100 protein-coding genes, 2 tRNA genes and 4 pseudogenes are annotated in these 115,343 nt (G+C 50.0%); 74 read left to right on the top strand and 32 right to left on the bottom strand.

Going from position 1 to position 115,343, the window contains the following annotated elements; genetic code table 11:
- Positions 1 to 120 precede the first annotated feature (120 nt).
- Both QN379_RS12670 and QN379_RS12665 read left to right on the top strand, forming a co-directional pair.
- Positions 121 to 462: a hypothetical protein gene (locus QN379_RS12670; protein WP_322232396.1), complete on the top strand. Its 342-nt coding sequence runs from the start codon at positions 121 to 123 to the stop codon at positions 460 to 462.
- A gap of 102 nt (positions 463 to 564) precedes the next feature.
- Positions 565 to 2,940 carry a TonB-dependent receptor gene (locus QN379_RS12665; protein ID WP_323506772.1) on the top strand — a complete coding sequence of 792 codons (2,376 nt, stop codon included), beginning with the start codon at positions 565 to 567 and terminating at the stop codon, positions 2,938 to 2,940.
- 234 nt (positions 2,941 to 3,174) lie between these two features.
- Here QN379_RS12665 and QN379_RS12660 read toward each other — a convergent pair whose 3' ends face one another.
- The 3 genes from QN379_RS12660 to modA are packed head-to-tail and all read right to left on the bottom strand — an operon-like array spanning position 3,175 to position 5,384.
- Positions 3,175 to 3,867 (bottom strand): sulfate/molybdate ABC transporter ATP-binding protein, encoded by a 693-nt coding sequence (locus QN379_RS12660; RefSeq protein WP_322232394.1) that lies wholly within the window; start codon positions 3,865 to 3,867, stop codon positions 3,175 to 3,177.
- A gap of 7 nt (positions 3,868 to 3,874) precedes the next feature.
- On the bottom strand, positions 3,875 to 4,546 hold the full coding sequence (gene modB / locus QN379_RS12655; protein WP_322232393.1) for a molybdate ABC transporter permease subunit: 672 nt from the start codon (positions 4,544 to 4,546) through the stop codon (positions 3,875 to 3,877).
- Between the two features lie 58 nt (positions 4,547 to 4,604).
- Positions 4,605 to 5,384, bottom strand: a complete 780-nt coding sequence (modA, locus tag QN379_RS12650) for a molybdate ABC transporter substrate-binding protein (protein WP_322232392.1) — start codon at positions 5,382 to 5,384, stop codon at positions 4,605 to 4,607.
- Positions 5,385 to 5,566: 182 nt separating this feature from the next.
- On the opposite strand from modA, the gene QN379_RS12645 reads away from it, so the two are divergent.
- The 4 genes from QN379_RS12645 (at position 5,567) to QN379_RS12630 (ending at position 9,896) form a co-directional block, all read left to right on the top strand.
- The gene (locus QN379_RS12645; protein ID WP_322232391.1) at positions 5,567 to 5,938 is read left to right on the top strand and encodes a winged helix-turn-helix domain-containing protein; all 372 of its coding nucleotides are present in this window, start codon (positions 5,567 to 5,569) and stop codon (positions 5,936 to 5,938) included.
- Between the two features lie 205 nt (positions 5,939 to 6,143).
- Positions 6,144 to 7,889: a ClcB-like voltage-gated chloride channel protein gene (locus QN379_RS12640; RefSeq protein ID WP_322232390.1), complete on the top strand. Its 1,746-nt coding sequence runs from the start codon at positions 6,144 to 6,146 to the stop codon at positions 7,887 to 7,889.
- Between the two features lie 213 nt (positions 7,890 to 8,102).
- Positions 8,103 to 8,639: a hypothetical protein gene (locus QN379_RS12635; RefSeq protein ID WP_322232389.1), complete on the top strand. Its 537-nt coding sequence runs from the start codon at positions 8,103 to 8,105 to the stop codon at positions 8,637 to 8,639.
- 351 nt (positions 8,640 to 8,990) lie between these two features.
- On the top strand, positions 8,991 to 9,896 hold the full coding sequence (locus QN379_RS12630; RefSeq protein WP_322232388.1) for a 23S rRNA (adenine(2030)-N(6))-methyltransferase RlmJ: 906 nt from the start codon (positions 8,991 to 8,993) through the stop codon (positions 9,894 to 9,896).
- Between the two features lie 122 nt (positions 9,897 to 10,018).
- On the opposite strand, the gene QN379_RS12625 is transcribed toward QN379_RS12630, so the two are convergent.
- Complete coding sequence (locus QN379_RS12625; RefSeq protein WP_323506771.1) at positions 10,019 to 10,939, bottom strand: methylglyoxal synthase; 921 nt, start codon at positions 10,937 to 10,939, stop codon at positions 10,019 to 10,021.
- A gap of 282 nt (positions 10,940 to 11,221) precedes the next feature.
- Here QN379_RS12625 and greB point away from each other — a divergent pair, with 282 nt between their 5' ends.
- From greB to QN379_RS12590, 7 genes are all read left to right on the top strand, one after another.
- A complete protein-coding gene (greB, locus tag QN379_RS12620) occupies positions 11,222 to 11,779 on the top strand; it encodes a transcription elongation factor GreB (RefSeq protein WP_322232386.1) in 558 nt (185 codons plus the stop codon).
- Positions 11,780 to 11,971: 192 nt separating this feature from the next.
- Positions 11,972 to 14,206, top strand: coding sequence for a TonB-dependent receptor (locus QN379_RS12615; RefSeq protein ID WP_323506770.1), 2,235 nt, complete (start codon positions 11,972 to 11,974; stop codon positions 14,204 to 14,206).
- Positions 14,207 to 14,291: 85 nt separating this feature from the next.
- Positions 14,292 to 14,996: a MotA/TolQ/ExbB proton channel family protein gene (locus QN379_RS12610; protein WP_322232384.1), complete on the top strand. Its 705-nt coding sequence runs from the start codon at positions 14,292 to 14,294 to the stop codon at positions 14,994 to 14,996.
- A gap of 1 nt (position 14,997) precedes the next feature.
- The gene (locus QN379_RS12605; RefSeq protein ID WP_323506769.1) at positions 14,998 to 15,396 is read left to right on the top strand and encodes a biopolymer transporter ExbD; all 399 of its coding nucleotides are present in this window, start codon (positions 14,998 to 15,000) and stop codon (positions 15,394 to 15,396) included.
- A gap of 8 nt (positions 15,397 to 15,404) precedes the next feature.
- Positions 15,405 to 16,091 carry a TonB family protein gene (locus QN379_RS12600; RefSeq protein ID WP_322232382.1) on the top strand — a complete coding sequence of 229 codons (687 nt, stop codon included), beginning with the start codon at positions 15,405 to 15,407 and terminating at the stop codon, positions 16,089 to 16,091.
- A gap of 72 nt (positions 16,092 to 16,163) precedes the next feature.
- Positions 16,164 to 16,895, top strand: a complete 732-nt coding sequence (locus tag QN379_RS12595) for a phosphatase PAP2 family protein (RefSeq protein WP_322232381.1) — start codon at positions 16,164 to 16,166, stop codon at positions 16,893 to 16,895.
- A 181-nt stretch (positions 16,896 to 17,076) separates the two neighbouring features.
- Positions 17,077 to 18,162, top strand: coding sequence for a hypothetical protein (locus QN379_RS12590; protein ID WP_323506768.1), 1,086 nt, complete (start codon positions 17,077 to 17,079; stop codon positions 18,160 to 18,162).
- Between the two features lie 94 nt (positions 18,163 to 18,256).
- On the opposite strand, the gene QN379_RS12585 is transcribed toward QN379_RS12590, so the two are convergent.
- From QN379_RS12585 to QN379_RS12575, 3 genes are all read right to left on the bottom strand, one after another.
- The gene (locus tag QN379_RS12585; protein ID WP_323506767.1) at positions 18,257 to 18,949 is read right to left on the bottom strand and encodes a glutathione binding-like protein; all 693 of its coding nucleotides are present in this window, start codon (positions 18,947 to 18,949) and stop codon (positions 18,257 to 18,259) included.
- 63 nt (positions 18,950 to 19,012) lie between these two features.
- Positions 19,013 to 20,224, bottom strand: a complete 1,212-nt coding sequence (locus tag QN379_RS12580; RefSeq protein WP_323506766.1) for a pyridoxal phosphate-dependent aminotransferase — start codon at positions 20,222 to 20,224, stop codon at positions 19,013 to 19,015.
- 217 nt (positions 20,225 to 20,441) lie between these two features.
- Entirely contained in the window at positions 20,442 to 20,885 is a 444-nt protein-coding gene (locus QN379_RS12575; RefSeq protein WP_323506765.1) for a putative toxin-antitoxin system toxin component, PIN family, read from the bottom strand.
- A 58-nt stretch (positions 20,886 to 20,943) separates the two neighbouring features.
- Here QN379_RS12575 and yaaA point away from each other — a divergent pair, with 58 nt between their 5' ends.
- From yaaA to QN379_RS12475, 20 genes are all read left to right on the top strand, one after another.
- Positions 20,944 to 21,720, top strand: coding sequence for a peroxide stress protein YaaA (gene yaaA, locus QN379_RS12570; protein ID WP_322232376.1), 777 nt, complete (start codon positions 20,944 to 20,946; stop codon positions 21,718 to 21,720).
- A 171-nt stretch (positions 21,721 to 21,891) separates the two neighbouring features.
- Positions 21,892 to 22,638 carry a triose-phosphate isomerase gene (gene tpiA / locus QN379_RS12565; RefSeq protein ID WP_322232375.1) on the top strand — a complete coding sequence of 249 codons (747 nt, stop codon included), beginning with the start codon at positions 21,892 to 21,894 and terminating at the stop codon, positions 22,636 to 22,638.
- A 198-nt stretch (positions 22,639 to 22,836) separates the two neighbouring features.
- Entirely contained in the window at positions 22,837 to 23,274 is a 438-nt protein-coding gene (gene secG / locus QN379_RS12560; RefSeq protein ID WP_322232374.1) for a preprotein translocase subunit SecG, read from the top strand.
- An 84-nt stretch (positions 23,275 to 23,358) separates the two neighbouring features.
- A tRNA-Leu gene (locus QN379_RS12555) sits at positions 23,359 to 23,443 on the top strand.
- A 158-nt stretch (positions 23,444 to 23,601) separates the two neighbouring features.
- The gene (locus QN379_RS12550) at positions 23,602 to 23,961 is read left to right on the top strand and encodes an NADH-quinone oxidoreductase subunit A (RefSeq protein ID WP_108439673.1); all 360 of its coding nucleotides are present in this window, start codon (positions 23,602 to 23,604) and stop codon (positions 23,959 to 23,961) included.
- Positions 23,962 to 23,964: 3 nt separating this feature from the next.
- The gene (locus tag QN379_RS12545; RefSeq protein WP_014005578.1) at positions 23,965 to 24,441 is read left to right on the top strand and encodes a NuoB/complex I 20 kDa subunit family protein; all 477 of its coding nucleotides are present in this window, start codon (positions 23,965 to 23,967) and stop codon (positions 24,439 to 24,441) included.
- 9 nt (positions 24,442 to 24,450) lie between these two features.
- On the top strand, positions 24,451 to 25,047 hold the full coding sequence (locus QN379_RS12540) for an NADH-quinone oxidoreductase subunit C (RefSeq protein ID WP_323506764.1): 597 nt from the start codon (positions 24,451 to 24,453) through the stop codon (positions 25,045 to 25,047).
- Positions 25,047 to 26,300 carry an NADH-quinone oxidoreductase subunit D gene (locus QN379_RS12535; protein ID WP_322232372.1) on the top strand — a complete coding sequence of 418 codons (1,254 nt, stop codon included), beginning with the start codon at positions 25,047 to 25,049 and terminating at the stop codon, positions 26,298 to 26,300. Before QN379_RS12540 ends, QN379_RS12535 begins: the two co-directional genes overlap by 1 nt.
- A gap of 230 nt (positions 26,301 to 26,530) precedes the next feature.
- On the top strand, positions 26,531 to 27,034 hold the full coding sequence (gene nuoE, locus QN379_RS12530) for an NADH-quinone oxidoreductase subunit NuoE (RefSeq protein ID WP_322240141.1): 504 nt from the start codon (positions 26,531 to 26,533) through the stop codon (positions 27,032 to 27,034).
- On the top strand, positions 27,031 to 28,326 hold the full coding sequence (nuoF, locus tag QN379_RS12525; RefSeq protein ID WP_322232371.1) for an NADH-quinone oxidoreductase subunit NuoF: 1,296 nt from the start codon (positions 27,031 to 27,033) through the stop codon (positions 28,324 to 28,326). The genes nuoE and nuoF overlap by 4 nt, the downstream gene beginning before the upstream one ends.
- A gap of 123 nt (positions 28,327 to 28,449) precedes the next feature.
- A complete protein-coding gene (gene nuoG, locus QN379_RS12520; protein WP_323506763.1) occupies positions 28,450 to 30,798 on the top strand; it encodes an NADH-quinone oxidoreductase subunit NuoG in 2,349 nt (782 codons plus the stop codon).
- Positions 30,798 to 31,865, top strand: coding sequence for an NADH-quinone oxidoreductase subunit NuoH (gene nuoH, locus QN379_RS12515; RefSeq protein ID WP_322232369.1), 1,068 nt, complete (start codon positions 30,798 to 30,800; stop codon positions 31,863 to 31,865). The genes nuoG and nuoH overlap by 1 nt, the downstream gene beginning before the upstream one ends.
- A 17-nt stretch (positions 31,866 to 31,882) precedes the next feature.
- Positions 31,883 to 32,371: an NADH-quinone oxidoreductase subunit NuoI gene (gene nuoI / locus QN379_RS12510; protein ID WP_205321414.1), complete on the top strand. Its 489-nt coding sequence runs from the start codon at positions 31,883 to 31,885 to the stop codon at positions 32,369 to 32,371.
- A gap of 81 nt (positions 32,372 to 32,452) precedes the next feature.
- Entirely contained in the window at positions 32,453 to 33,082 is a 630-nt protein-coding gene (locus QN379_RS12505; protein ID WP_322232368.1) for an NADH-quinone oxidoreductase subunit J, read from the top strand.
- A 12-nt stretch (positions 33,083 to 33,094) separates the two neighbouring features.
- Positions 33,095 to 33,403, top strand: a complete 309-nt coding sequence (gene nuoK, locus QN379_RS12500; protein ID WP_168055397.1) for an NADH-quinone oxidoreductase subunit NuoK — start codon at positions 33,095 to 33,097, stop codon at positions 33,401 to 33,403.
- A gap of 227 nt (positions 33,404 to 33,630) precedes the next feature.
- Positions 33,631 to 35,694 carry an NADH-quinone oxidoreductase subunit L gene (nuoL, locus tag QN379_RS12495; RefSeq protein ID WP_323506762.1) on the top strand — a complete coding sequence of 688 codons (2,064 nt, stop codon included), beginning with the start codon at positions 33,631 to 33,633 and terminating at the stop codon, positions 35,692 to 35,694.
- Positions 35,695 to 35,721: 27 nt separating this feature from the next.
- Positions 35,722 to 37,212 carry an NADH-quinone oxidoreductase subunit M gene (locus QN379_RS12490; protein WP_323506761.1) on the top strand — a complete coding sequence of 497 codons (1,491 nt, stop codon included), beginning with the start codon at positions 35,722 to 35,724 and terminating at the stop codon, positions 37,210 to 37,212.
- Between the two features lie 79 nt (positions 37,213 to 37,291).
- On the top strand, positions 37,292 to 38,803 hold the full coding sequence (gene nuoN, locus QN379_RS12485) for an NADH-quinone oxidoreductase subunit NuoN (protein ID WP_323506760.1): 1,512 nt from the start codon (positions 37,292 to 37,294) through the stop codon (positions 38,801 to 38,803).
- A 4-nt stretch (positions 38,804 to 38,807) separates the two neighbouring features.
- A complete protein-coding gene (locus tag QN379_RS12480) occupies positions 38,808 to 39,116 on the top strand; it encodes a DUF2818 family protein (RefSeq protein WP_322232364.1) in 309 nt (102 codons plus the stop codon).
- 340 nt (positions 39,117 to 39,456) lie between these two features.
- The gene (locus QN379_RS12475) at positions 39,457 to 40,011 is read left to right on the top strand and encodes an NUDIX hydrolase (protein WP_323506759.1); all 555 of its coding nucleotides are present in this window, start codon (positions 39,457 to 39,459) and stop codon (positions 40,009 to 40,011) included.
- A gap of 180 nt (positions 40,012 to 40,191) precedes the next feature.
- On the opposite strand, the pseudogene QN379_RS23705 reads toward QN379_RS12475, so the two are convergent.
- The 3 genes and pseudogenes from QN379_RS23705 to QN379_RS12465 all read right to left on the bottom strand — a co-directional run.
- A pseudogene (locus QN379_RS23705) lies at positions 40,192 to 40,287 on the bottom strand (FxDxF family PEP-CTERM protein); the annotation flags it as partial.
- A gap of 153 nt (positions 40,288 to 40,440) precedes the next feature.
- Positions 40,441 to 41,028, bottom strand: a pseudogene (locus QN379_RS23700) (ice-binding family protein); the annotation flags it as partial.
- Between the two features lie 1,473 nt (positions 41,029 to 42,501).
- The gene (locus tag QN379_RS12465) at positions 42,502 to 44,184 is read right to left on the bottom strand and encodes an electron transfer flavoprotein-ubiquinone oxidoreductase (protein WP_322232361.1); all 1,683 of its coding nucleotides are present in this window, start codon (positions 44,182 to 44,184) and stop codon (positions 42,502 to 42,504) included.
- A gap of 199 nt (positions 44,185 to 44,383) precedes the next feature.
- Here QN379_RS12465 and QN379_RS12460 point away from each other — a divergent pair, with 199 nt between their 5' ends.
- Positions 44,384 to 44,785 carry a thioesterase family protein gene (locus QN379_RS12460; RefSeq protein ID WP_322232360.1) on the top strand — a complete coding sequence of 134 codons (402 nt, stop codon included), beginning with the start codon at positions 44,384 to 44,386 and terminating at the stop codon, positions 44,783 to 44,785.
- Between the two features lie 242 nt (positions 44,786 to 45,027).
- On the opposite strand, the gene QN379_RS12455 is transcribed toward QN379_RS12460, so the two are convergent.
- Positions 45,028 to 45,594: a PAS and helix-turn-helix domain-containing protein gene (locus tag QN379_RS12455; RefSeq protein WP_322232359.1), complete on the bottom strand. Its 567-nt coding sequence runs from the start codon at positions 45,592 to 45,594 to the stop codon at positions 45,028 to 45,030.
- A 246-nt stretch (positions 45,595 to 45,840) separates the two neighbouring features.
- Here QN379_RS12455 and QN379_RS12450 point away from each other — a divergent pair, with 246 nt between their 5' ends.
- From QN379_RS12450 to QN379_RS12425, 6 genes are all read left to right on the top strand, one after another.
- Complete coding sequence (locus tag QN379_RS12450) at positions 45,841 to 46,536, top strand: CoA transferase subunit A (RefSeq protein WP_322232358.1); 696 nt, start codon at positions 45,841 to 45,843, stop codon at positions 46,534 to 46,536.
- 84 nt (positions 46,537 to 46,620) lie between these two features.
- Positions 46,621 to 47,274, top strand: coding sequence for a 3-oxoacid CoA-transferase subunit B (locus tag QN379_RS12445; protein WP_322232357.1), 654 nt, complete (start codon positions 46,621 to 46,623; stop codon positions 47,272 to 47,274).
- Positions 47,275 to 47,500: 226 nt separating this feature from the next.
- Positions 47,501 to 48,376 carry an alpha/beta hydrolase gene (locus tag QN379_RS12440; protein WP_322232356.1) on the top strand — a complete coding sequence of 292 codons (876 nt, stop codon included), beginning with the start codon at positions 47,501 to 47,503 and terminating at the stop codon, positions 48,374 to 48,376.
- Between the two features lie 194 nt (positions 48,377 to 48,570).
- Complete coding sequence (locus tag QN379_RS12435) at positions 48,571 to 48,921, top strand: RidA family protein (RefSeq protein ID WP_322232355.1); 351 nt, start codon at positions 48,571 to 48,573, stop codon at positions 48,919 to 48,921.
- 7 nt (positions 48,922 to 48,928) lie between these two features.
- The gene (locus tag QN379_RS12430; RefSeq protein ID WP_322232354.1) at positions 48,929 to 51,193 is read left to right on the top strand and encodes a bifunctional (p)ppGpp synthetase/guanosine-3',5'-bis(diphosphate) 3'-pyrophosphohydrolase; all 2,265 of its coding nucleotides are present in this window, start codon (positions 48,929 to 48,931) and stop codon (positions 51,191 to 51,193) included.
- 122 nt (positions 51,194 to 51,315) lie between these two features.
- Positions 51,316 to 51,390: transfer RNA gene (locus tag QN379_RS12425), tRNA-Val, on the top strand.
- Between the two features lie 374 nt (positions 51,391 to 51,764).
- Here the strand turns inward: QN379_RS12425 and QN379_RS12420 are convergent.
- Positions 51,765 to 52,679 carry a LysR family transcriptional regulator gene (locus QN379_RS12420; protein ID WP_322232353.1) on the bottom strand — a complete coding sequence of 305 codons (915 nt, stop codon included), beginning with the start codon at positions 52,677 to 52,679 and terminating at the stop codon, positions 51,765 to 51,767.
- A 101-nt stretch (positions 52,680 to 52,780) separates the two neighbouring features.
- Here QN379_RS12420 and QN379_RS12415 point away from each other — a divergent pair, with 101 nt between their 5' ends.
- From QN379_RS12415 to QN379_RS12370, 10 genes are all read left to right on the top strand, one after another.
- A complete protein-coding gene (locus QN379_RS12415; protein WP_322232352.1) occupies positions 52,781 to 53,890 on the top strand; it encodes a muconate/chloromuconate family cycloisomerase in 1,110 nt (369 codons plus the stop codon).
- A 48-nt stretch (positions 53,891 to 53,938) separates the two neighbouring features.
- Positions 53,939 to 54,229, top strand: coding sequence for a muconolactone Delta-isomerase (gene catC, locus QN379_RS12410; protein ID WP_322232351.1), 291 nt, complete (start codon positions 53,939 to 53,941; stop codon positions 54,227 to 54,229).
- 81 nt (positions 54,230 to 54,310) lie between these two features.
- Complete coding sequence (gene catA, locus QN379_RS12405) at positions 54,311 to 55,231, top strand: catechol 1,2-dioxygenase (protein ID WP_323506758.1); 921 nt, start codon at positions 54,311 to 54,313, stop codon at positions 55,229 to 55,231.
- A 64-nt stretch (positions 55,232 to 55,295) separates the two neighbouring features.
- Positions 55,296 to 56,666, top strand: a complete 1,371-nt coding sequence (gene benA, locus QN379_RS12400; RefSeq protein ID WP_322232349.1) for a benzoate 1,2-dioxygenase large subunit — start codon at positions 55,296 to 55,298, stop codon at positions 56,664 to 56,666.
- Entirely contained in the window at positions 56,663 to 57,154 is a 492-nt protein-coding gene (benB, locus tag QN379_RS12395; protein WP_322232348.1) for a benzoate 1,2-dioxygenase small subunit, read from the top strand. The genes benA and benB overlap by 4 nt, the downstream gene beginning before the upstream one ends.
- 25 nt (positions 57,155 to 57,179) lie before the next feature.
- Positions 57,180 to 58,199 (top strand): benzoate 1,2-dioxygenase electron transfer component BenC, encoded by a 1,020-nt coding sequence (benC, locus tag QN379_RS12390; RefSeq protein ID WP_322232347.1) that lies wholly within the window; start codon positions 57,180 to 57,182, stop codon positions 58,197 to 58,199.
- A gap of 2 nt (positions 58,200 to 58,201) precedes the next feature.
- Positions 58,202 to 58,987, top strand: coding sequence for a 1,6-dihydroxycyclohexa-2,4-diene-1-carboxylate dehydrogenase (locus QN379_RS12385; protein WP_322232346.1), 786 nt, complete (start codon positions 58,202 to 58,204; stop codon positions 58,985 to 58,987).
- A gap of 160 nt (positions 58,988 to 59,147) precedes the next feature.
- Positions 59,148 to 59,927 (top strand): 3-oxoadipate enol-lactonase, encoded by a 780-nt coding sequence (pcaD, locus tag QN379_RS12380; RefSeq protein ID WP_322232345.1) that lies wholly within the window; start codon positions 59,148 to 59,150, stop codon positions 59,925 to 59,927.
- A gap of 262 nt (positions 59,928 to 60,189) precedes the next feature.
- On the top strand, positions 60,190 to 61,548 hold the full coding sequence (locus QN379_RS12375) for an MFS transporter (protein WP_323506757.1): 1,359 nt from the start codon (positions 60,190 to 60,192) through the stop codon (positions 61,546 to 61,548).
- 160 nt (positions 61,549 to 61,708) lie between these two features.
- Entirely contained in the window at positions 61,709 to 62,800 is a 1,092-nt protein-coding gene (locus QN379_RS12370) for a porin (protein WP_416348546.1), read from the top strand.
- 158 nt (positions 62,801 to 62,958) lie between these two features.
- Here QN379_RS12370 and QN379_RS12365 read toward each other — a convergent pair whose 3' ends face one another.
- The 3 genes from QN379_RS12365 to QN379_RS12355 form a co-directional block, all read right to left on the bottom strand.
- Positions 62,959 to 63,255 (bottom strand): hypothetical protein, encoded by a 297-nt coding sequence (locus QN379_RS12365; protein ID WP_323506756.1) that lies wholly within the window; start codon positions 63,253 to 63,255, stop codon positions 62,959 to 62,961.
- Between the two features lie 198 nt (positions 63,256 to 63,453).
- Positions 63,454 to 63,786 (bottom strand): sensor histidine kinase, encoded by a 333-nt coding sequence (locus QN379_RS12360; RefSeq protein WP_322240138.1) that lies wholly within the window; start codon positions 63,784 to 63,786, stop codon positions 63,454 to 63,456.
- A gap of 1,080 nt (positions 63,787 to 64,866) precedes the next feature.
- Positions 64,867 to 65,844 (bottom strand): LysR family transcriptional regulator, encoded by a 978-nt coding sequence (locus QN379_RS12355; protein WP_322240136.1) that lies wholly within the window; start codon positions 65,842 to 65,844, stop codon positions 64,867 to 64,869.
- A 105-nt stretch (positions 65,845 to 65,949) separates the two neighbouring features.
- Between QN379_RS12355 and QN379_RS12350 the strand changes: the two genes are divergently transcribed.
- From QN379_RS12350 to QN379_RS12340, 4 genes are all read left to right on the top strand, one after another.
- A complete protein-coding gene (locus QN379_RS12350; RefSeq protein ID WP_322232342.1) occupies positions 65,950 to 67,470 on the top strand; it encodes a CoA-acylating methylmalonate-semialdehyde dehydrogenase in 1,521 nt (506 codons plus the stop codon).
- A 541-nt stretch (positions 67,471 to 68,011) separates the two neighbouring features.
- A complete protein-coding gene (locus QN379_RS23695; RefSeq protein WP_369124717.1) occupies positions 68,012 to 68,233 on the top strand; it encodes an AraC family ligand binding domain-containing protein in 222 nt (73 codons plus the stop codon).
- 125 nt (positions 68,234 to 68,358) lie between these two features.
- A complete protein-coding gene (locus tag QN379_RS12345) occupies positions 68,359 to 68,847 on the top strand; it encodes a helix-turn-helix transcriptional regulator (RefSeq protein ID WP_323506755.1) in 489 nt (162 codons plus the stop codon).
- 763 nt (positions 68,848 to 69,610) lie between these two features.
- Positions 69,611 to 69,775: a hypothetical protein gene (locus tag QN379_RS12340; protein WP_322232341.1), complete on the top strand. Its 165-nt coding sequence runs from the start codon at positions 69,611 to 69,613 to the stop codon at positions 69,773 to 69,775.
- Positions 69,776 to 69,937: 162 nt separating this feature from the next.
- Here the strand turns inward: QN379_RS12340 and QN379_RS12335 are convergent, their stop codons facing one another.
- Entirely contained in the window at positions 69,938 to 70,594 is a 657-nt protein-coding gene (locus QN379_RS12335) for a DUF1109 domain-containing protein (protein ID WP_322232340.1), read from the bottom strand.
- Positions 70,591 to 71,244 carry a sigma-70 family RNA polymerase sigma factor gene (locus QN379_RS12330; protein WP_323506754.1) on the bottom strand — a complete coding sequence of 218 codons (654 nt, stop codon included), beginning with the start codon at positions 71,242 to 71,244 and terminating at the stop codon, positions 70,591 to 70,593. The genes QN379_RS12335 and QN379_RS12330 overlap by 4 nt, the downstream gene beginning before the upstream one ends.
- 133 nt (positions 71,245 to 71,377) lie before the next feature.
- Here QN379_RS12330 and QN379_RS12325 point away from each other — a divergent pair, with 133 nt between their 5' ends.
- Genes QN379_RS12325 through QN379_RS12310 form a run of 4 tightly spaced genes read left to right on the top strand, consistent with a single transcriptional unit; the run spans position 71,378 to position 73,834 of the window.
- Complete coding sequence (locus QN379_RS12325; protein ID WP_322232338.1) at positions 71,378 to 71,698, top strand: DUF2282 domain-containing protein; 321 nt, start codon at positions 71,378 to 71,380, stop codon at positions 71,696 to 71,698.
- A gap of 14 nt (positions 71,699 to 71,712) precedes the next feature.
- Positions 71,713 to 72,588: a DUF692 domain-containing protein gene (locus QN379_RS12320; RefSeq protein WP_323506753.1), complete on the top strand. Its 876-nt coding sequence runs from the start codon at positions 71,713 to 71,715 to the stop codon at positions 72,586 to 72,588.
- Positions 72,575 to 73,363 carry a DNA-binding domain-containing protein gene (locus QN379_RS12315; protein WP_322232336.1) on the top strand — a complete coding sequence of 263 codons (789 nt, stop codon included), beginning with the start codon at positions 72,575 to 72,577 and terminating at the stop codon, positions 73,361 to 73,363. Before QN379_RS12320 ends, QN379_RS12315 begins: the two co-directional genes overlap by 14 nt.
- A 15-nt stretch (positions 73,364 to 73,378) precedes the next feature.
- A complete protein-coding gene (locus QN379_RS12310) occupies positions 73,379 to 73,834 on the top strand; it encodes a DoxX family protein (protein WP_322232335.1) in 456 nt (151 codons plus the stop codon).
- Between the two features lie 347 nt (positions 73,835 to 74,181).
- Here the strand turns inward: QN379_RS12310 and QN379_RS12305 are convergent.
- Positions 74,182 to 74,328 (bottom strand): annotated as a pseudogene (locus QN379_RS12305) (carboxyvinyl-carboxyphosphonate phosphorylmutase); the annotation flags it as partial.
- Between QN379_RS12305 and QN379_RS23690 the strand changes: the two are divergent.
- Positions 74,278 to 75,132: pseudogene (locus QN379_RS23690) on the top strand (LysR family transcriptional regulator). The pseudogenes QN379_RS12305 and QN379_RS23690 overlap by 51 nt on opposite strands.
- 51 nt (positions 75,133 to 75,183) lie before the next feature.
- Here QN379_RS23690 and QN379_RS12300 read toward each other — a convergent pair.
- The 8 genes from QN379_RS12300 to QN379_RS12265 form a co-directional block, all read right to left on the bottom strand.
- The gene (locus QN379_RS12300) at positions 75,184 to 76,560 is read right to left on the bottom strand and encodes a TldD/PmbA family protein (protein ID WP_322232334.1); all 1,377 of its coding nucleotides are present in this window, start codon (positions 76,558 to 76,560) and stop codon (positions 75,184 to 75,186) included.
- On the bottom strand, positions 76,557 to 78,020 hold the full coding sequence (locus QN379_RS12295) for a TldD/PmbA family protein (protein WP_323506752.1): 1,464 nt from the start codon (positions 78,018 to 78,020) through the stop codon (positions 76,557 to 76,559). Before QN379_RS12295 ends, QN379_RS12300 begins: the two co-directional genes overlap by 4 nt.
- 102 nt (positions 78,021 to 78,122) lie before the next feature.
- Entirely contained in the window at positions 78,123 to 79,871 is a 1,749-nt protein-coding gene (locus QN379_RS12290; protein WP_322240132.1) for an ABC transporter ATP-binding protein, read from the bottom strand.
- 14 nt (positions 79,872 to 79,885) lie between these two features.
- The gene (locus QN379_RS12285; protein ID WP_323506751.1) at positions 79,886 to 81,130 is read right to left on the bottom strand and encodes an ABC transporter permease; all 1,245 of its coding nucleotides are present in this window, start codon (positions 81,128 to 81,130) and stop codon (positions 79,886 to 79,888) included.
- A 15-nt stretch (positions 81,131 to 81,145) separates the two neighbouring features.
- Positions 81,146 to 82,084 (bottom strand): ABC transporter permease, encoded by a 939-nt coding sequence (locus QN379_RS12280; RefSeq protein ID WP_322232331.1) that lies wholly within the window; start codon positions 82,082 to 82,084, stop codon positions 81,146 to 81,148.
- Positions 82,085 to 82,092: 8 nt separating this feature from the next.
- The gene (locus tag QN379_RS12275) at positions 82,093 to 84,153 is read right to left on the bottom strand and encodes a M3 family metallopeptidase (protein WP_322232330.1); all 2,061 of its coding nucleotides are present in this window, start codon (positions 84,151 to 84,153) and stop codon (positions 82,093 to 82,095) included.
- A 48-nt stretch (positions 84,154 to 84,201) separates the two neighbouring features.
- The gene (locus QN379_RS12270) at positions 84,202 to 86,085 is read right to left on the bottom strand and encodes an ABC transporter substrate-binding protein (protein WP_323506750.1); all 1,884 of its coding nucleotides are present in this window, start codon (positions 86,083 to 86,085) and stop codon (positions 84,202 to 84,204) included.
- Positions 86,086 to 86,341: 256 nt separating this feature from the next.
- On the bottom strand, positions 86,342 to 88,132 hold the full coding sequence (locus tag QN379_RS12265; protein WP_323506749.1) for an ABC transporter substrate-binding protein: 1,791 nt from the start codon (positions 88,130 to 88,132) through the stop codon (positions 86,342 to 86,344).
- Between the two features lie 443 nt (positions 88,133 to 88,575).
- Between QN379_RS12265 and QN379_RS12260 the strand changes: the two genes are divergently transcribed.
- The 5 genes from QN379_RS12260 (at position 88,576) to QN379_RS12240 (ending at position 94,060) form a co-directional block, all read left to right on the top strand.
- Positions 88,576 to 91,311 carry a TonB-dependent receptor gene (locus QN379_RS12260; protein ID WP_322232327.1) on the top strand — a complete coding sequence of 912 codons (2,736 nt, stop codon included), beginning with the start codon at positions 88,576 to 88,578 and terminating at the stop codon, positions 91,309 to 91,311.
- Positions 91,312 to 91,517: 206 nt separating this feature from the next.
- Positions 91,518 to 92,174, top strand: coding sequence for a TonB family protein (locus QN379_RS12255; protein WP_323506748.1), 657 nt, complete (start codon positions 91,518 to 91,520; stop codon positions 92,172 to 92,174).
- Between the two features lie 68 nt (positions 92,175 to 92,242).
- Positions 92,243 to 93,178 carry a MotA/TolQ/ExbB proton channel family protein gene (locus QN379_RS12250; RefSeq protein ID WP_323506747.1) on the top strand — a complete coding sequence of 312 codons (936 nt, stop codon included), beginning with the start codon at positions 92,243 to 92,245 and terminating at the stop codon, positions 93,176 to 93,178.
- Between the two features lie 2 nt (positions 93,179 to 93,180).
- The gene (locus QN379_RS12245; RefSeq protein ID WP_322232324.1) at positions 93,181 to 93,609 is read left to right on the top strand and encodes a biopolymer transporter ExbD; all 429 of its coding nucleotides are present in this window, start codon (positions 93,181 to 93,183) and stop codon (positions 93,607 to 93,609) included.
- A gap of 13 nt (positions 93,610 to 93,622) precedes the next feature.
- A complete protein-coding gene (locus QN379_RS12240; protein ID WP_323506746.1) occupies positions 93,623 to 94,060 on the top strand; it encodes an ExbD/TolR family protein in 438 nt (145 codons plus the stop codon).
- Positions 94,061 to 94,430: 370 nt separating this feature from the next.
- Here the strand turns inward: QN379_RS12240 and QN379_RS12235 are convergent, their stop codons facing one another.
- The gene (locus QN379_RS12235; protein WP_322232322.1) at positions 94,431 to 96,107 is read right to left on the bottom strand and encodes an MFS transporter; all 1,677 of its coding nucleotides are present in this window, start codon (positions 96,105 to 96,107) and stop codon (positions 94,431 to 94,433) included.
- Positions 96,108 to 97,151: 1,044 nt separating this feature from the next.
- Between QN379_RS12235 and QN379_RS12230 the strand changes: the two genes are divergently transcribed.
- Positions 97,152 to 97,556, top strand: a complete 405-nt coding sequence (locus tag QN379_RS12230) for a hypothetical protein (RefSeq protein ID WP_322232321.1) — start codon at positions 97,152 to 97,154, stop codon at positions 97,554 to 97,556.
- 308 nt (positions 97,557 to 97,864) lie between these two features.
- On the opposite strand, the gene QN379_RS12225 is transcribed toward QN379_RS12230, so the two are convergent.
- Positions 97,865 to 98,281: a helix-turn-helix transcriptional regulator gene (locus QN379_RS12225; protein ID WP_322232320.1), complete on the bottom strand. Its 417-nt coding sequence runs from the start codon at positions 98,279 to 98,281 to the stop codon at positions 97,865 to 97,867.
- A gap of 287 nt (positions 98,282 to 98,568) precedes the next feature.
- Positions 98,569 to 99,309, bottom strand: a complete 741-nt coding sequence (locus tag QN379_RS12220; protein WP_323506745.1) for a hypothetical protein — start codon at positions 99,307 to 99,309, stop codon at positions 98,569 to 98,571.
- 488 nt (positions 99,310 to 99,797) lie between these two features.
- Here QN379_RS12220 and prpB point away from each other — a divergent pair, with 488 nt between their 5' ends.
- The 9 genes from prpB to QN379_RS12175 all read left to right on the top strand — a co-directional run bounded on the left by prpB (position 99,798) and on the right by QN379_RS12175 (position 112,390).
- Positions 99,798 to 100,682, top strand: coding sequence for a methylisocitrate lyase (prpB, locus tag QN379_RS12215; protein ID WP_323506744.1), 885 nt, complete (start codon positions 99,798 to 99,800; stop codon positions 100,680 to 100,682).
- 172 nt (positions 100,683 to 100,854) lie between these two features.
- Complete coding sequence (gene prpC, locus QN379_RS12210; RefSeq protein WP_322232317.1) at positions 100,855 to 102,006, top strand: 2-methylcitrate synthase; 1,152 nt, start codon at positions 100,855 to 100,857, stop codon at positions 102,004 to 102,006.
- Between the two features lie 140 nt (positions 102,007 to 102,146).
- The gene (gene acnD / locus QN379_RS12205) at positions 102,147 to 104,741 is read left to right on the top strand and encodes a Fe/S-dependent 2-methylisocitrate dehydratase AcnD (protein ID WP_323506743.1); all 2,595 of its coding nucleotides are present in this window, start codon (positions 102,147 to 102,149) and stop codon (positions 104,739 to 104,741) included.
- Positions 104,742 to 104,890: 149 nt separating this feature from the next.
- Positions 104,891 to 106,081, top strand: coding sequence for a 2-methylaconitate cis-trans isomerase PrpF (gene prpF, locus QN379_RS12200; protein ID WP_323506778.1), 1,191 nt, complete (start codon positions 104,891 to 104,893; stop codon positions 106,079 to 106,081).
- Positions 106,082 to 106,269: 188 nt separating this feature from the next.
- Positions 106,270 to 107,565: an acetyl-CoA hydrolase/transferase family protein gene (locus tag QN379_RS12195; protein WP_323506742.1), complete on the top strand. Its 1,296-nt coding sequence runs from the start codon at positions 106,270 to 106,272 to the stop codon at positions 107,563 to 107,565.
- Between the two features lie 203 nt (positions 107,566 to 107,768).
- On the top strand, positions 107,769 to 108,719 hold the full coding sequence (locus QN379_RS12190; RefSeq protein WP_322232313.1) for a LysR family transcriptional regulator: 951 nt from the start codon (positions 107,769 to 107,771) through the stop codon (positions 108,717 to 108,719).
- Between the two features lie 240 nt (positions 108,720 to 108,959).
- Positions 108,960 to 110,246 (top strand): MFS transporter, encoded by a 1,287-nt coding sequence (locus QN379_RS12185; RefSeq protein WP_322232312.1) that lies wholly within the window; start codon positions 108,960 to 108,962, stop codon positions 110,244 to 110,246.
- A 60-nt stretch (positions 110,247 to 110,306) separates the two neighbouring features.
- Entirely contained in the window at positions 110,307 to 110,993 is a 687-nt protein-coding gene (locus tag QN379_RS12180) for a DUF2848 domain-containing protein (protein ID WP_323506741.1), read from the top strand.
- 38 nt (positions 110,994 to 111,031) lie between these two features.
- Positions 111,032 to 112,390: an amidase gene (locus QN379_RS12175; RefSeq protein ID WP_323506740.1), complete on the top strand. Its 1,359-nt coding sequence runs from the start codon at positions 111,032 to 111,034 to the stop codon at positions 112,388 to 112,390.
- A 114-nt stretch (positions 112,391 to 112,504) separates the two neighbouring features.
- On the opposite strand, the gene QN379_RS12170 is transcribed toward QN379_RS12175, so the two are convergent.
- The 3 genes from QN379_RS12170 to dctP all read right to left on the bottom strand — a co-directional run.
- On the bottom strand, positions 112,505 to 113,806 hold the full coding sequence (locus tag QN379_RS12170) for a TRAP transporter large permease subunit (protein ID WP_322232309.1): 1,302 nt from the start codon (positions 113,804 to 113,806) through the stop codon (positions 112,505 to 112,507).
- 17 nt (positions 113,807 to 113,823) lie between these two features.
- On the bottom strand, positions 113,824 to 114,420 hold the full coding sequence (locus tag QN379_RS12165; protein WP_323506739.1) for a TRAP transporter small permease: 597 nt from the start codon (positions 114,418 to 114,420) through the stop codon (positions 113,824 to 113,826).
- Between the two features lie 14 nt (positions 114,421 to 114,434).
- The coding region (gene dctP / locus QN379_RS12160) for a TRAP transporter substrate-binding protein DctP (RefSeq protein WP_323506738.1) at positions 114,435 to 115,343 on the bottom strand (909 nt) is incomplete at its 5' end.

The raw sequence follows: 115,343 nt of genomic DNA, 5'->3' as shown, positions 1-115,343 counted from the left end.
TTTTCTGCTGACACTACTGCCTTTGTCGATTAATCACGCTGCAAAGAGCGATCTGAAAAGCGATCTGGCTTTGTTAGGGCGGAACCTTGAGGGTAGAAATAGTCGGTCTTCGGGCGAACCATGCAATTGATCGTTTTAAATAGTTTCCCGCGTCGGCGAATGCTCAGGACGCGCTTCTATCAAATCGCTTTGTGGTGTGCGGTGGCTATTTTGGTGGCGCAGCTGATTGGCATGGCTTTTCATCGCCATAGTTTGCTTGAGGAGTCGAGAGAATGTGTTAGCTGCAATCTTGCCGTCCATGTACCGGCACCGCCTTCGTTGCTGCCGCTCATGGCGTTGGTACCGATGCTGGTTTTTGTGTATCACCTCGCCCCCGACAAGGCGCATTTCTTCGCGCTACCGCTAAGAGGTTATCTCACGCCGCACTCACATGCGCCGCCGCAGTTTTATTCTCGCAGTTAACTTCCACACTATTTTGATGCAGTTAGGCGACGACAGCCTGGTTATAACTTGTTTATAGCCTGGATGGAGCGCGGTTGCATTTTGCCATTTCGGAGTTTGAGAATGAAAACACGTTTGTTGCGGCTAAGCGCCTTGATTGCGCTTTCCACCGGTATTTCCACGCCTTTTACTTATGCACAAACAGCACAATCAGCGCAGATTTCGACCCAGAAAATCAGCGGTTTAATTCATGATGCACTCGGTCATCCCTTACCGGATGCAAAGGTTGATTTGAACGACGCGGCAGGTCACGTCGTTGCCACCACCATTAGCGATAATCGGGGAAGTTTTATATTTTCTGACATCGCACCCGGCAACTATGCCCTGAACGTAGATAAGCCAACTTTTTCTCCCGAGAAGAAATTGATCAGGGTGGCCAAAAATGTGTCCAGCCCGACCATTTCTTTGACGTTAATCAGCGCCGAGACTCTGGATCAGATCGTCGTGACGAGTGAGCGGCTTGATCGCGCCAGAAATGGCATTTCTGTAGAAACCGGCAGCAGTATTTATCGGATTGGGCGCAAGGATATTGCCGCACTGCCACAGGGCGAAGACACGCCGTTTAATCAAGTACTGTTGCGTGCGCCTGGTGTGGCACAGGATTCCTATGGTCAACTACACGTGCGTGGGGATCATGCCAATTTGCAGTACCGCCTCAATGGCATACTTTTGCCGGAGAGTATTTCGGGATTCGGGCAGACGCTTGATACGCGTTTTGTCGATAGCGTGAATTTATTGACAGGTGCATTGCCAGCCCAATATGGTTATCGTACTGCGGGTGTTGTCGACATACATACCAAGACTGGGCAAGTTGAAAACGGCGGTAATATCGGTGTTATGTTCGGAAGCAACAATACCCGACAAATTAGTGGGGACGTCAGTGGCTCCCATGATGCATTTAGGTATTACCTCAATGGATCTTTTGATGCAAACAATCTCGGTATTGAAAATCCGACCGGCGCATCGACCGCTCTTCATGATCGGACATTGCAAAATAAGGGATTCGGTTACTTTTCTTATTTGTTGAATCCCGATACGCGGGTTAGTTTGATCCTTGGTACTTCGGACGGCCGCTTTCAGATTCCCAATACCGCTGGAGAAACACCGAGCTTTCAGCTCAATGGCGTCAATAGTTATCCTTCGGCGAACGTGAATGAGCGACAGCGAGAGACTAATCGCTATGGCATTCTTGCCTTGCAAGGCGTGATCGGTAACGACATTGACTATCAAGTCGCTGCATTTAGTCGCTATTCCAAAGTGTTATTTGAGCCCGATCCGGTTGGCGATTTGCTTTATACGGGTGTCGCCTCGCGCGTTCTGCGTACCGGATTGGCAAATGGTTTGCAGGCAGACGGAAGTGTTCGCCTAAATGACAGTCACACATTGCGTGCCGGTATTTCTTATACTCGCGAGAGCCTCAAAAATAGCAATAATTCACTGACATTTGCCGCTGATGACAACGGCAATCAGATGGGAACGCAACCATTTTCGATCAATGACCAAGGTCAGAAGACAACCAATCAGACCGGCGTCTATTTGCAAGACGAATGGAAACTAAACGACAAGTTCACCATCAACACCGGTGCACGGATGGATTGGTTAAATGCTTATGTGTCGGCCAGTCAGTTTAGTCCGCGTATCGGTGTGGTCTATCAGATGACGCCGCGTACGACGTTTCACGCAGGCTATGCAAAATACTTTACGCCACCAACGAGTGAGTTGATCGCTGCAACGACAGTCGCCAGCTTCAATGGCATGACTAACGCTGCAGCGAATAATCAGAACGATGCGGTGCAGGCCGAAAGTGCCGATTATTTCGATATTGGCGTTGTGCATCAATTGACGCCGCATTTAACGATTGGATTGGATGGATACTACAAAAAAGTGAAAAATATGCTGGACGAAGGCCAGTTCGGCTCCGCTTTACTGTTCACCCCGTTTAATTATGCGCAAGGGAAAGTGATCGGTCTGGAGTTAACCCTCAACTACCGTAACGATAATCTTGGAGCGTATTTAAATGTGGCGCGCTCGTCCGCATTAGGAAAAAATATTACCTCAAGCCAGTACAACTTTGAGCAAAGTGAATTGGACTATGTATCCAATCATTGGGTCCATTTGGATCACGATCAAAGTATGACCGCATCGGCTGGCGTTTCGTATCTTTGGCAGGGCACGACATATAGCGCAGATGCGCTGTACGGGAGTGGCTTGCGTAGTGGCTTTGCCAATACTGAACATTTACCTTCATATACAGAAGTCAATCTTGGTGTAAGCCATATTTTTAAAGACTCTCCGGTAGGAAAACTGACGACGCGTCTAAGTGTTATTAACGTGTTTGATCGGGTCTATCAAATTCGCGATGGTTCAGGGATTGGAGTGGGCGCCCCGCAATTTGGTCAGCGTAGGGGCATGTATGTGGCGATGACTAAATCTTTTTAGCGGATAGACGAAAAATCGCCTCAGCGGCGTTATCCCTCCTGGCCTTAGTTTCGTAATGTCTTCTTCGGTCTGCCTTGCTGAGACGTTTTTGCGTCAATCCTTGATTAAGCTGTGTTTGACGGCAAAATCACCGCTTTTCTGGCTTATACTAAAAAACAACGCATTGATATTTTAAAAGCCGCGCTCCAGAAGATCGCGGCTTTTTATCATTTAGCAAGGCGCTTTCGGCAGAACTCAACTCGAACCCGGAGACGTTATCTTATCCGCGGCAATCCTTCCATCCCGTATTTCGAATACGGCATCCCCCAACAGGGCGACATCAGCGGGATCGTGAGTGATCACCAGCATTGGCACATCGAGTTGCTGTTGGAGTGCGCTTAGTTCACTTCGCATACGATCACGTAATGCTGGATCGAGGGCTGAAAATGGTTCGTCGAGCAGTAAAATATCTGGTTCGAGAACTAACGCGCGGGCCAACGCCACGCGCTGACGTTGACCGCCGGACAGTTGATGCGGATAGCTATTGGCGGTGGTATTAAGCTCGAATAATGTCAGCCATTTTTTGACCGCCGGAAAGTTGTTTGCTTTGCGTGGATTGAACCAACCAGATCGCAGACCGAAGGCAATATTTTGTGCCACGGTTAAATGTGGAAACAGCGCGTAATCCTGAAATAGATAAGCAACCTTGCGCTGTTGCGGTTGCAGATTAATGTTGCTGGCTTGATTAAATAGTTGTCGTTCATTGATGCGGATGAGACCTTGGTCCGGCGTCAGTAGCCCCGCAATGGAAAGTAACGTCAGGCTTTTACCTGCACCGGAAGGTCCAAATAGGACAATCCGCTTGCTATCGGAGATGAAGTCGATATCGAGTTGAAAACGGCGATCATCGGCTTGTAATTGTTTGCGGATTTGAACTTTAATGGTCATGGTTTGTTCAATACGCCCGGCGCGGATTTTTTGGTACCAAACGTCCCGCGATCAGCAGTAGTAAGACGCAGGTCACGGATGTAATCAATACCAATAAATTGGCCGTATTGTCGTCACCCGCTTGCACAGCTGCATAAATAGCGACTGATAGTGTTTGCGTGCGGCCTGGCAGATTACCTGCAATCATCAAAGTCGCACCAAACTCGCCAAGTGCGCGGGCGAATGCCAGTAAAACACCCGCGCTGATGCCTTTGGATGCAAGCGGTAGTGTGACGCGGAAAAACACAGCAACTTCTGAAATGCCGAGAACACGTGCCGCATTCTCCAATTGTGGATCAACGTTTTCGAACGCGGCGCGCGCAGATTTTAATACTAGTGGAAATGCGACGATGGTGGATGCGATAACCGCCCCTTGCCATGTGAAGACCAGCTCAATGCCCCATTTTTCAAGCCATTCACCGACCACGCCCCGGCGACCCAGAACGACTAATAAATAGTAGCCGAGCACGGTCGGCGGTAGCACCAATGGCAACGTCAGGATCGAGTCGACCAAATCACGGGCCGATGAGCGCCAGCGCGCCAATCCGTAGGCGATGGCGACGCCAAAAACCAAATTTAATAGCGTCGCCCAGCCTGCGACTTTGAGCGAAAGAGCAAGTGGAATCCAGACCGCATTCATCGGGTATCAATCATCGATATGCTTTATCATTTTTGGCTTTAGTCAGTAGCGTTAGTCGTTAAGGTTTCAAAAAACCATAGCGGGCCAGCGTTGCCTGACCTTTGGCCGATAATACGTAGCTAATAAATTGTGCGGCAACTGCCGGCTGTTTGGTGTTGGTCGTCATGGCAATCGGATACGTCACCGGCGTGGTGGACGGGACGCGAACGGCGACTTTCACTTTTTCCGGCATGATAGCGGCATCGGTCGAAAATACAAAACCGGCATCGACTTCATCACGTGCCACGTAATCCAGACTTTGCCGAACGTTTTGCGCAGGAATTCCCTTTGCTTCGACGGCGGTCCATAAATTATCACGCTCCAGAGCGGCTTTAGTATAGCGACCAACTGGAACTGATGCAGGATTGCCGTAAGCGACACGTTTGACGGCGGGCGACAGCAAATCTTTAAGCTGGGTGATTGCCAGCTTGCTATCTGCCGGAACGATCAAGACGATTTGGTTGCTCGCGAAGTTTTTGCGGCTTACGGATTGCACCGCTTTTCCTGTTTCAGCCTTGTTCATCGCATCCTGATCGGCGGAGGCAAACACGTCTGCCGGTGCGCCTTTGACGATTTGTTGCAATAAAACGTCGGAGGCAGCGAAATTCAGGATGACCTTGGTATCGGGATGTTGGGCTTCAAAGTCTTGCGCCACTTCTTTAAAAGCATTGGTCAGGCTGGATGCGGCTGAAACGATCAGATCTGCAGCGTGTGCGGATGCGCTCGACAGCATGAGTGGCAATGCGGCGACAACAACGACGGCAAAGCGTTTGAGTGTTGGTAGCATGCGTGGTGTCATCAGAGTTCTCCGAAGGTAAGATGATGGTAGGCAACTAATGAAAGTAACCCGGATAGAGCAAAAACGATAGCGAAATATATGGCAGGATATAACGAGCGTCAATACTTATAGTTTTGCAGTAATCGTTCCGAATAGTCATAAGTGTCTGGCGGCGACCATCTTCGACTTGCTACAATCAGTGCATGACACATACTAAATCGATACGGCTGCGAGTAATGCGGGGTGGAGTTATTGCATTTGGGCCCGGTAAGGCGGCGTTGTTGCTAGCTATCGCCCAATATGGATCGATTTCCGCCGCAGCGCGCGCGCTGGGGATGTCCTATCGGCGTGCGTGGTTACTGGTAGAGGAAATGAATACCAGTTTTCAGGAGCCATTGGTGGCAACTGCAACTGGTGGTGCAAACGGTGGTGGGGCGCGCATCACTGAATTGGCCCAAACAATGCTGAGGCGATATGAACACATGACCGCGAAAGCAGAAGTCGCGGTAGCGCAGGATATGGCGTATTTTGAGTCCCTGATGGCGTCAACAGTCGACGTTTCTCCTGGCGAATAGAGGTTTTCGCGTCAATGTGATGATGACGATGCTTAGTGACATCGGTGCAGTTTTCAGCCCTGACGTGCAAGAATTGACTATGCTGTACCGGTCGGGACCCGTATTCCGATCTGCATGCCGGCCTGTAATGCCGATCAATAACGTTATAAAAAATGTGTTTCTTGTAATTTAATCAATCGTATAACTCAGGATCACGCCATTATTTATGCGGACCACTCTTCTTGAATATCGAATCCGCATCCAGCGCCTATTTCATTTTTCTCCCAGCCATTCGATGCTGTTATGGGCGGTAATCGTTGGCGTGTTGGGCGCGCTGGCAACGGTTCTGTTTCGTGAATGTATCGTTGGCTTGCAATTGTTGTTGACAGGGGAAAGTGGCAGTTTTGTGAGCATCGCAAAGGGCTTGCCATGGCACTGGCGGGTAATATTGCCGACTGGCGGCGGCGTTGTGGCCGGTTTGATTCTTATACTGGCAAAACGGGTGCCATCCGCGGCTACCTCGGATTACATGGAGGCAGTCGCGATTGGTGATGGCAATATTCCAGTTCGCCATAGTCTTTTGCGCAGTTTGTCTTCGTTAGCCACCATTGCATCGGGAGGATCAATCGGGCGCGAAGGATCAATGGTGCAGTTATCCGCGCTGGCGGCTTCTCTGGTGGGGCGTTTTACGCATTTTGAACCTGGTCGTTTGCGACTTTTGGTGGCATGCGGTGCGGCGGCAGGTATTACATCCGCTTATAACGCGCCGATTGCCGGAGCTTTTTTTGTGACTGAAATCGTTCTTGGCGCGATTGTGATGGAGAGTTTTGGTCCGGTAGTAGTTGCCGCGGTTGTTGCTAATATGACTATGCGAGCGTTGCCGGGTTATAAACCGGCCTATGAAATGCCCGCCTTTCCAACGATTGCCGGGGCCGAAATAGTACTCTTCGTCATGCTCGGTATTTTGGCCGGTTTCGCAGCCCCGCAGTTCCTGCGTTTATTACAAACGTCTAAAAAACAATTTCAAAAGACTAAATTGCCGCTTCCTTTAAGGTTGGGTTTGGGCGGTTTGATTGTCGGCGTCATATCGGTGTGGGTTCCTGAAGTCTGGGGTAACGGCTATAGCGTAGTGAATTCGTTGTTGCATACCTCATGGCTATGGTGGAGTGTTGTGCTTATAGTGGTGGCCAAAGTTGTGGCAACTGCGGTTACGGCAGGTTCGGGTGCAGTTGGTGGTATTTTTACGCCGACCTTGTTTGTCGGTGCAGCGATTGGGTTTTTGTTCGGCCTGGCGGTACATGCACTATTACCCAATGTCAGTTCTCCTCCATTTGCGTACGCTATTGTTGGAATGGGGGCGTTTTTGGCTGCGGCGACTAGTGCCCCTTTGATGGCGATCTTGATGATTTTCGAAATGACGCTGAGCTACTCGGTGATGTTGCCGCTCATGTTGTCATGCGTGGTTGCTTATTTCATCGCCCGCAGTCTGGATGGCGCATCGATGTACGACATCACGCTGAAGCGCAATCGCGATACGCAGGAGCGATTGCGGCTGCGTGGAATACATATGAGTGATCTGATTCGTCCCGCAGATACGGTTCTTTCAATGGACGCATCGTTCGATGAAATGAGTAGCCTGTTCTTGAAATATCCGGTGAAGTATATCTATATCGTTGATGAAGCTCAGCACTATTGTGGTGTGGTGGCGCTACAGGATATTACGTCGGTTTTATTAGATAAAAGTGATACTTCAGGTCGTGTAGCGGCTGATTTTTTACGTCGGGAATTTTTGCATATCATCACTCCCGATATGTCATTAGGTAATGCGTTACAGTTATTTCTGGATCACCAAGGCGAGCGTTTGCCTATTGTGCGCAGTCAGGCTGAACCGGTGTTGTTGGGAGCTATTTTCAAGAGCGCATTGCTGGAGGCTTATTTCCGTCTGGACAACGTAAAAGGCTATGCGGGGTAGGCCAGTTTTTGTGGCTTACATTTTTGGCGCGATGCAACACGCTGCCCAAGCCAGCAACCAGCTATACGTTCGCGTTAGCCGTTAGCCGTTAGCCGTTTGTCGTTACGATTTTGAATTAATCTTAGTAGGTGCACTCTTACTAATCTCTGCGGCAGTGTCAGTTAAAAGACTTTCCAGCGTCCCTTTAAAAGAGGGAAAGAAAGGCAAGGTGCAATGTTGATTCCCAAATGGTTACACGCTCGTACTGAACCAAAAATTACATTTGAGACACCTATTCCGGCTTCTGACGTCGCCATGGATATTGTGCGACGTCGTTGTCAGGCATTGGTCGCCCGTCGTGCGATGTGGTCGGCCGGGGCCTCGGCGTTGCCGGTGTTTGGGGTGGATATCGCCATCGATATTCATTTGTTGTCAGGTCTAATCCAAGATATCAATGCAGAGTTTGGTCTGTCACCAGAGCAGATTGAAGTTCTGCATCCAACCCGTAAAGTCGCCATTTACAGCGTCATTGTGGGCGCTGGCAGTACCTTGGTTGGCCGTATCGTGACGCGTGAATTATTGCTCAAAATATTAATGCGCAGCGGTGTCAAGCTGGTCAGCAAAAATGCCGTCAGATTGGTTCCGATAGCTGGGCAGATGGTCTCTGCTGCGATTGGTTATTCCGCTTTTCGCTCGGTGGGCAATCGCCATATTGATGCTTGCGTTAAAGTTGCCAAAGAATTATCTAAAATGCAATCTTTGCCGGATTAACCACTAGCGGTGGAAGAACCGTTTCGCAAAATCTTGACCGAATTGTGAGGATGTTAGGGCGAAAATGCGTGCAGAATGCACACTTAGTCGCCTAAAACAGGGCTAAAAGTGTGATATCTGCCATCGAGTCGCTGAAATTGTTAAAATACGCCTCTTCTCCATTGCAAAGCAGTTATTTGGACTATTTATAGTTCAATCCAGAAAGCTTGCGCTAGCCACGAATTGCAACGTACCGCATACGACAATCATCGTGCGAGGCGGATCTTTTTTTGTTGCTAACCACATCGACAAAAACGCTGCCGCGCTGCCGATATGCAGTTGGAATCACCCTTTACCAAGATAGATATTTTTATGCTGAGTTATCGCCACGCTTTCCATGCAGGCAATCACGCTGACGTGCTGAAGCATCTCGTGACCATCCAACTGCTTGATTACCTCGGCCAGAAGGATACCGCTTATACCGTCATTGACACCCACGCAGGCGCGGGCGTGTATGCGCTGGATGGCGGTTATGCGTCAAAAAATGCTGAGTTTGAAACCGGTATTAGCCGTCTTTGGAGCCGTAAGGATTTGCCGCCAGCGCTCGCCGAGTATGTCAATGTAGTGCGCAAACTCAACCCGGACGGCAAACTGCGTTTCTATCCTGGCTCGCCGTATTGTGCGGATATCACCATGCGTGAACAAGACCGTTTGCGTTTGTTTGAACTGCATCCAAGCGACAGCAAGATATTGACTGACAATTTCCGCAAACTGGATGCGCAGCGTAGTCATAGTAACAGTCGTGGTAAACGCGTCATGATTACGCAGGGTGATGGCTTTTTGGGTTTGAAGGCATTATTGCCGCCGCCGTCGCGCCGTGGTTTGGTCTTGATTGATCCGCCTTATGAAGTTAAGGACGATTATCGTTTGGTAAAGAATACGCTTGAAGATGCGCTGTTGCGCTTTTCAACCGGAACTTATGCGGTGTGGTATCCAGTGCTAAATCGCATGGAATCGCGTCAAATGCCGGATAAATTAAAGCGTCTGAAAGCAAATGGCTGGCTCAACGTCACCTTGACTGTCAAGACACCGTCGCCGGATGGTTTCGGTTTGCACAGTAGCGGTATGTTTGTCCTCAACCCGCCATGGACGCTTGAGCCGCTGTTAAAAGAATTGATGCCGTATCTGGTGAAAACACTGGGCACGGATTCAGGCGCTGGCTTTACGCTGGAATCTGGTGCGACTGCAGCGGTGAATACGGGCACGCGTCGCGTGTAACTGGTAATCGCCGAATCCGCAGCAATAACATTGGCAGCGTTTCCGCTATGGGAACGCTGCCTTTTTCGTTGTATTGCAAGAACATTCCGAATGCGAATACAGTTAACGAATGGTCAGTTTTGTTAGTTACTTTTCAGTGAAACGCGCTTTTCCAATAACGTTAACCAGCGTTCGCCACATCCCGCATCATTGATACACAACGCATAGTCAGTCACCGTGCGCGCAGCACGCTCAAGCAACTGAATGTCTGCTTCATGTTGGCGAGCGACGTGCGGATCTTCAAGGAACAGCACGCGCCGACATTGCTGACGATCCAATATCAGTTCTGCAATTTGTGCGTCGCCACCCATTGGGCCACTCAAAAAGGGTTTCACCCAATGACGTCCGGCTTCTTCGCCTTTGATTTTTTGCGCCAATTTGTTGAGCAGACTACCGGTAGTACCGGTCGCGCAGCGAAACGCAAATTGATCGAGCAGAGAAAAATGGCGTTCGGCAATGGCCAGCATGCGTTCTTTCATGGCGTCGTGCGCAATCAGCGCGATGCCTTCATTCGCAAGATCAAAGGACAGGTCAAGCTCTGGATTCGGCACTGCGCCGAGCGCGACGGACTCCAGTTCCAGCCATTCCCGCGCACCTGCTAACGTCGATAAAAAAGGCTTACCGTGAATCACGCACTGACGTTTCAGCGCCACGGCTTCCGGGAAGGTTGACGACGGATCCACTGGATCCATCAAATAAATCACTGCATCGAGCGTACGCGTTGGATCACTATCGACTACGCGCGAGACCAGTTTCATCAAACCGCCTTGTCGTCCGTAGGGAAAGCGCTCCACGTGTGGATAGCCGTCAAGCAAGCCAAGCTGGTTGATTGCATCCAACGTGCGGCCGACGACGATTAAATTCGGCTGTAAATGCTGTTCAATTGCTGCACGACTACCATTTATTAACTGCGCAAGCGGTGAGTGCGGGGCGTCTTGATGCGTGCGGCTTGAGGCCAAGCCGATGCGGTAGGGGCGACGATCACTGGCGGAAATGACTGGCATATGGCGTTATGTCCCAAAGGGAAGAAATGAAAAATGGTACTGCAAACACTAACGGAGTGAATCGCTCATAGATTCTTATCTCCGTTGCTGTTATTTAGTACGCTCTTATTTAGCAGTAACTGGGCTGCAACTAAGCAGTAACTAAGCAGTAACTAAGCAGTAACGTCCCATTCTGCTCAATGATCGCAGGTTAGCCAGTTTGAATACTTGCATACCCGATGCCGTCACAATTGCTTTTGGCAAATTTGCGGGTGATGGCGAAATCGCACTACAATACTAAGTATGAATAAAGCCTTTGTCAAAGAATCCGATGGCGATGACGACGATCTGGAGTTTGGATTGCCGCCAATTCCTGCGGGCACCAAAAATTATATGACGCCTGCCGGGCATGCGCGCATGAAAGCTGAGTTGCTCGATTTGATCGATAACGCGAGGCCTGAAGTTGTCCGCATTGTCTCGTGGGCGGCCTCAAACGGAGATCGCTCTGAAAATGGCGATTATATTTACGGCAAGCGGCGATTACGTGAAATTGACCGACGGATTCGATTTTTGACCAAGCGCCTGGATCAGGCTGAGATAGTCGATCCGAGCGTGCATCATGGTCGCGATCAGATTTTTTTTGGGGCAACAGTGCGCTACCAAAATCATGCCGGCGAAGAGCACACGGTGACTATCGTTGGGATCGACGAGCTTGATCCGTTACATGGAAAAATTAGCTGGATTTCACCGGTTGCACGTGCGCTGACCAAAGCGCATGAAGGCGAGTTCGTCACCTTGATGACACCTGCCGGATTGGATGAGTTAGAAATACTGGATGTCGAATATCCCGCATCTTCCTGAGGTGAAAACGATTGCGCATGTGATCCGCGTTGGTGGTTATTTCGACGACGGCAGACTATCTTAAATGGATCACAAAATTGATACTTTGGCGAAAAATAGGTTACAAAGTTATAAATGGGTGTTGTTTTTCGACAACGTCATGAGGACGAAATATTGATTCACTAGCATGCCTCCTTTTCTACAGGAGACATCATGAAAGTTCGTAGCGTCAAGCCAACACCAACGTCCGGTGTCCAGCCAAGTCTTAAGCAGCACTCCACGCCACATCTTAAAACCTGTAATACCCACATTCTGCGAGCCATCGCCATGCTGTGCATCGTCACACCGGTCGTTGGATATGCCCAGCAAGCCACCGATCTGGGTGCGGTCAGTGCGGCTGACGGTTCGGGTTCTGCAACCCAGACATCGCGTATTCCTGCTGCCGCCAAAAGCGCACCGTCCCAAGGGTCATTGGAGGCACGGTCAGCCCAATCCGAAGTGAGCGAAGCTTTCATTCGTAACTATACTTCGCCGATTGCTGACTTTAGCCAAGTGATCCAAATGACACCGGGTGTGTATAGCTATAGCCCAAATGGCCCTGGTCTTGGTGATACCAAGACTTACTTTCGCGGTTTTCAGGATGGTGACTATTCGGTGACCTTTGATGGTATTCCATTTCAGGACACCAATAGCCCGACTCACCATACCTGGGCCTTTTTCCCTGCACAGTTTATCGGCGGTGCGGTGGTTGATCGCAGCCCTGGCTCTGCGGCGACAATTGGTCCCACCAATTTTGGTGGCTCAATTAACTTATTATCGCGTAATCTTGATCCGCAACAACGCACAAGCGTGACCGGATCATACGGGACCTGGAACACGTCTTTGATTGGTCTCGAACATGAAACTGGACAGTTTGGGTCCGACGGTTCCTCAAACCTTTTGTTCAATGTGCATGAGATGAAATCGGACGGGTACGAAACCTATAACAAGCAAAAGCGTGATGCCATTTCACTTAAGTACCAGTTTGCAATCACCGACAACACTGCACTGACTGTGTTCGCATCGTCAATCGATTTGCACACAAATACGCCGAACACCAAGGGCCCGACCCGCGCGCAAGTTGCGCAGTATGGCGACAATTACCTTATGAGCGGCGACCCAAAACAGGCCAACTATTACGGCTATAATTTTTATCATGTCACATCAGATTTTGAATATCTTGGTTTGACCTCGAATCTGGGCAACGGCTGGAAGCTGGACGACAAGTTGTACACCTACGCTTATCACAACCAGCAAAATTACAACGGCACCACGATCACGACGACTAGCGGCACTGACAAGCTCAATGCGTATCGGACTTACGGCAATTTGCTACGTCTTAGTCAAGAATCAGGCATGGGGACTTTACGCACCGGTCTGTGGTCTGAATATGCAGATACCAATCGCTACCAGATTCCGTCCGATCCCCGTACCTGGATTGATGCTGTACTACCAAATTTTCATGAGAAATTTAAAACGACGACACTGCAACCGTTTGTTGAGTACGAGTTTAATGTCACGAATGATCTTAAAATCACTCCAGGCGTGAAGTATGCGTCTTACCGTCAGGATTTTACGCAGTTTGCTGACAACGGCAAGACGGTCGGTAGTCTCGGTGGCGCGCCAAGTATTTCGCATGCAACGACCTATAACTCGACGCTTCCGTCGTTGGATGTGCATTACAAACTGCAACAGAACTGGTCTGCTTACGCCCAGTTTGCGACCGGTAGCGAGATCCCGCCGACCAACGTTTTTGACGTCAAAAATGCGAATGTCACTGTGTTACCTGCAATGGTTAAGACCAAGACTTTTCAGATTGGTACTGTGTGGAAGTCGGAGCGATTTACGTTAGACGTCGATGCTTACCATATCAAGTTTGATAACGCCTATTCATCGTCGACTGATACTAGTGGTAATACCACATTTTATGCCAACGGAACGTCAGTGACGCAAGGTGTCGAAGCGGAAAGCAATATCATTCTGGGCGGCGGTTTCAGTCTGTATATCAATGGCACTTATGGAAGCTCCAAATATTCCAACGGTCAATGGGTTGCCAGTGCGCCGAGCGATACTGAAACGCTGGGTCTGAGTTACGAGCAAGGTGCCTGGAATACAGGCTGGTTCACCAAGCGCGTAGGCAAGATGTATAACGACAACGGTGGTATCCATCAAGCTGTGTCAATTGATCCGTTCCTTCTATCGAATCTGTTCGTCAACTATACATGGAAGAATCCAGTGAGTTGGGCTAAGCAGGCGAAGGTTCAGTTCGGTGTCAATAATCTCTTTGATAATCACAGTATCGTTGGCGTGACACCGGCCTCGACAAAAACCTCAGTCCCGGCTCCGGGTGACCAACTGACTTTGCTTCCAGCGCGTAGCACTTCTTTGACGCTCACCCTTGATTTCTAATTCTGTCATCTGATTTAGCGGGGAAGCATTGCTTTCCCCATTTTCTGATGATTGATTTCTGACCTTTGATCGCCTATCTAAAATTATGAATATTTCACATTTATTTGAACTGGCCAATGACTCCGGTGGCACACTGTATTTGATGATGGTTTTGTTGCTTGTAGCATTGACCGTTATCATCGAGCGCACCCGTCATTTGTCTAACATGCAGCAAGGTGGCGAACAGTTAATTGCTTTGCTAAAAAAAGACAACGTCCAGCTCAGTACGTGGTCTGTACCAGAAAAACTGTCAAAATTGCCGCATGTCCGCTTATTTGACGTCTTGCAAAAAGAACCCGCCAGCGCCGACCGGGATACTTTTGGCGGTCATCTGGAGGAGGCCATCATGCATGAAGTACCAATTCTTGATCGCTCATTGTGGGTGCTTGACACGGTAATCACGTTGGCGCCTTTGCTTGGTTTATTCGGCACCATCATTGGCATGTTCAACGCATTTCATGTGCTGGGCGACGCCCAGAATGGCGCTGCGCAGATCACAGGTGGGATTGCTGAAGCCCTGATTGCGACTGCTTCAGGTCTTTTGATTGCAATGATCGGTCTGGTATTTTTTAATGCCTTGCATACTCGCGTGCGAATTGTTTTGCATCAGCTTGAGACGATCAAGATTATGCTGGTCAATCGTCACGATCTTCTGGCTTCACACTCGGCTTTGCGCGCTGCATCGCACGTGTCGACATTGGTTCCAGCGACGTCACACGTCAAGTCGATCACATTGCCAGCGAGAGCCTGAGATGCGTTATCTGGAAACACGGAAAGCCCGTATCGAAATTATTCCGATGATCGATATCATGTTGTTTTTACTGGTTTTTTTTGCGATGTTGACGTTACGCATGATTCCTACTTCGGGCCATGTCACCAAATTGCCAACCAGTTCAACTGCCGTCACAATGCCACCTCCTAAATTGTTGGTCGAAATTGCACCGGATGGCGCGTTGCTTGTCGAAAATTACACGCTGACGGCGACGCAACTGACCGCGTTGCTGCGCAAGCGCGACAGTGTAAAAACATCTGTCACCATCGCGGGAAATCAGACTGCATCATTGCAGCAGGTGATGGAAGTGATTGATGCTATTCGTAACGGTGGCGCGACCGAAATTGGTCTCGCTACGCGCAATGCCAACACCAAATAAGGGCGGCTATGTCTGCAACTATTCCCATTCATCGCTTTCCTGTGGGAGCGTTTGGCCTAGCGGTTCTGGTAGAGATTGCGTTGGTGACCGTCGTCGGTATTATTTTGGTTGCAACGCCTTCGAAGCCTGCCTTATCGGCGCCGGTACCGATTACTCTATTGAGTGAAGAGAAGCCGCCAGAGGCGCTTCCGACGCCCAAACCACCTGAGCCAGCGCGGCCAAAACCGCAGCCGACTCCAAAAACAAAGGTGATCCCGACCAAACCGCAAGCGCAGACCGTTCCGCAGAAACCAGTTACACCGCCAACCATTCCGCTGCCACTCGCACAGACACCAACCGCATTTGCCGAACCGACTTCGATGCCTGCACCGCCATCACCGCCTACGCCACCTCCGGCTACTAGCGGTAAGGCCGATGCAAGTCTTGCGTATGCGGCCAAAGTGCGCGCTGCGGTGCAGGCTGCGGTTGCCTATCCACCAGCGGCGGCCGCATTGCATTTTTCAGGTCGTGTGCGAGTGGAGTTCCATTTGCGAGATGCCATTCCATCGCAAGCCAGCGTGATCATATCGAGCGCCATCGGCATGATTGATCGGGCCGCGTTGCAGTCGGTGCAGAACGCGCACTATCCCGAGCCACCAACGGATATGCGTGGCGTCGATAAGTTGTATCAAGTTTGGGTTGAATTTACACGCTGAGTACTTTGAGCACTTCGAGCACTTTGAACAAGTTAAGCATTTAAAACTTAAATCATTTCTAAGGTTATTGTTATGCGCAATTTATATACATCTTTAGCGTTCTGTCTCTTTGCAGCATCCTCTTTTATCGGTTCACCTGCGATCGCAAAAGGCGCTGAGCCATTTATTTCAGCAAGAGATATTGATTTGGTGAAGTTATTACCGCCGCCGCCCCCTAACGACTCGGCTCAGACCAAGGCCGAGTTGGGAGAGATATTGACCGTGCAGGTCACGCGTACGCCGGAAATGGTAGCGCGGGCTAAAGCCGACGCTGTGGAAAATATCTGGCGATTTGCAGATGTGCTGGGGCCAAATTTTAAGCCTGAAAATTTGCCGAAATTTTCGGATTTTTTCTCGCGTGTCGTGAGTTCGGAGGGAGCAGTGGTGGACCCATCCAAGAATTTTTGGCAGCGTCCGCGCCCCTATCAATATAGTGATCTGGTCAAGCCAGTGGTTAAACTGACGGCATCTGGATCTTATCCTTCCGGCCACGCAACGGGCGGCACATTGATGGGGATAGTTTTGGCAAACATGGTGCCCGAAAAGCGTGCCGAAATTATGGCGCGCGCGCGCGAGTATGCGAATAATCGTATTGTCGGTGGTGTACATTATCCCTCAGACATTGAAGCCGGTCGTATTGTCGGGACATTGATCGCCGCAAATCTCATGATGCGTGATGATTTTAAGACTGGCTTTGCCTCGGCTAAAATTGAGTTGCGTAATCAACTGGGTTTAGCCGAGGATTTATCTAAAGACAATAAGTAATCAGAGCAAAAAAATTAGTTCTAATAAGCTAACCAAGATTGTAGGCCGACGCTTTTATAAGAATTTTATAAGAGATTTTTGTAAAAAAGGTTGCATAAGATTTTCTGCACGAAATGTTATGAATCTTTATTGCATCATCATTTAGCCAAATACATTTTTATCCTTTGAAAGGAATGCCAGCATGTTTCTTGTTTCGCTGCGCAACACGCAAGTTGCATTATCCCTCGCCATTACTTCTCTGGCGATAGTGGGCATGTTAAGTTCAGTTGATTCTCTTGCCAATGAGAAGGGAGTTGAGGTCAGCCATCAACCGCACTATCACGTCATGGATAAATTTCATTTGGAAGGCGATGTGAAATGGGACTACATGACGATGGATGCTGAGCACCGTCATTTATTCATAGCACACGGCGATCGGGTTGAGGTATTCGATGTCGATAAAAAGAAACTAGTCGGCGCAATTCCGAATACCCCTGGGGTGCATGGCGTTGCGATTGCCTCTGATTTGGATCGAGGATTCACCAGTAACGGGAAAGGCAATTCAGTAACCATCTTTGCGCTGTCCACTCTTAACATTATTAGCACTACCGCTACCGAAAAGAAGCCCGACGGGATTGTGTACGACCCGCTCAGCAAACGTGTATTCGCGGGCAATGGCGGGTCGGACAGTCTCACGCCGATTGATGCACTGGCGGGGAAGTCACTTGCTGCGATAGCATTGGGTGGTAAGCCGGAGTTTGTGGCGGTCGACGGAAAAGGGCGTTTATTCGTGAATTTAGAGGATAAAAATCAACTGGTTATCGTCGATACACAGAAGTTGCAAGTGATTCAGCGGGTCGATTTATCTGCAAGTTGTGACGAGCCAGCCGGGCTTTCGATTGATCTGGTGACGCAGCGGTTATTTGTTGGTTGCCATAATCAAAAGATGGCTATTGTCGACGCTAGTTCGGGCGAGATACTGGATTCTGTGACTATCGGTAAAGGCAGCGATGCAACTGCTTTTGATGCGACGACCAAATTGGCATTCAGTTCGAATGGCGATGGCACACTTGATATCATTGGCGCTCGTGACTCTACCCACTATCAACGCATGCAAACGGTCAACACCATACAGGGAGCAAGAACCATGGCGATTGATCCGGTTTCTCACAATATATATGTGGTAGCCGCAAAAATAGAATTTGCGGGTAAAACTCCACGGAAAAAAGCAACGTCACGACCACGGTTTATTCCTGATACGTTGACCTTAGTGACCGTTTCGCCTTGAAATAATCAATAAATTCTCAATCACTGGCGGTGTGGCATTACCCGTACTTGAAAGTAAGGGGAATGCCACAGTTCAGCAGATTTACTGTCGGCCGTTATCTTTTTTCGTACTGTTGATTGCCGAATAAAATGTTACGCTCTTTGTCCCCCGTCAACGGCTTACGTAAGTCAGCCAGCACTTCCACGCCGCGAATAACGGCAGGGCGTTGACTGATGGTGTCGAACCATTTTTCCACATGTGGAAAATCACTCAATTCGACGCCTTGATTTTTCCATGAACGCAGCCACGGGAAAGTCGCCATATCGGCGATGGTATATTCGCTCCCGGCCAGATAGGCGTTGGTAGCCAGTTGTTTATCGATGACACCGTACAGGCGTTTGGCTTCGTTGGTATACCGATCAACGGCGTACGCGATTTGGTCCGGTGCGTACATGCGGAAGTGATGCGCCTGTCCTAACATGGGACCCACGCCGCCGACCTGAAACATAAGCCATTCCAATGTCTTAAATCGTTCCCGATCAGTATTACCGAGGAATTGGCCTGTCTTGCTGGCAAGATAAAGCAAAATAGCGCCAGATTCAAATATCGAAATCGGTTCGCCATCGGGACCTTCCTCATCAACGAGGGCAGGAATTTTATTATTAGGAGAAATCGATAAAAAGTCTGGAGTGAACTGGTCGCCAGCGCCAATATCGATAGCGTGTACGCGATAAGGCAATCCACATTCTTCCAGCATAATATGTATTTTATGACCGTTAGGTGTTGGCCAGCTATAGACGTCTATCATCAATATTTCCTTTGCGGGGTGATCAATCGGTGTGAGCAATGCGTAAGTGTTAACTGTCAAACTTTAAATGGTTTTTAGTCGTTGCAGCGCCTTATGCAGGGTTTCATCTTGTTTCGCAAAACAAAAGCGCACGATGCCGGATTGACGTGGCGTCGAGTAAAAAGCGGACACAGGAATCGCAGCAACGCCAATTTCACTAGTTAACCAGCTCGCAAATTCCACCTCACTTGTGGAGGAAATTGCGGAGTAATCCACGCACTGAAAATACGTGCCATCAGAAGGTAATAATTTGAAGCGAGAATCTTGTAAGCCAGTCCGAAATAAATCACGCTTGCGCTGATAGAAGGCGGACAGTTCCAGATAGGGCGCTGGATTCTGCATATACTGTGCAATCCCATACTGGACAGGCGTATTGACCGTGAAAACGTTGAATTGATGCACTTTGCGAAATTCCGCAGAGAGGGCAACGGGTGCTGCAACGAAACCGATTTTCCAGCCCGTAACGTGATAGGTTTTGCCGAAGCTCGACACAATAAAAGCGCGCGCGGCCAGCTCAGGATGACGGCTGATCGATTCGTGCGTCAAGCCGTCATACACCATGTGTTCATAGACTTCATCCGATAAGATCAGAATGTCGGTGTCGCGTACGATGTCTGCCAATGCTGCTATATCAGTGGCGCTCAGCACGCTGCCGGTGGGATTGTGCGGAGAGTTGATCATAATGAGCCGGGTGCGGGGACTCACCGCTGCCGCGACTTTATCCCATGGCACAGCGTATCCGTTTGCGCCGAGTGTCATTTGTACAAAGACCGGTTTGCCGCCAGCCAATTCAATGGCTGGCACGTAGCTGTCATAAGCCGGCTCGATGACAATCACTTCATCGCCGGTGTGGACCGCACACATAATGGCCGTCAGCAAACCTTGGGTGGCGCCCGCAGTGACGGTGATTTCAGTGGCCGGATCATAACTATGCCCGTGCAGTTTTTTGATCTTCTCAGCGATGGCTGATCGCAGTGAAGGTATACCCACCATTGGAGGGTATTGGTTCAGGCCATTCTTCATGGCCTCGCTAACGGCGCCGACCAGCGCAGGATCACAATTAAAATCGGGGAAACCCTGGCCTAAGTTGACCGCATTTTTTTCAATCGCAAGCGCTGACATGGTTGTGAAAATGGTGGTGCCAACGTTAGGTAGTTTTGACCGCAACGTCGGAACGGTGGCGTTTAGGGAGGTAAGAGGTGCCGTAAATGCGGCAACATTGGGCAGCTTGGTCATGAGTTTTTATGATGAGGTATCGACGATAACAGATGCGGCTGTGGTTAATTTTCCGAGAGCCATCCAGCAGTGCGATGCCGGTCCGCACTTGTACTAGTTTCATCGGGAAATTTTGACAAACACATGAAATTTTTTTAAATATTTTGCTCGGCAACAGGTTTCTATAATTACATGCTTATTTTAGCGGTTTGTGGCCGAACTCATATAAGAAGCGTAATTACTGTTGCGGCAGTTGCCAACTCTGAGGGGGAATGATCGAAAAAAGTCCTAATTTAGCGGTCTTGCGAGCTAGCTTCAGGAGCGCTTTGTCCTTGGTAATGAGCGTTGTGGCGTGCGTATCTAGTGCCAATTCCAGAAATTTCTGGTCATCCGGGTCGGAGCAAATCGGTAATCGGATATCGGTGCGGGGAGATAGCGCCTCCGGCTCAACATATTTTATATATGTTTCGAACGCCAGGTTGAATCCCGGACGCGTCTCGTCGTTAATGGGCAGGTGCGAGTAATGCAAAACCAGTTGCCATTCCATGCGGCAGTCGGCACGCGTTACGGCTTCAACCTCGCCTGATTGAAGCGCTGCCGTCAATGCTGACCAGCGTGGGTCACGGAAAACAAATAAATCTAAACAGACATTCGTGTCGATTACGATGCGCTTCGGTATCATTGGGAACAATTCTTTTCGGTATGTTTATTTTTTGAATACATGAGTACGGATATTATCTATGTTAATTGTTCTATCGCCTGCCAAGTCGCTCGATTACACCACGCCACCGACTACTGATCTACATACATTGCCAGATTTTATTTCGCGCTCGGCTGAATTGGTTGACGTGTTAAAAAAAATGTCACCCGCAGAAGTGGGCGGACTGATGCATATTTCCGATGCTCTTGCGCATCTGAACGCCACGCGGTTTTCCTCCTGGTCAACAAATTTCAGCAGCATTAATGCCAAACAAGCAATTTTGGCATTCAATGGTGACGTCTACGCAGGATTTGATGCCAACTCGTTGAACGCGAAACAATTGTCTTATGCACAAAGTCGCGTCCGTATTTTATCCGGGTTGTATGGCATGCTGCGGCCACTCGATCTGATGCAGCCTTACCGACTGGAAATGGGGACAAAACTGGCGAATCCTGGCGGCAAGAATTTATATGCATTTTGGCATGACACCGTAACACTTGGGCTAAATCAGGAGTTAGCCAAACTTAAAGCCGATGTCTTGGTCAATCTGGCATCGGATGAGTATTTTAAAGTGGTTCGACCCAAAGTCTTGGAGGCGAGTATCGTCGCACCAGTTTTTGAAGACTGGAAAAACGGTAAATATAAGATTATCTCCTTCTATGCGAAGCGCGCGCGGGGGTTGATGGCACGCTACGCGACCGTGAATAAAGTGACAGATCCAGAGCAATTGAAAGACTTTGATGTAGAGGGTTATCAATTTGCCGCAAAAGATTCTGATGCGGCGCGTTGGGTATTTCGACGCCGCCTCGCTGCTTAACCCATGGTGTTTATAGGCGCTTCCCTTCTATAAAGGTTGTAAATAAGCACGTTTCTCCTGTTTTTATGGACATCGATCAGTGAAAATAATGGGTAATAATCCTGTGGTTTGACCGCCTCGGTCCTCCCGCGTTAGAATGTCGGGTTATTAAAATAGTGGGCTTTGCCGATAATGCGTCGCAATCTCGTAGCTGGAAATTGGAAAATGAATGGCAGCTTAGCTGCCAACACGTCATTGCTGGCGGAACTGAAGGCTGGCCTTGGGGCGACTAATTGCGATATAGCAGTATGTGTGCCATCTCCGTATCTGGCCCAGTGCCAGGCCGCGCTTGCCGGAACGGCATTGGCTTGGGGCGCGCAGGATGTATCTGTTCATGCTTCCGGTGCCTATACGGGTGAGGTGGCGGCCTCTATGTTGATTGATTTTGACTGTAAGTATGTGATTGTCGGCCATTCCGAGCGGCGCGCGTATCATGGTGAGTCCAGCCAAATGGTGGCGCAAAAAACGTTGAGTGCGCTGCAGGCGGGTTTAACCCCGATTGTTTGCGTGGGTGAAACCTTGGCGCAACGTGAAGCAGGACAAACCGATGCTGTAGTCGGTGAGCAGTTAGATGCCGTACTGGCACTGCTTGAGGTCTCTGCGATAAAGAAGATTGTGATTGCCTATGAGCCGGTATGGGCGATTGGGACGGGTAAAACAGCCACGCCGCAAATGGCGCAGGATGTCCATGCAGCTTTGCGGAGTAAAGTGTCGCTTAGGGACAGCGAATCTGCATCGGTTGTAAAGATTTTGTACGGCGGGAGCATGAAGCCCGATAACGCAGCCGAACTCATGGCAATGCCGGATATTGACGGTGGCCTGATCGGTGGTGCAGCATTGAAGGCAGCAGATTTTCTTTCTATTATTGCTGCGGCTTGAGCTTCGCACCGGTGAGACATCGATTCGCTCGTAATATCGATGTGACTTGCCGGTGTCAATAAGGCGGTAGGTCCACCAGCTATTGAACAGCTGATTAATAAGCTATTCATGCGGGTGCGGCGGAAATATAGTAGTGAAAAGCGCTAAAAGAATTAGATCGTAAAAAACAGAAGTATCTCTCCATTGGAAAATCATTAAATGAACTCAGTACTTACTATTATCGTTGTCGTTCAAGTTTTGTCGGCGTTAACGATTATCGGACTTGTCCTATTGCAGCATGGTAAAGGTGCCGATATGGGCGCAGCTTTTGGCTCGGGCGCTTCAGGTAGTTTGTTTGGAGCGACTGGCTCATCGAATTTTTTGTCAAAGTCGACGGGTTTGGCCGCGCTGATTTTTTTCTGTGCAACATTAGCTTTGGTTTATTTGGGTAGTCATCGCACTGCAGCAACTGGCGGTGTAATGGACAGTTTGCCAGCGGCATCCGCACCGGCGGCATCGATTCCATCGACTACGGTTCCTGTGCCAAATACAGCGGGTAGCGCGCCAGCGACACCGGCCGCAAGTGCGCCAGCGGCAGCGACAAATCCAGCTGCGGCAGGGCATAGTACCGACCCTTCGAATCAAATCCCTAAATAGTTTTAGTTTAGAACGTAATTACTGGGTTTTAATCAAATTGTGCATTGAACAAAAATGCGAAAACAGGTTAAAATATGCCCTTATGCCGACGTGGTGAAATTGGTAGACACGCTATCTTGAGGGGGTAGTGGCGAAAGCTGTGCGAGTTCGAGTCTCGCCGTCGGCACCAAGCTTTTAAAGTCAGCAAAGTTGTTCCTACGCTGGTTTGTTATCGAGGAACTAGTGATGGTAGATTCAAGCAGTTAAGTCTTATACGGATCGAATTAATCGGTATAAAACTTAACCTCACATCACTTTGCTAACCGTTCAAATTATTGGCGAAAAATCGTGAACCTCGAAAATTATTTCCCCGTCTTATTATTTATATTGATCGGTATTGCGGTTGGTGTTATGCCGCAATTGCTGGGTCGTATTCTTGGGCCACATCGGCCCGATGCTCAAAAAAACTCTCCATACGAATGCGGTTTTGAAGCATTCGAAGACGCGCGCATGAAGTTTGATGTGCGGTATTACCTTGTCGCCATTTTGTTCATTTTGTTCGATCTGGAAACTGCCTTTTTCTTCCCTTGGGGTGTCGCTATGCGAGATCTCGGCTGGGCTGGCTTCATCACGATGATGGTATTCATCGCTGAATTTGTTGTCGGCTTCTGGTACATATGGAAGAAGGGCGCGCTGGATTGGGAGTAAATCATGTCAATTGAAGGTGTATTGAACGAAGGATTTGTCACCACTACGGCTGATAAACTCATTAATTGGACGCGTACCGGTTCCTTGTGGCCGATGACGTTTGGTTTGGCTTGTTGTGCAGTCGAGATGATGCACGCCGGAGCCTCGCGCTACGACATGGATCGTTTCGGCGTTATTTTTCGCCCATCGCCGCGCCAGTCGGATGTCATGATCGTCGCAGGAACGCTCTGTAATAAGATGGCACCTGCGTTACGTAAGGTTTACGACCAAATGCCGGAGCCTCGTTGGGTTATTTCAATGGGTTCGTGTGCAAACGGTGGTGGTTACTATCATTACTCCTATTCAGTAGTGCGTGGTTGTGATCGTATTGTGCCTGTTGATATCTACGTTCCCGGCTGCCCTCCGACTGCTGAAGCCCTGCTGTACGGCATCATTCAGCTGCAAAACAAGATTCGCCGCACCAATACGATTGCGCGCTAAGAGAACCGAATGACGACGAAATTAGAAACCCTTGAAGCAGCTGTGCGTAATGCGCTAGGCGACGATCTTCAAAGTCTGACTGTTGCCTTCGGCGAGGTCACCATTATCGTCAAGGCGTCGAATTATTTGTCGGTCATGCGCGTACTACGTGATCATGCCGATACGCGCTTTGAAGAGTTGATCGATTTATGCGGCGTTGATTACTCAACGTACGGTGATGGGGCGTGGGACGGTGCACGTTTTGCTGCCGTTTCGCATTTGCTGTCCCTCGAACATAACTGGCGCTTGCGCGTGCGTGTATTTGCGCCCGATGATGAGTTGCCTATTCTGTCATCTTTGACAGGTATTTGGTCTGCTGCTGACTGGTACGAACGCGAAGCATTCGATTTCTTCGGAATCCTGTTCGAAGGTCATAACGATTTACGTCGTATTTTGACCGACTACGGATTTATCGGTCATCCGTTCCGCAAAGATTTCCCTGTTTCTGGCTACGTTGAGATGCGTTATGACCCAGAGCAAAAGCGCGTAATTTATCAGCCTGTTACGATAGATCCGCGTGAAATCACGCCGCGCGTGATTCGCGAAGAAAATTACGGGATCAAATAATGGCAGAAATCAAGAATTACACGCTGAACTTCGGTCCGCAACATCCTGCTGCGCATGGTGTTTTGCGCCTCGTGCTGGAGTTGGATGGCGAGGTTATCCAGCGTGCCGATCCGCATATTGGTTTGTTGCACCGCGGAACTGAAAAATTGGCAGAGCAAAAAACCTATTTGCAATCGGTTCCTTACATGGATCGTCTCGACTACGTGTCGATGATGTGTAATGAGCACGGATACGTGATGGCTATCGAGCGCTTACTAGGCCTCGAAGTGCCTTTGCGTGCGCAATACATCCGCGTCATGTTCGATGAAATAACCCGTTTGTTGAATCACTTGATGTGGATCGGCGCGCATGCATTGGACGTCGGCGCAATGGCAGTATTGTTGTATGCATTCCGCGAACGTGAAGATTTGATGGACTGTTATGAAGCAGTTTCCGGCGCACGGATGCATGCCGCTTACTATCGTCCCGGCGGTGTGTATCGCGATCTGCCTGACCAAATGCCGCAGCATAAAGCATCGATTGTTCGTAACGCAAAAGCCATCAAGGCCTTGAATGAAAACCGCCAGGGTTCAATGCTGGATTTCATTGAGGATTTCACAGCCCGTTTTCCTACATACGTTGACGAATACGAAACCTTGCTGACGGATAATCGTATTTGGAAACAGCGGCTGGTTGGCGTCGGTGTTGTCTCACCAGAGCGCGCCAAAGCCATGGGTTTCACGGGTCCAATGTTGCGCGGATCTGGTATCGAATGGGATTTGCGCAAGAAGCAACCCTACGAAGTTTATGATCTACTGGATTTTGATATTCCAGTCGGTAAGAACGGCGATTGTTACGATCGCTACCTTGTACGCGTCGCAGAAATGCGTCAGTCAAACCATATTATCAAGCAGTGCGTAGAATGGTTGCGAAACAATGATGGTCCGGTGATGACGACTAATCACAAAGTGGCACCATCTTCTCGCGTTGACATGAAATCGAACATGGAAGAGTTGATTCATCACTTCAAACTCTTCTCTGAGGGATTCCACGTGCCGCCGGGTGAAGCCTACGCTGCCGTTGAACATCCAAAAGGTGAGTTTGGTGTGTACATTGTTTCCGATGGGGCCAATAAGCCATATCGTCTGAAAATTCGTGCACCCGGCTTCCCGCATTTGCAAGGTTTGAATGAGATGGCTAAGGGCCACATGATTGCGGATGCCGTCACTATTATCGGAACGCAAGATATTGTGTTTGGAGAAATTGACCGCTAAGGATTGACTTTTGGATACCTAAAAAACAGTACGAATGAACTTGGTTTTGTTTGAAGATGTTGGCAGCCCGCAGAAGTACGGAAGTGCTGTGAGCATCACAAAAGCGAATTCGGTTTGTTTGGCAGATTTTTAGAAGTTTCCAATAGCGAGTACATGTTTTCGTGAGTGTGGTGCGCTTTACAGCACTCGCCGTGAATTTACCAATAACCAGCGCAGATCACCGCGTACGAATGGCCAACAACATGTTGTTAAGTCAAGATACATACAAAAAAATTGATCGCGAGGTAGCGAAGTTTCCTACCGACCAAAAACAGTCGGCAGTAATGGCTGCATTGGCGATCGCGCAGGATGAAAAAGGCTGGCTGTCGCCAGAACTGATGCATGACATCGCCGATTATCTCGAGATGCCGGCTATCGCGGTGCAGGAAGTCGCGACCTTTTATAACATGTACAACACCAAGCCGATCGGTAAACATAAGATCACGATTTGCACCAATTTGCCTTGTCAGTTGTCCGGCGGCGAAAAAGCAGCGGCACATCTTAAGCACAAATTAGGTATCGACTATCGCGAAACCACCGCAGACGGCCAGTTCACGCTGATGGAAGGTGAATGCATGGGCGCTTGTGGTGATGCGCCGGTGCTATTGGTTAACAACAAGCGCATGTGCAGCTGGATGTCGAACGATAAGATCGATGGCTTGCTAGCGGAATTGACCGAATCGAGCCCAAAATGACCAGTCTGCATAATCGACATATCAATCCATTGATCCTTGCAGATCTCGACGGTGACAACTGGCATTACGAAGATTATGTTAAACGCGGTGGTTACTCTGCGTTGAAGCGCATTCTGAATGACGGTATCACGCCGGAACAAATTATTGCAGAACTAAAAGCGGGATCGTTGCGTGGTCGTGGCGGCGCTGGTTTTCCGACAGGTTTGAAGTGGAGTTTTATGCCACGTCAGTTTCCCGGTCAAAAATACCTGGTCTGTAACTCGGACGAGGGCGAGCCTGGCACGTTTAAAGATCGCGACATTATTCGCTACAATCCGCACGCATTGATTGAAGGTATGGCGATTGGTGCGTTTGCGATGGGTATCACCGTCGGCTACAACTATATACACGGTGAAATTTGGGCTGGCTATGCGCGTTTCGAAGAGGCGCTGGATGAAGCACGCGCTGCGGGCGCACTGGGTGACAAAATATTCGGAAGCGCTTTCAGCTTCCAGTTGCATGCGTTCCATGGTTATGGCGCTTACATTTGCGGTGAAGAAACCGCATTGCTCGAGTCGTTGGAAGGTAAAAAAGGGCAACCGCGCTTTAAGCCACCGTTTCCAGCCAGCTTTGGTATGTACGGCAAACCGACGACCATTAATAACACTGAAACATTTGCGGCAGTCCCTTTTTTGCTCAATATGGGCGGCGCAGCATATGCCGGACTAGGTAGGCCAAATAACGGCGGTACCAAGATTTTCTCGATTTCGGGCGATGTTGAATTGCCGGGCAACTATGAAGTGCCTTTGGGCACGCCATTTGCCAAGTTGTTAGAACTCGCTGGTGGTATGCGTGGCGGTAAAAAAATCAAAGCGGTGATTCCCGGCGGTTCGTCTGCTCCTGTGATACCTGGCAGCGTCATGATGGATACCGATCTTGATTATGACGCCATTGCAAAAGCGGGGTCAATGCTCGGTTCTGGCGCAGTGATCGTGATGGACGATACACGTTGCATGGTCAAGGCTTTACAACGATTGTCATACTTCTATTTTGAGGAGTCGTGCGGGCAATGTACGCCATGCCGCGAAGGTACCGGTTGGCTATATCGACTGGTTCATCGGATTGAAAATGGCGAGGGTCGTCCAGAGGATATCGATCTGCTCGATACTGTCGCGGGCAATATCATGGGCCGCACGATTTGCGCGCTTGGTGATGCAGCAGCGATGCCGGTACGCGGTTTTCTGAAGCATTACCGTGAAGAATTCGAGTATCACATTGAGCATAAGCATTGCCTGGTGCCAGCGTATGTTTAAAGGGCGGCGCTAAAAATTTACTGCGCGACCATATGACACTATTGATTGAGTGAAATTATGTGTGTTTGTGATGGCGTAATTCAAAACAGTAAGCAAAATACTTAGGCAAGAAAAGCAAAAGCCATGGTCGAAATCGAAATAGACGGCAAAAAAGTGGAAGTCCAAGAAGGCAGCATGGTAATGGATGCTGCCAATAAAATTGGTACTTACATTCCCCATTTTTGTTATCACAAAAAACTCTCCATTGCGGCTAACTGCCGCATGTGTCTGGTCGAGGTAGAAAAAGCACCGAAGGCCTTGCCTGCTTGCGCTACACCAGTAAGCGCCGGCATGATCGTGCGCACTGCAAGCGACAAAGCAGTCACAGCGCAAAAGAGCGTGATGGAATTCCTGCTCATTAACCACCCGCTTGATTGCCCAATTTGCGATCAGGGTGGCGAATGCCAATTGCAGGATTTGGCGGTTGGATACGGCAAATCTTCCTCCCGCTACGAAGAAGAAAAACGGGTAGTGTCTCCCAAAGATGCTGGTCCACTGATCTCCATGCAGGAAATGACACGTTGCATCCAATGCACCCGCTGCGTACGTTTCGGCCAGGAAATTGCTGGCGTCATGGAGTTCGGCATGGTGGGTCGCGGGGAACATTCCGAAATCACGACCTTTGTTGGTAAGACTGTTAACTCTGAACTGTCCGGCAATATGATCGATCTTTGCCCGGTTGGCGCGTTGACTTCCAAGCCATTCCGTTACAGCGCTCGTACCTGGGAACTGTCGCGTCGGAAATCAATTAGCCCGCATGACGGCCTTGGTGCCAATCTGATCGTCCAGGTTAAGTCGGGCAAAGTGATGCGCGTGCTGCCTTTAGAAAACAATGATGTCAATGAGTGCTGGTTGTCCGACAAAGACCGCTTCGCTTATGAAGGGTTGAACAGCGCCGAGCGCTTGACCAAGCCGATGTTGAAGCAAGACGGCAAGTGGCAGGAAGTTGAATGGCAAACGGCCTTGGAATACGTGGCGCATGGTTTGCGTAATGTCCGCCATGAACACGGTGCTAATGCGATTGCCGCGTTGGGCACGCCGTATTCAACGTTGGAAGAACTCTCTCTGCTGCAGAAAGTTGTGCGTGGACTTGGTTCAGAAAATATCGATTTCCGTACCCGTCAGTCAGACTTCGCTCTGGATGGCAAGGTCTCACCTTGGTTGGGTATGTCGATCAACGAATTCGCTGACCTTGATCGGGCGTTCGTGATTGGCTCGTTCCTGCGGAAAGATCATCCGTTATTATCGGCACGGCTACGTTTGAGTGTGAAGCGCGGCGGCAAGTTGAGCATTCTGCACGCCACTGATGATGATTTGCTGATGCCCGTTGCTAATAAGATCATCGCCGCACCGTCCGCATGGCTGGCTATGCTTGGTGAGGTTGTGGTAGCGGTTGCACAAGCAAAAAGTATTGCCATACCTTCGGGTTTTGAGAATATTGCGCCATCGGCGAGTGCAAAACAAACTGCCACAAGTTTATTGTCAGGTACTTCGAAAGCAGTGTTACTCGGTAACGCGGCTGCGCAGCATCCACAAGCGTCACAATTGCATGCGGCCGCTCAGTGGATCGCGCAACAAACTGACGCCAGGTTTGGTTATATGACCGAGGCAGGGAACACAGTTGGTGGTTATCTGGCGCAGGCCATCCCTGCGGTTGGCAAAGGTGCCAATGCCCAAGAGATGTTTGCTTCACCACGCAAGGCCTATGTTTTATTAAATGTTGAGCCTGAGTTGGATAGTTTTAATCCGCAAGTCGCGCGTGCTGCACTCAATCAGGCTGAAATGGTTGTGGTTTTATCGGCGTATAAGCACGCTACAGATTATGCCGACGTCTTGTTGCCCATTGCCCCATTTACCGAAACTTCCGGCACCTTCATCAATTGCGAGGGACGCGCCCAAAGCTTCAATGGCACGGTGCGACCATTGGCGGATGCAAGACCAGCTTGGAAAGTTTTACGCGTGTTAGGAAACTTGCTCAGTTTGCCCGGTTTTGACTACGATACTTCCGAAGCGATTCGTGCAGAAGTACTTGGCACCGATAATCTTGCAGAAGCAAATCTGCAAAGTCGTCTAAATAACATCTCTGATGTTGCATTGCAGCCAGTGTCGGCAGTCATCGCAGTCAGCGATGCTATTGAGCGTGTTGCAGATGTACCTATCTATTTCTCTGATGCGGTTGTCCGTCGCGCCTCATCGTTGCAAACAACTACCGATGCACAGGTGCCGCAAGCCTGGTTATCTGCGACGCTAGCCCAGAAAATGGGTATCGCAACGGGTGACCTGATTAAGGTGAAGCAAGGGCAGGGCGCTGCATCGTTGATGGCGGCAATAGATGTGGGCTTGCCCGAGAACGTGGTGCGCATAGCCGCAGGACATTCATCTACAAACGCATTGGGTGCGATGTTTGGTTCTATCAGCGTGGAGAAAGCGTGATGGATCATTTTATCGCGGCCATCAATGCGGCAGGTACCGACAATTTAGGTATGGTCTGGCCACTCATCTGGAGCATCGTCAAGATCGTCGTCATCGTTGTGCCACTATTGTTATGCGTGGCTTATTTGACCTATTGGGAACGCAAACTGATCGGCTGGATGCATATTCGCCTCGGCCCAAATCGCGTCGGTCCTTTCGGTTTGTTACAACCGATTGCCGATGCGCTGAAGTTGCTGCTTAAAGAAGTAACCTTGCCATCGCGTGCAAACAAATACCTCTTTTTTATTGCGCCGATCATGACCATCATGCCAGCGTTGGCAGCGTGGGCTGTGATTCCATTTGGTCCCGAAACAGTGCTGGCTAACGTCAATGCCGGTTTGCTATTCGTGATGGCGATTACATCGATGGAAGTCTACGGTGTGATTATTGCGGGCTGGGCGTCAAACTCTAAATACGCTTTCCTCGGCGCGATGCGTGCTTCGGCACAGATGGTGTCGTATGAGATTGCAATGGGTTTTGCGCTGGTGATCGTGTTGATGGTGTCCGGCAGCTTAAATCTGACAGATATCGTTATGGGACAAAGCAAAGGTTATTTCTACGATAAAGGTATTGGCTTCCTGTCGTGGAACTGGTTGTCTTTGTTGCCTGTATTCGTGATTTACTTTATTTCTGGAATTGCCGAAACAAACCGTCATCCGTTCGACGTGGTTGAAGGTGAGTCAGAAATCGTTGCCGGTCACATGATTGAGTACTCGGGAATGTCGTTCGCGATGTTTTTCCTGGCGGAATACGCCAACATGATCTTGATATCGATTCTCACAACATTGTTATTCCTGGGTGGTTGGGCATCTCCGGTGCAGTTTCTGGATTTCATCCCTGGATGGATTTGGCTCGGTGCGAAAACGTTCCTGGTTGTGTCGATGTTTATTTGGGTCCGTGCGTCTTTCCCGCGCTATCGTTATGACCAGATCATGCGCCTCGGCTGGAAAGTATTTATCCCTTTGACGCTCGCTTATCTGGTGATAGTCGCAGCCTGGATTCAAAGTCCGTGGAATATCTGGAAGTAATGGAAGGTTTATAGCAAATGGAAGCGATCAAGGATTTTTTCGGTAGCTTGATGCTATTGGAGCTGCTCAAGGGATTACGGCTAACCGGCCGTTATCTGTTCGCGCGCAAAATTACAGTGTTATTCCCTGAAGAGAAGACACCGCAGTCACCCCGATTTCGTGGTCTGCATGCGTTACGTCGTTACCCCAATGGCGAAGAGCGTTGTATCGCGTGCAAATTGTGCGAAGCAGTGTGCCCTGCGATGGCGATTACGATTGAGTCAGAGCAACGTGATGATGGATCGCGCCGTACTACGCGTTACGATATCGATCTGACCAAATGTATTTTTTGTGGTTTCTGCGAAGAGTCTTGCCCAGTCGACTCTATCGTTGAAACACATATTCTCGAATATCACGGCGAAAAACGCGGTGATCTGTACTACACCAAAGAAATGTTACTCGCAGTTGGTGATCGTTATGAACCCGAGATCGCCGCTGCCCGTGCTGCGGATGCTGCATACCGTTAATTGGTATTGCTCCCGGTTTTGAGGACGATTTATCCTCAAGCCTGAATTTAAAGCTTATTTAGCTGACTTTTTTGGTCGATTATGGAATTTAAGACATTCTTGTTCTACGCGTTTTCAGTGGTGTTGGTGATGGCCGCTTTACGTGTTATCACAGCGCGCAATCCAGTGCATTCAGCTTTATTTCTGGTGTTGGCGTTCTTCTCCGCAGCTGGTATCTGGATGTTGCTCAAGGCTGAGTTTCTGGCGATTGTGCTGGTCCTGGTGTACGTCGGCGCGGTAATGGTGCTGTTCTTGTTTGTCGTAATGATGCTGGATATTAATCTTGATAAATTAAGAGAGGGATTTTGGGGTTACTTTCCACTAGCAGCAACGGTGGGTGTGATTATTGTCCTGGAAATGGCCGCGGTGTTACTGCGCGGGTTCTGGGCACCGGAAAGTGAAGTGCCCGCCATTTCCGCCAACATAGGCAATACTAAAGCGCTCGGCTTACTGATTTATACCCAATATGTTTATGCGTTTGAAATTGCAGCGGTAGTCTTATTGGTGGCAATTGTGGCTGCGGTTGCATTAACATTGCGCCGTCGTAAAGACACCAAAAGCATGGCTCCGCATGAGGCGGTCAAAGCGCGCAGTGGTGATCGGATTCGTCTGGTCAAGATGAAGTCCGAGCAGCGGCCATTCGATGCGCCACCGTCGCCAGAGAAAAAATAAGAGGAACGCAGCATGACTTTATCACTGTCACATTATTTGATCCTCGGCGCGATTCTTTTTGCTATCGCGATCGTGGGTATTTTTTTGAACCGAAAAAACATTATTGTCTTGCTGATGGCAATTGAATTAATGTTGTTGTCGGTGAATATTAACTTCATCGCCTTTTCGTATTATCTGGGCGATGCAGCTGGACAAATTTTCGTTTTCTTCATCATGACCGTGGCGGCAGCAGAAGCGGCGATTGGTTTGGCAATTCTGGTTGTGTTATTCCGTAATCTTGACACCATCAACGTAGAAGATCTCGATAGTTTGAAGGGTTGACGTATTGGCCGGAACGGCTTGAATAAGAATGTTAACCCGTGGCATGGAGCAATTGGTTTTGAACAGAAGATGTTCTGAAATAAGCGTTCGGAGGGTAAAGTTCTGGAGTCGTCGTTCAGGCAAAAGTGGCCGTTCATAAGTAAAACAAGTGACAGCGCACAGTACGGCGGATTGTGCGGCGTGCATATCGCGACCAAAGCGAACAACGAATAAAGATAAGGTTCATCATGGCGGGGCAACTTAACCCACAATTACTTCTGGCTGTACCGTTGGCACCTCTTGTAGGTGCAGCAATCGCAGGCTTGTTCGGAACGCGATTTTTTGGCAATGTAATCGGACGCAAGACTTCGCACACAGTGACGATTCTGGGCGTACTGATCGCGTTCATTATTTCAATCCAGACATTATTTGCAGTGATAGATGGTGCCTCATTCAATGGCACACTCTACACATGGATGACCGTTGGCGGCGTCAAGCTGGAAGTCGGATTTTTGATCGATAGTCTGACGGCAATGATGATGTGCGTTGTGACTTTTGTGTCGCTAATGGTGCATATTTATACCGTCGGATACATGAAGGATGATGCGGGCTACAACCGCTTCTTCTCTTATATTTCGCTATTCACTTTCTCGATGCTGATGCTAGTCATGAGCAACAACTTCCTTCAGTTGTTTTTTGGATGGGAAGCTGTGGGACTGGTGTCGTATCTGCTGATTGGTTTCTGGTACACCAAGCCGACCGCTATCGTGGCGAATATGAAGGCATTTTTGGTCAATCGCGTTGGTGACTTTGGTTTTATTCTTGGTATTGGCTTGTTGCTGGCGTATTCGGGTTCGATGAACTACACCGAAGTATTCGCGCAAAAAGGCGCCTTGGCACAACTGACACTGCCGGGCAGCAACTGGATGTTACTGACTGTCGCCTGTATCTGTTTATTTATTGGTGCAATGGGTAAGTCTGCGCAGTTCCCACTACACGTCTGGCTGCCAGATTCGATGGAAGGTCCGACGCCAATCTCTGCATTGATTCATGCGGCGACGATGGTGACAGCGGGTATTTTTATGGTGACACGTATGTCACCGTTGTTTGAGTTGTCAGACACGGCATTGTCGTTCATTCTGATCATCGGCTCGATCACTGCGTTGTTTATGGGTTTCCTTGGGATGATCCAAACCGATATCAAGCGCGTGGTAGCGTATTCAACGCTTTCGCAGCTGGGTTATATGACGGTCGCATTAGGCGCATCGGCTTACTCCGTTGCAGTCTTTCATTTGATGGCACACGCATTCTTCAAGGCCCTGTTGTTCCTTGGTGCCGGTTCCGTGATTATCGGTTTGCATCATGATCAGGACATGCGCAACATGGGTGGTTTGCGTAAATACATGCCAATTACCTGGATAACGTCGTTGATCGGCTCGCTGGCTTTAATCGGAACGCCGTTTTTCTCAGGTTTTTACTCGAAAGACAGCATAATTGAAGCTGTGGAAGCGACGCATTTGTATGGCGCCGGTTTCGCAAAATTCGCAGTGCTGGCGAGTGTTTTTGTGACTGCATTCTATTCTTTCCGTATGTATTTCATGGTGTTCCATGGTGAAGAGCGTTTCGGTAAGGCCCACCATCATGACGATCATCACGTTGATCATCACGATGAAAAAAACGCAGAAGTTGCGGACGATCATGCGCATCACGGCCTGGCACCGGGGCAAAAACCACATGAGTCTCCATGGGTAGTGACGGTCCCGCTGATTTTGCTGGCGATTCCTTCGGCGGTTATCGGTTTCTTCACGATCGAACCTATGTTGTACGGCAACTTCTTCAAAGGCGTAATCGTAGTCGATCAGGCGCATCACGCGATGGAAGAGCTACGTAACGATTTCCACGGCCCTGTTAGCATGGTCGTGCATAGCGTGACTTCAGCACCTCTATGGTTGGCGATTGCCGGCGTGTTGGTCGCCTACTATTTTTATATGATCAATCCGCGTGTGCCTGCGATGATCAAGCAGAAGCTGCATCCGATTTTCGTGTTATTGGACAATAAGTACTACCTGGATAAATTCAACGATGTTGTCTTTGCTGGCGGTGCACGTTTAATTGGCCGTGGTTTGTGGAACGTTGGCGACCGCAGCCTGATTGATGGCTTGGTTGTGAATGGTAGCGCCAAGGCCGTCAACTGGTTCTCGAAAATTACCCGCCTTTGGCAGTCCGGTTACATCTATCACTATGCGTTTGTGATGATTATTGGTGTGCTGGGCTTCCTGGTTTGGTTCATGCCTTCTCCGTTTGCCAAATAAGTTGGCGAAGTAAAGTAAATAATAACCATGATTCAGTCAACTTTCCCTCTTCTTAGCCTCGCGATCTGGTGCCCGATCGCGTTTGGTGTGCTCGTCCTGGCAATTGGTCGCGACGATAATCGGCAAATGGTTCGATGGCTATCGCTATTTGGCGCGCTGGTCAGTTTGGCCGTCACGGTGCCATTGATAACACATTTCGATAACAGCTTCCACGGCATGCAGTTTGTCGAGAAAGCTGCCTGGATTACACGGTTCAACATTAACTACTTTGTCGGAATTGATGGCCTGTCGCTGTGGTTTATACCTTTGACTGCCTTCATTAACGTAATGGTGATTATTTCTGCCTGGGAAGTGATTCAAAAGCGGGTCGCACAATATATGGGAGCGTTTCTCATATTGTCGGGTGTCATGATCGGCGTATTTTGTGCGCTTGACGGTATGTTGTTCTACGTATTCTTTGAAGCAACGTTAGTGCCGATGTTCATTATCATCGGTATATGGGGCGGTGCTAATCGCGTTTATGCGGCGATCAAGTTCTTCCTGTACACGTTCTTCGGATCGCTGTTGATGCTGATCGCTTTGCTTTATTTATACTTCGTCTCCGGTGGCAGTTTCGATATTTTGACGTGGCATCAAGTGCCGTTATCGATGTCCGCGCAGATCTATATTTTCCTGGCTTTCCTGATGGCGTTTGCAGTTAAAGTACCGATGTGGCCAGTGCACACGTGGTTGCCAGATGCACACGTCGAAGCGCCTACCGGTGGTTCTGTCGTGTTGGCCGCCATCATGCTGAAGCTGGGCGGTTACGGCTTCCTGCGTTTCTCGCTGCCAATCGCACCGGATGCAAGTCACTATCTTTCTGGCTTTATGATCACGCTGTCGCTAATTGCTGTGATCTACATCGGATTAGTGGCATTGGTTCAAAATGATATGAAGAAGTTAGTGGCATATTCGTCTATCGCCCACATGGGTTTCGTCACTCTTGGTTTCTTCTTGTTTAATGATATGGCAGTGCAGGGCGGTATCGTACAGATGATTTCCCATGGTTTCGTCTCTGGTGCAATGTTCCTTTGTATCGGTGTGATGTATGACCGTTTGCATACGCGTGAGATTTCTCAGTACGGCGGCTTGGTCAACGTGATGCCGCGTTTTGCCGCATTATTTGTCTTGTTCTCACTAGCCAATAGTGGCTTGCCAGGCACTTCCGGTTTTGTTGGTGAATTTATGGTGATCCTGGGTGCTGTAAAGGCCAATTTCTGGATTGGTCTTCTGGCGGCAACTGCATTAATTCTAGGTGCTGCGTATTCGTTGTGGTTGGTCAAGCGTGTGGTATTTGGTGTTATTACCAATCCACACGTCAATGAAATGAGCGACCTTAATAAACGTGAGTTCTTTATGCTCGGGTTATTGGCGATTGCTGTTATTGCGATGGGGTTATATCCAGCGCCGTTTGCTGATGCGATGCAAGTCTCGGTGGCTGACCTGTTAAAGCATGTTGCCATGACCAAACTGAACTGATGACATCATGTCCTTAAGCAGAAATAAAAACGCGATTCGTGCGCGATTAGTAACAGTGAAAAAAATAAGCGGCAAATAAATGAATAATATAAATCTGATCCCTGTTTATCCAGAAATATTTCTGCTGATTGCGACCTCCGCAATCTTGCTGATTGATATGTTTATCTCGGATGCCAAACGTCACATCACTTATTATTTGACCTTGCTGGTGTTAGTGGTCTGCTTTGGACTGACACTGGTTGATTTCAATGCGGGTGCGACGGCTTATACCTTTCACAATATGTTTGTGAGTGATCCTTTAGCGCATCTACTGAAGCTTTGTTCTTATATCGCCGTGTTCGTTACGCTAGTCTATTCGCGCCAATACATCGGCGACCGCGAGATGGTCAATAATCATCTTGGTGGCGAATTTTATCCATTAGCGTTATTCGCTTTATTGGGGCAGATGGTCATGATATCAGGGAATAATTTCCTGATTATTTACCTCGGTTTAGAACTGATGTCGTTGTCTTTGTATGCGTTGGTGGCATTACGCCGTGATAATGCCAGTGCGACTGAGGCAGCGATGAAATACTTTGTACTTGGCGCGATGGCCTCGGGATTTCTTTTGTACGGTATGTCGATGTTGTATGGCGCGACCGGTTCACTGGATCTGATTGAAGTTACTCGTGCCATCGCTGGTGGCGGTACTGAAACCCAACACAACACATTGGTGTTCGGCGTGGTGTTTCTGGTCGCTGGCCTTGCATTTAAGCTGGGTGCTGTGCCATTCCATATGTGGGTTCCGGATGTCTACCAAGGTGCACCGACTGCTGTGACGCTACTGTTAGGTGGCGCACCAAAATTGGCCGCATTTGCCATTTGTTTCCGTTTGCTGGTAGAAGGTTTGTTATTGTTGGCGGTTGACTGGCAACAAATGCTGATGGTCCTTGCGATATTGTCGATGGCGATTGGTAACATTACCGCAATTGCGCAAACCAATATTAAGCGGATGCTGGCGTACTCAACGATTTCGCACATGGGCTTTTTGTTACTCGGCTTATTGTCGGGTGTGGTTGACGGCAATATGTATTCTGCTACCAGTGCTTACAGCGCTGCATTGTTTTACGCAATCACCTACGTACTGACTACGCTCGGCACTTTTGGCGTCATCATGTTGATGGCACGCTCTGGATTTGAAGCTGAAAATATCGATGACTTCAAGGGTCTTAATCAACGGAGTCCGTGGTTTGCTGCGATCATGCTGTTGTTGATGTTGTCCCTCGCAGGCGTTCCACCTTTGTTAGGTTTCTTCGGTAAATTATCGATCTTGCGTGCGGTACTTGGTACTGGCCAAGTCTGGCTGTCAATCGTGGCTGTGTTGTTCTCATTGATCGGTGCTTATTATTATTTGCGTGTGATCAAAGTGATGTATTTCGATGATGCGCAGGATACGTCTAAAATCGAAGCTCACGGAGACGTGCGTGTGTTGTTGAGTCTGAATGGCCTTGCAGTATTAGTACTCGGAATTTGGCCCGGATTTTTGATGGATATCAGTCAAGCTGCAATCGTTCGCTCTCTGGCCAGTTTTGTTGGCCGCCTGACGTCGTAATAGCGTGAACGTATCTTCATCCAGCTGGATAGTCATTTTCTTGGCGTTGTTGGCAGCCAACCTTCCATTCGTCAACGAACGTTTGTTGGCGCTTATTCCGCTCAAGCCAGGTGTTATCAAACCTGCTTGGGCGCGATTGATTGAATTGTTTGTGTGGTACTTCATTGTTGGTGGAATTGCTTATTTGCTTGAGTCGCGCATTGGCAATCGGTTCACACAGGACTGGGAATTCTTTGCAGTCACGGGATGCTTGTTTTTGGTGTTCGCTTTTCCGGGTTATGTACACCGATATCTGCGTAAAAAACGCAGCTGACGAATTGATCACTTTAGGCGGTAACGTCAAGTCGCGGTCATAAGTCGACTTGATTTTGTTCCGCAAGGCATGTCTGGGTCCTGATCTGATTTCAATTTAAAATCAATCAGCAGGACGAAGTGCAATTGACCATGACGGGACGCGCCAGTAACGCATAATCGATCACACTGTAAATTAGATAAGCCTATCGAGGAGTTTCTTCTCAGGGTAAGTGTCAGTATGGCAATCATTCGCGTTGAGTAAATATGCTGTTATTGAATGGCAGCGAATGTCGGGCGCCAACCGTATCCTCCTTATTTCCTATCAGCGTTCTTTTCCCTTTTCCTACCGGAGCCTTTATATGGACCAACACCTGAAAGAAACCAGGATTGATAGCGCATTGGCTTACGATGGCAGTTTTCTTAAAGTACAACGCGATGTCGTTGCATTGCCGGATGGACAGAAAACCATACGTGAGTACATAAAGCATCCCGGTGCGGTTGTCGTGTTGCCTTTGTTTGAGGATGGAACTGTTTTGCTGGAGCGGCAATTTCGGTATCCGTTGGACCGCGTATTTATTGAATTTCCGGCCGGTAAAATTGATGCAAATGAAGACCATCTGGAATGTGCGAAGCGCGAGCTACAAGAGGAAACTGGTTATACAGCAACTGAGTGGCATTACGTTTGCACGATTCATAATGCGATTGCCTACGCTGATGAACATTTGGAAATTTTTCTTGCCCGCGGTCTGACCGCTGGTGAACGTCGTCTGGATGATGGCGAATTTCTGGATGTATTTAAAGCACCGCTAGATGAGGTGTTACTGTGGGTTCGCGAGGGGAAAATTACCGATGTTAAAACGGTTATTGGCGCATTTTGGCTAGAGAAAATCGTGGCGGGACAGTGGACTGTATAACGCCATGTGTCCTGTAGATTTCATCCTGTTCGATTTCTAATATTTGAAGCAGTTTGTCACGATGAAGATGCATCTCTGTACTGTCTGCACAACGAGAATCTGCTTCAACAGGATCAAAAAAATAAGAACATGCAAATTCGAGCGTGCGCTGACCCAATATCAGACGCACGTGTTAAATACTTAAGCTTGATTCTTACGACGCGCCATAAAGCCTAACAAACCAAGGCCAGCTAAGATCATGCCGTACGTTTCTGGTTCCGGCACCGGTGACGTGACATTAATGTGCACTGCTGTGCCATTTGTCCCAATCCCAAAGCCGTTTCCTGTACCCAGGCAACCGGTACCGCCGATTTTGGCGGTGTCACCAGCCTGGACGTAAGAAGTTGCCGAAAATACGCCACCACAAGAGGAAGCATTTACGCCAGCGACGATCGCGTTGGCACCGACGCTGATGTAAGTCTTCGCCAGAATGGTGCCGATTACATGCGCGGTGTCGCCGAGGGAAGCATACCCGTTTGTGACGTTCCAGATCACGCTATCGCCGACACCAGGATTTGCCAATACAATGTTTGTCGTACCGCCGAAAGCCAGAATGTCAGCGATATTAAAGACCCAAAATTGATTGGCTTTACCTTGGCCATCCAGAGTTAGGGTAGTACCGGCAGTCGTTGACAGGCTAGGCGCGCTATACACGCCAGGGAGAAGTGTTCTACTAGTCACCATGGTGGCCGCCAGAACTGTCCCCGAGCCCATTTTATCCAAAGCGGTTTGTGCTGCCGTTACTTGATTAGCGGTCGATGTGACCGTATTTTGTATCGACTGTGTAAAAGCTGTCGGATTGATGGGAGACGAAGTTAAATTCGGCGTTGTTACATAACCCGCAGCAGTAATTACGCCGGTGGCTCCTATAGTCCCACCGACTGAACCTGATGCACTAACAGTGGCGGTGCCCCCCGACAGCAAGTTTCCGCTAAGAACAGCATTGGCGCCAACTGTGGTGACGCCACCCGATGTCATATTGCCCGCGACTTTTGCGCTGTCGCCCATTGTCCCTGCGCCGCTAGACTTAAGACTGCCGCCAGTAATGGAACTCTGACCAGTGGTTAACACATCACCTGACCAGATATTGCCGGTGACCTTTGAGGCCGCGCCGCCAGCAGTGTTTGCACCAACAGAAACCTCATTGCCGTAGACGGTTGCGGCAGCACCAATGGTCGATACATCACCAGATAGGACGTTGCCGTAGATAATGGAATTCGCGCCGCTAGTTGCGTAGGTATTTGCAAAGACGGTTAATTTATCTGCGTTTAAATCAAACAATGGACTTACACCAGCATGAGCGGGAGCGTAAACAAGTGTGATTAACAGCGGCAGTGCCAATTTCATCATGTTCATTTGGTTCCTTGGGTTATATGTTTTAAAAGATTGCGTAACGTTAGCTAAATCCGTAAACAAAACTAATGTCAGGCACCGTTGAATCACAACCAAAAACCTATTTTATTTGCTTGGGTCGATGCCCTAGCGAGTCGGTAGTAACGCATCCGCCAATGGCAGCGGTATTGGCTTCAAGATGAACAGTTTCTGCGACAATCGATAAGCGGATATTTTTTACTAACGCCTTTAAATCGGGGGGGGGCATTTTATACACACCAAATTTACTTGAGCCTCAGAAGTCACTATCGCACTCGCAAGAGCAGATTGATCTTTAAAGCTACATAACAAAAATCAAAGAATGCGCAATCGACGAACAGTTTTCATATAAAAGCTCTTTGTGAATTTCTGGAAAGAGCTGTCAATGTGTACTAAAGGCTCCTCGATGATTTTTGTGGAATTGATTATCCCCACAAATTTTTGATACATTACTTCAATATTTATATTGTTTTATAAACACTATAATTTATTTATTGTCACAATAAAAACCCGTCAGTAAGTCGACGAATATCGATATTTGCTGACATTTTGTGGATAATGCGCATTTTTGCCGACTGCAGTGTCGGGCCTTCATGCAATGCATCGCAGTTTATGCGTGTTTTGGAGGATTAGGTGCGTTTAGCGGGTAATTTGAAGCTTGCTCGGGTGGGACCGGACGTTATTGCTCACCTAAGCTAGTGCCGCGATGGAAGCTGACATACAATTGTGGGCGTTGTCGATACCGCATTGTAAATCGCTGGGTATATTCCTCGCTTGTTGCGGTATGGCGAGGTGTTCTGCCGCGAGGCATATTGCGGATTGAAATGAAGTGTCTTGCGGAGGTGCAGAAATTGAATTCTTTAAGATGCGCGCGATAAGATCGTATAGGGGGAAAATCAGACATTTTTCCATTAATCAACTTCAAGCTCACTCTTAAAAAGTCGAGTGAATGTGACTGGGACATGCGGTTAAGCGCCGCATACCGTCAAGAAACTGTGAACCGATTTTAATGCCAAGTGCCACGACATCCGCTCCTTTCGATTTTTTCAGGGGGAGCGAATGTCGCCTATAGAATACCACCTACATATTGGCGTAATTCGGCCCACCACCGCCTTCTGGTGTCACCCAAACGATATTTTGCGTAGGATCTTTGATGTCACAGGTTTTACAATGGACACAATTCTGCGCGTTGATTTGTAGCCGTTCAGTCTTATCCGGGTTGGTGACAAACTCGTACACACCAGCCGGGCAATAGCGCGCTTCCGGCCCCGCATATAGTGCTAGATTGACATTTACCGGCACCGATGCGTCTTTCAACGTCAGATGTGCCGGCTGTTCTTCGGCATGGTTTGTATTCGAAATAAATACCGACGACAGACGGTCAAATGTCAGCTTTCCATCCGGTTTGGGATATTTGATCGGCGCATAGTTTGCCGCCGGTTTCAGACATTCATGGTCGGCATGAGTGTGATGTAAAGTCCATGGCGCTTTGCCGCCGAATACGATTTGGTCGATCCCCACCATTACGCTGCCAAAGTACAGACCTTTACTCATCCAAGGCTTGAAATTACGTGCCTTATGCAATTCAGCATGGAGCCACGATTTTTCGAATGCACTGGCGTAATCGACTAGTTCATCATGTTGGCGCTCAGTGACAATCGCTTCGAAGGCTGCATCAGCTGCCAGCATGCCGGTTTTGATCGCTGCGTGGCTGCCTTTAATGCGGCTAGCGTTAAGGAATCCCGCTTCACAGCCAATTAATGCACCGCCGTTAAACGTCAGCTTCGGCAGGGATTGCAAACCACCAGCAGTGATTGCGCGAGCTCCGTACGACAGACGTTTACCACCGACGAAAAATTTGCTAATTTCAGGGTGTGTTTTGTAGCGCTGGAACTCTTCGTACGGCGACATGTACGGGTTTTCATAGGACAGGCCGACGACATAACCGACTGCGACCTGATTGTTTTCCAAGTGATAGAGGAAAGAACCGCCGTAAGTCTTGGTATCGAGCGGCCACCCGGCAGTATGGATCACCAAGCCTGGCTTGTGCAGCTTTGGATCGATTTCCCACAGTTCTTTAATCCCCAAACCATAAGTTTGCGGATCCTTACCTTTGTTTAAATCGTACTTGGCGATGATTTGTTTGCCAAGACTGCCGCGTGCACCTTCGGCGAACAGCGTGTATTTGGCGTGTAGTTCCATGCCCAGCTGAAACGCCTCGGTCGGTTTACCATCGCGGCCAATGCCCATATTGCCCGTCGCTACGCCTTTAACTGAGCCATCATCGTTATAAAGGACTTCAGCGGCTGGGAAACCAGGAAATATGTCTACGCCGAGTGTTTCTGCCTGCTGACCCATCCAACGCACGACGTTGGCGAGTGAAATGACGTAATTTCCGTGATTCTGAAAACAGGACGGTAACATCCAGTTAGGGGTCTTGAAAGCTTTCGTGGCCGTCAAAAAGAGGAATCTGTCTTCGCTGACTTCCGTGTTCAGTGGCGCACCGAGTTCTTTCCAGTTGGGGATTAACTCAGTTAGTGCTTGCGGGTCCATCACTGCACCAGACAAGATATGGGCGCCGATTTCGCTTCCTTTTTCAAGTACGCAGACCGAAACTTCTTTGCCTTTTTCATTCGCTAACTGCTTTAGCCGAATGGCAGCGGCTAACCCAGCAGGACCGCCTCCCACGACGACGACGTCATATTCCATTGCCTCTCTTGGGCCGTATTGTTCAAGTAAGCTCTGCGGTTGGTTCTCGGTCATTGTCTCTTCACCTATATTTAATTTTCTAACGTTTGTGCTAATTGTCACGGATATTGCGGCAGAATACTAGACTTTGCCATGTGCATGCTGCGTGCAGTATGGCTTGCACGTGCTAATGTTGCATTCCCGCATCAGTCGTAATGCCACGGTTCGCATTCGGTAGTGCCATCGTATGGATCTGTTTTTTTGAAAGAACGTAATGGATAGTGATAAATTAGTTCACCGTAGTCGAATGGCAATTCGCTGGGGCGATATGGATGCATTCGGACATGTGAATAATACGGTGTACTTCAGATACTTAGAGCAGGCTCGGATAGAGTGGTTGGAAACCTTGGGAAGGCCTATTGATCACTTTCAGGGACCGGTTCTGGTGAATGCGCAGTGCAGTTTTTTGCGTCAGCTCAGATATCCTGGCGATATTGAGGTCTATTGCCGCATGGGAACAGTTGGTCGTTCAAGCGTTGAGATGACGTACGAAATCCGCCGGGTTGATTCGCCTGACGTTATCGTTGCAGAGGGATCTTCTAAGTTAGTATGGATTGATTTCAAGCTTGAGAAATCTGTGCCGTTGCCTGACGCCGTGCGTGAAATGTTGACCTGAGAAGCTTATCTCGCTGTGGAGATTGTGCCTGTCGAATATTCGGTATATGCGATTTTCATAGCGGCTTAAGTTGTATGTTGTGCACTCTTACGGAAGGCATTTTCTTGTCTAACTCAGGCGATTGCAGATAAAAACCAAGTCACCATTTGGCATTTACAAGACGATATTTCTTTTAGAAGTACTTTACGATAAAGCACTACCTGTGGCACTGATTAGCGCGCCAATGAAAGAAGCCGGCAGTGTCAGAGTTCCTGAGACATCCCCAGTAGTCTATGCACTAACTCACTTGAAGTCGCTGCGGCAAATTTTTTCATCAGATTTGCGCGATGCATTTCTACGGTACGCGGACTCAAACCGATTTGTTTGCCGATTAATTTACTAGTCTTTCCCTCCACCAACAATGCCGCAATTTCTCGCTCACGCGGTGAAAGCTCTGCTGACGCCTTGCGTTTACTGCTTAAATCTTCAAAAGTCCAGATTCCGGCTGCGTGTGTGTTAGTTGGCACCAAGGTGTGACCAATGACGTGGCACCAAAAAAGTTCGCCGTCTGCTCGACGCATGATGCGCTCATCAGAATATGCCCCTTTTGCATTCATTATTGGTACGATACGTGCTCCAGTGCGTTCAAATTCATCCGGTGAAGGATAAAGAATTTGGAAGGATTGGCCATTCAATTGACCACTTTCGTAGCCGAACATGCTGGTTAACGCGGCATTGCATACTTGCATGACACGATGCCTGGAAACGCACATGCCAATTGGAGCATGGTCAAAAATGACTTGATAATCAATTTCTGGGGAGTCATTCATTGGCAATTATATGAGTACAAGCGGCGCTATATTACACCTGTGTGATCGCGAACGAAGGGAGCGTTTTATGTGATAGTTTGTAGGCGTTGCTGTCATATTTATTCAATGATCCGAAAATTGCAAAGTGTCCGAAGGAAAGGCGCATTGCGTATTTTTACGGTATTGTCGGAACCGACAGATCATCATATGCTATCAGGCGAATTAAAAGCAAAAATAGTCTGAGTTAACTCATAAGGAGATAGCGGTATGAATAAAGTTTATCCTGACGCGATCAGCGCGTTGGCGGGTATTGTGAGTGACGGCCAAACGGTCGCGGTTGGTGGTTTTGGTTTGTGCGGTATTCCTGAGGCCCTCATTGCAGCATTGCGTGATTCTGGCGTTCAAAATCTGACTGCAATTTCGAATAACGCGGGTGTAGACGGTTTTGGCCTCGGTCAACTGTTGACAACCCGTCAAATTAAGAAAATGATTGCATCGTACGTGGGCGAGAATAAAGAGTTCGAGCGGCAGTATTTGGCTGGTGAACTTGAGTTGGAATTCACTCCACAAGGAACGTTAGCGGAGAAGTTGCGTGCCGGCGGCTCGGGTATCCCTGCATTCTTCACCAAAACCGGTGTGGGTACGCTGATCGCCGAAGGCAAGGAAGTACGCGAATTCGACGGTGAAAAATACATCATGGAACGTTCGTTAGTCGCTGACATCTCTCTCGTCAAGGCTTACAAGGCGGATCGTAGCGGTAATCTGGTTTATAACAAAACGGCGCGTAATTTTAATCCAAACGTCGCGATGGCTGGAAAAATCACTGTCGTAGAAGTTGAACATTTGGTCGAAGTTGGTGAAATTGATCCGGATGAAGTGCATACCCCAGGAATTTTTGTCCATCGGATCGTGGTCAATGCGTCCCCGGAAAAGCGGATAGAACAACGCACCGTAAGCAAATAAGTCTCGACGTCTCGTCTTAGGTGCCTGCAAAACGGCAGTCGTACTGAAGGCGAGTAAAAAACAATATAAGATCGGAGAATAAATATGGCATGGACTCGTGATGAAATGGCCGCGCGTGCGGGGCAGGAATTGCAGGATGGCTTTTACGTAAATCTGGGTATCGGCTTGCCGACTTTGGTCGCAAACCACGTACCGCAAAATATGGAAGTCTGGTTACAGTCAGAAAATGGTCTCTTGGGTATTGGCCCTTTTCCTACCGATGACAAGGTCGATGCGGATTTGATCAACGCGGGTAAGCAAACTGTAACTTCTTTACCGGGATCTTCTTTCTTTAGTTCAGCAGACTCGTTTGCCATGATTCGTGGCGGAAAAGTGAACCTTGCTGTTTTAGGGGCTATGCAAGTATCGAAAAGCGGCGATTTGGCGAACTGGATGATTCCAGGAAAAATGGTCAAAGGCATGGGCGGCGCTATGGACCTGGTCGCTGGTGTCAAGCGCGTCGTGGTCCTGATGGAGCACGTGGCTAAGGCTAAAGACGGTTCAACATCCCACAAAATCCTTGATGAATGTAATTTGCCGTTGACTGGTATCGCAGTGGTAAATCGTATCATTACCGATTTGGCCGTACTTGACGTGACGCCGCAGGGCTTAAAAGTGGTTGAATTAGCCACCGGTGTGACAAGAGAAGAGTTGATAGAAAAGACAGGCGCTCTGCTGGATTTCAGCAACTTGCATTAAATCGGTTTCAACGAAAAAAAGCGCCGACACATTGTGTCGGCGCTTTTTTTTGTTCTTTTGCCTGAAATATCATCGGTAGAGCGGCAAATAAACGGGTTTAGGTTGAAGTGCGCCGGGTGAGTTTATCGATAGCATCGGTCATGATTATCCATTAACGCAGCTTTTTTAGTGGAAGCGACGGTAGAATAGAGGGGCTTTCACTTGTCTGCTCAACCGGATGCCGTTTATGACTTCAGCTTTGCACAAGACTGTCCAATGTATTTCCCCTGCAGGTTTGCACGCAATGGCGTATCAGGAATGGGGCGATCCACATAACCCTAACGTATTGCTATGTTTGCATGGTGTGACACGGGTATCTGATGACTTTGATCAGTTGGCACGTAATATGTGCGACACCTATCGCGTCGTATGCCCGGACGTCGTAGGTCGCGGTCGCTCTGGTCGTTTGCGTAATCCCCAATATTATGTCGTGCCACAATATGTCAGCGATATGGTGACTTTATTAGCCAGACTAAATGCTGACACGGTCGATCTGGTCGGCACGTCAATGGGTGGCCTGATTGGTTTGGGTCTGGCATCTTTGCCAGATAATCCTATTCGCAAGCTAGTTCTTAACGATGTTGGTCCCCATCTGAATCCCGACGCGCTTACCCGGATCGCAGCGTATATCGGAGCCGATATGCGGTTTCCCACTTTTGACGCTGGAGCGGCTTATATTAAGTCGATTTCTCTCCCTTTTGGAGAACACACTGACGTCGAGTGGCACAAGTTGGCTGCCGATGTTTTACGTCAAAACGCTGCTGGAGAATGGGTCCGCCATTACGATTTGGGATTAGCCGTCCCGTTTGCGACCTCCACAGCTGATAACTACAAGGCCGCCGAAGTGATGTTGTGGGCTGCGTATGATGCCATTCAATGTCCAACATTATTAATACGTGGCGACCAGTCAGATTTGCTATCGCATGAAGTCGCATTGTCGATGACCCAGCGTGGCCCTAAGGCGAAACTAGTCGAATTTGCTGGTGTAGGACACGCGCCAACGTTGCTGCATGCAGATCAAATTGCGGTTATAAGCGACTTTCTGTTCGGACAAGAGGCATAGTACTCGCCAGCGGCGAGATATTAATGGGCTTGCCAAGATAGTGAGCAGCCAAAAAAATAACATCACGATCGGTTTTCGATTGTCGGTTATCACCGGTGCGTTGCTTCGCATTGCCGGGAAAATTGCTTTTGGATGGCTTTGATGGTCTTGATAAGTAGTTAAAATAGAATTATTTCTAGTATGAAGGAGACACTATGAGTATCACGCGTTTGCATGTAGGAAAAAGATTGTCAGAAGTTGCGATCCACAACGGCACCATTTATCTTGCTGGTCAGTTGGCCGAGGATGTAAGTCAGAATATCGAAGCACAAACACGGGAAACGTTAGGTCACATTGACCGTTTGCTCGCTGAGGCTGGCAGCGATAAAGAGCACATTCTTTCTTGCCAGATTTATCTCGCAGACATTAAAGATTTCGCTGGCATGAATTCGGCATGGGACGCATGGGTCGCAGCGGGAAATTCACCGCCCCGTGCTACCGTTGAAGCCAAACTGGCACGACCAGAAATCCTGGTCGAAATCGTTATTGTTGCCGCACAAAAGTAGATAGCCGATGGTCGCCTTAACTTCAACCCAAGATGCCGATCAAGTGCAACTTTGCACTGGTTTAAGTGCGGACGATAGCGTACGCGTACTAGACGCGTTAGCGTTCGTCGAGCCATGGTATAAGGGTAAGACAGTCGCGACCGGGCAAACTGCGCTCGAATTTTCGCTAGGCGTGGCCAATGTATTGGCATTGCTCAACACCGATGTTGAAACGCGTATCGCCGGGCTGCTATTCGAACTGCCCTTAATTGATCCTGCCAATTTGGCGATGATTGAGCCGCAATTCGGTAAAGAAATTAGCGAGTTGGTCGTCGGCGTTCGACAATTAATGCGGCTGCACGGTTTTACTTTTGCATTGCCGCAAGAAGTAATGCGAGGGAAAAACGCTGCGCAGCAAGCTGCTACGCAAGTAGAGACATTGCGCAAAATGTTATTGGCAATGGCGAGTGACATGCGCGTTGTGTTAGTGCGGTTGGCGTCTAGGCTGGTGGGATTACGTTTTTTTGCCGAGCAAAAATTAGAGAATGCGCTCACCAGTCAATATGCGCGTGAAACGCTTGATTTGTACGCCCCGCTGGCGAATCGGCTTGGTATCTGGCAATTAAAATGGGAACTGGAAGACCTCTCATTTCGCTTCATTGATCCGACAACCTATAAACGTATCGCCAAGATGTTGGAAGAGCGGCGGATCGAGCGGGAAGGCTTCGTTGAAGTCGCTATTGCGCGTTTGCGAAGTGAGCTGGCGGACGCTGGCATTAAAGCAGAAGTATCCGGGCGACCTAAACATATTTTTAGTATCTGGCACAAAATGCGCGGCAAGGAGCTCGACTTTTCCGAGCTTTACGACGTCCGTGCGTTTCGGGTGATTGTCGAAGACGTCAAGACCTGTTACACCGTCCTGGGTATCGTTCACAATATATGGGTACCAATTTCTAAAGAGTTCGACGATTATATTTCTCGTCCCAAGCAAAACGGTTATCAATCGCTGCACACCGTCGTGATGGCTGAGGACGAGCGCGCATTGGAAGTGCAGATTCGTACCAACGATATGCATCACTTTGCCGAATATGGCGTTGCGGCGCACTGGCGCTACAAAGAAGCAGGCGGCTCGAATTTTTCAGCACAGAAATACGATGAAAAAATTGCCTGGCTGCGACAATTGCTAGCTTGGAAAAGCGAAGTCGCTGATGCCGTTGTTGAGCACGAAGACAGCCGTCGCGAATGGCTGGAAAAATTAAAATCCGCTACGTTAGATGAGCATATTTATATACTCACACCGCAAGCACGCGTGATTGAATTGCCCAACGGCGCGACGCCGATCGACTTTGCTTATCACCTGCATACCGATGTTGGTCATCATTGTCGCGGTGCACGCGTCGATGGTGTGATGGTGCCCTTAAACACGGTGCTCAAAAATGGGCAAACCGTTGAAATCATTACCGCCAAAAGTGGGGCTGGCAACGCCGGCCCATCGCGTGATTGGCTCACCCCAGGTTATGCGACCAGCTCCCGGACCCGTTCCAAGGTGCGTGCGTGGTTCAATGCGATTGAACAACAAGAGACGCTATCTACCGGTCGGGCATTGCTTGATAAAACATTGCAAAGGGAAGGCAAAACAGCTGTCAATCTGGAAGAATTAGCACGTAAGTTAGGCTTTTCCAAACTGGAAGAATTGGTACTGGCGCTCGCTAAGGACGAGTTTAGTTTGCGTCACGTCGAGCAAGGATTGCGCGAAGAGGAAAGCATCAAGCCTGCGACTGCTGATATTCAGCAGGAAGAAGCCGCGATTACACGCAAAAGTCGCGCCTCAAGTGTCGATCATGGCGGCAAGACCGGTGTGTTGGTGGTGGGAACAGACGGCTTAATGACGCAGTTGGCCAAATGTTGCAAACCAGCCCCGCCAGATCCTATCGTCGGCTTTGTCACGCGTGGAAAAGGTGTTTCCATCCATCGGGAAAACTGCAAGAATTTTTCTGAAATGCGTGCAAAAGCACCAGAGCGCGTCATTCAAACTACGTGGGGCGCGCCAGCTGTTGAGACGGTGTATCCGGTCGATATTTTTGTGCTGGCCAGTGATCGCCAAGGTCTGTTGCGTGATATTTCGGAAATTTTCTTGCGCGAGAAAATCAATGTAATCGGCGTCAGTACCCAAAGTGCCAAAGCCCATGCGAGAATGGCATTCACTGCTGAAATTGCCTCAACGGCGCAATTGCAAAAAGCGTTAATGGTGATTCGCGAAGTAAAAGGCGTACTAGAAGCGAAGCGCCAATAACGCTTCGCTTTCCGGTTCGATACGGCACTTTCGTCAGCACATAATGTGTGCGATAATTTATATTATCGGTGGTCAATCAATGCAATGTTGATCCAATGACACCGATCGACAGATCGCCAAATGGAAGGTTAGCTCAGGGGTAGAGCATCGCACTCACACTGCGAGGGTCGCAAGTTCGAAACTTGCACTTTCCACCAAAATTTCCATAACATCGCTAAGAGCTATATATACCGTAATGGCGATTGAATTTGCGGAGCATTTTTACGTGTTGGATTCGATTTACCCCAGTGGTTTCAAACATTCGCCTTGGTCATTTGCTACGGTTAATTGATCTCATTGCTGTTGGGCCTTGCGAATATCTCGATACGACACTCAGACCGGCGTTTGTGTGTGAGCCTGAACGCCGATAAGGGCCATCAACTCTTCGAGTGCATGAAAAATACGCGTGTGTCGCTCAATATAAATAGGAGTGAATCGCATGCGAGAGATGTGTTGAAGCAGTTAGGACGACCAAGACCCCTAGCGTCGGCGTTAATGCAAGATGAACGCACAACATGCAAGCGCCTGAGATTTACAGCGTTTCCTTCACGTGTGGAATGTTTTCTGCCTCATAGATATCGTAGATGAGGCGCAACAATTGACCCAGTTCTTCTGACTGATCCGCCCTCCGTACACTGAAGATAATGGGAGACGTGGTGTTCTTTTCCTCCAGTTCCCTGTAACTGATATCTTCTCGCTTCATTCCTTGCAAGCTGGCTGGGACGATAGCGATGCCTTGCCCGGCTGCGACCAGACCGATTGCAATCTGCAGCTCCCTGACCTCGATGATCTTTTCGAGCTTGATCGCGCGGTCGCTGAAAGCTGATAGTACCTGGTCAGCAAAACTGGGACGGGGTGCTTTCGGAAATATAATCAAAGTTTCAGCGATTAACTCTTTGAGCCTTAGCGCTGTCCCCGGCGCGGCAAGGGAGTGGCCTGTAGGCAATGCTACGATTAATCGCTCCTCTCGTAACACGATGCGGCGCACATCCGGATCTTCCGAGCGGATACGCCCGAACCCGACGTCAATACTGCCATCCTTGAGGGCCTTGATTTGTTGCATGGTGGTCATTTCATGCAGGTTAATCTCGACCGCACTGTACTCCGAACGGAAGCGACGGATGATTTTTGGCAACAATCCGTACAGTGTGGAGGCAACAAATCCGATCGACAGCGTCCTTTCAATTTTCCCCACACGCTGGGTCATAGATTTCAAATCTGCTGCCTTGCCCAGCAATTGCTGCGCATGCGCGTAAAAAAATCGGCCAGCCTCAGTCAGTTGGAGCGGTCGCGACCCTCTTTCAAACAAACAAACCTCTAACTCTTCTTCCAGTTGCTGTATCTGGCGACTCAACGGCGGTTGGGCAATAAATAGCCGCTTGGCTGCTCGTGTGAAGTTTTTCTCCTCCGCAACGGCCACGAAGTAGCGTAAGTGACGCAATTCCATCTTTATACCCAAAAAGTATTGAAATGATAGCTAATCGGTGTTGGACGCCCCCGTTTTGCTCGTCTAACCTCCTGTTATTCGTTTAATTATACAAATAAAATATGATCAAAACTATAGAAACTATTCTGGTCGATGTTCCGACCATACGTCCTCATCAATTATCGGTAGCGACCATGCACGCGCAAACGCTGGTGCTGGTGCGGGTGGTATGTGCGGATGGATTCGAAGGTTGGGGTGAGGCCACCACTATCGGCGGCTTGAGTTACGGCGAAGAAAGTCCTGAGAGTATCAAGACGAATATCGATACCCATATCGCGCCGTTGCTGATCGGCATGGATGCCAGCCAGGTGGGCAAGGCGATGGCAAAAATACGTAAAATTATTCAAGGCAACCGGTTTGCCAAATGTGCCATCGAAACGGCGTTGCTCGATGCGCAGGCGCGCCGTCTGGGTATTCCGTTGAGTGAATTATTGGGCGGCCGGGTACGCGATGCGTTACCTGTGGCATGGACGCTGGCCAGCGGCGATACCACCAAAGACATTGCCGAAGCAGAAAAAATGCTGGCGCTGCGCCGACATCGAATTTTTAAACTGAAAATTGGTTCGCGCTCAGTGGCAGACGATGTGGCGCATGTGCTGACCATCAAAAAGGCCCTGGGTGCTGATGTCAGCGTGCGGGTCGATGTGAATCAGGCCTGGAGCGAACTGGAGGCCGTCAATGGTATCGCTGCGCTTGAGGCCGGTGGTATCGATTTAATCGAACAGCCGATCCGTGCAGAAAATAAAGCAGGTCTGGCGCGTCTGGCCAACCGCTTTTCCGTAGCAGTGATGGCCGATGAGGCATTGCATGGGCCGTTAGACGCTTTTGATCTGGCTACGAACGCCGGGGCCGATGTGTTCGCTGTCAAGATCACGCAATCCGGTGGATTGATCCCGGCGATTCAGGTCGCTACCGTCGCGCAACTGGCCGGAATCGGTTTGTACGGTGGCACCATGCTCGAAGGGGGTATCGGCACCGCAGCCTCAGCGCATGTGTTTTCGACGTTTAGCAATCTGTCTTACGGTACCGAGCTGTTCGGGCCACTGCTCTTGACCGAAGAAGTGTTGTGCGAACCACTGATCTACAAGGACTTCATGCTGCAGGTCCCTGACAAGCTAGGTCTGGGCGTTGAAATCGACCGTGAAAAATTACAGTTCATGCGTCGTAAATAATAGCGCTCATAGCGCTGCTGACTTCATTATAAAAACCAGGAGAACACCATGTTGTTTCACGTACGTATGGACGTTAACTTGCCTCAGGCTATGCCAGAGAACCAGGCAACCGCATTAAAAAAAACCGAAAAAGAAATGTCAGAGGTATTGCAGGAAAGTGGCAAGTGGCGGCATCTGTGGAGGATAGCGGGTCAATACGCCAACATCAGCGTATTCGATGTCAGCAGCGTTGATGAACTGCATACTCTGATTTCTACTTTGCCATTATTTCCTTACATGCAGATCCAGATCATGCCGATGTGCCGTCATCCTTCCTCTATCCGGGACAACGACGCATGAATAAGGCATGCCCGGTTCGCGCACCTGCACTACCCATTTTGTTTCACCCCTTCCCGTAAAAATACATTTTAGGAGACAAACATGACACATACCGAAATCGACACACTGGTAAAAAGCTGGATCATCGATTCTGCTATCCGTCCAGCCAATCCGCGTGTGCAGCAAATCGTATTGCGCGTAGTCGGTGATTTGTGCAAGACGATTGAAGATCTGGATATACAAGCGAGTGAATTCTGGAAAGGCCTTGAGTATCTGACTGTCGCAGGCGCCAATAATGAACTCGGTTTGATTGCACCGGGCCTGGGCCTGGAACGATTTTTTGATATCCGTGCTGATGCAGCCGAAGCCAAAGCCGGGCTCACTGGCGGCACACCACGCACGATCGAAGGTCCTTTGTACGTCGCAGGTGCGCCGGAATATAGCGGATTTGCCCGTCTTGATGAAGATGTGGCAAGCGACGAAGCAGAAGTCCTGTTTATGCAGGGCACGGTATTTGATGCGCATGGCAAACCGATGCCAGGTGCCAAGGTTGAGGTCTGGCATGCCAATCTGATGGGGAATTATTCGTTCTTTGATCCTAGCCAGTCGGCCTTCAATCTGCGTCGCACCATCATTGCCGACGCCAACGGGCGTTATCAGTTCCGCAGCATCATCCCGGTCGGTTATGGCTGTCCACCAAGTGGTTCGACCCAGCAATTACTTGATCTGCTCGGTCGTCACGGTCGTCGTCCTGCGCATATTCATTTCTTCATCACGGGCGCAGGGCATCGCAAGCTGACCACGCAAATCAATATCGATGGTGATGAATACCTGTGGGATGACTTTGCCTTCGCCAGTCGCGAAGGGCTGGTACCTGCCATCCACAAAATTACTGACGAAAAAGAACTGGCTGCCAAAGAATTAAGCCATCCGTTCTCGTCGATTGATTTCGATTTTCATCTGTACTCAGAAACGCCTGCTGCGCCGACTACTGAAGTCGATCGCATCCGGGCTGCTGCGTAATAAAAAAACGGGCAGTGTGGATATCCTTTTCCACTGCCCCTTTCTTAAACAGAAGGAACCCATCATGATCCCCATTTATCCTGACAACACGCCCAAGCTCAAAAACCTCGACCACTATCTGATTGAAGATCAGGAGAAGGGCGACTATCGCTTGCACCGTAGCGCCTTTACCGACGATGCTTTATTTGAACTTGAAATGAAGCATATTTTTGAAGGTAACTGGATTTACCTGGCCCACGAGAGCCAGGTTCAAAACAATAATGACTACTACACCACCCATATTGGTCGGCAACCGATCTTTATTGCGCGGAATCGTCAGGGCGAATTGAATGCGTTCATTAATGCTTGCAGCCACCGGGGGGCGCAATTGTGCCGCCACAAGCGCGGTAACAAAGCGACCTATACCTGCCCGTTTCATGGCTGGACCTTCAATAACAGCGGCAAGTTGCTCAAAGTAAAAGACCCTGAAGAAGCCGGTTATCCGGAATGCTTCAACAAGGAAGGCTCGCACGACTTGAAGAAAGTCGCACGCTTTGAAAACTATAAAGGCTTTCTGTTTGGCAGCGTCAATGAAAACATACTGCCGCTGACTGAGTTTCTGGGTGAAGCTGGCAAGATCATCGACATGATCGTCAATCAGTCTACAGATGGCCTCGAAGTATTGCGCGGTGCTTCCACCTATACCTTCGACGGCAACTGGAAGCTGCAGGCAGAAAATGGTGCCGATGGTTATCACGTTTCGGCCGTGCACTGGAACTATGCTGCGACGACAAATCGCCGCAAGGAAGCAGATGCCACGCGTACCGATAATGTGCGCGCCATGGATGCTGGCAAGTGGGGCAAGCAGGGCGGTGGGTTTTATGCGTTTGAACATGGGCATCTGGTTCTGTGGTCGAAATGGGCTAATCCCCAAGACCGTCCCAACTACCCGCGCCGCGACGAATTTGCCAAAAACTTCGGGCCTGCCACAGCAGACTGGATGATAGAACGCTCGCGCAACCTGTGCCTGTATCCGAACGTCTACCTGATGGATCAGTTCGGCTCGCAAATTCGGGTGTTACGTCCGATTTCAGTGAATAAAACCGAAGTCACGATTTATTGCATCGCTCCCAAAGGAGAATCCGACGAGGCCCGCGCCCATCGGATTCGTCAATACGAAGATTTCTTTAATGTCAGCGGCATGGCCACACCAGACGACCTGGAAGAATTCCGCGCTTGCCAGCAAGGCTACGCAGGGATTGCCGCGCCATGGAACGATATGTGTCGTGGCTCGCAACACTGGGTGGAAGGCGCCGATGAAGCCGCTAAAGAACTCGGTTTGAAGCCATTGATGAGCGGTGTCAAAACCGAAGATGAAGGCTTGTACACGATACAGCATCGCTATTGGCTAGACGTCATGAAGAAAGCCTTGCTGGAAGAAGGAGCTCATGCATGAAAACCATTGGCATGACTGACATCAGCAGCTTTTTATACTATGAAAGCCGGTTGCTCGATGATGAACAATGGGACGAGTGGCTCGATTGCTACCACCTCGATGCGCAATTCTGGATGCCGTCATGGGATGACGACGATAAGCTGGTGACCGATCCGCAGCGCGAAATTTCCCTAATCTTTTATCCCAACCGGCAAGGTCTGGAAGATCGGGTATTTCGGATCAAGACCGAGCGCTCCAGCGCCACCATGCCAGATACGCGCACCTGCCATAACATCGCTAACGTTGAGCTCGAAAGCCGCGACGGTGATGTGTGTACCGTGCGCTTCAACTGGCAAACGCTGAGCCACCGTTACAAAACCAATTACAGCTATTTCGGCATGTCGCGCTATATGATTGATTTCTCAGGCGAGCATCCGATCATAGTCAACAAATACGTGGTATTGAAAAACGATTACATCAATCAGGTGATTGACGTTTACCACATTTAAAACAGCATACTTAGGAGACAAGGCGATGAGCTACAACATTGCGCTGCAATTCGAAGACGGCATCACCCGCTTTATTGCTTGTAACGAAAGCGAAAAGCTGTCGGATGCCGCTTATCGTCAGAAAATCAATATCCCACTCGACTGCCGCGATGGCGCTTGCGGTACCTGCCGCGGCTTTTGTGAGTCAGGAAAATATGCGATGCCGGAGTCGAGTTATATCGAAGATGCACTTGATGCCAAGGATGCGGCAGCAGGCTTTATCCTGGCGTGCCAGATGCGCCCGACCTCCGATTGCGTGATCCAGATCCCAGCCACCTCCGTGGCCTGCAAGACTGCCGTTTCGCGCCACGCTGGTAGCGTCGGTTCAGTACAGCATTTTTCTGATTCGACGATACAATTTTCGATCAATCTGGAAAATCAGACTGGCCTCGATTTTCTGCCGGGTCAATATGTGAATCTGGAGATTCCAGGCACCAGCCTGACACGCTCGTATTCGTTCAGTTCGCCGCCTGGCGCAGCACAAGCCGAATTCGTCGTACGCAACGTGCCGAATGGAAAAATGAGCGAATTTCTGGCGAAAGAAGCACAACCGGGTCAGCCGATCGCTTTTTCTGGTCCCTACGGCAGTTTTTATTTGCGTGCAGTAGCCCGGCCAGTATTGTTTCTTGCTGGCGGCACCGGCATCGCTCCATTTCTGTCGATGTTGGAGGTACTCGCCGCTGACGGCTTTAAGCAACCGGTACGGATGGTGTTTGGTGTTACCAACGATACCGATCTGGTTGCACTCGAACAACTTGATCGGATCGCTGCCAAGCACCCGCAATTTGAATACCGCACTTGCGTCGCCGTAGCAGAAAGCCAGCATGCGCGCAAAGGCTACGTCACCGGGCATGTCGCGGCTGAATGGCTCAATGATGGCGACGTCGATATCTACCTGTGCGGACCGGTCGCGATGGTGGATGCCGTCAGAACCTGGTTAGACCAGATCGGTATAAAGCCAGCCAGTTTTCATTTTGAAAAATTCTCAGCCAGCAGCGGAGTGTGAGCATGACGCAGATTCAGCGTTTCAAGAATAAAGTCGTGATTGTGACCGGCGCTGCCCAAGGCATAGGGCGCGGTGTTGCATTAGCAATTGCACGTGAAGGTGGGCAACTGGTGCTGGCTGATCGCTCAGCGTTGATCAATGATATGGCAGCAGAAATCAGCGAATTAAAAGCCCACGCCATCGTTGTGAATGTCGATCTGGAAACCTATGCAGGTGCGCGCCAGATGGTCGACGCTGGCATGGAAGCATTCGGACGCGTCGATATTCTGATCAACAACGTCGGTGGCACGATCTGGGCCAAACCCTACCAGGAATATGAAGAAGCGCAAATCGAAGCAGAAATTCGCCGCTCATTATTTCCGACCCTTTGGTCCTGCCGCGCCACCTTGCCAGTGATGATCGCGCAGAAACAGGGCGTGATCGTCAACGTATCGTCGATTGCCACCCGCAGTATTAACCGGGTTCCTTATGCTGCTGCAAAAGGCGGCGTCAATGCCTTGACGGCCAGTCTGGCATTTGAACATGCCGGGGATGGCATCCGGGTTAATGCCATAGCTACCGGGGGTACTGAAGCCCCGCCGCGCAACATTCCGCGCAATGCCAATCCGCTGAGCAAAGATGAGGAGGCCTGGTATCAGGACATTATCGATCAGACCGTCGCCAGCAGTCTGATGCATCGCTACGGCACCATCACCGAACAAGTCAACGCGATCTTGTTCCTGGCGTCGGATGAATCGTCGTATATCACGGGCACCGTGCTGCCTGTTGGTGGCGGCGATTTGGGTTAAGTTTTATTCGCTTGTTTCAAGCTGATTGTTTCAGCTTGATCGCCTCATTCTGATATTGCCGGTACCTGGTTAAACTATATTCAGACACCATTGCCTTTCATCAGCAGGGCAGGGCTAATCTGAATCTCCATGCATTCAAATCGATCATTCAGGGAGCATCATGCCTGTCGCCCACATTCATCACACCGATATTTTTTATGTTGCCGAAGGCAACCCTGCGCATCCCGCATTGCTGTTTTCGAATTCGCTGGGAACCGATCACCGCATGTGGCAGACGCAGGCCGATGCACTGAGCCATGATTTTTATGTGATTCGCTATGACACACGTGGTCATGGCCAGTCTGCCCGTCCCAAAGGACCGTATCAATTGCAGCAACTGGGACAGGATGTGACCGGACTGCTCGATCATCTTGGTATCGCTAAAACCCATTTTTGTGGCTTGTCGATGGGGGGCGTGATCGGACAATGGCTGGGCATCCATGCCTCTGAGCGCTTGATAAAGTTGGTCGTTGCCAATACTGCGGCCAAAGTCGGTACCACCGACGGCTGGCTCACGCGCGCTGCCGCAGTCAGAGCTGACGGCCTCGGTGCCATCGCCGATAGCGCAGCCTCACGCTGGTTCAGTCCTGCTTTTATAGAGAGTCAGAACCCGATCATCGCCGAACTGATCGCTCATCTGCGCGCTGAAAATACCGAAGGTTATGCAAGTTGCTGTGAAGCACTGGCAACAGCGGATTTACGTGAAGACATTCACGCCATTCCCCATCCCGCCTTAATCATCGTCGGCGACTACGATCCCGTCACCACGGCAGCGGATGCCGCGCTGATGCAGCAAAAAATAAAGAACGGGAGAGTCGTCACATTGCCCGCATCACATATCTCGAATATTGAAGCGGAACCATTATTTACGCGTGCCATATCCGATTTTTTAACACCCTGATTGTTTGATTAAACCTCGTGGCACAACTAACCATCGTGTAAATGGAGAGTAAGCAGCCGGAAGATTAAAGTCCCGTCAGAAATACTATACCTGTGAAGTATTAAACAGATACTTAATCGGTGTTGGACGGGGTTATCACAGCTATATATTCTCAACACACCTTCGAAGAGGTGCGCCAAGCCCTCTCGAAATGATTTAAAAAAAACATAAATAATACATCGCCGAACTATACGGACGATGTTCATAAAATGGAGACAGAGACATGCGCACTATTGACGTTCATAAACTTGCCGACCAGGCACGCTTGAATGGTTTTCACATTCGGGTACTGTTATGGTGTGCCCTAATCATCATTTTCGATGGATATGATCTTGCAGTCGCCGGAATCGCCGTTCCTTCGATCATGAAAGACATGGGGGTAACGGCTCAAAATGCCGGTTTCATGGTGAGTGCCGCCTTGTTTGGCATGATGTTCGGCGCCATATTTCTGGGCACCATTGCCGACAAAATCGGACGCCGCAAAGCCATCGCCATTTGCATTGGCCTCTTCAGCATCTTCACCGCCGCCGCCGGCCTTACGCACGATCCCTATACCTTCAGTGCCATGCGCTTTCTGGCAGGGCTGGGGATTGGTGGTGTCATGCCTAACGTAGTCGCACAGATGACTGAGTATGCACCAAAGCGCATCCGCTCAACGATGGTGACACTGATGTTCAGTGGCTACGCCGTCGGCGGGATGCTGGCAGCGCTGCTGGGGAAAGGTTTGATTGTCAGTTATGGCTGGTCGTCGGTATTTCTGGCAGCAGGGTTCCCGATTATTCTGGTGCCGATGATTCTGAAGTGGTTACCCGAATCAATGCCCTACCTGATCAGAAATAACCGATTAGAAGAACTCGCAGCGACGGTCAGCCGCATCGATCCAAGCTACCGGCCTATTGCAGATGACAGTTTCGTGTTGCCGACAGAAGACAAAGCCGAAGGTGCACAGATTGCCAAACTGTTTCAGGATGGTCGTGGATGGAGTACGTTGATGTTCTGGGTCGCTTTTTTTATGTGCCTGTTCATGGTGTATGCACTCAGTTCATGGCTGACCAAGCTGATGGCAACTGCTGGTTATAGCCTTGGGTCTGCGCTTACCTTTGTGCTGGTACTCAACTTTGGCGCGGTCATTGGTGCGGTCGGTGGTGGCTGGCTGGCAGACCGCTTTCACATTAAATATGTGCTGGTCGGCATGTATGCGCTCGCTGCCATCTCCATCTCCCTGCTGGGATTAAAAGTTCCGACCGAAGTGCTGTTCATACTAGTCGGTCTGGCCGGTGCATCCACCATCGGTACCCAAATCGTTACGTATGCGTATGCTGGCCAGTTCTATCCGATGGCAATACGCTCCACTGGCATCGGCTGGGCCTCGGGCGTAGGGCGCAGTGGTGCAATCCTGGCACCCATCGTCATTGGCACGCTGGTGGGCATGGCATTGCCGTTGAAGATGAACTTCATCGCGATCGCTATTCCGGCAGTGATTGCGATGATCGCCGTATTACTCATCAAACACCATCGCTCAGCATCGGCGCAACACGCAGTTACGCCATCCTCCACCGCTTCAACGCACGCTTACAGCTAACTATCGGATTCATCGTCACGAACCTCATCTCGCATTGATGAATGCGACTGAGCAGTGCTGCGTCTGTCCGGCTACGCTGCTGTAGACAAGCAGGTCGCCATACTCCTTGCGAGACGGCAAAAATAATATAAGTTTTTTTAAAAAAATCAGGAGACAGCACGTGAATAAATTAGTAGCGAATGCAATCGTGACACTATCGATGGCGGTTTCCGCATCGGCAGTGCTGGCCCAATCCCAGGTGACAATGTATGGCATCATCGATACCGGCGTGGAGTATGTCACACATGCCAATGCGGCCGGTAATTCGGTCGTCAAAATTCCTTCGCTGACTGGCACCTTGCCATCCCGTATCGGTTTCAAAGGCACGGAAGATCTGGGTGACGGACTGCAGGCATTGTTCGTACTGGAGAGCGGCTTCACACCGGATACCGGTACCATGGGGCAGGGTGGCCGCTTGTTCGGACGTCAGGCGTATGTCGGTTTAAAGAATACGTATGGCACGATCATGATTGGACGTCAAGTCAACATGACGTATATCGCGTCGCTCAAGGCCGACGTCATGGGACCGAATATTTTTTCGATCAGTAGTCTAGACTCGTATCTACCTAATGCGCGTAGCGATAACGCAATAGGTTACCTCGGCACTTTTGCAGGTGTGACGCTGGGTGCCACCTATAGCTTAGGACGGGATGCCTCCGCTGCGGGCGGCCCTGCCGGTACCAATTGTGCAGGAGAAATCGCCGGTAACGCCAAAGCCTGTCGTCAGATGACCGCCTTACTGGCCTATGACGCTGCATCGTTCGGTGTCGCCAGCGCCTACGATATTTTATACGGTGGCCCTGGTGCCGCTGGTGGATTGACCAGCAGCAATTACCACGATCAACGTGTTTCCCTGAACGGTTACTTCATGCTGGGCCTGACCAAAATTGGCGCAGGTCTGGTGGACCGCAAGATTAAAGATGCCACAGACACCCATTCCGATTTGTATTACGTCGGTGCCAGCTTCCCGTTTGCCAGCTACTGGGTGCTTGACGCACAGGTATCGCGTTTGAAAATCATGGGCACCCCCAAGGTCTCTACGTTAGCGGTTGCACGCGTAACGTACAACCTGTCCAAACGCACAGCGTTATATACGTCGCTTGGGCATATCGAAAATGCCGGTTCCGCTGCGGTTGCACTGGATGCCGGTGGTACCGTCGGTACAGGGTTGAATCAGGTCGGTGTCATGACTGGTATTCGCCATACGTTTTAAGCAGCCTTGGGCGTATGCCCAAGCTGGCCTGCTTTAAACGTGTTCATCGTTGTTGTGGTTTATTCTGCCTCAGGACAAACTGCCTGAATCGAACCCACGAACACGTCTCTTTACCGAACCGTCAGTCACTGACGGTTCATCCCAGCTCACAAACGCAATTATCGTAAAAAGACCAGTTCGGCATAGCTGACGCTTTTTAGCGACTGTCCGTCTGATAATTTCAATTCGGCCTGGACTTGCTGGCGCGTTAACGTCGATTTGGATACCACGTTAACCGGGTATTCATCGCTTGCCTGGGTGTAGCCCTCTTCATGGCCAGACTGCGCCGCAGAAATTGCGCAGCCACCATTAGTTGCCGGCGCGAATGTGCTTTCGACGGGATACGGCGTGCCTGCCAATGCGGCACCGGCGAATGCAGACAATACCAGCCCTGCTAAAATATTTTTAATGTTCATGATGTGTCTCTTTAAGAGGAAATAAAAGTGCAGTACCCAAAGTGGTACCTGCTTCAACTACTTTTAATTCAACATAAGCTATAGTTTATTTGTTTCTCCTCGCAATAAAAATAGCGGAAAGAGCAAAGGTTTATTTCATTTTTTGAAATGATCTACGCGGCTGGCTTTGGATTTTTGCAATTTCACCTTAGTGCTTATCTATGTGGGCCGGAATGCGAAGGTATTTCCAGCAGGTGAGGTGGTTGCTGGCGAAAACCGGACCATTAACCGTAAACCTGGCGCACTGTCGGCATTACAACGGTCTCCAAGCGTAATAATCGCCTCAATGCTGTCGGCAATGGCCCGGACGATCGACAATCCAAACCCGGAGCCTTCGGCATCGCTACCGAGGATACGATAAAAAGGATCGAAAACTCTGGGCCCTTCACTGACGGCAATACCGGGACCGGTGTCTTCGACCATCAGCACAGCAAAAGCGCCTTCCTTCCTGACCGACAAGTTGACCACGCCGCCTTCCGGCGTATAGCGAATGGAATTTCAATCAGATTTTTCAGCATTATTTTCAAGTCGATTTCACGTGCGGCAACTGCTGCATCGGCGCTGTCGGTAACGCCGACACGGGCAGTTCTTTCGGAACGACTTGATCCTGAGGATGAAGACTTCTTTGAAAAAGCCAATGCTCAAATTGATGCCTAGAAAGCGCACAATCAAAATTCGACGGTCATACGGTCTGAAGATATTGATTTTGATCAGCTAATGGATATGGAGTCGAGGGGAGGTGAGTCCCTACTGAATCTGCGTGTAAGTCTTAATGCAGAAAATGGCCATGAAATTTTTGCCTTACTAAAAAATGCTCGTGTGTCGTTTAATATCAAGTTGAGTGAATCGAATGCCAGAGATTTGTTGACGCAATTAGGAGGACCAAGACACATCGCGTCGGCGCTACTCCATGACGAACTCACTCAGCATTTAACTTTCATCTCGTCCAAATAATTTAGTCTCCAAAAAAAGCTCGAGAGTTGCAGCCTGAGTTATCCCCGTCGATCTTCTTTGATAGACGAAGGTAGGTTACCGTACGCCGCCCAAAACTGCGCAGGTTCGCTCGATTTTGTGGGGTCTTTCCGTTTGAGGTTCTGTGCAACCGCGCACCGGTTTTTGAGTCGCTTATCACGTTTTTCTTAAAAAATTCCACCGGCATAAGCTGGGCGCAGTCCGTTGCTCTGTTCTCACGAACTTGTGGAGGGCTCTGACAATATCAGGAAAACCTGGACAGCGATCTTCAATTCTTTTTTGCATCCAGCAATGGAACGCTTTCCTTACAGTGCGGAAAATTTACTTCGTGACCAGCGATTTAAGACGCTGCTTCTTATTTTCCGTAACGACGGTGGATCATCCCGTGTGGCAAAGACAGTCGCACTAAAAACATATGGCTTCGGCCCATAAGGGCCGCGATTCTTCCGGCTGCTTTCAACGGCACGATGATGCGGGCATCGGCATCGTAACTGCAGATAAAAACAGCTATTTCCCGAGCACGAATAATTTTTTACCCGGCAAACCTGTTACCGCGGTTTAAACAATGCGTCGGCATTCGTGTAGCTTCAACTGGTGAAATTACTTGACCATCGCATCCCGAGAGTGACGTTTTACAGGATGCTCTTCTGAAGAAAATCCTTCCTTTAAACTATCTCGCAGGTAGTCTACGAAAACACGCACCGCCCGCGGCAGGTAAGGGCTATACGGCCGGATGGCATATAGTTTTTCGCCAAATGCGCCAACCGATTCCCAATTTTCCAACACCCGTTTCAGCTTTCCGCCAGCGATGTCCGCTTGCGCAGAAAAATCTGGCAGTAAAGCGATGCCTAAACCAGTTAATGCCGCTTCACGTAACGCTTCACTGTTGTTTGCAGCAAATGGACCGTTTAGTAATACGTTTTGACGCAAACTTTTCTTTGCGCGGGAAACAAAACTCCAGGTCGGCAATTCTCCACGTCGGAAATAGTGCAAGCAGTCATGATTCAGTAGATCATTTGGCACTTTGGGAGTGCCGCGTTTACGTAGATAAGCGTTGCTGGCAACCAGAATCGTGCGCGTTTCGCACAGTGTCCAAGCGATATGTGTATCGGGAGCAGAGCTTGCATGTCTGATCGCAAGATCGAAACCTTCTTGCGCTAACGAAGTGAATTGATCCGATAACTCAAGCTCAATGCGTATTCCTGGATACGATTTCAAGAACGCAGCAAGTATGGGGGCAATCTGCTGGCGACCAAGTGCCACCGCTGCGGTAACGCGTATGAGGCCGCGCGGTTCGCTTACGGAATCTCTGATTTCCAGAAAATTTTGCTGAATTACCTCAAATGCATTTCGACTTAAGTCGACGAGGCGCTGTCCGGCCTCGGTCAGCCGGACACTTCTTGTCGTCCGCTGAACCAGTGCGACACCGGCATTCCTTTCGAGCTCGGCAATGCGTTGACTCATAGCGCCCTTGCTTACGCCAAGTCGGGTTGCCGCCGCCGTATAGCTGCCTGCATTTTCGAGAACAATCAAAGAATATATGTGGCCCCATAAAGGGACATTTTTTAAAGTATCCATACTGTCATTGTTCACTTTATTGAACAATGAATCAAGTAGAACGGCATTGAACTGCTTAAACAGGAGAACTACACTGATTTTACTTCCACCGACTAAGGACATGAAATGACTTCTTATTCTCCATATACAGACACAAATGCAATAGGCCACTATATCAACGGAACCCTGGTATCAGGAAAAAGTGATCGTACGCAGCCAGTCTTTAATCCCGCTACCGGCGCCGTGGCGCGTGATGTTGCATTGGCTTCCGAAGAGGAAGTAAATGCCTCGGTCGCATCCGCGGCGGCGGCATTTCCAGCCTGGGCTGACACACCGCCAATTCGTAGAGCCAGAATCGTCAATAAATTTCTGCAGTTGATGAATGAACATCAGGAGGAACTTGCTGCAATGATTACTGCAGAACATGGCAAGGTGTTCTCGGATGCGTTAGGTGAAGTCGCACGCGGCATCGACATTATCGAATTCGCTTGCGGTATTCCGCAATTGCTTAAGGGAGATTACTCGGATCAAGTCAGTACAGGAATGGACAATTGGACGCTACGCCAACCTCTAGGCGTAGTGGCCGGTATTACGCCATTCAATTTTCCTTGCATGGTCCCATGCTGGATGTTTCCAATTGCCATTGCAGCAGGGAATACCTTCATTCTCAAGCCAAGCGAGCGAGACCCTAGCGCAAGCATTCTAATGGCAAAGTTGTTCACCGAGGCAGGTCTGCCACCCGGTGTATTTAACGTATTGCAAGGAGATAAATTGGCGGTAGACACTTTGCTTCAACACCCAGATGTTAAAGCGATAAGTTTTGTCGGATCGACACCGATTGCGCGCTATATAGGCGAGCGTGCCGCTCACTTTGGAAAGCGCTTTCAGGCGCTGGGAGGTGCCAAGAATCATCTTGTTGTCATGCCGGACGCCGATGTGGAGCAAGCAGTCGACGCACTGATTGGTGCCGCATATGGCTCCGCTGGCGAGCGTTGCATGGCAACCTCCATCGCTGTTCTGGTTGGCGATGTCGCAGACCGCATCGTCCCGATGCTCGCGGAAAGAGCACGTGCCTTGAAAATATCAGATGGGATGAATCCCACGGCTGAAATGGGGCCAGTGATCACGCGTCAGGCGCTTGACCGGATTGAAGGTTACATTGCGTCCGGCGTCGAAGAAGGAGCCACGCTAGTTACCGACGGGCGCGGCTACTCTGTCCCGGGATTTGAAAAAGGCTTTTTTACCGGAGGGACTTTGTTTGACCATGTGACGCCTGAAATGCGCATTTATCAGGATGAGATTTTTGGCCCTGTCCTCGGTTGCGTTCGAGTTGACAGTTTTGAGGATGCGATCAATTTGGTAAACGGTCACAAATTTGGTAACGGCGTCGCTTTTTTCACAAGGGATGGTGGAGTTGCGCGAGAATTTGGCCGCCGAATCCAAGTTGGTATGGTTGGCATTAATGTCCCAATTCCTGTGCCTATGGCATGGCATGGATTTGGTGGGTGGAAGCAAAGCATGTTCGGCGATACCCATGCCTACGGTGAGGAGGGTGTTCGATTCTACACAAAACAAAAATCTATTATGCAACGCTGGCCGCAGCACATAAGCAAGGGTGCGGATTTCTCGATGCCGACAGCTAAATAAGGCGAGGGTGATGGTATGGCCTTTAACTTCATGTCATCACCAATAATCTGCAGCATCAATTATGAATATTTAAGCTTCGGCTGTATCAGTGATAACGCACAGGCTTCTTGGCTTACGAGGTTAAGGAGCAGCAACCAAGGAGGCGGCCGGGTTGATCCCTCAAAATGGCATCGCACCCACCGAGCGTCACTACAAACGTTCATTTAACCAGGGGTCACCCCAGTTTGTCATATCGCGATCCAAAAAATTACTGAAAATGCATCAATCAAGTGTGTGATTCGATACCGTCTGGAATTGATATTTTCATGGGGTACGTAAACGCTTGTATCTGCTACTCTTATTGAAGATGAGTGCTTGGCGCATCAATTTTTATGACGAAGCGATATCTCTTCCTGGAAAGTTTTGGAATTTGTTTGCGCTGGTCCCGAGACAGAAATTTCCTGCTCTGGAAATCGTATTGCGGAGAGTCTGATGATCCAAATCGCCTCCAGCGAAGAACAACGTTGTTTTCTGGCGAGAGCCGCTACTCGCCAATGCAGAAATGCTGCAGGCGAGCTATCCAACGCACAGATTTCCCGCGCATGCGCACAAGGAATACGCGATCGGGGTGATCGAACGCGGTGCGCAAGCGTTTTCACAAGGCAATGGGCGGCGTTCCGTCATGCCTCAGGGCACGGTCTGCATAGTTAATACCGGCGAGGTTCATGAGGGATGGCAAGCGACGGATGGGGGGGGATTATCGTATGCTCTACATTTCTCCTGAGGCGCTTGAAAAAGCGGCCAGTTTGAGTTCGATCCTGGCGCGTCAAACGCGCTGCTGGACGCTCTGCCCGAGGTCATCATGGTACGCACGGCTGGGCGGTCCGACTTTGCGGGCTGCAAGCATTGATGACAATGTTGCGGGTCGAAACGGAAGCAATGCTGCCGGGCGCGAACGCGGTGATAGCGCAGTTGTCATCTGCACTGTTTGCCTTGGTGATCCGGGCTTGGCTGGAACAGGCCGGCACTATGCCGGGCCTGTTCGCGGTACTGGCCGAGAGGCGCTTGCAGGCGGCATTGCAAGCCATGTTGGCCGCGCCAGAGAAACCCTGGTCGCTGCAGGACATGGCGGCGGCCTGTCACATGTCGCGCGCCACCTTCGCCCGCCTATTCCGTAGCGTTGCAGGCACCACACCTGCAACGATGCTGATGCAGACGCGCATGGCACACGCTGCGTTATGGTTGGCGCAAGGCAAGCGCTCGGTCGGCGACATTGGAGAAGCGGTCGGGTATCAGTCGGAAGCGGCGTTCAATCGTGTATTTAAGCGTTGTTTTGGTGTCGGGCCCGGCCAATACCGGCGCAGTGCTCGGATAAATCACGATGCCATATGCCCCTGAGACATATAGTGGGCGTCGAAACCTAGCTTGGAAACGAAGAAATTGACAGAGCGCTGAATGTCTAGAGAAGCCAGCACAGGACTGCGGCAACGAAATCGATAACGCTGTTCATTTAGCCCTTCCTCAATGGATGAAGTGTTCACATATTTTTGCATGCAAGTACGCGCCACACAATAGGAAACCGAGCTGTGCAAATGACCACCTCTGCCGCCGAAACGGGTCAGTTAAATCGAAAGTAGTGACCTGCCGCTTTCCGCCTTAACTGAACGCTCGCATAACTAAATGTCAACACGCCCTCATAAAGCGGGGGCGATTAAAAATAATTTCCCGTATTCATTAATTAGCCACATCTGGTTGGCGTTCGTGTACGTATATTTAAGTGTAGCAAAGGACTAGTGAGAAAAATGCGTATCTTTTGAGTGGGCGATATCGTCCGGTTCAACGGCGGTGGGCTAACGATGACGGTCAATGAATCGAAGAGGGATGATCGGGTTGTTTGCGTCTTGTTGACACAAGACAAATTAAAAATAACGTCGCTGCATCCAGCGACGTAAACAATCTCCGTATGAGATGTAAGACTCAGGTAGAACTCAGGGACAAGTAAATAAAAAATTTTCAATTTATTTTTGTAATGAAGTAGGCGGCATCAAGACTAATCATCATCAGGTACATGCACCATCTCGATAGTGCATGGAATTGGTAAATATTGGTAAATACCTGACGTTCATATTGAACGTCATTCATAAACACAAAGGAGTTTCAAATGAATAAGCTTATTATCTGCACTTTCGCGGCTATCCTCAGCGTTGCATCATTCGGCGTATTTGCTGCTGATGGCATGACCCATGACGCCATGGCAAAAAGACAGACAGGAATGAACCATATGCAATCGTCCACTAACTTTAGCGACCTGTATCACGGGCATTAAATTTTTGCAGTGCAAGTCGACGTAGCTTCTCTCGTGGAAGCTCTGCGTCGAACAGTGTTTCGTTAGATGAAGCTGATCGTTGAACCGGGATAGAGCGGCGCAATTTGATGCCGAGCCATACGAGGTAAGCTACCATTTAGTAACCGTTTTTGTGGATCCGCCTTATTCCATCGGTGTGACCCATTCAAACAATCGTTGGCCGTATAGGCGACTCAAACCCAAGAATAATGCTGCAACGCCGAAGTTCAGCATCAGAATCATCAACGTTGCATCGATCTGGTGGAACAGCGACAGAGCGACGGCGGTCGTCGCAGCGACCGCAAGACTAGCCGTCATTGCAATCGGGACTGGATACAACCGCGCGACGTATCGCAACATAATGAGCAGCGACAGCGATAGCGGGATGCTGGTTATTGCCAGTGTCGCAAAACAGCGCGCGGTTTCACCCGGAGACATGCCGTCGGGACCGAAACTGACCCAGGCCGTCAGGCATCCGTAGCCTATCGTAGAAATCCATATCGCAAACGCCGGCATGGGCAAAAGGAGCCAGCGTTTCGAGCGCCCGGGAATACTCCCAATAAACACCGCTGTCGTAGCGAGAACACTTGTCATCAAGGCAGCCGCAACCCCAATGGCGTAAACTGGCTGATGCAGTTTCTGCATCAGATCAGGTCGAACACCATGTCCGACGGCGACCAATGCCAGCATCAACGCCGCAAATAATAGCCAGCACAAAGTCCTCACGGCAGGTGAACGCAAACGCCGCACCGGTTTTACGTTGACGACCAACGATGCTATCAGACTGGAGGTTGATTTCATCTTGAACCCCCTCGTTTGTCGATCAGCTTGCGCAAGTTTTTTAAGGCTCGGTGCGTCGCGACTTTGAGTGCGCTAACCGATATGCCACTCGCGCTCGCCGCTTCCGTTAATGACATTTCTTCTAATTTCAGCATTTGGATTGCATCCCGTTGTCGAGCTGGTAGACGCCCTACAGCGTCGCGGAGCATACTGGCATCGACCGCCTCCTCATGGAGGTTCCTGGTCGAAAAGGTTTCATGTTCCGGGGCAAGCGGTTCCTCGTGCACACTACAACGGCCCTGTCGTCGAAGCTTATCGATGATGCGACGGTTGGCGATAGTCACCAGCCAAGGACCGAACGGTCGAGCCGGATCGTACGTATGACGCACAGTGTGGACGGTCAGCAAAATATCTTGCACCACATCTTCGACATCGCTCCCATTTTCGATCTGACGAGATGCGAGTACCCGTAAATAAGGAGTGACCTGCTCTAGCAGAAGACAATAAGCATCACCATCTCCTCCTTGTGTTCTGGCCATATAAACGGACCAGTCGAGCGTGCCATCCGGCCGGCTATCTGGTGAGCGCTCCGGGTGATCGGGCGTGGCCCGGCCCTGAGGCTTCTGTACAAGACTCAAAGCGGGTTTGGCACGCTGGATTTTGGATGACATTCGCGAATTTTGCACCTTGAAGAAGATTCTGTCGCGAAAAATAAATTTTGTTTGCCACGTAACCTTTCGTCGTCTGTCAGCGAATTTACTCATAAGATCACGCTTTTGTGACCCAACTTCAGGAGAATACAAAATGAGCAAACAACTATCAACCGTTTCGTCTCTGACGGCCGCAGTTACGTTGGCACTGACCATGCAAGCATTACCGGCGCAAGCGCAAGGAATGAAAGATATGGGGACCATGCCACAGGTTGTCAAAGACAATATGATGAAGATGACAAAAAACAAACTTGAGAAGTGTTATGGCGTCAATGCAGTCGCAAAGAACGATTGTGCCCAGGGCGCCCATTCTTGTGCCGGTCAGGCTACTCAGGCGCGTGATGTGAAATCGTTCGTGTTGCTCCCGGCTGGGGATTGCTCCAAAATCCAGGGCGGTCAACTGCAGGCTAGCTAAGGTCTCGCCAGCGTATGCACGTTTCCTCCGTCAGCGCACAGAGTGCGCTCAACCCGATCCCGGCCAAAGCAGGTATAGGGTTGCGTTTCCGCCATCACCAGGCGGTCATCGACGAACGTCCGGAGGTCGCTTGGTTCGAAGTACACACCGAGAACTATATGGGTGGAGGCGTTGCGCCACGCGACTTGGATACCATTCGTCGTGACTATCCGATCTCTTTGCATGGAGTCGGTCTTTCGATCGGCAGTGCCGAGGGGCTGGACCGTGACCATCTGGCAAGGGTGCGCAGTGTTGTCGATCGGGTTGAGCCGGGACTGATCTCTGAACATTTATCTTGGAGTGTCAGTGGTGGTACTTATTTGCCTGACCTGTTACCGCTGCCGATGACTGAAGAAGCGCTCGATATCGTTTGCCGCCATGTAGAGCAGGTACAGGCTTACCTGAACCGGCGCATCCTGCTCGAAAATCCATCGACTTATCTGCGTTTCCGGCATTCGACGATTCCAGAGTGGGAATTCCTCGCGCATGTGGCGCAACGAACTGGGTGCGGCATTCTCTGTGACGTAAATAACATCTTTGTCAGCGCCAGCAATCACAATTGGGACCCGATGACCTATCTTTCTGCTTTACCGCCAGCAGCGATCGGCGAAATCCATTTGGCTGGACATAGCGTGCGTCAACTCGACCACGGCCGTATTTTGCGCGTCGACGACCACGGTTCGCCCGTCGCGCCGGCGGTCTGGGCACTGTATCGGGAAGCACTCCGGCGTTTCGGCCCAGTTCCCACGTTGATCGAATGGGATACTGACGTACCACCAATGCACATATTGATGGAAGAAGCCGCTACCGCTGAGATGGCACTGGAGAAGCAACGACATGAATGCGCATAATCCAACGCTGCGCGAACTGCAACATGCGATGCACAACAGTCTGCGTAAGCCAGCAGATAACGGTCTGTCGGCCTATATACGCGCCGATGGATGGTCAGTTGAGGAGCGACTCAACATTCACCGCAACACGACTGTGAGCGCACTCGCAACGGCACTACGTTTATCCTATCCGATTATCGCGCATCTGGTTGGAGCCGAATTCTTTGAGGGGGCCACGCGCCTGTTCTCCGATCAGGCTGCGCCAGACAGCGCGCTGCTGGACGAATATGGCGCAAATTTCCCTGAATTCCTCGCAAAACTTCCGCAGGCCGCATCGTTACCCTACCTGCCGGATGTCGCCCGCCTTGAATGGCAGGTTAGTAATGTGCTACATGCACAGGATGCAATCCCGCTAGAAATCGCGCGCCTCGCCCAGTTGAATGAAGCCGAGCTGTTGCAGATGTGTTTTGTAAGGCACCCGGCAGTCACATTGCTGCACTGCACATTTCCGGCAGACACAATCTGGTACGCCGTTCTGGAGCGCGATGACAACGCCATGACAGCGATCAATCTCGCAGATGGTCCGGTCTGGCTACTGGTGCACCGCACAGAGAGCAGCATCCATGTGGTGCGCTTGAGCGAGGATGAATGGCGTTGCACGACCGCACTGTTTTCCGGGCAGCCATTGCACGCAGTTCTGACGATCGCACCTTGTGCCGATACGCATGCGCTGCTAGCCGCCCACCTGATACGTGGATGCTTTACCGACGTCCGTCTATCAGCGTTCGCACCTTAATTCAAGAAGAAACCGATGACATCCTTACCACAATCTACCCCCCCTTCCACGCTCCATGAGAGCGGTCCGCGCCAATGGTTAGACCGTGTTCCCCACACTCTCCTGGCCATTCCACTGCGCATCGCCATTGCCACGGTGTTCTGGAACTCTGCGATGACCAAGCTCGCCAATTGGAATACTGCGATCGAACTGTTCCGGGAAGAATACCGGCTGCCTTTCTTGCCACCGGAACTCGCAGCCTATATGGCGGCGTCCATCGAATTGACTGCGCCCGTATTGCTGCTGCTGGGACTGGCGACGCGGCCCGTGGCTTTCGTATTACTGGGGATGACCGCCGTCATTGAAGTATTTGTCTATCCTCAGGCGTGGCCCACGCACATTCAGTGGGCTGCCATGCTGCTGGTGTTGATATGCCGCGGCGGCGGGAGTTGGTCTCTAGACCATTGGTTGTGGAAGCGATGGATCAGGTAGCCTACCGTAGGGGACATACTGATCCGGCTTTGTCGACGCTCGAACAGTCGCTGACGGTCATACCTAGTACACCAATCAATACGATATTAAATAATCGTCTTGAAATCATCGTATCTGCTCCTTAAAAAAACTAATCCAGATTCAGCATATTTATACCGAGGCCTTTTTATGGTTTCACCATCGTAGACAGGTCTATTTAGTGTGGATGCTCAGAGTGCAGATTTATAACGGGGGACCGCGATTATTAAAATGCCCTGTCAAATTCAAAAACGCTATGAATGCTCTGTCTCACACTACGCTTTCCAATGGGATGGGTTTTCGGCATCAATAAATACACGACCAACCAAAGTTGGTGTCTTACCGCCGATGACAATGTTAATTAAATCCGGCGTCTCGAATAGCGCTCGTAACCTCTGGTTATCAGTGTCAGCTTCGACGAATCGATGCGCACGTTCAATTGCCGCTTCGATGCCATACATGGCGTAGGCATCGGTATTAAGCTGGACGTGGCACAGCCCGCGCAAAGCCAGGCGTTAGGTCGAATGAAAAAAATTGGGAGTAAAGTTGTTTGAGTGGTCGCGGCGCTGTGCTGACCGACGCGGGATCGTCAATGATCGATGATATCTGCCTGAGTATGGCGAGAATCGACTCAGCCGCCATCAGGGCGCGGGACATTGGGACCCATCGCGCTGGTCGTTATCGATTGACTTTGTATCAGCGGTCCTGTTCGATACTTTGCCGCGTGCTCTCGCTGCGCTACGTGTTGCGTTGCCTGGCGTGGATCTCGTACTGCGTGAGATGAGTATCGAGGAGTAGGCAAGGGCGCTCGAAACCGGAGAAATTGATCTTGGACTACTGCATACACCAGTGACTTTAGTCGGAAAAATGAATGAGAAGCTGATCCGTCGCGACCCTTTGGTTGCTGTCCTGCCGACAGTAATTTCCGTCGGCATCAATCATAAAATATCACTTTAAGAGTTGGCCAAAGAAGGACTTGTCTGGTTTTCCGAGAAACAATTGCCGCAACTACGTGCTGGTATTCTCAGCACCTTTCGGCAAGCTGGTATCGAACTTCAGATTGTGCAGGACGTAAATCGGACCTTAACGGTGATTCCTGCGTAGTAGCAGGCTGCGGATTCTCCTTGCTTCCTGGGACGGTACGTTCCATGCGATTTCACGGCGTACAATTTTGTGAAGTTGAGCACGGTCAATTATTGCCACAATTTGAACTCAGTGCCATCTGGCCAGCAAGATCACGTCTCACGTTAGCAGACCGTTTTGCAGCGCTGATTCCATAAGTGACTTGAACGGATCGGGTCTACATAGCTCAATTTTGAAATACAACTTCTCTACAAAACAAAATTCACATCACTAATCAACGCCCCAGGTAACCGCGTACTTCCAACTCGTCGCTCACCATAAGACTCGCCATCGATCAACAATTCCCGCTCTTGCGTCAAGCCAAGCAATTTATTTCCCAACAGCCGAAATAACGAATCATCGAATCGCATCACATTTAACGGTGCTTTAATTTTCCCATTCTCTACCCAGAATGTGGCAAAGCGCGTCATACCCGTGATACGGCAATTGGCGCGGTCTGAAAAATTCAGGTACCACAAATTACTGATAAAAATGCCAGTACCGAGCTCCGCCAACACATTCGCTAACGCTAAATTACCCGCAGCAAGATCAAGTGACGAAGTCATTTCTTCAGCATTGGCGCCGTTATTGGCGATGTCATATTCTAGTGCGGTGCGTGGTGAGATCATGCTGCCGGTCAGCTTGCCGTGTTCAAGTAACTTCAGTTGATCAGGCTTGATAAAGCCATCTTGCTGAAAGCCGGGAGCAACACCGTTGAGGGTATCTTCGATCAGCATCACTGACGGATTCAATTCCAGACCCTCATCACGCATGCGTTGTAATGCACTTTGCTTGGTCCGGAGAGATTTCTCTGATAGGCCCGACCAGTTCAGCATGCTGAACAATTCGTTGAGCGCAGTCGGCGTCAGATAAACGCGATAGGCGCCGGGTTTAACAGTCATCGCCGGGCGCTGCAGCAGCGCGAGTTGCGCTTTGGCGCTGGCTAATTTGGCCTGAAATGTCTGAGCGTCCCATTGCAAACCGGCATAGGAGGTTTTCACGGCCTTATCGCGGTTTTGGTACAGACTCCAGTCGAGATTAAAGGTGGCGGTTTGATGCCAGTTACGCTGACCGAAGGAATTGGCAAAACCGCGATACACGGGACCGGCAGCGAGAATTCCGACCAGATCGGTACCGACTGCGGCGTTCAATACCTGATCGACAATGGCGGCGCTGCTCGGCAATGATGAGGGAACAATGTGTTCGGTGTTGCGAATCTCTTGCGAAAATAACAGATATGGATCATCCGGCAGATCATCCAGTTGCGCCCGCAATTGACCAAGCATACGGATGCATTGCGCATTGTCAGTCGGGAGATCGCCGCCGAGCGTGGCACTGCTTTCGGCATGGCGTTTACCGTTGATCAGACGCAATGATAAACGCATCTGATGGACGTGACCCGGTTGACGGATCAAACTCTGATTAAAGCGCACGAAGTCGGTCGCTTCCGCAGAAAACCAGCAAGTGAATTGTTCTGAACCATGCATACGGCTTTGGACGAGTGCTGCCAAATCATAAAAATATTGCTGCATGTGGTTGGTGAGCGGGTCTGCCGGAGATTGAATCGGTTCTATGATGTTGGTCATGCTGCATCCCCTCCAAACACGGCAATATTGCTGAACAGACAGGCGGGCGATGCGTGGCCGACCCGAATCACTTGTGATGGTTCGCCTTTACCGCAGAACGGCGTGCCCATTACATTGAATGTAGATTGGTCGCCAACTCCTTTTAACGAGCGCCAGAAACTTTCCGAAATGCCGCGATAATTAGGGTTTTTGACCACGCCTTTGAGTTCGCCATTTTCTATCAGGCGACCAGTTTCGCAGCCAAATTGAAACTTGTTGCGTGAATCATCAATCGACCAGGAGACGTTGGTATCCATCAATACACCGCGCTCGACCGATCCGATCAGATCTTGCAATGAACTGTTACCGGGTTCTATATTTAGATTCGCCATACGATCTATTGGTGGCCGGTTCCAGCTACAAGCGCGGGAGTTGGCGACGCCGTCAATACCGGCGCGGGCTTGAGATATCGAACCGCCGAGTGGCTTTTTAAGAATGCCGTTTTGGATCACGAAGCTCCGTTCCGCCGGACTGCCATCATCGTCCCACTGATAGCTGGCGAATTGGTCGACGCGGCTTGGATCATAGGTCACGTTAAGTAAATCTGAACCGTACTGGAAGATACCAAACATATCCAACGTCACAAAGCTGGTGCCCGCGAAGTTGCGCTCATCACCCAGAATACGATCCAGTTCAAGCGGATGGCCAATCGATTCGTGAATTTGCAACATCATTTGTTCCGGCATCAAGAGTAAGTCCGTGATCCCGGTCGGGCAGTTTGGCGCAGCCAATAACGCCAACGCCTGTTCAGCGATACGTTGGCCCGAGCCATCAAAACCAGCCGCGCTCAGCACTTCCATATCGCCTTGCCGACAGTAACCATTATATTGGCCGCCCAAACTGCGGGTTTGTGTGTCGCCACCTTGATTGGCGGTTGCTGCCAGATTGGGCATAACGTAATGAAATTGCTGGAGAACGTCGGCACCGTCGGCGCTGATATAAAGCTGGTCGGTTGTTATTGTGCCAAACGCCGCATACCAGTCGACAATACGGCTATCGATTCGGCAAGCCGTGGACTCGCGTAACAGCAACGCAATGACGTCCTTGCGTGACCATGTGCTGGCGAGGGTGGCGCGATTTTGTTCGCCGGCTCCCGGTCCAGCATAGTGGCCAACCGGACGTGGCATGAGGATGTGCGAATAGTCGACTACTGAACGTCCCGCGCTGGCCTCAGCCCAATCTTTGGCGCGTCGCAAAGCCTCTTTCAGCCCGTTCTCACTAAGGTCGCTGGTGGCAGCGTAACCATAACCGCCGCGATGTATGACCGTAAGCATCGCGCCACGATCCGAGCGGTGACTGATGGGTTGCAAAATGTCCTGGCGGACCATGATGTGTTCGCTGGTTTCATCCACCAGACGCAACGAACAAAAATCTACAGCGGGCGCAAGCCGCTTGAAAAGGGCGCGAATATTATCGTACAAGAATCACCTCATGAGTGTGTACAAAAAGAGTAACCGATTGTGTCGGTTGCCGTCGATTGCAATACAAAAAAATTCCTGCAATCAATCTTCAGTGATGTAAATCTAGTGCTGTAACCCACGCGGAATGGCACTCAGTAAAGAGCGCGTATAAGCATTGGTCGGATTGCGATATAGCTCATCCGAGTTTGCCAGTTCGACTACCACGCCCTGATGCATCACCATGACCTGATCGGCGATGTATTTCACGACTGCCAGATCATGAGAAATAAAGATGTAACTCATGCCGAACTCTTCTTGTAGATCCTGTAATAAGTTCAAAACCTGCGCTTGGACCGAGACATCCAGCGCCGACACCGACTCATCACACACTAACACTTCGGGTTTGAGTGTGAGACAACGGGCGATGGCAATACGTTGTCGCTGACCACCAGAGAATTCATGCGGATAGCGGTGGAATGCAGCGGCTGGCATGCCAACTTTTTTCAGTAGTTGCAGCGCCATGTCGACGCGCTCTTTATCGTCGCGACCAATCTGATGAATCCGCATCGGTTCCAGCAAAATTTGTCCGACGGTAAAGCGCGGATTGAGTGACGCGTACGGGTTTTGAAAAATAATCTGAATCCGTCGTTTATAAGACATGAATTCTTTATTCGACATCGCCAATATATCTTTTCCCTGGAACAAGGCTTGTCCGCTAGTGGCTTGATGCAGGCGTAATAAGGTTAGGCCGACGGTGGTTTTCCCCGAGCCGGATTCGCCCACGACACCGAGGGTTTTTCCGCGTGCCAGTGTGAAAGAAACATCCTGAACAGCTTTAAATTCTTTGCGTCCGAATAGTCCCTGGCGGGAGTAAAAACTTTTGCCAAGATTGCGCACGTCCAGCAGAATTTCTTCTTTGCCGGTCAGGCCACGACTTCGTTGCTTGGCAGTCAGCTCCGGATGATCAATTTCTGGATTGCCATTCATATAGTCGCTGATCACGGGCAAGCGCCACGGGCGGCTATCCAGCGACGGTCGGCATAATAGAAGCGCCTTGGTATAGGCATCTTGCGGTGCTTCAAAAATTTGCCGGGTAGTCCCTTTTTCGCGGACTTCGCCGTTGCGCATGACGATCACTTCATCTGCAATTTCGCCCACCAACGCCAGGTCATGGGTGATGAACAGGACTGACATCTTGTGGCGTTTACGCAGCGCTTCGATCAAATCGATAATCTGCTTTTGGATCGTGACATCGAGCGCAGTGGTCGGCTCGTCGGCGATCAGCAATTTTGGTTCGCACGCAATGGCGATGGCGATCATGACGCGTTGCTGCTGACCGCCGGACAATTGATTGGGAAAAGCATCTATTCGGGTTTCTGGCTCAGGAATCCCGACCTCTTTTAACAACGCGATCGCGCGGATACGTGCCGCTTTGGCGTTCATACCCATATGTTGCTGCAATACCTCGCCAATCTGAAAGCCGACGGTGAACACCGGATTGAGCGAGGTCATTGGCTCTTGAAATATCATCGAGATATCTTTGCCGCATAATTGACGTCGTTCAGTCGGGGACAGCGTTAATAAGTCGCGGCCTTCAAACAAGACGCTGCTGGACGGGCCAATGCTGGCGCTATCCGGTGACAACAATCCCATCACCGCCAGCGAACTGACCGACTTACCACTGCCGGATTCACCGACTAAGGCGACCGTCGTGTTGCGCGCAATATCGAAAGAAATCCCTTTGACTGCTTCGACCGTGTTCTTTTTGTCGGTACGAAAGCTCACGCGCAAATCGCGTATTTGCAGCAATGGCGCTTCCAGCACTGTTGTTGGCAGTTCTGGTGCAACGTTCAAACTATTCGGATGCAGCATATTCATGGCGATTCCTATTTTAATTTCGGATCTAGTGCATCACGCAACGCATCGGTGAACAGCGAAAATGCTGTAACCAGAATTGCCATCGCGATACTTGCGGCGGCGAGTTGCCACCACTTGCCAAGAATTAATTCGTTTTGTGCTTCGTTTAACATGCTGCCCCAAGACACCACGCCGACCGGTACACCAAAACCGAGGAAGCTCAGAATCACCTCCGACTTGATGAAGCCGACTACAAGGATCGACAGTTGCACCAACGCCACGTGACTGATATTGGGGAAAATATGTGAAAACATTTTTCGCCAGTGCGAAGCACCGATGGCATCTGCCGCCATCACGTATTCGCGCGTTTTATGTTTCATGTATTCGGCCCGGATCAGGCGGAACGTGCCGGTCCAGCCGGTCAGGCCCAAAATCAGCACAATCGTCAGCACACCTTTTTGTTGTAGCACCGCCGCCACCGCCAAAATCAGCAGCAAATAAGGTACAGAGGTGAAGATGCTATAGAACCAGTTGAAGACATCATCCACCCAGCCGCCGAAGTAACCCGATATCGCCGCAAAAACGGTCCCAAGCACAGTCGCCAGCAGCGCGGCAACCAACCCGACTACGATAGAAGTTTCAGCGCCCTTAATCGTTTTCTTGATAATGTCGCGGCCCCATTTATCAGCACCAAACAGCAAAGTAGTTCTGCGGGCGACCGTCGCTTTGGTGCCATCCTGTGCCAGTTTGCTGCGAATGGTGGTCAGCTCGGATTGCAGCGGATCGGTGATGCCATAATCATTGGCAACCACCGGGGTAGTAGGCGCGACGGTTTTGCTAGCGCGTAATGTGCGAAGAACGTCGGCCAACGGATCGAGTGGGTTATCGGGTAGCGGCTCTGCGACGATGGCGTTGGGATTGCCGCCATTGTCCGCTATCGCTTGCGCACCCATGAAGGATGGCGGCGCATAATTAACGGCCACCTCATCACTCCAGTCGCTGGCTATCAAACCGGTGCTGGAGAGTATGAGTACCAAAAAATATAATCCGACGACACTCAGCGAGACCATGGCGACCCAGTCGGCACGCAAGCGACGCCACGCCAACGCCCATAAACCCGGCGATGGCTCCGATGTCAGCAGAATCGGTGATGCAGCGGTGGCGTTGGCAGAAGCGTTAGCAGCGGCAATAGTGGTAACAGCGTCAGGCGGAACCGTTGCCGCCGCCTTTGCTGCCTCACTTTTTCTCTTTTTAAAATCCACGATAATAGACATAGCGATAGTGCTTTCTTACTTCAGCTGAACGCGTGGATCAACCGCCTGATACATCAGATCGGTCAACAGATTGAACAGCATGGTGGCAGCGGCTACGTACACTGTGATTGCCTTAATCACAGGGAAATCGCTGCGCTCGACCGCCAAAATCACCTCTCGCCCAATGCCTGGAATCGAAAAGAAGCGTTCGATCAAGAACGCGCCAATCAGCAATGCTGGCAAATTGGACATCACATTGGTAATGATAGGAATCGCCGCATTGCGCAAAACGTGGACCCACATAATGCGTTTTTCGGTCAAGCCTTTGGCCCGCGCTGTACGTACGTAATCCTGATTGATTTCATCCAGTACGAAAGTCCGATATAAACGCAAACTAGGCGCGATACTGACCGCCAGCCCAATGAGAATTGGCAGTGCGGAATAGTGGAACAGATTCTCGGTGAAGCTACTACCCCATCCTTGTACCGGAAACATGCCAAGTTTGTAGGCAAACCAGTACTGGAACAGAATGATGTACACGAGAATACTGATCGACATCCCTATGGTGCAAGCAATCATCACCATCCGATCCGTGATCGAACCGCGTACAAATGCGACCGCCAGCGCTAACGCGACTGCGATAAACGTTTCCAGAATAGTCAGTGGAATCAGGACGGTCAATGATGGACCAAGGCGCGTCAGGATCACGTGAGAGACAGATTCGCCCGTGCTCCAGCTAGCGCCAAAATCAAAGGTGACGATCTGTTTGATGAAAATCCACAACTGGACGATATAAGGCTGATCGATCCCAAGTTGAGCACGGATGTTGGCGATCTGTGCAGGATTTGACATCTTGCCAGCCAAAATATACGCAGGATCTCCTCCAACCCAGTTGAACAAGAAGAATACCAATACGATGACGCCCAGCATCGTCGGTACCATTTGCCATAAGCGGCGCAGAATATAAGCGGTCATGGACGTCCTTATTGCAGGCGCTGGCCGGAAATTTCAGCAAAGAATGCTTTGCTGTTGGGCGCGCGCCCAAGGAAAGTGCGGACCATTTCATTGCCTGATGTTTCGCCGCCGCGTGACAAGATGGTGTGGCGATAAAACTGGCCAACCTCTGGATTCATAAGCTTACCGTTATAGCGCGACAGCATGTCCAGTGCCAATACTTCTGACCACATATAACCGTAGTATCCGGCGGCGTAGCCACCCATCAGATGTCCGAACTGTCCTGGAAACTCAGTTCCCGGAACATAGCCGAGCGGCGTCGAACCTTCCATTTGTTGCCAAATCGCTAAAGGCTTTTCAGTTGCCGCTTGATCGTTGTGAATGCGCATGTCGTAACTGGCGTAAAGAAGTTGGCGGGCATAACGTATGCCGCGCCCATAATTATGGGCCGCAGTCATTCTCTGCACTAGGGCATCGTCGACTGTCGGGCATGGGGTTTTGCAATAACTTGACAATAATACCAAGGACTCCTTACGGCGTGCCCATTCTTCGTACATTTGTGACGGCGCTTCAACAAAATCCAGCTCTACGTTAGTTCCTGCCTGACTAACGTATTTGGCACGCGACAGCACGCCATGCAACACGTGACCGAATTCATGGACCAAGGTTTCCAATTCGTCGCTGTTCAAGCCATGACGATCAAAGTTGGTGACCAACACTGAAATCGGTGTGCGATGAACGAGGGTGCTGACACCGCGCGTGCCCCACGCGGCGGCATGACCGTATTTGCCCGCACGTGGATACAAGTCCAGATAAATGCCGGCAATACGCATTTTTGTTTTGATATCGACAACATCGTAATAGTGTACTTCCGGGTCCCAGACCGGTACTTCGGTCCGTATAAACTCCACCCCGTACAACGTGCTTGATACACCCAGAATCCAGGGCACAGCCGCATCAGTCGGAAAATATTGGCGAAGCGCTTCCTGATCGAGGTTATAGCGCGCCTGTTTGAGTTTTTGTTGCCAGTAGTCGAGGTCCCAACGCGATAACGTCGTCTCTGCGAGCGGGGTTTTTAGGGTCTCCGCTTTGTACGCACGCAGTTCTGCGATTTCCTTGCGTTCCAACTGGGTGACCGCGCCCTTTACTTCATCCAGAAATGCATAGACTGCCTGTGGCGACTTAGCCATACGGCGGCGTAACACCAAATCAGCATAGCTAGGAAGATCGAACAGGCCGGCCATCTCATGGCGCAGATCCATTGCTTGCTTTAGCACGTCGAGATTTGCTGGCGTACCATGATTCTCAAATGCCATTTGATAGCGTCGTCGCGCGTCACTATTATCTGCCGATTCCATGAATGGCTTGTAATCCGGATAGTCGAAGCCTAACTGATAGTTGCCCTGATCATCTGGTTTGACGCGTGCCATATAAGCAACCGGCAGGCCTTGCATCTCGGCTGGCGTGAATGTCACCTTTTGGGTATTATCGCGAATGTTGCGGGCAAATTCCTGACTTAATGTTTCCAGTTTTTCGAGGATAGCCTTTAGCCGCGCACGCTTGACTGAAGGCAATGAGACGCCAGCATCCTCAAAACTATACAGAATATCCTGACGTAATTTTTGCGCGACTGGATCGTCCGGTCGTATGGCTTTGAAGCGGGCGTATTGGTTCTCGTTTTGCAGCAGTTCAGTTGAGAATTTATTCAGTTCGATCAAACAGGCTTCAGTTGCGCTACGCACCTTTGGGTCGGGCGATACATTATTGAGAATATCAACCGGACCTTGCAAATCTTCGATAGTGATTTGCAGGGCGTTCCAGTCGGCCAGGACGCTTTTGGTATCGTTGGCATGGGCTGCGGGTTGCTGCTCGATGGTTGACACGCGCTGCCGCAGTGCAGTTAATGTTCTTGTGCACACCGGTGTGATTTCTTCTGCCTCCAGTAACGGAATCAAAGGTCGCAGGGTTGGCGATTGCATGCTCTTCGGCGCCGCAGTTGGATGTGCGACCGCTGGATTTAGTGCCATTCCAGCCAATGCCAACGTGGATAACGTTTTAGAAGCTGTCCAGAAAAATGATGATGATTTCATGCATTTCTTTCAAAAAATTTGAGAGAACTTCAGCAAAACTAAAGCACACTATTTGCGCTTTTCAATATCAAAATACATCCACTCGATCGGCAATATCGGATGCTTTTTAAAGCCGATAACGCGTGGTTGCGCCAGCATGTTGCGATAGCGGGCATAGCCAGGACGAATCGGTGCATAGACCTCTAAAATGCGCGCCATTTTGTGATACAGCACGTCACGCTCAGGACTGGCTGGCATTTTTTGCGATTCGGCATATAACGTGTCGTACTCAGGAATCTTCGAGCAGCCGTTATTGTTCTGATAGATATTCGGGCCATAGAACAATTGCATGAAGTTGTCGCCATCCGGATAGTCAGCTATCCATGGTGCGGTACGAGTTTGCAACTGACATTGTTTTTCCGCCTTCAAAATATCCGGAAACGGCTTCAAATCGCCAAGCATATGAATATGAATCAGATCGTAGGTCTTCTTCCACATCTCGGACTGTTGTTGTCCCAGCGAGTCGGCGCGGGCGGTGTAGCGTATCTGTAAGGGCTTGCCATCTGGCAGAGTGCGCCAGCCATCTTTACCAACTTTGTAGCCGAACTTATCGAGTAGGGCGTTAGCCGCATCGGGTTCGAATTGGATGCTGCTTTTGTAGTTCGGGTCGTAGCCAATGACACCGGGCGGGATCGGGTATTCGAGTGGAATTGCTTCGTCATTCCAGACGATCTTGATTTCTTCACGGACATTGTGGGCCATCGCAATCGCACGGCGCAGAGCGATTTTCTCTTTGCTCATTCCACCCAAAATAGGATCACGCATATTCCAATAGGTATAGCTGATCTCTGGATCGACGATGCGCGATAGCTGGATACCTTTTTTGATCAACTCCGGTTTCAGCTTGCCATCCAATAGCGCTTGTGGGGCGAGCGGTCCCTCTAGCTGAAAGAGGTCAATTTCATCTTTCTGAAAAGCCAGCCAACGCGATTGGTCTTCTACCATCACGCTGATTTCGATCCGACCGATTTGCGGCATGTGCTTGCCTTGCATTTGCGCGACGATACGTTGATCGTCGGGATCACTACCTGCCTTGAAATCCCAGATATAACCGCGATAGTCAGGATTGGCCGACAGCACGATACGTGATCCACGCACCCATTGCGTCAACAAATAAGCCCCGGTTCCTACCGGATTTGCCATCACCTGACCTTGCGCGTCACGATATTTCTCCACCACTTCGCGTGCCATAGCACCGGTCGGTTGGTGAGCTAGTATCATGCCGAGGTTAAAATCAGGCTGTTTCAGATTGATGCGCAGGGTGTAACGATCAAGCAATTCAAGACCGTGAATGTTGGAGTCATAATTGAAGCGATTGGTTTTTCTGGCATCGGTCGCCAGTTCATCCAGTCCGATGACTTTTCCTTCAAGCAGCCAGGCTTGCGGAGAGCTGAGTATGGGATCAAGCAGACGCTTGTAGGAATACACATAGTCAGCCATCGTCAGCTCGCGCCTCTTGCCGTTGAAGGCGGGATCGGCAGAAAAATAGATTCCCTTTTTTAAGCGAATGGTATAAGTCTTACCATCCGCGGATACCTCGGGCAGCGCCTCCGCTGTGAGTGGCACCAGCTTGGCAGGCCTTGCCAGATAATCGTAAGTAAAGAGCGGTTCGAATACCGATTGATTCACCACCTGCGAATACAGATCACGCGTCATCGCCGGATCAAAACCGGTTTCCGCCGCTGGAATGACATAGCGCAACACCTTGCCCGGATCGGCTGGTGACGTAGGTGCCGCACTAGCCGTGTGCAGCGGTAAGGCGAAGCTCACCGCGATACACAAGCTGACGACGCTCAAGCCACCGCCCAGATTGGCGCACAGGCGACCAAAGCGACCACCTGATTCGGCAGATCGGTGAAGTGAAAGCGGTCTACGGTACGATGATGAATGCATTATTTTTAAAATCTCCATATTGCAACGATGTTGTCTTTTGCTAATAAAACTGTATCGGCCATTTAAGTACGCGACTTTTTCGGGCAACCTACCTTTGGGACTTACGGAAAACCGTCCCAGCAAGGCATGCCGACGAAGACAGCACGCGAGTGCGGCAAGGAAAGCACAACGCCGCTGGGGCGATTTTCCGTAAGTCCCAATAGTGCGGCGAGGAAAGCACAACGCCGCTGGGGCGATTTGGGGTAAGCCCTCAAAGTTAGTGTTTTTGGATGTCTAGATATTCCCAGTCCGCATGCAAAATAGGATGCTTTTTAAAGCCCTTCACCCATGGACGGATTACCCAGTTGCGAAAGCGTGAGAGATGCAATACTTGTGCGGTATCCGCTTCGATTTGGCGCTCCATCAAATTGTAAAATACTTGCCGCTCGGGGCCATCGGGTAATACCCTCGCTTTACGATAAGCATCGTCAAATGCGGGGGACGCATAGCAGCCGAGATTGCCTTGCCCAGCATTCGGCCCATAAAAACTTTCTAGAAAATCGGAGCCATCCGGGATGCTGGCGGTTCCACCGAGACCCCACATCATCAACTTGCATTCAGATGCGGCTTTGAGATTGTCGGCGAAATTACTGACTGGAAAATCAGTACGTAGGCCGATTTCATCCAGAGAGCGTTTCCAAATTTCCATCCGAGCTTGATCTGCGGATGAGGCGGTCGAAAAAATTTTGATTGTGAAGGGTTTGCCATCCGGCATATTGCGATAGCCATCCGAACCTTTGCCGTACTTGAAATAGTCCAGCAGCTTATTTGCCAGATTAGGATCGTAAGCAATACTGCTACGATATTTCGGATCATAGCCAGCGACACCGGGCGGCACTTCCGATTGCGCTTTGGTGGCCTGACCAAATCGCACCAGTCTAATTTCATCATCAAGGTTATAGGCCATGGCAATGGCGCGACGCAGTGCGATTTTCTCTTTTGTATAACCGCCAACGATAGGGTCTTTAAAGTTGAAGATAGTATGCGTAATTTCTGCCCCGACAAAGCGATATAGAGAGACGCCTTGGGATGTGTACTGCGGTTTAAGCACGTCTTTATTTAATGCTTTTTCAACTGAGCTACCGGCTAGTTCACCGATATCCAGTTGCCCGCTATCAAAGGCCAGCCAGCGTGGCTGTTCTTCTTCAATGATGCTGATTTCAACTCTGCCGACTTGTGGCATATGTTTGCCCTGCATATCCTTGATGACTTGTTTATCCCACGCATCCCCGGAAGATTTGAAATTCCAGATATAACCCCGATAGTCAGGGTTTGCTTCCAGCACAATCTTGCTACGCGGGACGTATTCTTTTAGAAAATAGGCTCCGGTCCCGACCGGATGCCGGCCCGAGTCCGCACCATATTTTTCAATCACTTCACGTGCTACCGCACCAGTTGTCGAGTGTGCCAACAGATAGAGGAATGTCTGATCGAGCGCATTGAGCTGGATCCGCAACGTATAACGATCCAGTGTTTCAAGCCCCGCAACCGGCGCATCGTAATTGAACTGTCCTAATTTTTTTGCTTCCTCGACGATTGCATCGAGGCCGACAATTTTTCCTTCAAATGAACTAGCCTGCGGCGAGCGATTTTTTGGATCAAGGACGCGCTTGATGGAGTACGCATAATCTTGTGCCGTCAATTCTCGTCGTGCCCCGTTAAAAGCTGGGTCCGGGGTGAAAAATATGCCCTTCTTTATATGGAAGACATAAGTTCGCCCATCCTTGCTGATTTCCGGCATGGCCTCAACCGTCTTTGGAACCAATTTAGCCGGTCTCGCCAAATAGTCGTAGGTCAGCAAACTCTCATAGATCGCTTCACCAACCCATGTTGAATAAAGACTGTTGTTTGTGCGGACCATATCGAATCCATCGTCGGCTGCTTCAAACGCAACATGTACGACTTTAGACAGGTCTGCTGGATTTGATGCAGTACCTGCTGCATTTGCAACTATCAATATGCAAAGAGGTGCGAGCAGTAAATGGCCTAGTCGTTTAGAAATCCGCATCTTTATTTCCCTTTTTTGGCCTTTTATAAAGCTTGTTTTATGGTGCCGTGGCGTTAAAAAACGCTATGTAAACAATATCTTAAAGAGCGTTTGTAAGGTGCTTAAAAGCGCACTCAAAAGTACATTTGTATTGTTGCCATTGTGAAAGCATACACCAGATTTGTGGGGTAATTTTGCATGGCACAAAATTTGCTTAATGTTGCATTGTGGAATGTTATTGATCGTTTAAATTAATGCCATTTTCCAATAAATCGTCGTGTATTTTGTTTTTTGTCGTGTTTTGTTATTTTTTGTTAATTCTGAATATTGCGGAAATTATTTTTATTTATTCTATAAAAGAGAATAATTTTTCTTCAAATCGCTCACAAGGCGATTAATAAATATATCGAAATTTACAAAGATTTAATTTCAACTCTAACTATTATCCCCAGGGGAGTTTGTTTATGATGACGGAAAAGGGTTTGTCGAGATCACTACGTAGGGTCTTTTCGGGGGGCATGGCTGTCGGCTTCGGCCTGATAGCACATTCTGCGTTTGCGCAGGAGGATCCTTCTAGTGAACCGCAATTGCAACGGGTCGAAATTACAGGTTCATCCATTAAGCGCGTGGCGGCGCAAGGTGCATCGCCGATCACAATTATCAAGGCGGATGATTTTACCAAAGTGGGTGCAACCACCGCTGCCGAAGTATTGGCAACCGTCTCCGGCAATCAAACACAATTTAATTCATCGTCGAATGTCGGCACTAGCAAAACAGTTGGCGCAGCCGCAGATTTACGCGGTCTTGGCTCAAACAAAACGCTGGTATTGCTCAATGGTCGTCGTTTGGCCAACAGCGCATTTGACGGCGCGGCAGTCGATTTGAATGTGATTCCACTTGCAGCACTTGATCGCGTAGAAATTCTGCGGGATGGCGCTTCAGCCATTTATGGTACAGACGCCATTGGCGGTGTGATTAACTTCATTACCAAGCGCTCTTACACCGGCGTTAATCTGAGTGTCGAAGGCATCGTGCCCGAGCAGGCTGGCGGCGCCGAAAAACGTTTCAATTTGTCCGGTGGTATGGGCGATCTGGATAAGGATGGCTTCAATTTCTTTGGCGTCATTGACTATCACTCGCAGAACGGCGTCAAAGCAAGCGACCGCAGTTTTTCACAATTGGGTGGTCGCAATCCTGGTATTGGATTGAATGCCAGCAGTGGTAATTCCAGTCCAGCCAACTTTTACGACCCCGGTGCCGGTCCGATTGATCCAACCTCGGGCAAACCTTCTGGTTTGAGTGGCAATCCGTATTACGGTTCTGGTTGCCGTCCACCTTTCGCCAATCCTTCCGCCGCCGGTACTTGTCGCTATAACAGTCAAGCCAATATCGGTATTATTCCGCAAACAGAAGAGGTCTCTTTCCTTGGTAAAGGCACCTTCAAGCTCGATGCAGATAATACCGCTTCGATTGAATACCTGCATGCCGAAAGCAAGGTAAGAACACGCGTCGCAGGTGATGTTTTTGCCGGTGACGGTAGCGGTACCAGCAGCGACTATCTGATTCCAAGCTCCAGCCCGTATTACCCTGGGAACGGCGTAACTCCCGGAGTCGCAGGCTTAAGCGGCGGTCCGCTCTCGCTCAATTGGCGTTCTGCAGATGCTGGACAGCGTATCAATGATTCCATTAACAGCACTGACCGTTTGTTGTTGAGTATGGAAGGCACAAAATTTGGATGGGATTACAAGACCGGTTTGTCTTATTCGATGAGTAAAGCACGCGACGAGCTGAACGGCGGTTATTTAAACAATGATTTGGTGAAGTCCGGACTGTTAAGCGGAATTATCAATCCGTTTGGCGCGCAAAGTGCAGCGGGAACCGCTTATCTGAACAGCGCGCAAGTGCTCGGCGCTTATGAAAGTGCGAAAACGCAAACTGCGTCGATCGACTTTACGGCCAGCCGTGAACTGTTCCAGTTGCCTGCAGGACCGTTAGGTTTTGCGATTGGTGGTGAGTTCCGCCATGAAAGCGCACAGTTCAACGTAAATCATGCGCTAGCAGATTTATCCGAAAGCACTGGTTCGCAAGATGCCCAGTCTTCTTCAGGTAGTCGTAATGTCAGCGCGGTGTTTACCGAATTCAATGTCCCTATCGTAAAGTCGCTGGAAGCACAGCTGGCCTTGCGTTACGACAAATACAGCGACGTCGGCAATACGTTGAATCCTAAGGTAGCGCTACGCTGGCAACCGGCTAAGCGCTTGATGTTCCGTACTTCGTATAGCACAGGTTTTCGTGCGCCTAGTCTGTATGAACTGAATGATCCAAACTCCAAAACTTATACCAGCAGCGTCTATGATGATCCGTCGTTATGCCCTAACGGAACAGCAGTGTCGGGCGGTATCAGCGCGCGTGATTGCGGTCAGCAGTTCTTCAGACAAGGTGGCGGTAACAAACAATTGCAACCAGAAAAATCCAACTCATTCACGTTGGGTACTGTGATGGAACCGTTGAAAGATGTGACGCTCTCGATTGATTATTGGAATATCAAAATCAAGAACCAGATATCGGTAGTGCCAGAGGGTGATATTTTTGGCGATCCAGTCAAATATGCCGCAGATTATGTGCGTAATCCTGATGGTTCACTCAATTACATCATCGATACCAACGTCAATCTTGGCAACGTCAAAACGCAAGGTATTGATCTGGGTCTTTCATGGCGTCTGCCGAAATCTGATTGGGGCAATTTTGGAATGGCGCTGGACGGTACTTACGTCAACCAATACGACTATCAGTCCGAAAAAGGTGGCGCGTATAAAAGCAATCTGGGCGTCTATGGCGGCGGTGTTGGTACGGCCGGTGGCGTGATATTCCGCTGGCGCCATACTGCGACACTCACCTGGAGCAAAGGTCCTTGGGGCGCAGTGGTGCAGCAATCTTTTGCGACCGGCTATCGGGATCAAAACGGCAGCTCCGTCGCGGAAGGTTTCAATCATCACGTTGGTTCGTACACCCGCTACAACCTGTCTGGAACCTACGCCGGGTTTAAAAACCTGACATTGACTGCCGGTATCAAAAATCTGTTCAATACCGATCCACCCGCCTCCAACGTGACCGATAACTTCCAGTACGGTTACGACGCACGTTATGGCGACGCAATCGGTCGGGCTTTCTTTGTGCGCGCGAACTATGCATTTAAGTAGCCGATTGTTTGGAATCCTCAATCGTTTTTTCGAGGATTTCTTAATGAGTCATTAGTGATTGGCTTGCGCCCGTTCCATAACGAGATGACCCCATTTGGTCTTGTCGTTGTGGAGCGGGCAATTGATCACTTGCTGGCGTACTAATGTGCAGAATTGGTTGCAGAATTTTTCAGCAATTGAACAACGATGTAACGGAGGAAAGAGGTATGGATTTCACGCAGGATGGAAAAAAACCTTCCAGGAATGTAGTCGGCATCAGTGTGGTGGTTATTTTGCATGTGGCCCTTGTGTATGCACTTCTTACGGGCCTTGCACGTAAGGTTGTTGAAGTGATTCAACAACCGGTCGAAACCAAGATCGTGGAAGAGATCAAGCCACCAGCACCGCCACCACCAGCTAAACCAGTACCGCCACCACCAAAAACAGTCGCGCCACCACCACCGTTTGTACCGCCGCCTGAGGTGAAAGTGCAGCCCCAACCACAGGTGAACGTGATTGCAGCGGTCACCAATGTCAAACCATCCACGCCGGACTTGCCGACGTCAACCGCGCAACCATCTGCCGCAGCGACAGGTCCTGCAACGCCATCCCATACCAGCGCAAAAGTAGCGGGAAATTGCGAAAAACCAGCTTACCCAAGAGCGTCATTGCAAAATGAAGAAGAGGGCGTGGTTAACGTCAAACTGTCTATCGGTGCTGATGGCAATGTTCTTGATGCTGTAGTAGAAAAAAGCAGCGGCTTCAGAGATCTGGACCGGGCGACCATGAAAGCGTGGAGCCTTTGTCACTTTGTCCCCGCGATGGCCGATGGACAGGCAATCGCGTCTACGACAAGAATGCAGTATGTCTGGAAGCTGGAATAAGCAGTCTGAAGTAGTACACCTTTGTTCGTCTTTTCAGCAATCTCATTTATACAATTTGGAGTACTCGTATGTCTACACCTCGTAATCGCCTATCCGCATTTGTTGTCGTTGTCATGATCACTGCTGCGACACTCTCCGCTCCGCTGGCTGTGGCGCAGACATCGGCATCGGCTGGAACTTCAGCCATTACATCGGCAGCAGATTCCACTTCCACAGTAACTACTAATACCGCGGAGGTAGCGGCATCGGGCATCAGCGCCAACCCAATGCCACCGCCGCTTCCGGCCACGACGGAAACGGTCAGTAATCCATACGGACTTGATGCCTTATGGAAGGGCGGCGATTTTGTGGCACGCGGTACGCTGATTATTCTGGTCCTGATGTCGATGGGCAGTTGGTATATCATCATCACCAAGTTGATCGAGCAAGTGAAATTGATGGGTCAGGCTAAAGATGCGAAGAACAATTTCTGGAAAGCACCTAGCGTCGAAGTGGCGATTGCAGGTCTCAAGCCAGCCAGCGCCTATCATTTTATTGCCCAGACCGGCAGTACCTCGACCGAACACCACGATGGTGCATTGCTAGAGCAAATTGATCTCAATACCTGGATCACAATGTCGATCCAGCGTTCAGTCGAAAAGGTGCAAAGCCGTTTGCAAGATGGTCTGGCTTTTCTGGCGACAGTTGGTTCAACAGCACCGTTCGTTGGTCTGTTTGGTACGGTATGGGGGATTTACCATGCGTTGACCGCCATCGGTATCGCTGGTCAGGCATCGATTGATAAAGTTGCTGGACCGGTCGGTGAAGCGCTGATCATGACCGCCATCGGTTTGGCAGTCGCCGTTCCTGCTGTGCTGGGTTACAACTGGTTGGTACGTCGTAACAAAAGCGCGATGGAAGAGATTCGTTCGTTTAGCGCCGATCTGCACTCGGTCTTGTTGAGCGGTGTGATGTCGACGAGTTCTGCGGGTCAAATTGCTAGCATCAAGAAAAAGGTTGGCTAATCATGGGTATGTCACTCGGCTCTTCCGATGGGGACGAAGACGAAGTGATCGGCACGATTAACACGACGCCGCTGGTAGACGTTATGTTGGTGTTGCTGATCATTTTTCTGATAACGATTCCGGTCGTCACGCACACGATTCCGGTCAAGCTTCCGAGCGAAACTGATCAACCTTATGTCACCAAACCGGAGAATATCAATCTGGCGGTGAACAAGCATGGCGACATGTTCTGGAACGAGCAACTAGTGCCGAACACCGCGCAACTGTTGGCGAAGCTGAAGCTGGTGGCGGTCATCGTGCCACAGCCAGAGTTGCACATTCGCGGCGATCAGCAAACCAAATATGAATATATCGGCAAAGTGATCTTGACCGCGCAGCGGGCCGGGATCGCCAAGATTGGTTTCATCACCGAACCGCCACCGCGCCAATAACAGGGAGCAAAGTATGGGTATGAATATTGGTTCATCTGGTGGAAACGGTAACGATCCGGAACCGATGATGGAAATGAATATGACGCCATTGATTGACGTCATGCTGGTCCTCATCATCATGTTGATTATCACGATTCCAATCCAGAATCATGCAATAAAGTTGAACATGCCGACTGGTAATCCACCAGTACAATCAGCACCGCCGATTGTTGATACCGTGGATATTGATTCAACGGGAAATGTGCTGTGGAACGGAGCCCTAATGGCAAGCAAGGCCGAGCTGGAAAGTAAATTGCAGGCGGTAGCAGCGATGGGAAATGTGGATGAAGTGCATTTGCGGCCGAACAAACTGGTGGAGTACAAATCGGTTGCCGCCGTGATGGCATCGGCGCAACGGCTTGGTGTCACCAAAATTGGCATTGTCGGTAATGAGCAGTTTATAGATAAGTAATGCGGGACAAGTAAAGCGGGATAAATAATCAGCGGAGTTGAAGGTGTTTCTTTAAGCGCATTAAGCAGGTTAGTTCTTGCTTGATGCGTTTTTTTTGGAAGTTATATTGCAGTGCTTGCACCCACTCCGGATATAAAGAAGAGCACGCCATTCATCGATCGCACGCCAGAAGTGAGCAAGTAATCGTGGACGCTCAGCTATTGCCTATGTATTCTCACTGATGCAACCCACTCTTGATCATTGTGTCGCAGAGGCGTTTAAAAATAACTGAATTGAAGATGACTTGCTCCACATGATCGTGTTGCTATTTGATGATGTGGAGCAGGACATCGATTACTTTTTTTGATTAACTTTGCGGTCTCTTATCGGACTAGCGCTCTTCCGCGTAGATATCGTTATTCACAGTTTCTTTTACGAACAGCATGCCGATCAGGAAAGTACCGATAGCGATCACAATTGGATACCACAGTCCATAATAAATATCGCCTTTGAAAGCAACCAGAGCAAACGCCGTAGTTGGCAACAGACCGCCGAACCAGCCGTTACCGATGTGATATGGCAATGACATTGATGTGTAGCGGATGCGAGTAGGGAACATCTCGACCAGCATCGCCGCAATTGGACCATACACCATCGTGCAGTAGACCACCAGGATGAACAGTAGTAACAAGACCATCGGTTTGTTGATTTCTGCTGGATCTGCTTTGATCGGATAACCTGCCTCTTTGACGTTGCTGGACAACGCAGCGGAGAACGTTTTGTCCTGAGCCGTAGCATCTGCTTTCGATAAACCATTTGCGTCGTACGAAGTGAGCGTTTTATCGCCGATCTTGACGGTTGCTACTGAACCCGGCGCGCCTGCGACGTTTTCATAATTAACCGACATGGCAGACAGCTTGGCTTTGGCGATGTCGCAGGAAGAAGTGAACTTCTTGGTACCAGTTGGATTGAACTGGAACTGACAAGTCGCCGGATCTGCTGTGACGGTGACCGGTGCGCTTTTCAGAGCTGCTTCGAGTGCTGGATTGGCATAGTGCGTCAAGCCCGAAAAGATTGGGAAGTACGTCAGTGCCGCTATCAGGCAACCCGCCATAATAATTGGCTTGCGACCAATCTTGTCCGACAACGAGCCAAAAATCAAGAAAAAGGGCGTGCCAAGTAATAAAGACATTGCAATCAGAATGTTGGCAGTTGGACCGTCAACTTTAAGCGTTTGCGTCAGGAAGAATAGCGAGTAAAACTGACCTGTGTACCAGACCACGGCTTGACCTGCGGTCAAACCAAACAAAGCTAAAATGACCAGCTTCATATTTTTCCATTGGCCGAATGCTTCGGTCAACGGTGCTTTGGAGACTTTACCTTCCGCTTTCATTTTCACAAAAGCAGGGGACTCGCTCATGGATAAGCGAATCCAGACCGAAACGCCGAGTAAAACGATCGACAAAAGGAACGGAATGCGCCAGCCCCAGTCAGCGAATGCTTCTTCACCCATCGCCGTACGTGTACCAAGGATGACTAATAGAGACAAAAATAATCCCAGTGTCGCTGTTGTTTGGATCCATGCAGTAAACGAACCACGCTTGTCATCGGGCGCATGCTCGGCGACATACGTGGCGGCTCCGCCATATTCTCCACCGACCGCAAGACCTTGCAAGATACGCAAAGCGACCAAAATGATTGGTGCGGCAATGCCAATAGAGTTGTAGTTAGGCAAAATGCCGACCACAAAGGTCGACAGTCCCATGATCAGGATCGTTACCAGAAATGTATATTTCCGACCGATCATGTCGCCCAGACGGCCGAATACCAAAGCGCCAAATGGGCGCACGATAAATCCCGCAGCAAATGCCAGCAACGCAAAAATAAATGCTGTGTTGGAGTCCGTGCCAGCAAAAAACTGTTTAGCGATAATCGCCGCCAGCGCGCCGTATAAATAAAAATCATACCATTCGAATACTGTGCCAAGTGATGACGCAAAAATGACTTTTCTCTCGTCCGCAGTGATGCTGCGTGAGGCCACTTTTCCTGCTGCAATGCTGATCGCCATGCCTGTCTCCTTCATTATTAAAATTGTTAAATCTAACTCTGCAATCTGCTGTGCTGTTATTTAGCGACCTTGATGCCAGTCGGGTTTTTCCCAGATTGCAATTTTTAGACGGGCTAAATACCAAATAGTCTTCATGCGTGCTTGTTATGCGTGCTTGTAATGCGCGCTTGTTGTGCGAGCCTGCGCGTGTGGAGTGTGGGGCCGTAACCTTACACAAATCTTGTTATAAACTTACGTAAACTTACAAGCATCGAAAATGTTGATGCCGCAACGATGGAGAGTGGTCAGAGGTATTTCTATACATTGCTTAGTAGCAATCCGTAACGTTGCTGTATGGAAATGTAGAAGGGGAGTGTTGGATAGAGTTGCTATTTCGACGCGACCCGTCAGGTCGTCGATGTCAATCTCAAATGCTGAATGATTAAATATCCGGCTTGACTTGCCCACATCCACAGAGTCGACGCGCCCTTTGTACAACCAACGCGGGTCCTTACAAATGTCGTGATCTTATCCATCGGTGTGGATCGTGGCGCTGTTGCAGAGGTGGTTATCCCAAACATCCATTCAAGAACGTTTTTTGTAGGCAGTGATCGTGGCCACATTTGTGTTGAGATATTTTAAATATCGTTGTGCTTAAATAGGGCCAGTTATCGCGGAAGGAGGCTATAGGAAATTACTTAAATTTGTTAAACGCGTGTGATGCACGTTTCAAAGCACTCATACAATGGCTTCATTAAAAACGTGTCAGCGATCTTTGCCCACGTGTTGAATGTACTACCAGAACATAAATAAGCATGCCACTGAAAGACCTGGCCGCATAACGCACTATCTAGAACTTGTGCCGCTTATTATTGATACTAAAAGCACGTCAAATCGATACTAGGTATTACGCAGCTGTTACCGACAAACTTCTTCATCGCTAATCATTTTATTTAAATGCGTCACAGTTTTTAAGACTCTTTAAAAAGTGGCCCTAGTGTGTTGCGATTGACAAAAAATGGCATCCGCGGGTACGTGATGAACGTTTTTTTTTGGAGCTACGAAATGAAAATTAATAGTACTTTTTTACCTCCTGCAGATGGGGAGGAATTAGGAGGGTTAGCATCGTTGACCGCATTTGAAGCACGCATAGACAATAAAAGTTTGGTAGTTGGCATTGCCATTGGCACACTGACGGGACCGTCCAAGGACGAGGCGCAAGTTAATTCACTTGCCATGGAAGTTGTTAATCGCGTTATTGACTATCATCAACGCAATCATGCACAGGATGCGCCGTTCGTCGTTGTAGAGCTAACCGGCACTCTTGTAGCGGTAAAGCGTGTGCGGGAAGTATTCCGCCATGCGCCTCATCGCTCTTCATTGATGTTGATGTGTGCGAACGAAAGAGTATACGAGGCAGCCATTTCTGTATTGGGCGTAGATTCTGTCTTCGGTTACAAAAATACCTAGCAGCAAATCATTAACTTAAATGTATTCAAAAAAGCTCAAGCCGTACTGTCGTTACTTTTCGTTTCGTTTCACATCTCCAGTATCAAATTACTATTCGTCATATCGCTGCGATCCCCTGATTAAGGCAACAAAGTATTGAGTGTGGTGGATAAAGTTTCATCAAACTGTTGATTGCCTCAAAATCTGCTAAGCTTTATATTACACCTAATGTGGATTAAGTAAATAGAAATATCCACACCTACTATATTTTTGTTAAAAAAAACCCACCTTGTCGGTGGGTTCGTCTCGTTAATTTTTATGCTGGTTTATCAACTGTCAGGATTTTGAGGTTGTTCTGGAGGTTTGTTCTCGTCTGCAGGTGGGGGCAGTTGAAGGATCACCGTATATTTCGATTCCATTTCAGCAACGCGCAAAATTGCTTCTTGCCCGCGAATATCAGTTGCCCTGTATAGCGTGATCAATAAGGTTGATCTTGGATCTGGTGGCTCATCCTCCAGAGTCATCAGGTAACTAGCGCCGGTCAGATATATTTTTGCTAGTTTTTTGACAATTTGGAGGTCAGCTGTTCGCGTCCCATTTTCCCAGTTTGACAGTCTCGTAGGTGAAAGTCCCGGGACTTCTGCGCAGGTTTCGACCAGCGTTTTTCCGGTAGCTTCTCTTGCTTGCTTTAGTCGTCGACCAACTTCTATTTTGAGTGAGTACATATAGACGAGGGTAATTTCCATGGCGTGGATAAACAATCAACGATTTGTGGTATTTACTTAGCATTAGGTTCCACTTTACGTGTAATTTATGATTTGCGAAACTGCGCGTTTCTGAATATTTGCGGATGCGCAGTTTCTGCCACATTCTGTGGGGTAAAAAGGCATATTGTGACGCCATTGCAATGGCGTGAGTGGTCGCCGGAAGTCGAACAGTTGTTCATGAAAATTTCAAAATTCACATTGCGAGACTTCTTCGGATGAAAGGATGGTGTTTCAGGCGTTTTGTCGCCACCATCACGGTTGGCGTTTTATTTGCCCAATAGCACGAGAGCCTGGTTCCATTCGTTAGACCATTCGGCTAAAAAATCATGTGTATTAAATGCACGTTTTAGATGTGGCATTGGCACTCGATACACGTCGTTCAATCCCAGCGCCAACGTAATCGGATTCCACACAGCTTTGTTTTTTGCTTTTTTAGTACTCGCTTTAACTCTTGCTCCATCATCGCCAAATATGCCACCGCCAGCGTCAAGCGCCTTCTGTAGATCAATTTTTACCAGGCTGGCAAATGCGATCAATGCTTGATCTTTGTTGATGCCACTTTGTGATTCCTTTGCGCCGTCGGCGCTGATTGGTTCGGACTTGGCTTTTGCGTCGGCCTTGGTCTTGGCGTCTTCCTCACGTTTGAGTTTGCTTGTCAGGCGCTCCAGATCTTTTTTTAGAAAACGTAACTCGTGCAAAGCCCTCCTAAAACCTGGAGGTTTGAGTTGCGCCACTATCCGATAGACATCTTTAGTAATCGTGATGAGTACATCTTCGCTACCGGCGGCAAGTCGCTGCGTATCACCTTCGAAAAAAATCGGTGCCGGATAACCGCCGTTGGCATCACCAAACAGCGCTGGATACTCGGTGTCATATTCCAGCCAGACGTAAGGCGTCAAGCCGCTCTCTATCATGCGTGCCAATGTCCACGGTGATCCGGTTTGCTGCGCAAGCCAGTGGCATGCCTGCGCTGTTGTCGCTCGAAAAGGTAGTTCAATCGTTGTCATTGCTCTTTCTTCTTTCTTCATTTTTATGCCAACTTATGCCAATCAGTATTGTTGATGTTACCTTGGCGTAATAAATAATGTCCGGTAAGGCGGTTGATCCAGCTCAGTGATGTTCAATGGCAATCATCGGCAGTCATTGCTATTGATAACGCTGAATGGCGCTGAGTGGCGCTGAGCGGCACGAATGTTGTTCAATGGCATTTTCATGTGTGAGTGCGATGTTCCATTTTGTTTCAAATAATGTTTCATCATTTTAATGAAACATTATTTGAAACAAAAATTGAAACATTTATTGTTAAATAAATCATTAAATTACAACGAATCGCCCTTGGTACTTCATTCCAAGATGTTGATTTTAATGACTTATTCAACATTCATCCGGGTTTTCTAAAACGAGCTATTTAGTTGGCATGGTTGTTGCAGAGTTTAGCGGTATTAGAATTGCAGATCTCTGCATGAAACAAGTTTGCGATCCATAAGGAGAAAACATGAGTTATTCCGCAGGTGCAGCCTTCCGCAAGGCGATGCAAGAAGAGTCCCCGTTACAAGTTGTGGGCGCGATCAACGCTAATCACGCATTGCTGGCCAAGCGCGCCGGTTTCAAGGCGATTTATCTTTCCGGTGGCGGTGTCGCAGCCGGTTCGCTCGGCTTGCCAGACCTCGGTATCTCCAATTTGGATGATGTACTGACCGACGTGCGCCGTATCACTGACGTGTGCGATCTCCCATTGTTGGTGGATGTCGATACTGGTTTTGGTTCAAGTGCTTTCAACGTCGCACGTACCGTCAAATCGATGATCAAATTTGGAGCAGCAGCGATCCATATTGAAGACCAGGTCGGTGCCAAGCGCTGCGGTCACCGTCCGAATAAAGAAATCGTCAGCAAGCAGGAAATGGTTGACCGTATCAAAGCTGCAGTTGATGCACGTACCGACGACAATTTCGTCATCATGGCGCGTACCGATGCGCTCGCGGTTGAGGGACTGGAATCCGCGCTGGATCGGGCGATGGCCTGTGTCGAAGCGGGTGCCGACATGATCTTTCCTGAAGCGATCACTGAGCTGGCAATGTATAAGCAATTTGCCGCCGCTGTCAAAGTGCCGGTGTTGGCAAACATTACTGAATTCGGTTCCACGCCTTTGTTCACGGTCGATGAGCTGAAATCAGCTGATGTTGGTTTGGTGCTGTATCCGCTGTCTGCCTTCCGTGCCATGAACAAGGCCGCCGAAAACGTCTACACCGCCATCCGCCGCGATGGCACGCAAAAGAACGTAGTCGATACCATGCAAACGCGCATGGAATTGTATGACCGGATCAACTATCACGATTTCGAGCAGCATCTGGATGCCTTATTTGCCGCCCAGAAAAAATAAAAGGATAGGCGCAAAGCCGACCCGGCAGCGTTATCTCTCATTCCCATCCAGGTGACCCGAACCTTCGTGATGTTTGCGGCGGACGGTTGAGAAATTTGTTGCTGGGAAATAAAGCGTAGCACTGACTACAATTTACCGATTACACCAATTCTTTTCTATCAGGAATCAAAAAATGAGTGAAGCTCAAGTAACCCCTTTCAAGCCAAAAAAATCTGTCGCGCTGTCCGGCGTCACTGCAGGTAACACTGCGCTGTGTTCCGTCGGCAAAACCGGCAACGATCTGCACTATCGTGGTTATGACATTCTGGATATCGCCAATACCTGCGAATTCGAGGAAATCGCGTATCTGTTAGTGCACGGCAAGTTGCCGACTGCCGCAGAACTGAAAGGCTACAAGGCGAAACTGAAATCTCTACGCGGCTTGCCAGCTAGCGTCAAGGCCGCGCTGGAAGCGCTGCCCGCCGCCTCGCACCCGATGGACGTGATGCGCACCGGTGTCTCGGTGCTTGGCTGCACATTGCCAGAAAAAGATGACCACAATGCGCCGGGCGCACGCGACATCGCGGACCGCTTGATGGCATCATTCGGCTCGATGCTGCTGTATTGGTATCACTTCAGCACCAACGGCAAGCGCATCGAAGTTGAAACCGATGATGAGTCTATCGGCGGCCATTTCCTGCATCTGTTGCATGGTGTAAAGCCATCCGCCGAATGGGAAAAAGCGATGCACGTTTCGCTGATCCTATACGCAGAGCATGAATTCAATGCCTCCACCTTCACTAGCCGTGTTATCGCCGGTACAGGCTCAGATTTTTACTCCGCGATCGCTGGTGGAATCGGCGCTTTGCGCGGTCCAAAGCACGGTGGTGCGAATGAAGCAGCTTTTGAAATTCAGAAACGTTACGATAATCCGGACGAAGCAGAAACGGATATCAGAAGCCGGGTAGAGAACAAGGAAGTCGTGATTGGGTTTGGTCATCCGGTCTATACCGTATCCGATCCACGCAACAAAGTAATTAAAGAAGTTGCACGCAATTTATCAGCGGAAGCTGGTTCGACAGCTATGTTTGACATTGCTGAACGTCTGGAAACCGTGATGTGGGAAGTCAAGAAAATGTTCCCGAATCTGGACTGGTTTTCAGCCGTTTCTTACCATATGATGGGTGTACCGACAGCGATGTTCACGCCGCTGTTTGTGATTTCCCGTACCTCCGGTTGGGCCGCACACGTGATCGAGCAGCGTATCGATAACAAGATTATTCGTCCATCTGCCAATTATGTCGGACCAGACGATTTGGCATTCGTACCGATCGACAAACGCTAATCGTTTTTTTAGCAATTTTTCAGCAATACGCGTACTAATAAAAAGCAGGAACATCGACCCGGACGCTTTGCCGCTCGGGTCGACCAAGGACAGTAAGTAACGCCTAAAACCTGAGCATTCTCCTCTTTCCCGACTGAGCCATGAATACAGAAAATCGCAAACCCCTTCCCGGTACCAAGCTAGATTTCTTCGATACGCGGGCCGCGGTCGATGCCATCTCGCCCGGTGCTTACGATAAACTGCCGTACACGTCACGCGTGCTGGCCGAGAACCTCGTGCGTCGTTGCGACCCTGCGACGCTGACTGCATCCCTGCAGCAATTCATCGAGCGTAAGCGCGACCTGGATTTTCCATGGTTTCCAGCGCGTGTCGTGTGTCATGACATCCTCGGTCAGACCGCACTGGTCGACCTTGCAGGACTGCGCGACGCGATTGCCGCCCAAGGCGGTGACCCATCGCTGGTCAACCCCGTCGTCCCAACCCAATTGGTGGTCGATCACTCGTTAGCCGTTGAGCGCGGTGGCTTCGATAAGGACGCGTTCGATAAAAACCGCGCCATCGAAGACCGTCGTAACGAAGACCGGTTTGATTTCATCAACTGGACCAAAAAGGCGTTCAAAAACGTTGACGTGATTCCTCCGGGCAATGGTATTCTGCACCAGATCAATCTTGAGCGCATGTCGCCGGTGGTGCAGGTAAAAGATGGCGTCGCTTTCCCTGACACGCTGATCGGTACCGATAGTCACACGCCGATGGTCGATGCGTTGGGCGTGCTCGCCATCGGTGTTGGTGGTCTGGAAGCTGAAAGCGTCATGCTGGGTCGCGCATCCTGGATGCGTCTGCCCGACATCATTGGTGTCCAACTGAGCGGCAAACCGCAGCCGGGTATTACTGCCACAGACATCGTGCTGGCGCTGACCGAGTTTTTGCGTGCGCAAAAGGTTGTATCGTCTTACCTCGAATTTTATGGTGAAGGCGCATCCCATCTGACGCTGGGCGACCGTGCCACCATCGCCAACATGGCACCCGAGTTTGGTTCGACCGCTGCGATGTTTTACATCGACGAGCAAACCATTAAATACCTCAAACTGACCGGTCGTGATGATGAGTTGGTCAAACTGGTCGAACTCTACGCCAAAGCCACTGGCCTGTGGGCTGACAGCCTGAAGCATGCCGAGTACGAACGCGTCATCCATTTCGATCTGTCTTCGGTAGTACGTAATATCGCGGGGCCATCCAATCCACACAGCCGCGTGCCAACCTCCGAACTGGCTGCGCGTGGTATCAGCGGCAAGGTAGAAAACGAGCCCGGTCTGATGCCAGACGGTGCCGTAATCATCGCTGCCATCACCAGTTGCACCAACACTAACAACCCGCGCAACATGATTGCCGCAGGCTTGTTAGCGCGTAATGCCAATGCCCGCGGTCTGACGCGCAAGCCATGGGTAAAAAGCTCGCTGGCTCCGGGATCCAAAACGGTCAAACTGTATCTGGAAGAAGCCGCGCTATTGTCGGAGTTGGAAACACTCGGCTTCGGCGTTGTCGCCTTTGCCTGTACCACTTGCAACGGTATGAGTGGCGCGCTTGATCCAGTCATCCAGAAGGAAGTATTGGATCGCGATCTTTACGCTACCGCTGTTCTTTCGGGCAACCGCAACTTCGATGGTCGTATTCATCCGTATGCCAAGCAAGCGTTTCTGGCGTCCCCACCATTGGTGGTGGCTTACGCGATTGCTGGCACGATCCGTTTCGATATTGAAAAAGATGTCCTGGGTATCGACGCCGCTGGCAACGCTGTGACGCTGAAAGATATCTGGCCGTCTGACGAAGAAATCGATGCCATCGTCGCTTCCAGCGTGAAGCCGGAACAGTTCCGCAAAGTCTACGAGCCCATGTTCGCCGTGGTTGCCGATAACGGTGAGAAAGTCAGTCCGTTGTATGACTGGCGTCCAGAGACGACCTACATTCGTCGTCCGCCGTATTGGGAAGGCGCACTGGCTGGCGAGCGTACGATGAAAGGTATGCGTCCGTTGGCGGTCTTGGGTGACAACATCACCACCGATCATTTGTCGCCATCGAACGCAATCATGCTCAATAGCGCGGCCGGTGAATATTTGGCTAAGATGGGTTTGCCTGAAGAGGATTTTAACTCCTACGCTACCCATCGCGGCGATCACCTCACGGCGCAGCGTGCGACCTTCGCCAATCCGACACTGAAAAACGAAATGGTGTTGGAAAACGGCAAAGTCAAAGCAGGCTCGCTGACCCGCGTTGAGCCAGAAGGCAAGATTACGCGCATGTGGGAGGCCATTGAAGTTTACATGGAGCGTAAACAACCATTGATCATTATCGCCGGTGCCGACTACGGTCAAGGCTCCTCACGTGACTGGGCCGCTAAAGGCGTGCGTCTGGCGGGTGTAGAAGCGATTGCTGCTGAAGGTTTTGAGCGTATTCACCGCACCAATCTGGTCGGTATGGGCGTGATGCCGCTGGAGTTCAAGCCGGGCGTCAACCGCCTTACCTTGAGCATCGACGGTACCGAAACCTTCGACGTGATTGGCGAGCGTACACCACGTACGACGCTGACGCTGGTTATCAACCGACAGAACGGCGAACGTGTGGAAGTGCCGGTCACTTGCCGCCTCGATACCGCGGAAGAAGTGTCGATCTACGAAGCGGGCGGCGTGCTACAACGTTTCGCTCAGGACTTTCTGGAGTCGTCGGCAACTGCATAATAAGTTGCAAACAGTCTGGCCAACAATCTGCCTAATAAGTTAGCTAAAAAGCTAGCCAGGCAGCACTATCCCGATAGACGGTTTGACATCTTGCGCGGCGCAAAAATGTGCCGCGCATGACCACTCAAGACAACTCAGGAAACATCACCATGACCCACGTGCCCCAAATCAAAATTGCCGCCACCTACATGCGCGGCGGTACCAGCAAAGGCGTGTTCTTCCGCCTGCAAGACCTACCAGAAGCAGCGCAAGTGCCGGGCGCTGCACGCGACGCGTTATTGCTGCGCGTCATTGGCAGCCCGGATCCTTACGGCAAACAGATTGACGGCATGGGTGCAGCGACCTCAAGTACCAGCAAGACGGTTATTCTGTCCAAAAGCAGCAAGCCCGATCACGATGTCGATTACTTGTTCGGTCAGGTAGCCATCGATAAAGCATTCGTTGACTGGAGCGGAAACTGTGGCAATCTGTCTGCCGCAGTTGGTTCGTTTGCGATCAGTAACGGCTTGGTGGACGCCAGTCGCATTCCACAAAACGGCATGGCAACGGTACGTATTTGGCAGGCGAACATCGCCAAGACCATCATCGCGCATGTACCGATCACCAACGGCAGCGTGCAAGAAACTGGTGACTTTGAGCTTGACGGTGTGACCTTTCCCGCCGCCGAAGTCCAGCTGGAATTCATCTCACCAGCAGCCGACGAAGAGGGCGCGGGTGGATCAATGTTCCCGACCGGCAACCTCACCGACGACCTCGAAGTGCCGGGCGTCGGCACGCTCAAAGTGACGATGATCAATGCGGGTATACCGACCATTTTCGTCAACGCAGAAGCGATCGGCTACACCGGCATTGAACTACAAGATGCGATCAATAGCGATGACAAGGCATTGGCCCTGTTTGAAACCATTCGTGCGCATGGCGCGGTACGCATGGGACTCATCAAGCACATTGACGAAGCGGCTAATCGTCAACATACACCAAAGGTTGCCTTCATCGCCAAACCCGCTGCCTACGTTTCCTCCAGTGGTAAACCGGTTGAGACTGGCGACATCGATTTGCTGGTTCGGGCGATGTCGATGGGCAAACTCCATCACGCCATGATGGGTACGGCAGCGGTTGCCATCGGGACCGCCGCAGCGATACCCGGCACGCTGGTGAACCTCGCCGCTGGCGGTGGCGCGTTAAGTGCAGTGCGTTTCGGACATCCTTCAGGTACCTTGCGGGTGGGTGCAGAAGCTGTCCAGAACAACGATGAATGGACGGTGACCAAAGCGATCATGAGCCGCAGCGCACGGGTGTTGATGGAGGGATGGGTACGCGTGCCTGGCGATACGTTCTGATGCATGTTTTGACTGAAGTCAGGGCGTATAAGCAAGCGACCTGACGGAACTAAAATCGCGGCGTGAAAGCAGGGCGCTTGCCGACCACCACGCCTCAAAATAGTCTCTGGCTATTGCCGCACCAGTAATACCGAAAAATAAGACATCATAAGACAATATAAATATAACAAAATAATGAGGAGATCCACATGTCGTTCGATCAAAAATATCAGGAAAAACGTCTAAGTGCCGACGACGCCGTTCGTCTTGTTCATAATGGCGACACCATTGTCGTACCGACCGGTTCTGCTGAGCCACCAAAGCTGCTGACGGCACTCTCCGAGCAGCGTCGGGATTTTCTGGACGTGCGCATATCTCAGATTCTTCCATTGCGAAAGTACGGCTATTACGACCATGAGACGACGGATCATGTGCGCCACGTTGCGTATTTCTTTGGCCCGGCGTCACGCGCCGGAGGTCAGGCTGGCTGGACCGACTATATACCCGCCTATTTTGCCGAGTTACCCAGTTTGCTTCGGCAAGGACTCTCGCCCGCCGATGTTGTTTTTAGCATGGCCTCGCCGATGGATGAGGAAGGTTATTTCTCACTCGGTCTAGCCGCGGACTACACCATGGCTGCGATTGAAAAGGCCCGTGCGATCGTTCTTGAAGTCAATCCGAATGTGCCGTATTCCTACGGTAATTGTCGCGTCCATATTTCGCAGGTCGCGGCCATTGTTGAAAGTGAGGAGCTGCTGCCAGAAGTCGGTTTACCTAAAATTGGCCCGGTACAGGAAGCAATCGGCAAATACGTCGCGGATATGATCAATGATGGTGACACGCTGCAAATTGGTTACGGTGGCATCCCCGATGCAGTGGTGATGCAATTAACCCACAAGCGTGACCTTGGCATTCATACCGAAATGCTCGGTGATGGTCTGATGACGCTAGTTGAATCAGGCGCTGTCACCAATAAGCGGAAAAATATGCATCCGGGCAAGATGCTCGCCACGTTTGCGCTCGGCTCCAAAAAACTCTATCAGTTCATGCATCGCAATCCGGTGCTGGAGATGCATCCTGCCGATTTCACGAACGATCCATATCTCGCTGGCCAGAACGACAATCTTGTCACCATCAATGCGACGATGCAAGTAGACCTGATCGGCCAGTGTGGTTCGGAAACATTGGGGTTCTGTCCAGTATCCGGTACCGGTGGTCAAACAGATTTCGTACGTGCGGCAAATCGGTCAAACGGCGGAAAGTCTTTTATCGTCCTGCCTGCCACCGCGAAGGATCAAACCATCTCCCGGATTGTCCCCACACTGACCGCAGGCACGCATGTCAGTACCAGCAAGAATGATGTGAATTATGTGGTGAGCGAATACGGCGTAGCGCAATTACGCGGAAAATCGGCCCGACAGCGCGCCGAGGAACTGATCGGCATTGCCCATCCCGATTTTCGGGGTGAGTTGCGTGAGGCGGCGAGAAAGATGAATTTGCTTTAAGACTTGTAGCAAGGAAGCTGGCAGCTACAGGCTGCCAGTACCTACAATTTTACAGAATCACATGGACATGATCGATAAATTCCTTCAGCGCTTAAGCAGCATTAAATCAGAATCGAGCGCAGCTAGGTCGTCATTCTTCACCCCTCATGCTTTCCTGTTAAGCTAAACTAATGCCTTACCTATAACAGATTACCGATAGACAGATGAACACCCGTTTCCTCGAAACCTTCGTCTGGCTGGCGAAATTGAAAAATTTTCGGCTGACAGCGGAAAAATTGCACACCACGCAAGCTGCGGTATCAAGCCGCATTGCCACGCTGGAGCAGGATTTCGGTCTGCGCCTGTTTGATCGTGGCGCACGTGAGGTTGCCCTGACTACTGACGGTAGCAAGGCGTTGGTGTATGCAGAACGTATCGTCAAGCTGATGCGCGAAATGAAGGACGACATGTCGGCCCGTGATAACTATTCTGGCGTAATCAGGATTGGCGTGATCGAATCCATCGTACATAGCTGGTTTCCGGACCTGATTGGACGTATTCACAAACTGTTTCCTCAACTGGAAATTGAAATCGCCAGCGATACCACTATTCATCTTAGCGAGCAGTTCAGCAAGGGTGACCTGGATTTGGTTCTGCTGGCAGAGCCAGTGATCGCGCTCAATGTACGCAATTTCAAGCTGTGCGAATTGCCGATGCGCTGGGTTGGCAGCAGCAAGTTGGAGATCGGCAACGAAACCCTGACCTTGTCCGATCTGGCTGCCTTTCCGCTGGTCAGTTTTGCCCGCAATTCGGGACCGCACAGTATCATCAAACAACTGTTTTCCAACAGCGAACGTGGCTCGCTGCATATCAATTGCATTACCTCCGTGGCCACCATGATACGACTGGTCAGCGATGGGTTCGGCGTTGCCGTAGTGCCGCCTGCCATCATCCAGCGTGAGCTCAATGATGGCAGTTTGCAACTGCTGCGGGTGGATGCTGAGTTCCCCGCTTTGCTGCTGATGGCCTCGTTTCGCAACGATCCAGAAAATGCGCTGACCGAGACCATTGCCAGCATCGCGCAGGAAACCGCGTCCGAATTCGCACTGAATTGGGGACCGGAAATCGCCAGATTACCGTCCGAACCGCTGGAACTGCCTTTCCCGCTTGCCTGATCAGGCCCCGCACCATAAGAGGAACAGATCCTCTTAAACTTCCATAAACCTCCCCACTTTTGCTCATAAGCTTTTTCAATCGCCTGCGCTGACAATTTCTTGTTGGACAGGCGTCTGGTCGTTACGCATACTCAATTCATCCGATAGACAGATCTGTACTACCGGTGACGGTGATCATAGAAACACCGCGCAATCCTTCGCTAACGGCTGCGAAGCAACTTCCTTTTCAGGTGACATCACATGAGCAACAACATCAAACTAGCGAACAATGCGTTGGAAGATACCTACAAGAAAATTGCCTGGCGGCTGATTCCGTTTCTGGTATTTCTGTTCGTACTGGCATGGATAGATCGGGTCAATGTCGGCTTTGCCAAATTACAAATGTTGCAGGATTTGCAATTTAGTGAGGCCGTTTATGGACTTGGCGCTGGTATCTTTTTTATCGGCTACTTCCTGTTTGAAGTCCCTAGTAATTTGTTGCTGGAAAAAATCGGCGCCAGAAAAACGCTCGCCCGGATCACGATCCTGTGGGGTTTGACCTCAATGGCCATGGTGTATGTCAAGACACCCGCCAGCTTTTATGTCATTCGATTCTTTCTGGGCGTGTTCGAAGCCGGTTTTTTCCCGGGTGTAGTGCTGTACCTCACTTACTGGTTTCCGGCAGCTCTGCGGGCGCGTGTTAATGGCCTGTTCATGACCTCCTTCGCGATTGCTGGCGTCGTGGGTGGCCCGATTGCCGGTCTTATCATGAGTCGCATGGATGGCGTTGGTCATTTCGCTAACTGGCAATGGCTGTTTTTGCTGGAAGGGATTCCCTCCGTAATCGCCGGTATTTTGGTATTGCTTTATCTGCCGGAGAAGCCAGTCAATGCAAAATGGCTGAGTACGACAGAGCAACAGGCTGTAAGCAAAGCGTTGGCATCGGAAAACCATGACAGCAAACATTCCTCATTACGTGACGCATGCCGTAATTATCGGGTTTGGCTATGCGCTGCTGTGTATTTTTGCGTCGTTAGCGGCAACGCCACGATTGCCTTTTGGTCACCGTCCATCATCAAGGAAATCGGCATCGTCGGTAATTTGCAGATCGGCTTGATTTCGGCAGTTCCTTTCCTCGCTGGTACCGTCGCCATGATATGGAATGGCATCCATTCTGATCGCAGCGGCGAACGGCGTCTGCACTGTGCATTGGCAACTTTGGTAGCGAGCATTGGCTTGATATTGACCGGATTCTTTATTGGCAATGCGGTGCTGGCGCTGTGTGCCCTGACGCTGGCTGCCGCAGGTATTCTCGCTGCTTTCCCGGTGTTCTGGTCGATTCCCGCGGCATTCCTTACCGGTACCGCCGCCGCCGGTGGCATCGCACTCATCAACTCGATTGGCAATTTGGCTGGTTTCGTCGCACCGTATCTTATCGGCTCGCTCAAAACCTCCACCGGTAGCGTGGCTTCTGGACTTTACTTCGTGGCGGGGCTGGAATTAGCCGCAACGTTTCTGGTCCTGGTGTTCATTAAAAAAGTCCGCTAATTTCACCACCATCACGGCTTTGCACGTTGCAGTGCCGTCTTCTTTAACGTTGGAATCATCATGCATATCTCCTTTCAAATCGACACCGAACAAGGTTCACGCCAACTCGACACCGATATCGACACGCTAATCGTGGCCGGTTGGGCCGGGCGCGACCACGCCGCCATTGAACATCACATAGAGGAACTGGCGGCACTCGGCATCTCACGCCCCAGCGCCGTTCCTTTGTATTACCGGATTGCCAGCAACCAGCTAACGCAGTCGCGCCAAGTCCAGGTAGTTGGCCCAGATTCGTCGGGAGAGGTCGAAACCTTTGTCTTCGCCGCCGAAGGCGAACTCTATGTCAGCATTGCCTCCGACCATACTGACCGCAAACTGGAGGCGCATAGCGTAGCGCTGTCGAAACAGCTATGCGTAAAACCGGTCGCTAACACAGCGTGGCGTCTGGCCGAAGTTGCAGACTATTGGGACGAACTGGTGATCCGCTCCTACATCGAAGAAAACGGCGAACAAGTTCTGTATCAGGAAGGTCCGTTAGCGTCACTGCGCACGCCGCAGGATCTGATCGCTGGCTATACTAACGGCGCCACAATGTTGCCCGCAGGCAGCGGAATGACTTGCGGAACTGTTGGTGCAATTGGTGGCATTCGTCCGGCACAGTCATTTACAATGGAGTTGTTCGATCCGCGCCGTCAACGCAGTTTGCGACACCATTACGAAGTCGATATATTGCCAGAGGTGGCATAAAAAGCAAATATTAGCTATCACACCCTTTTCGAGACCTTATGACTAACACGCTACCAACCCTGCAGGTTTTGTCCGCAGCACTGCAACAGAATGCCACCAGCTCCGCAGCGCTGACCGAGACCGCGCTGCAACGCGCATTGGCGCAGTCCGGCGAAGGCAGCCGGGTATTCACCGAAATCTACCAAGTCACAGCAAGGGCGGCTGCGCAAGCGTCGGATATCTTGCGCGTCAGCGGCCAGACTCGCTCACCGATAGAAGGCTTACCGATCTCAGTCAAGGATCTGTTTGATGTCGCCGGTAGCATTACGCGGGCTGGGTCGGTGGCGCTCAACGATGCGCCGCCAGCGCAGGTAAGTGCGGTAGTGGTGCAGCGACTGGCCGCCGCCGGTGCAGTCATCATTGGGCGTACCAATATGACCGAATTTGCTTATTCCGGTCTTGGTATGAATCCACATTACGGCACGCCGCGCAATCCATGGGATCGGGCCAATGGGCGCATTCCCGGCGGTTCGTCGTCCGGCGCGGCTGTGTCGGTCAGCGATGGCATGGCGGTTGCCGGAATTGGTTCTGATACTGGCGGTTCAATTCGGATTCCCGCTGCACTGTGTGGACTGACTGGCTTCAAGCCGACCGCTAGCCGAGTATCGCTGCAAGGTGTTTTGCCGCTATCGGCGCAACTGGATTCGATAGGGTCGATCACCAATAGCGTCACCTGTTGCGCAACGATTGATGCCATTATCGCCGGTGAACCGATCCTTCCGCTAATGCCTTATTCGCTACGTGGCTTGCGTCTGGCGCTACCAACCACTCTGGTGCTGGATGGTATGGATAGCCAGGTTGCAACAGCGTTTGCCAAGGCACGCCAGCGTCTGGAAAAGGCGGGTGTATTAATTGAAGAAATCGACATCCCCGAGTTTGCCGAACTGGCTGCCATCAATGCAAAAAGCGGTTTCACCGGAGCCGAAGCCTACGCCTGGCATCGGACGCTGATCGCCGACCGCGCCGCGTCGTACGATCCACGCGTGATCTCGCGCATACTGCGTGGCAAGGAGATGAGCGCAGCTGACTTGATTGACTTGTTTGCGGCACGCAAGCAATGGATCGTAGCGGTAGAGCGCAGGATTGCGGGGTACGACGCATTGTTGATGCCGACTATCCCGATTGTGGCACCGACTATCGCCGCTCTGGAGGCCAGCGACGAGGCGTATAACAAGGCCAACGGCTTGATTTTGCGGAATCCGTCGGTGATCAATTTTCTCGATGGTTGCGCGCTTTCGTTGCCTTGCCATGCGGCAGGTGATGCGCCGGTGGGATTGATGCTGGCCGCTGTTGGTGGCAATGATCGCAAGATTTTGGAAATCGGATTAGCGGTTGAGGCTACATTGGCAAGTGCGTGAATCAGGTTTAGCGACAGTGAATAAAAATGCCGGGTCAAATCATTTGACCCGGCATTTTGTTATTGCTTATTGCTTATTGCTGATTATTTATTTCTGAATGCAGCGTTACAGACCTCATCGCAAAAGAGTGGTCAATGCAGGGAAGAACGCAATCAGTGCAAGGACTGCCATCATAATGCCGACATAAGGCAGCGTTCCGATCACGATACGACGATAAGGGACATCGCGCGCCACATTCTGCACCACAAACAAATTGAGACCGACCGGTGGGTGGATCAATGCCATTTCCATATTGATTACGACGATGACGCCAAACCAGATGAGATCCCAATGAAAAGCGGTCACAATGGGAATAAGTATCGGCATCGTAATCACGATAATGGCGATGGTCTCCATGAAACATCCGAGAAAAAGCAGCAATAAATTAATGAAAATAAAGACCACCCATGGAGAGAAGTGGGCATGCGCAACCGAGGATGAAAGTGCCGTTGCCACTTGCGTAGTCGTCATCACATAGCCAAACACGATAGCGCCGGCGATGACCACCAGAATCATTACACTGCCTTGAGCGGTTCCGAGAAGAATGGTGCGAAATTTATCCCACGTCATGTCGCGATAAATAATCCCGGAAAGTAATAAACTAACGACCGTTCCGAGTGCAGCCGCTTCGGGCGGCGTAGCCAGTCCCAAATATAGCGATCCAAGAATGATGGAAATCAAGACCACGAAAGGACCGATTGTTTTTACCGCTGCCAGGCGCTCCATTGCCGTCACGGTTCTTTTCTGCTCAGTACCCACAACGGCTGGTTTACCTCTCCGAAGTGACATCGCCACCTGATAAACCGCAAAGGACATGGCCATGATGAGGCCCGGCACGATGGATGCCATAAACAGCTTGCCGATGGATTGTTCGGAGATGACGCTGTAGACGATCAAGGGAATACTTGGGGGGACCAAAATGCCGAGGGTTCCGCCAGCCGCCACCGCGCCACATGCTTCCGCATCCGGATAACCATGACGCCGCATTTCCGAAATGGCAAAGCCGCCGAGCGCTGCGGCAGTCGCCACGCTGGAGCCTGAAACCGTTGCCATGATCGTGCACGCGATTGTCGTCGCCACACCAAGACCGCCCGGTATGCCATGCAAAATGGTTGCCAGCGAATTATAGAGACGCGCGCCCATTCCTGAGGCCGAGATAATCGCCCCCATTAACATGAATAAAGGCAATGAGGTCAGCGTAACGTTGGTGACCGAACTCCAATAGGTATTGGCCACAATACCGAGAGAACTGATATCGCCGCTCACCACCAGCAATGTGCCAATCCCGACAAACAATAACGAATAAGCGATCGGAACGCCCAAGGTCAACACCACCAGGAGACTAACGAACATCCCGAGGCCAATAAGCATTTCCATTTTGTCGTCTCTCTAAATCAATTTTTATGCGGGATGCCTGCGGGGATATAGTTGTTCTTACATTGTCGGCTGTGCAATTTTTGCCAATCTATGAAGGCTCTCGCACCATGCAGAAACAAAAAAATGACGGTCCCGGCAAGCATGATCGAATAGGGCATCCACAAAGGAATGGAAAATGTGCCCCACGATTTTTCGCCGCTCTGCCATGCTTCAAGCCAAAAATTGAAGCTGAGATAGACGAGTAAAATGCCGACCATGCCAACGACCACGTTGGTGATGAGAAATAGCGCAGTCTTGCCATTCTTTCCCAGATGAGATTCCAGTATTTCTACGCGAACATGGCGTCCACTCCAGAGCAGAAAGCCCGCGCCAACAAAGGTGACATAGCCCATCAAATAAGAGGTGACTTCGGTAATCCAATTATCGGAAAAGCCGAATAATTCGCGTGCGATCACCCCGCATGAAATCAACGTCATCGCAAGCAGCACAACCAGCCCGACCGACATACCGAGGCCATTGCAGAATCGGTCGATCATGCGTTCAAAAGCAGTGGTAGTGAAAGCAGTATTAGAAGCAGTATTCGAAGCAGAAGCAGCCGTAGAAATATTTTCCATAATATGGTCTGGGTCTATTTCTTGAAAACGACACTCTGATCAAGCAACTGAGCGCCATTAGGAACCTCTTTGCGGAATTTTTCAAAACTGTATTCCTGGAATAGTTTCTGCCATTGCGTCCATTCGACGAGCGTCATTTTGCTTACTTTTGCACCGTTATCCGCAAACAGTTTTGCCACTCTTTGATCGTCTTTCTTTGCCGCTTCAAAAGATTCCTGTTCCAGACTTTTGCCAACATCGACTAATATTTTCTGCTGCGCCGGTGTCAGCTTATTCCAGGTTTTCATGCTGATCGCAATCGGATCAATGGTGTAATAAATGCTGTAGTCTTCTGGCGAGATATAGTATTTGGCCACCTCATACAACCTAAATGAGCCAAACGTGCCAGATGATGTCCATACGGCATTCAGCAGACCAAGTTGCATCGCATTGTAGGTCTCCGATGACGCTAGCGATACCGTGCTTGCGCCAGCCTTTTGCAATGCAAATTCCATCATTCTGCCCGCAGCTCTTGCCTTCACGCCGGAGATGTCAGCAGGTATTTTTATCGGCTTGTTGGTGGACGCAACGCCGCCGGATATTTGAATCCAGCTTAACGTTTTGAATCCATACGCTTCCGCTTTTTGCTCGAGTTTTGCAAACGCTTCACTGTTGCGGAATCGGAACACATCTTCAGGCGTTTTCCACAGCCCCGGCAATAGGACCAGATTCATCTCCGGGATCGCTCCAGCGGAGTAAATATAGGGATAAATAGCCAGATCGATTGCGCCATTTTTTAATGCTGTGTGGGTATTGAGCGCTTTGACTAAAGAGTCCGCGGGGAAAATATCAATTATTATTTGGTTATTCGATGCTTTCGCCACTTCTTCGGCGAACTTTTTACCAGCCACAACGACATAATTGGCTTTATCGTCTGACCATTG

The sequence above is a fragment of the Glaciimonas sp. Gout2 genome (genome assembly GCF_035018905.1).
Lineage (GTDB): Bacteria > Pseudomonadota > Gammaproteobacteria > Burkholderiales > Burkholderiaceae_D > Glaciimonas.
The sequence above is the reverse complement of the archived record's forward strand: the minus strand, read 5'-3'. Positions and strand labels throughout refer to the sequence as shown.

Bases quoted from the DNA above. Each gene is read 5' to 3' on its own strand.
- prpB (WP_323506744.1), top strand. From the start codon at position 99,798: ATGAGTTATTCCGCAGGTGCAGCCTTCCGCAAGGCGATGCAAGAAGAG.
- yaaA (WP_322232376.1), top strand. From the start codon at position 20,944: ATGTTAATTGTTCTATCGCCTGCCAAGTCGCTCGATTACACCACGCCA.
- nuoL (WP_323506762.1), top strand. From the start codon at position 33,631: ATGGCGGGGCAACTTAACCCACAATTACTTCTGGCTGTACCGTTGGCA.
- QN379_RS12235 (WP_322232322.1), bottom strand. From the start codon at position 96,107: ATGGCGATCAGCATTGCAGCAGGAAAAGTGGCCTCACGCAGCATCACT.
- prpF (WP_323506778.1), top strand. From the start codon at position 104,891: ATGACCCACGTGCCCCAAATCAAAATTGCCGCCACCTACATGCGCGGC.
- QN379_RS23695 (WP_369124717.1), top strand. From the start codon at position 68,012: ATGCTGCAGGCGAGCTATCCAACGCACAGATTTCCCGCGCATGCGCAC.
- catC (WP_322232351.1), top strand. From the start codon at position 53,939: ATGTTGTTTCACGTACGTATGGACGTTAACTTGCCTCAGGCTATGCCA.
- QN379_RS12345 (WP_323506755.1), top strand. From the start codon at position 68,359: ATGACAATGTTGCGGGTCGAAACGGAAGCAATGCTGCCGGGCGCGAAC.
- QN379_RS12195 (WP_323506742.1), top strand. From the start codon at position 106,270: ATGTCGTTCGATCAAAAATATCAGGAAAAACGTCTAAGTGCCGACGAC.
- QN379_RS12375 (WP_323506757.1), top strand. From the start codon at position 60,190: ATGCGCACTATTGACGTTCATAAACTTGCCGACCAGGCACGCTTGAAT.
- nuoN (WP_323506760.1), top strand. From the start codon at position 37,292: ATGAATAATATAAATCTGATCCCTGTTTATCCAGAAATATTTCTGCTG.
- pcaD (WP_322232345.1), top strand. From the start codon at position 59,148: ATGCCTGTCGCCCACATTCATCACACCGATATTTTTTATGTTGCCGAA.
- secG (WP_322232374.1), top strand. From the start codon at position 22,837: ATGAACTCAGTACTTACTATTATCGTTGTCGTTCAAGTTTTGTCGGCG.
- QN379_RS12625 (WP_323506771.1), bottom strand. From the start codon at position 10,939: ATGCCAGTCATTTCCGCCAGTGATCGTCGCCCCTACCGCATCGGCTTG.
- modB (WP_322232393.1), bottom strand. From the start codon at position 4,546: ATGAATGCGGTCTGGATTCCACTTGCTCTTTCGCTCAAAGTCGCAGGC.
- catA (WP_323506758.1), top strand. From the start codon at position 54,311: ATGACACATACCGAAATCGACACACTGGTAAAAAGCTGGATCATCGAT.
- QN379_RS12285 (WP_323506751.1), bottom strand. From the start codon at position 81,130: ATGTCTATTATCGTGGATTTTAAAAAGAGAAAAAGTGAGGCAGCAAAG.
- QN379_RS12465 (WP_322232361.1), bottom strand. From the start codon at position 44,184: ATGACCGAGAACCAACCGCAGAGCTTACTTGAACAATACGGCCCAAGA.
- benB (WP_322232348.1), top strand. From the start codon at position 56,663: ATGAAAACCATTGGCATGACTGACATCAGCAGCTTTTTATACTATGAA.
- QN379_RS12460 (WP_322232360.1), top strand. From the start codon at position 44,384: ATGGATAGTGATAAATTAGTTCACCGTAGTCGAATGGCAATTCGCTGG.
- QN379_RS12435 (WP_322232355.1), top strand. From the start codon at position 48,571: ATGAGTATCACGCGTTTGCATGTAGGAAAAAGATTGTCAGAAGTTGCG.
- prpC (WP_322232317.1), top strand. From the start codon at position 100,855: ATGAGTGAAGCTCAAGTAACCCCTTTCAAGCCAAAAAAATCTGTCGCG.
- nuoH (WP_322232369.1), top strand. From the start codon at position 30,798: ATGGATCATTTTATCGCGGCCATCAATGCGGCAGGTACCGACAATTTA.
- QN379_RS12310 (WP_322232335.1), top strand. From the start codon at position 73,379: ATGACATCCTTACCACAATCTACCCCCCCTTCCACGCTCCATGAGAGC.
- QN379_RS12265 (WP_323506749.1), bottom strand. From the start codon at position 88,132: ATGCGGATTTCTAAACGACTAGGCCATTTACTGCTCGCACCTCTTTGC.
- QN379_RS12280 (WP_322232331.1), bottom strand. From the start codon at position 82,084: ATGACCGCTTATATTCTGCGCCGCTTATGGCAAATGGTACCGACGATG.
- QN379_RS12615 (WP_323506770.1), top strand. From the start codon at position 11,972: ATGAAAGTTCGTAGCGTCAAGCCAACACCAACGTCCGGTGTCCAGCCA.
- QN379_RS12190 (WP_322232313.1), top strand. From the start codon at position 107,769: ATGAACACCCGTTTCCTCGAAACCTTCGTCTGGCTGGCGAAATTGAAA.
- QN379_RS12180 (WP_323506741.1), top strand. From the start codon at position 110,307: ATGCATATCTCCTTTCAAATCGACACCGAACAAGGTTCACGCCAACTC.
- QN379_RS12475 (WP_323506759.1), top strand. From the start codon at position 39,457: ATGGACCAACACCTGAAAGAAACCAGGATTGATAGCGCATTGGCTTAC.
- QN379_RS12590 (WP_323506768.1), top strand. From the start codon at position 17,077: ATGTTTCTTGTTTCGCTGCGCAACACGCAAGTTGCATTATCCCTCGCC.
- acnD (WP_323506743.1), top strand. From the start codon at position 102,147: ATGAATACAGAAAATCGCAAACCCCTTCCCGGTACCAAGCTAGATTTC.
- QN379_RS12670 (WP_322232396.1), top strand. From the start codon at position 121: ATGCAATTGATCGTTTTAAATAGTTTCCCGCGTCGGCGAATGCTCAGG.
- QN379_RS12545 (WP_014005578.1), top strand. From the start codon at position 23,965: ATGTCAATTGAAGGTGTATTGAACGAAGGATTTGTCACCACTACGGCT.
- QN379_RS12330 (WP_323506754.1), bottom strand. From the start codon at position 71,244: ATGTCATCCAAAATCCAGCGTGCCAAACCCGCTTTGAGTCTTGTACAG.
- QN379_RS12320 (WP_323506753.1), top strand. From the start codon at position 71,713: ATGCACGTTTCCTCCGTCAGCGCACAGAGTGCGCTCAACCCGATCCCG.
- QN379_RS12225 (WP_322232320.1), bottom strand. From the start codon at position 98,281: ATGGAAATTACCCTCGTCTATATGTACTCACTCAAAATAGAAGTTGGT.
- QN379_RS12540 (WP_323506764.1), top strand. From the start codon at position 24,451: ATGACGACGAAATTAGAAACCCTTGAAGCAGCTGTGCGTAATGCGCTA.
- QN379_RS12605 (WP_323506769.1), top strand. From the start codon at position 14,998: ATGCGTTATCTGGAAACACGGAAAGCCCGTATCGAAATTATTCCGATG.
- QN379_RS12325 (WP_322232338.1), top strand. From the start codon at position 71,378: ATGAGCAAACAACTATCAACCGTTTCGTCTCTGACGGCCGCAGTTACG.
- QN379_RS12245 (WP_322232324.1), top strand. From the start codon at position 93,181: ATGGGTATGTCACTCGGCTCTTCCGATGGGGACGAAGACGAAGTGATC.
- QN379_RS12420 (WP_322232353.1), bottom strand. From the start codon at position 52,679: ATGGAATTGCGTCACTTACGCTACTTCGTGGCCGTTGCGGAGGAGAAA.
- QN379_RS12250 (WP_323506747.1), top strand. From the start codon at position 92,243: ATGTCTACACCTCGTAATCGCCTATCCGCATTTGTTGTCGTTGTCATG.
- nuoI (WP_205321414.1), top strand. From the start codon at position 31,883: ATGGAAGCGATCAAGGATTTTTTCGGTAGCTTGATGCTATTGGAGCTG.
- QN379_RS12585 (WP_323506767.1), bottom strand. From the start codon at position 18,949: ATGATAGACGTCTATAGCTGGCCAACACCTAACGGTCATAAAATACAT.
- QN379_RS12580 (WP_323506766.1), bottom strand. From the start codon at position 20,224: ATGACCAAGCTGCCCAATGTTGCCGCATTTACGGCACCTCTTACCTCC.
- QN379_RS12415 (WP_322232352.1), top strand. From the start codon at position 52,781: ATGATCAAAACTATAGAAACTATTCTGGTCGATGTTCCGACCATACGT.
- QN379_RS12230 (WP_322232321.1), top strand. From the start codon at position 97,152: ATGAAAATTAATAGTACTTTTTTACCTCCTGCAGATGGGGAGGAATTA.
- QN379_RS12255 (WP_323506748.1), top strand. From the start codon at position 91,518: ATGGATTTCACGCAGGATGGAAAAAAACCTTCCAGGAATGTAGTCGGC.
- QN379_RS12300 (WP_322232334.1), bottom strand. From the start codon at position 76,560: ATGACCAACATCATAGAACCGATTCAATCTCCGGCAGACCCGCTCACC.
- QN379_RS12335 (WP_322232340.1), bottom strand. From the start codon at position 70,594: ATGAAATCAACCTCCAGTCTGATAGCATCGTTGGTCGTCAACGTAAAA.
- QN379_RS12260 (WP_322232327.1), top strand. From the start codon at position 88,576: ATGATGACGGAAAAGGGTTTGTCGAGATCACTACGTAGGGTCTTTTCG.
- QN379_RS12185 (WP_322232312.1), top strand. From the start codon at position 108,960: ATGAGCAACAACATCAAACTAGCGAACAATGCGTTGGAAGATACCTAC.
- nuoF (WP_322232371.1), top strand. From the start codon at position 27,031: ATGACCAGTCTGCATAATCGACATATCAATCCATTGATCCTTGCAGAT.
- benC (WP_322232347.1), top strand. From the start codon at position 57,180: ATGAGCTACAACATTGCGCTGCAATTCGAAGACGGCATCACCCGCTTT.
- nuoE (WP_322240141.1), top strand. From the start codon at position 26,531: ATGGCCAACAACATGTTGTTAAGTCAAGATACATACAAAAAAATTGAT.
- QN379_RS12315 (WP_322232336.1), top strand. From the start codon at position 72,575: ATGAATGCGCATAATCCAACGCTGCGCGAACTGCAACATGCGATGCAC.
- QN379_RS12430 (WP_322232354.1), top strand. From the start codon at position 48,929: ATGGTCGCCTTAACTTCAACCCAAGATGCCGATCAAGTGCAACTTTGC.
- QN379_RS12575 (WP_323506765.1), bottom strand. From the start codon at position 20,885: ATGATACCGAAGCGCATCGTAATCGACACGAATGTCTGTTTAGATTTA.
- QN379_RS12455 (WP_322232359.1), bottom strand. From the start codon at position 45,594: ATGAATGACTCCCCAGAAATTGATTATCAAGTCATTTTTGACCATGCT.
- QN379_RS12610 (WP_322232384.1), top strand. From the start codon at position 14,292: ATGAATATTTCACATTTATTTGAACTGGCCAATGACTCCGGTGGCACA.
- QN379_RS12600 (WP_322232382.1), top strand. From the start codon at position 15,405: ATGTCTGCAACTATTCCCATTCATCGCTTTCCTGTGGGAGCGTTTGGC.
- QN379_RS12505 (WP_322232368.1), top strand. From the start codon at position 32,453: ATGGAATTTAAGACATTCTTGTTCTACGCGTTTTCAGTGGTGTTGGTG.
- nuoK (WP_168055397.1), top strand. From the start codon at position 33,095: ATGACTTTATCACTGTCACATTATTTGATCCTCGGCGCGATTCTTTTT.
- QN379_RS12275 (WP_322232330.1), bottom strand. From the start codon at position 84,153: ATGAAATCATCATCATTTTTCTGGACAGCTTCTAAAACGTTATCCACG.
- QN379_RS12635 (WP_322232389.1), top strand. From the start codon at position 8,103: ATGTTGATTCCCAAATGGTTACACGCTCGTACTGAACCAAAAATTACA.
- QN379_RS12660 (WP_322232394.1), bottom strand. From the start codon at position 3,867: ATGACCATTAAAGTTCAAATCCGCAAACAATTACAAGCCGATGATCGC.
- QN379_RS12385 (WP_322232346.1), top strand. From the start codon at position 58,202: ATGACGCAGATTCAGCGTTTCAAGAATAAAGTCGTGATTGTGACCGGC.
- QN379_RS12450 (WP_322232358.1), top strand. From the start codon at position 45,841: ATGAATAAAGTTTATCCTGACGCGATCAGCGCGTTGGCGGGTATTGTG.
- nuoG (WP_323506763.1), top strand. From the start codon at position 28,450: ATGGTCGAAATCGAAATAGACGGCAAAAAAGTGGAAGTCCAAGAAGGC.
- tpiA (WP_322232375.1), top strand. From the start codon at position 21,892: ATGCGTCGCAATCTCGTAGCTGGAAATTGGAAAATGAATGGCAGCTTA.
- QN379_RS12440 (WP_322232356.1), top strand. From the start codon at position 47,501: ATGACTTCAGCTTTGCACAAGACTGTCCAATGTATTTCCCCTGCAGGT.
- QN379_RS12220 (WP_323506745.1), bottom strand. From the start codon at position 99,309: ATGACAACGATTGAACTACCTTTTCGAGCGACAACAGCGCAGGCATGC.
- benA (WP_322232349.1), top strand. From the start codon at position 55,296: ATGATCCCCATTTATCCTGACAACACGCCCAAGCTCAAAAACCTCGAC.
- QN379_RS12175 (WP_323506740.1), top strand. From the start codon at position 111,032: ATGACTAACACGCTACCAACCCTGCAGGTTTTGTCCGCAGCACTGCAA.
- QN379_RS12445 (WP_322232357.1), top strand. From the start codon at position 46,621: ATGGCATGGACTCGTGATGAAATGGCCGCGCGTGCGGGGCAGGAATTG.
- QN379_RS12270 (WP_323506750.1), bottom strand. From the start codon at position 86,085: ATGCATTCATCATCGTACCGTAGACCGCTTTCACTTCACCGATCTGCC.
- QN379_RS12490 (WP_323506761.1), top strand. From the start codon at position 35,722: ATGATTCAGTCAACTTTCCCTCTTCTTAGCCTCGCGATCTGGTGCCCG.
- QN379_RS12595 (WP_322232381.1), top strand. From the start codon at position 16,164: ATGCGCAATTTATATACATCTTTAGCGTTCTGTCTCTTTGCAGCATCC.
- QN379_RS12535 (WP_322232372.1), top strand. From the start codon at position 25,047: ATGGCAGAAATCAAGAATTACACGCTGAACTTCGGTCCGCAACATCCT.
- QN379_RS12240 (WP_323506746.1), top strand. From the start codon at position 93,623: ATGGGTATGAATATTGGTTCATCTGGTGGAAACGGTAACGATCCGGAA.
- QN379_RS12350 (WP_322232342.1), top strand. From the start codon at position 65,950: ATGACTTCTTATTCTCCATATACAGACACAAATGCAATAGGCCACTAT.
- modA (WP_322232392.1), bottom strand. From the start codon at position 5,384: ATGACACCACGCATGCTACCAACACTCAAACGCTTTGCCGTCGTTGTT.
- QN379_RS12170 (WP_322232309.1), bottom strand. From the start codon at position 113,806: ATGGAAATGCTTATTGGCCTCGGGATGTTCGTTAGTCTCCTGGTGGTG.
- QN379_RS12365 (WP_323506756.1), bottom strand. From the start codon at position 63,255: ATGAACATTAAAAATATTTTAGCAGGGCTGGTATTGTCTGCATTCGCC.
- QN379_RS12355 (WP_322240136.1), bottom strand. From the start codon at position 65,844: ATGGATACTTTAAAAAATGTCCCTTTATGGGGCCACATATATTCTTTG.
- QN379_RS12290 (WP_322240132.1), bottom strand. From the start codon at position 79,871: ATGCTGCATCCGAATAGTTTGAACGTTGCACCAGAACTGCCAACAACA.
- QN379_RS12340 (WP_322232341.1), top strand. From the start codon at position 69,611: ATGAATAAGCTTATTATCTGCACTTTCGCGGCTATCCTCAGCGTTGCA.
- QN379_RS12645 (WP_322232391.1), top strand. From the start codon at position 5,567: ATGACACATACTAAATCGATACGGCTGCGAGTAATGCGGGGTGGAGTT.
- QN379_RS12640 (WP_322232390.1), top strand. From the start codon at position 6,144: ATGCGGACCACTCTTCTTGAATATCGAATCCGCATCCAGCGCCTATTT.
- greB (WP_322232386.1), top strand. From the start codon at position 11,222: ATGAATAAAGCCTTTGTCAAAGAATCCGATGGCGATGACGACGATCTG.
- QN379_RS12630 (WP_322232388.1), top strand. From the start codon at position 8,991: ATGCTGAGTTATCGCCACGCTTTCCATGCAGGCAATCACGCTGACGTG.
- QN379_RS12665 (WP_323506772.1), top strand. From the start codon at position 565: ATGAAAACACGTTTGTTGCGGCTAAGCGCCTTGATTGCGCTTTCCACC.
- QN379_RS12165 (WP_323506739.1), bottom strand. From the start codon at position 114,420: ATGGAAAATATTTCTACGGCTGCTTCTGCTTCGAATACTGCTTCTAAT.